The organism is Actinomadura macrotermitis (assembly GCF_009604375.1).
Lineage (GTDB): Bacteria > Actinomycetota > Actinomycetes > Streptosporangiales > Streptosporangiaceae > Spirillospora > Spirillospora macrotermitis.
Map to the genome: position 1 here is coordinate 1,180,375 of NZ_WEGH01000001.1, position 115,343 is coordinate 1,295,717.

A 115,343-nucleotide genomic window follows, 5' to 3' on the forward strand; every position below is an offset into this window, starting at 1 on the left:
GACGCCGGGACGACCACGAGCTCCGGGTGTCCCTCCTTCCCGGACAGGATCCGCAGGCGGGGCGCGCCGTCGGCCTCGGGGAACACGGTGCGCAGGGTCTCGTGCCGGTCGGCGACGTCGGCGAGGGCCTCACGCAGGGCGCCCGGGTCCAGCTCGCCCGTCAGCCGCAGCGCCATCGGCATGTTGTAGACGGCGGCCCCTTCGGCGAACCGGTTCAGGAACCACATCCGGGCCTGGCCGAACGACAGCGGCACCTCGGCCGGCCGCTCCCCCGCCGTGAGGGCCGGCCGGACGGCGGCCGAGCCGAGCCGCCGCGCCACCCCGGCCGGGGTAGGCGCGCCGAACAGAACCCGGATGGGGAGTTCGGCGTCCAGGACGGCCTGGATCCGGGCGATCAGCCGCATCGCCAGCAGGGAGTCGCCGCCGAGGTCGAAGAACCCGTCGTCGGCGCCGACCCGCTCCAGCCCGAGCACCTCGGCGAACAGCCCGCAGACCACCTCCTCCAGGGGGGTGCGCGGGTCGCGGCCGGTGCTCAGGGCGTCGAAGTCGGGGGCGGGCAGCGCGGCGCGGTCGAGCTTGCCGTTGAGGGTCACCGGAAGGGCGTCGAGGGCGACGACCGCCGCGGGGACCAGCGCCTCGGGCAGCCGGGCGGCCGTGAACTCCCGCAGCGCCGCGCCGTCGATCCCGGTCCCCGCGGGGACCGCGTAGGCGATCAGCCTGCGCTGACCGGGCCGGTCCTCGCGGGCGACGACGGCGACCGAGCCCACCGAGGGATGGGCGGCCAGGACCGCCTCGATCTCGCCGGTCTCGATCCGGACGCCCCTGATCTTCACCTGGCCGTCGGCGCGGCCGAGGTACTCGACCTCGCCCGCGGTGTTCCAGCGGGCCAGGTCGCCGGTGCGGTACATCCGCTCGCCCGGCGCGCCGAAGGGGCAGGCGACGAACCGGTCGCCGGTCAGCGCGGCGCGGTTCAGGTAGCCGCGGGCCAGCCCGGTGCCCGCCAGGTACAGCTCGCCGACCACGCCGGGCGGTACCGGGCACAGGAGGGCGTCCAGGACATAGAGGCGGGTGTTCCAGATCGGCCGGCCGATGGGGACGGAGGCGACCGGCCCGGGCGGACACTCCCAGGACGTGACGTCGACGGAGGCTTCGGTGGGGCCGTAGAGGTTGTGCAGCGGCACGCCCGGCAGCCGCTCGTGGAAGCGGTTCACCAGATCGGCTGGCAACGCCTCACCACTGCAGATCACCCGGCGCAGCCCGGTACAACCGGCGGAGGCGGGCTCCTCCAGGAACAGCGCGAGCATCGACGGCACGAAGTGCACGGTCGTGACGTTCTCGGCGACGATCGTCGCGGCCAGGTAGGCGGGGTCGCGGTGCCCGCCGGGGCGTGCCATGACGAGCCTGGCCCCGGCGACGAGCGGCCAGAAGAACTCCCACACCGACACGTCGAATCCCGGCGGGGTCTTCTGCAGGATCCGGTCCTCGGGGCCGAGCCGGTAGGCGTCCTGCATCCACAGCAGCCGGTTCACGATGCCCTGGTGCGAGACCACCACGCCCTTCGGCGTGCCCGTCGACCCGGAGGTGTAGATCACGTAGGCGGGGTGGCCGGGGCGCGTGCGCGGGTCCGGCGGGTCGGCGGGCAGCGAGGCGAGCAGCGCGCGCTCACCGGGATCGTCCAGGACGATCGCCCCCGGGGGCAGCGCCGCCGCGGTCGCCGCGGTGCCCAGCACCGCGACCGGGCGGGCGTCGGCCAGCATCGCGGCGATCCGCGCCGCCGGATGCTCGGGGTCGACCGGCAGGTAGGCGGCTCCGGTCCGGAGCACGGCCAGCAGCGCGACGATCAGGTCGGCCGAGCGCGGCACGGCGAGCGCGACCACGGTCTCGGGCCCGGCGCCGAGCGCGGCCAGCCGGTGGGCGAGCCGGCCGGCCTCGGCGTCGAGTTCGGCATAGGAGAGGGTCCGGTCGCCGGCGGCGACCGCGACGGCGCCGGGGGTCCTGGCGGTCTGCGCGGCGACGAGCGCGGGCAGGGTCGTGGCCGGGACCGAGGTCGCGGTGGCGTTCGGCTCCTCCAGGACCTGTGCGCGCTCCCCGTCCAGGAGCACCCCGATCCGGCTGAGCGGCAGGTCCGGTTCGGCGGCGACGGCCTCCAGCAGCCGGACCAGGCGCGCGGCGACGCGGGCCGCCGTCTCCCGGTCGTACAGGTCGGCGGCGTAGCCGATCGCGCCGTCGATCCCGGCGGGCGCGCCGTCGTCGGCCCGGTGCTCCCCGAGGTTGACCGACAGGTCGAACTTGGCTCCGCTGTTCGCCGGGCGGTGCGGCGTGACGGTGAGCCCGCGCAGCTCCCAGGCGGTCTCAGGCTGGGCGTTCTGGAAGTTGAGCATGACCTGGAACAGGGGATGGCGGGCCAGGGAGCGTTCGGGGTGCAGTTCCTCCACCAGTCGCTCGAAGGGGACGTCCTGGTGGGCGTAGGCGGCCAGGTCCGTCTCGCGCACCCGGGCCAGCAGCTCGGCGAAGGTCGGATCACCGCTCACATCGGTGCGCAGCACGAGCGTGTTGACGAAGAACCCCATCAGCCGGTCGAGGGCGACATCGCCGCGGCCGGCCACGGCGGTGCCGAGCGGGATGTCCTCGCCCGCGCCGAGCTTGGACAGCAGCACGGCGACGGCCGCCTGGACCGCCATGAACAGGGTGGCCTTCTCCTTCCTGGCGAGGCCGGCGAGGCGGGCGTGGGTGCCGGCGTCGATCCGCAGCGGCACCGAGCCGCCCGTGTGGCTCGGCACGGCGGGGCGCGGCCGGTCGGCGGGCAGCGCCAGCTCGGCGGGGAGGCCGGCCAGGGCCTGCCGCCAGTGGGCGAGCTGCGCGGTGACGAGGCTGCCGGGGTCGTCCTCGCTGCCGAGCAGGTCCCGCTGCCACAGCGTGTAGTCGGCGTACTGGACCGGCAGCGGCGCCCAGCCGGGGGCGCGGCCCTCGCACCTGGCGGCGTAGGCGGCCGACAGGTCGCGGACCAGCACGCCCATCGACCAGCCGTCGGCCGCGATGTGGTGCACCACCAGCGACAGGACGTGCTCGTCCTCGGCCAGGACGAACAGCCGGGCCCTGATCGGGGCCTCGCGGCCGAGCCCGAAGCCGCGGCCCGCCTCGGCGCGCAGCAGCCCGTCCAGTTCCCCGGCGGTGGTCGCGGTGACGGCCAGTGCGCCCGGTTCCGCCGCGCGGACCTCCTGGCGGGGCACGCCCGCGTCGTCGGGGAAGACGGTCCGCAGCACCTCGTGCCGGCCGATCACGTCGTCGAGGGCCGCGCCGAGGGCGCCGCGGTCCAGCGGTCCGCTGAGCCGCAGCGCCATCGGCATGTTGTAGACGGCGCTCTCCTCCTGGAACCGGTTGAGGAACCACATCCGGGACTGGCCGGAGGACAGCGGGACGGCCGCGGGCCGCGGGCCGGCGGCCTCCAGCGCGGGACGGGAGGGGCCGCCGCCGAGGCGGGCCACCCCGGCCGGGGTCGGCGCCGCGAACAGGTCGCGGACGGTCAGGCCGGTCTCCAGGACGGCCTGGATCCGGGCGATCAGCCGCATCGCCGTCAGCGAGTCGCCGCCGAGGTCGAAGAACCCGTCGTCGGGCCCGACCCGTTCGAGTCCGAGCACCTCGGCGAACAGCCCGCACAGCACCTCCTCGACCGGTCCGCGCGGTTCGCGCCCGGTGACCAGGCCGCCGAAGTCGGGGGCGGGCAGCGCCGCCCGGTCGAGCTTGCCGCTCGGCGTCAGCGGGAACTCCGCGAGGGCCACCACGGCGGCGGGCACCATGTGGGCGGGCAGCGACAGGGCAGCGAACTCGCGCAGCCCCGCCGGGTCGACGCCACCGCCCGCCGCGGGGGTGGCGTAGGCGACGAGATGGCGCCGGCCCGGCTGGTCCTCCCGGACGACGGCGGCGGCCCTGGCCACCGAGCCGTGCGCGGCCAGGACGGCCTCGATCTCGCCGAGCTCGATCCGGAAGCCCCTGATCTTCACCTGGTCGTCGGTCCGGCCCAGGTACTCCAGCTCGCCCGCGGTGTTCCAGCGGGCCAGGTCGCCGGTGCGGTACATCCGCTCGCCCGCGGCGAAGGGGCTGGCCACGAACCGCCCGGCGGTCAGCGCGGCGCGGTTCAGGTAGCCGCGCGCGAGGCCCGTGCCGGTCAGGTAGAGCTCGCCGGCGACGCCCGGCGGGACGGGCCGCAGCCGGGCGTCGAGCACGTGGGTCCCGGTGTTGCGGATCGGCCGGCCGATCGGGACGGAGGCGACCGGCCCGTCCGGACACTCCCAGGAGGTGACGTCGACGGAGGCTTCGGTGGGGCCGTACAGGTTGTGCAGCGGCACGCCCGGCAGCCGCTCGTGGAAGCGGTTCACCAGCTCGGCGGGTAACGCCTCGCCACTGCAGATCACCCGGCGCAGTCCAGTACAACCGGCGGAGGCGGGCTCCTCCAGGAACAGCGCGAGCATCGACGGCACGAAGTGCACGGTCGTGACGTTCTCGGCGACGATCGTCGCGGCCAAGTAGGCGGGGTCGCGATGCCCGCCCGGTCGGGCGACGACGAGCGGGGTGCCGGTGATGAGCGGCCAGAAGAACTCCCACACCGACACGTCGAACCCCGACGGGGTCTTCTGCAGCACGCGGTCACCGGCGGCGAGCCCGTAAGCGTCCTGCATCCACAACAGCCGGTTCACGATCCCCCGGTGGGAGACCGCCACGCCCTTCGGCACCCCGGTGGAGCCGGAGGTGTAGATCACATAGGCCGGGTGGTCGGGCGACCTGTGCACCTCCGGACGTCCGCGCGGAGCCGGGTCGGCGCCGGCCTCGTCCATCCGCACCACAGGGGCCTCGGTCCCGGGCAGGTCCGGCAGCGTCTCGGCCGTGCACACCAGGGCCGCTGGGTCGGCGTCGGCCAGCATCGCCGCGATCCGCGCCGCCGGGTACTCCGGATCCACCGGCAGGTAGGCCGCTCCCGTCTTCAGCACCGCCACCAGGGCCACGACCAGTTCGGCCGAACGCGGCACCGCGACCGCCACGGACCGCTCAGGCCCGGCACCGAGCCCAGCCAGCCGACGCGCCAACGCATCAGCCGCAGCGTCCAACTCCGCAAAGGTCAACGCCCGACCCTCGAACACCACCGCAACCGCATCAGGAGTCCGCGCCACCTGCGCCTCGATCAACCCGGTCAACGTGGCGTCGGGGACGGGTGCGGCCGTGGCGTTCCACCCGGCGAGCCGGTCGCGCTCCGCCCCGGTGAGGATCTCCAGCTCCCCGACTGGGTCCGCCGGGTCGGCGGCGACCGCCTCCAGCACCCGGACCAGCCTGGCCACGATCAGCTCGGCGGTCTCCCGGTCGAACAGGTCGGCGGAGTAGCCGAGGGCGGCATTGATCCCGGCCGGCTTCCCATCGGTGCCGCGGTGTTCGCCGAAGTTGAAGGACAGGTCGAACTTGGCGGTCTCGGCAGGCGACCGCACCGGTTCCGCGGTCAGCCCGGGAAGCTCCCAGGCGGTTTCCTGGTGAGTGTTCTGGAAGGTCAGCATGACCTGGAACAGGGGGTGGCGGGCCAGGGAGCGCTCGGGGTGCAGTTCCTCCACCAGTCGCTCGAAGGGGACGTCCTGGTGGGCGTAGGCGGCCAGATCCGTCTCACGAACCCGGGCCAGCAACTCCGCGAAGGTCGGATCACCGCTCACATCGGTGCGCAGCACGAGCGTGTTGACGAAGAAACCGACCAGATCGTCCAGCGCCGCATCGCCCCGGCCCGCGACGGGCGTACCGATCGGCACGTCCTCGCCCGCGCCCAGCCGTGACAGCAGCACGGCGACGGCCGCCTGGACCACCATGAACAAGGTGGTCCGCTCCTGCCTGGCCAGCTCCGCCAGCCGGGCGTGGACGGCCGCGTCGAGCCGGAACGGCACGGCGCCGCCCCGGTAGGTCGCCACGGCGGGGCGCGGCCTGTCCGCGGGCAGGGGCAGCTCGGCGGGGAGTTCGGCCAGCGTCTCCCGCCAGTAGGCCAGCTGGGAGCCGATCACACTGTCGGGGTCGTCCTCGTTGCCGAGCACAGCGCGCTGCCACAGCGTGTAGTCGGCGTACTGGACCGGCAGCGGCGCCCAGCCAGGGGCGCGGCCCTCGCACCGCGCCGTGTAGGCCGCCGACAGGTCACGGGTCAAAACCCCCATCGACCAGCCATCGGCCGCGATGTGGTGCACCACCAGCGACAAGACATGCTCGTCCTCGGCCAAGGCGAACAGCCGGACACGCAGCGGCGGTTCCTGCCCCACCCGGAAACCGGCGGCGGACTCTTCCGAGAGCAGCCCGGACAGCTGCTCTTGCGTCACGGGCACCGGGTCCAGGCGCGGCGGCCGGGCGTCCAGGACCTCCAGCCGCGGCACCCCGTCGGTGTCGGGGTACACCGTGCGCAGGTTCTCGTGGCGCGCGACGACGTCGGCGAGGGCCTCGCGGAGCGCACCTAGGTCCAGCTCGCCCGACAGCCGCAGCGCCATCGGCATGTTGTAGACCGCGTCGTCCTCGGCGAACCGGTTCAGGAACCACATCCGGGCCTGGCCGAACGACAGCGGCACCTCCTCGGGACGTTCCGCGGGCACCAGCGGCGGCCGCGTCCGGCCGCCCTCGCCGACCAGCCGCGCCACCCCGGCGGGGCTGGGCGCGGTGAACAGCCCGCGGATGGTGACCTCGGCGTCGAGGGTCTCCCTGATCCGGGCGATCAGCCGCATCGCCAGCAGCGAGTCGCCGCCGAGGTCGAAGAACCCGTCGTCGGCGCCGGCCCGCTCCAGCCCGAGCACCTCGGCGAACAGCCCGCACAGCAGCTCCTCGACCGGGGTGCGGGCGGCGCGGCCCGCGCCCGCCAGGTCGGGGGCGGGCAGCGCGGCCCGGTCGACCTTGCCGTTGCCGGTCAGCGGAAGGCGCGGCAGCGGGACGATCGCCGACGGCACCATGTGGTCGGGCAGCAGCGACGCCGCGAACGCGCGCAGCACGCCTCCGTCGGCCTCGGCCCCCTCGACCGGGACCGCGTAGGCGACGAGGTGCTTGTGCCCGGACGGGTCGGCGCGGACGACGACCGCGACCTGCGCCACGTCCGGGTGCATGGCCAGGACCGCCTCGATCTCGCCGGGCTCGACCCGGAAACCGCGGATCTTCACCTGGCCGTCGGCGCGGCCCGCGAACACCAGCTGGCCGTCCTGGGTCCAGCGGGCCAGGTCGCCGGTGCGGTACATCCGCTCGCCCGGGGGCCCGAAGGGGCAGGCCACGAAGCGCTCGCCGGTCAGCCCCGGCCGCGCCCAGTAGCCGCGGGCCAGGCCGCTCCCGGCGATGTGCAGGTCACCGAGGACGCCCGGCGGCACCGGCTGGAGGAACCCGTCGAGGACGAACACCCGGGTGTTGTCCAGGGGGCGGCCGATCGGCAGGACCGGCGGCACCTCGTCGTCGGGGCGCACCTCGTACTCGGTGGCGCAGACCGTCGCCTCGGTCGGCCCGTACAGCTGGCGGACGACGGTCCCGGCGCAGGCCGCCGACACCTTCGCCACGGCCGTGGCGCTGACCGCGTCGCCACCGGTCAGCACCTCGGCCAGGCCGCGGAAGCAGGCCGGGGACTCCTCGGCGAGCAGGGCGAACAGGCCGGCCGTCACGTGGACGGCCGTCAACCCGTACCCGTCGATCATCCGGGCCAGGGCGGCGCCGTCCACCGGCTCCGGCGGGGCCACCACCACCCGGCCGCCCGCCAGCAGCGGGACCCACAGCTCCCAGGTGGAGGCGTCGAAGGCGTGCGGGGCGTGGAACAGCACCCGCTCGTGCGCGCCCGCGCCCCACGAGGAGTCGGCGGCCAGCGCCACCACCCCCGCGTGGGTGACCGCGACGCCCTTCGGCTCGCCGGTCGAGCCGGAGGTGTACATGACGTAGGCGAGGTCGCCGGGGTGGACGGTCACGCGCGGCGCGGGCACGGCCGGGCCGTCCAGCAGCCACGAGCGCTCGACGGCCAGCGCCGGGCCGTCCCAGCGGCCGGGGGCGGCCGCGACCAGGTCCGCCCCCGCCAGGATCGCCGCGGTCCTGGCGGGCGGCCAGTCCGGGTCGGCCGGCACGTACACCGCGCCCGCCTTGGCCACGCCGAGCAGCACCGCGATCAGCTCGGCCGAGCGCTCCATCAGCACCCCGACCAGCGCGCCCCGGCCGATCCCCGCGGCGGCGAGGCGGGCGGCGACCCGGTCGGCGGCGGCGTCCAGCTCGGCGAAGGTCAGCGGGCCGCCCGCGCCGTCCACGGCCACCGCGTCGGGGCGGGCCGCGGCGCGGGCGGCGAAGACCCCGTGCAGGGTGCCGCCGCCCTCCTGCGGCACCAGGGTGTCGTTCCACTCCCGCACGATCTTGGCCCGGGCGGGGTCGTCGAGGAGCCCGGTGCGGCCGACGGGGGCGTCGGGGGCGGCGACGAACTGCTCCAGGATCCGGGCGAGCCAGGCCACCAGGTCCTCGGCGGTGCAGCGGTCGAAGGCGTCGGGCCGGTACTCGATCCGCAGCCCGAGCCGCTTCCCGCCCGGGTTCACCGCGAGGGTCAGCGGGTAGTGGGCGGCCTCCTTGCCGCCCCTGCTGGTGACGCGCAGCCCGGTGGAGTCCGGCGCCGGCGCCTTGGGGGCCAGGGTCGGGTCGAAGGGGTAGTTCTCGAACACCACCAGGGTGTCGAAGACCGCGCCCGGCCCCGCCAGCCGCTGGATCTCGGTCAGCCCGAGGTACTGGCGGGGGGTGAGCGCCGACTGGCGGGCCTGCAGGCCGGCGAGGGTCTCGGCGACGGTCGCGGCCGGGTCGAGCGGGACCCGGACGGGCACCGTGTTGATGAACAGGCCGAGCATGTCCTCCACGCCGGGCAGTTCCGGCGGGCGACCGGCGACGACCGCGCCGAACACCACGTCGCCGCGGTGCGCGAGCCGGCTCACCAGCAGGGCCCACGCGCCCTGGACGACGGTGTTCACGGTGAGGTCGCGGGCCCGCGCCAGGGCGCGCAGCCCCGCCGTCAGGTCCTCGTCGAGCCGGGCCTGGACGTGTTCGGGCGCGGCCGGTTCGCGCCCCGGCGCGGCCTCGGCGACGAGCGTCGGCTCGTCCGCGCCCGCCAGCTCGGCGCGCCAGGCGTCGCGGGCGGCGTCGCGGTCCTGGCGGCTCAGCCAGACCAGGTAGTCCCGGTAGGGGGGCGCGGCGCGCAGCACCGAGGGTTCGCCGCCCGCCCGGTACACCGTCAGCAGCTCGCGCTTGAGGATCGGCAGCGACCAGCCGTCCAGCAGGATGTGGTGGTTGGTGATGATCAGCCGGTGCCGGCGCTCGCCGAGCCGGACCAGCAGGAAGCGGATCAGCGGCGGGACCGCCGGGTCGAAGCCGCGGGCCAGCTCCGCGGCGGCCAGCCGGTCGGCCTCGGCGAGGGCGGGCCCCTCGGCCAGGTGCGACACGTCGGCCCGCGACCAGGGCAGCGCCACCTTGGCCGCGATCACCTGGACGGGCTGGGCGAGGCCCGCGACCTGGCGGAACCCGGCGCGCAGGTTGGCGTGCCGGTCCAGCAGCGCCTGCCCCGACCTGCGCAGCGCCTCAGGGTCCAGGGCGCCGTCCAGGTCCAGGACGTGCTGGCCGGAGTAGACGTCCACCGCGTCCCGGTCGAACGTCGCGTGGAACAGCAGCCCCTCCTGCAGCGGCGACAGCGGCCACACCTCGGCCAGGGCAGAGCGCTTCATCAGGACATCCCCTTCTCGATCTCTTCGGCCATCGCCTCGAACTGCTCGACCTCGCGCTGCCCCAGCTCCAGCAGGGGGAAGTCGGAGGGGGTGTGGCCGCCGGCCTCCGGGCTGACCGCGTGGCCGGCCAGCCCGCGGACCATCGCCACCCAGGTCCGCGCCAGCTCCCGGACGGCGGGTTCGGCGAGCAGGCCGTCCGGCCAGGCCAGCGAGACCGTCAGCACCGGGCCGTCCGCCCCGTCGCGCACCGATCCGCCCGCCTCCAGGACGTGCCCGGCGGGCAGGCCGCCCGGCCCGCCGCCGAACCCGACCGGCCGCCAGCCGGCGGGCGCTCCCGGTGCTCCCGGTCCCCCGCCCGCCGAGCGGCCCAGGTAGTTGAAGGCCAGCTGCGGGACGGGGCGCCCGGCCAGACCCGTCGCGCGCAGCAGCCCGTACCCGAGCCCGTCGCCGGGCACGGCGCGCAGCTGCTCCTTGACCGTCTTGATCACCTTGTCGGCGACCGCGCCGCCCGCGCGCAGTGCCGCCAGGTCGACGCGGCCCGCCGCCGGCAGGTCGATGCGGACGGGGTGCACGCTGGTGAACCAGCCGACGGTCCGCGACAGGTCCATGCCCTCTTCGAGCGCCCGGCGGCCGTGGCCCTCCAGGTCGACCAGGACGGGGCCGGGCTCGCCGCGCCACTCGCCGACGGCGGCGACCAGCCCCGCCAGCAGGATGTCGGTGATGCCGGCGTGGTAGGCGGCGGGGACCGTGGTCAGCAGCTCCTCGGTGAGGTCCGCCGGGAGGGTCTCGGTGTGGTGGCGCATCGTGGCCGCCAGGTCGCGGGCGGGGTCGAGCGGCCGGTCCGCGAGCGCGATCCCGGGGTCGGCGAGGATCCGCTCCCAGGCGGGCAGTTCGGCGGCGCGCCCGGGGGTGCCGGCCTCGGCGGCGGCGAGCAGGGCCCAGCGGCGGAAGGAGGTGGACCGCGGCTGCAGCGCGGCGGGGGCGCCCGCCGCGATCGCGGTGTGGGCCGCGGCCAGGTCGGGCAGCAGGATCCGCCAGGAGACCGAGTCGACGACGAGGTGGTGGGCGACCAGCAGGACCCGGCCGGGGGCGTCGGGCCCGCGGTCGAACCAGACGGCCTGCAGCATCCGCCCCGCCACCGGGTCGAGCCGGGCGGTCGCGGCCCGCTCCCGCTCGCCGAGCAGCGCGGTCATCTCCTCCTCCGGCAGTCCCGCGGCGTCGACGCGTTCGACGAGGGCGCCGGCGGGTTCGCCGGGCGGGCGGACGTCGAGGGTCCAGGTCGCGACGGCCCGCTCGTCGGGGACCGAGAGGCGGGCGCGCAGCAGGTCGTGGTGGTCGGCGAGCGCCCTGACGGCCTGCTCCAGCTCCGCGTGGTCGAGGCCGGCGGGGGCGACGACCAGCGCGGACTGGGCGAACCCGCGCAGCCCCGCGAGGCCCGCCCGCTCCGCCGCCTCGCGCATCGCGGGGGTGAGCGGGGCCTCGCCGACGGCCTCATCGGGGGCGGGCGGCGCGGTGGTCCCGGCGGCGACCAGGGCCAGGCCCGCCGGGGTCTTGTGCTCGAAGACGTCCTGGGCGGTGATGACGATCCCGGCCTTGCGGGCGCGGGCGACCAGCTGCATCGACATGATCGAGTCGCCGCCGAGGTCGAAGAACCCGTCGTCCACGCCCACCTTCTCCAGCCGCAGCACCCCCGCGAACAGCTCGCACAGGGTCGCCTCGGTGTCGGTGCGGGGTTCGGCGGCGCCGGCCGCCGCGCCGAAGCCGGGGTCGGGCAGCGCGGCCCGGTCGACCTTCCCGTTCGGGGTCAGCGGCAGCGAGCCGAGCATGACCACCGCGGCCGGGACCATGTGCTCGGGCAGCAGCCCCGCCGCGAACCCGCGGACCTCCGCCGGATCGGCGTCGCCGACGGCGTAGGCGAGCAGGCGCCCGTCCCGGACGGTCACCAGCACCGACGCCACGCCGGGGAACCCGGCGAGGACGGACTCGACCTCGCCCGGCTCGATCCGGTAGCCGCGGATCTTCACCTGGTCGTCGGCCCGGCCGGCGAACACCAGCTCGCCGTCGAGGGTCCACCGGCCGAGGTCGCCGGTCCGGTACATCCGGCCCTCGCCGAACGGGCAGGCCACGAACCGCTCCGCCGTCGCGGCGGGGCGCTCCCAGTAGCCGCGCGCCAGGCCCGTCCCGGCGATGTACAGCTCGCCGGTCGTTCCCGGCGGTACCGGCCGCAGGAACTCGTCGAGGACGTACACCCGCGTGTTGTCGAGCGGGCGGCCGATCGGCAGCACGGTGTCGCCGGGCCGCGCGGTGTAGGACGTCGCGCACATCGTGATCTCGGTCGGCCCGTACAACTGCCGCACCGACACCCCCGGGCAGGCCTCCAGCACACGGGCGACGGCGGGGGCGCTGACGGCGTCGCCGCCGGTGAGGACCTCGGTGACGCCGGCGAAGCAGCCGGGGTCCTCTTCGGCGAGGGCGGCGAACAGCCCGGCCGTCGCGTGCACGGCGGTGAGGCCGTGCTCGGAGATCAGGCCGGCGAATCCCGCCGCGTCGATCCGGCCGGGCGGGGCGACGACCACGGTTCCGCCTGACAGCAGCGGGACCCACAACTCCCAGGTGGAGGCATCGAACGCGTGCGGCGCATGGAACAGCACCCGCCCCGTCCCCCGCCACGAACGATCGGCCGCCAGCGCCACCACCCCGCCATGAGTGATCGCCACACCCTTCGGCTCACCCGTCGACCCCGAGGTGTACATCACGTACGCCAGGTCGTCGGGCTGGAGCGGTACCGGTGCCGTCGGCGCGGCCGCCGGGCCGGGGGTCCACTCCTGGTCGATGACCAGGTCGGCCCCGGCCAGGACCTTGGCGATCCGGGCGCCGGGCCATGCCGGGTCCGCCGGGACGTAAGCGGCGCCGGCCTTGAGGATGCCGAGGAAGGTCGCGACCAGGTCGGTGGAGCGGGGCAGCACGACGCCGACCCGTCCGCCCGCGACCGGTCCGAGGGCCGCCGCGATCCGGTCGGAGACCCGATCCAGCTCCGCGTAGGTCAGGGAACCGGTGGCGCCGGTGACCGCAGGAGCGTCCGGCGTCCGCGCCGCCTGCGCGGCGAAGGCGGACACGATCGTGCCGTGGGCGGCCGGGGCGTCGGTGGCGTTCCAGGTCTCCAGGACGCGGGTGCGCTCGCCGGGCTGGAGGAGGTCGAGCTCGCTGACGGAGAGCGGCTCGGTGGCGACCTCGGTGAGCAGCCGGGTCAGCCGGGTCACCAGGAGCTCGGCGGTGCGGCGGTCGAACAGGTCGGCGGCGTAGCCGAGGGTGCCCTCCAGGCCCGCGGGCTCGCCGTGCGGGCCGCGGCGCTCGGCGAGGTTGAACGACAGGTCGAACTTGGCGGCGTTGACGCCGGAGCGGTACGGGCCGGCCGTCAGCCCCGGCAGGTCCCACCCGGTGGCGGCCGGGCTCGTCTGGAGGCCGAACGACACCTGGAACAGGGGGTGCCGGGACAGGGAGCGGTCGGGGCAGAGTTCCTCGACGAGGCGCTCGAAGGGGATGTCCTGGTGGGCGTAGGCGGCCAGGTCGGCCTCGCGGACCCGGCCGACCAGCTCGTCGAACGCCGGGTCGCCGCTCACGTCGGTGCGCAGCACGAGGGTGTTGACGAAGAAGCCGACCAGGTCGTCCAGGACGGGTTCGCCGCGGCCCGCGACGGCCGTGCCGAGCGGGATGTCGGTACCGCCGCTCAGCCGGGACAGCAACAGCGCGACCGCCGCCTGCAGCACCATGAACAAGGTGGCGCGCTCGGTGCGCGCCAGGGTGGCCAGCGAGGCGTGGACGGCGGCGTCGATCCGGATGGGGACGGCCCCGCCGGTGAAGGTCGGCACGGCCGGCCGCGGCCGGTCGAACGGCAGGTCGAGCTCGGCGGGCAGGCCGGCCAGCGCCGACCGCCAGTGCGCCAGCTGGCGGCCGGCCAGGCTGCCGGGGTCGTCCTCGGCGCCGAGCTCGGCGCGCTGCCAGAGCGCGAAGTCGGCGTACTGGACGGGCAGGGGGGCCCAGCCGGGTGCGGCGCCGCGGGCCCGCGCCGCGTAGGCCGCGGACAGGTCCCGGGTCAGCACCCCCATCGACCAGCCGTCGGCCGCGATGTGATGGGCGACCAGCAGCAGCACGTGCTCGGTGGGCGACAGGACGTGCAGCCGGGCGCGCAGCGGCGTCTCGGTGCCCACGTCGAAGGGCCGCGCCGTCTCGGCGGCGAGCAGCCCCGGCAGGTCGGCCTCGGCGGTCTCGGCGACCACGAGCGCGGGGCGGCCCTCCGGCCCGTCCAGCACCCGCGGCGCGGGCACCCCGTCGCGGTCGGGGAAGACGGTCCGCAGGGTCTCGTGCCGGTCGGCGACGTCGCCCAGCGCGGCGGCCAGCGCCGCCCGGTCCAGGTCGCCGGAGAGCCGGAGCGCGAGCGGCATGTTGTAGACGCCGCGGCCGTCCTGGAGCCGGTTGAGGAACCACATCCGGGCCTGCCCGAACGACAGCGGGACCGGGTCGGGGCGGGGGCCGGCGGTCAGCGGGCGGCGGGCGGCGGCGCCGCCGTCGCCGGCGGCCAGCCGGGCGACGGCCGCCGGGGTCGCGGCGGCGAACAGCTGCCGGATCGTCACCTCGGTGTCCAGGACCGCGCGGATCCTGGCGACCAGCCGCATCGCCAGCAGCGAGTCGCCGCCGAGGTCGAAGAAGCCGTCGTCGGCGCCGACCCGGGGCAGCCGCAGCACCTCGGCGAACAGCGAGCAGAGGGCCTCCTCGACCGGGGTGCGCGGCTCCCGGCCGGTGGCGAGGCCGCCGAAGTCGGGGGCGGGCAGCGCGGCCCGGTCGAGCTTGCCGTTGGCGGTGAGGGGCAGCTCCGGCAGCGCGATCACCGCGGCCGGGACCATGTAGTCGGGCAGCCGGTCCGCGACGTGCTCGCGGAGTTCGGCGGCGGGCGCGGTCGCGGGCGTGACGTAGGCGACGAGCTGCTTGCGCCCCGCCCCGTCGGTGCGCGGCAGCACGACCGCGCGCCGCACCTCCGGGTGATCGGCCAGGACGGCCTCGATCTCGCTCGGCTCGATTCGGAAACCGCGCAGCTTCACCTGGGTGTCGGAGCGGCCCAGAAAGGCCAGGGACCCGTCGGCGTCCCGGCGCACCAGATCGCCGGTCCGGTACATGCGCTCGCCCTGGTCGAACGGGCTGGCCACGAACCGCTCGGCTGTCGGGCCGGGCCGTCCGAGGTAACCGCGTGCCAGCCCGGTGCCCGCGATGTACAGCTCGCCCGGCACGCCGGGCGGCACCGGCCGCAGGAACCCGTCGAGCACGTGCAGCCGGGTGTTGGCGAGGGGGCGGCCGATCGGCACCGGATCGGGGACGGTGTCGCCCGCCGTGAACGGCTGATGGGTGGCGAACGCGGTGGTCTCGGTCGGCCCGTAGGTGGTCCGCACGACGAGCCCGGGGTGGGCGTCCAGCAGGGTGCGGACGGCGGCGGCCGAGACGACGTCGCCGCCGGTCGAGGCCTCCAGGACGCCGGTGAACAGGCCCGGGTCCTGCTCGGCGAGGGCGGCGAACAGCCCGGCCGTGGCGTGCACGTTGGTGACGCCGCCGCCGGAGACCACCGCGCGCCGCTCGGGCGTGCCGAGGTCGCCCGCTGGGGCGACCACCACCCGGCCGCCGCGGGTCAGCGGCACCCACAGCTCGTAGGTGGAGGCGTCGAAGGCGTGGTTGGCCTGGAAGAGGACGCTGCGGGTGACCTCGTCGCGCCAGACGGGGTCGGCGCAGAAGTCGACGACGTTGCGGTGGGTGTTCGCGACGCCCTTGGGCGTCCCGGTCGAGCCCGAGGTGTACATGACGTAGGCGAGGGCGTCGGGGGGGACGGGGCGGCCGGTCGCGCGGGGCCCTTCGGCGAACGCGGAGTCGGTCACCTGCACGACGTCCAGGCCGCCCTCGCGGGCCAGCGGATGGCCGGCGCCAGCGGAGTCGGCGAGCAGCACCCGCAGCCCGGCCTCGGCGGCGACGGCCCGCAGCCGCCCGGGCGGGTTGGCCGTGTCCAGCGGGACGTAGGCGGCGCCGGTCTTCAGCACGCCGAGCTGGGCGACGACCAGGGCGGCCGACCGGTCCATCAAGACGCCGACCAGGTCGCCGGGTCCGGTGCCGAGGGCCGTCAGCGCGCCGGCGAGCCGGTCGGAGCGGGCGTCCAGCTCCGCGTAGGTGAGGGTGACCGCGGCGTCGACCGCGACCCGGTCGGGGTGCCGGGCGGCCCGCTCCTGGAAGACGTCGACCAGGGAGCCGCGCGGGGTGGCCGTCGCGGTGGCGTTCCAGCCGTTCAGGGCGGTGTCGTCGCGGAGGATCCCGATGGTGCCGACGCGGGCGTCCGGCGCCGCGACGATCCGGTCCAGGACGGTGGCGAGCATGGGCGCCAGCTCCTCGGCGAGCCCGCCGGTGAACACCCCCGGCCGGTAGGTGACCCGCAGCAGCAGCCCGTCGGGCGCGGGGACGACGGCCAGCGCGAGCGGGTAGTGGGTGGCCTCCTTGCCGCCCGCCGGGACGATCGTCAGGTCCGATCCCGGGCCCGCGGGCCCGGCGGGGTCGAGCGGGTAGCTCTCGTAGGCGACGATGGTGTCGAAGACCGCGCCGGGCCCGGCCAGCCGCTGGATCTCGCTGAGCCCGAGGTACTGGTGGTCCATCAGGGCGGTCTGCCGCGCCTGCAGGTCGTGCAGGAGTTCCGCGACGGTCGCCGACGGGTCGAGCGGCACCCGCACCGGCACGGTGTTGATGAACAGCCCCATCATGTCCTCGACGCCGGGCAGCTCCGGCGGGCGCCCGGCGACCACGGCGCCGAACACCACGTCGTCGCGTCCCGACAGGCGGGCCACCACCAGTGCCCAGGCGGCCTGGACGACGGTGTTGACCGTCAGCCCGTGCTCGCGGGCGAAGGCGCGCAGCGCCGCCGCCGGCCCGGCGGGCACGGTGGCCGTCGCGCGCTCCGCGGCGGCCGGGGCGCGCGCCGGGCCGGGCTCGGCGACCAGGGTCGGCTCCCCGGTCCCGGCGAGTTCGGCCCGCCAGGCCGCGCGGGCCGCGTCCCGGTCCTGCCGGCCCAGCCAGGCCAGGTAGTCGCGGTAGGACGGCACCGGCTTCAGGCCCGAGGCGTCGCCGTCCGCCCGCAGGACCGTGAAGAGCTCGCGCAGGAACATCGGCTGGGACCAGCCGTCGAGCAGCAGGTGGTGGACGGTGAACACCAGCCGGTGCCGGTGCTCGCCGAGCCGCAGCAGCAGGAAGCGCAGCAGCGGCGGCTCGGCCGGGTCGAACCCGGCGGCCAGCTCGGCCGCCGCCTCGCGTTCCGCGGCCGCCGTCGCGGCCGCGCCGTCGAGCGCCGACAGGTCGGCCTCGCGCCAGGGCGCCTCGGCCCGCTTCACGATCACCTGGACGGGCCGGTCGATCCCGCCGATCTGCTGGAACCCGGCCCGCAGGTGCGGATGCCGGTCGACCAGGGCCTGCGCCGAGGCGCGCAGCACCGCCGGGTCCAGCGGCCCGTGGAGGTCCAGGACGCGCTGGCCCGCGTAGGGGTCCGCGGAGTCGTAGAGCGCGTGGAAAAGCAGGCCCTCCTGCAGCGGCGACAGCGGCCACAGATCTTCCACGTCCAGCTGGGTCACCGGGATCTCCTCTTCGTGGTGCCGAGTGCCGCTTGCAGGGCGTCCAGGTCGCTCTGGGCCAGGTCCAGCAGCGGGAAGTCCGAGGGGGTGTGGCCGCCGGGCCCGGCGGCGCGGGCGGCCAGGGCGGTCAGCGCGGCGGTCCAGCCGTCCAGGACCTCGGCGGCGTCGGCCTCGGTCAGCGGGCCGTCGGGCCAGGCCAGCAGCAGGGTCAGGGCGGGGCCGCCGGCCCCGTCGCGGACCATGCCGCCCGCCTCCAGCAGGTGGGTGGCGGGCAGGTCGCCGGTGTCGCCGCCGAGGCCGATCTGCCGCCAGCCCGCCGCGGCGGCGCCGCGGGTGAACCTGCCCATGTAGTTGAAGGCGATCTGGGGGCGGGGCAGTCCGGCGAGTTCGGGGCCCGTGGCGGGGTTGAGGTGGCGCAGCAGCCCGTGGCCGAGGCCGTCGCCCGCGGCGCGCAGCTGCTCCTTGACCCGCTTGACGGCCCGGTCGGCGGCGTCGCCGCCCGACAGCACCCGGGCCGGGTCGCCGGGGTCGAGCCGGACGGGGTGCATGCTGGTGAACCAGCCGACCGTCCGCGACAGCTCCACGTCGTCGGCGAGCGGGACCCGGCCGTGGCCCTCGACGTCGACCAGCACCGGCCCGGTGCGCCCGGTGCGGCGGCCCCGCCATCCGGCGACGGCAGCGGCGAACGCCGTCAGCAGCACGTCGTTGATCCCGGCGTGGAACACGGCCGGGACGCCGGTCAGCAGCTCGCCGGTGAGCGCCGCAGGCAGGGTGTGCGTCAGCCGCCGCAGCCCGGCGGCCCGGTCGGTCGCCGGGTCCAGCGGCCTCCGGCCGAGGGGCGGGTCGTCATGCCCGAGCGTCTCGCGCCAGTGCGGCAGTTCCGCGACGCGCGTGTCGCCGCGCGCCTGCTCGGCGGCCAGCAGCGCCCACCGCCGAAAGGAGGTGCCGACGGGTTCCAGCCGGATCGGCTCCCCCGCCGCGGCGGCCGTGTAGGCGGCCTCCAGGTCGGGCAGCAGGATCCGCCACGACACCCCGTCGACGACGAGGTGGTGGCCGACCAGCAGCAGCCGTCCCGGGCGGCCGGGACCCGCGTCCAGCCACACGGTCTGGAGCATCACCCCGGCCCGCGGGTCGAGCCGGGCCGCGGCGGCCGCGCCCTCGGCGGCGGCGAGGCCGGCCAGGGCCGCGCCGTCCATGCCGTCCGCGGGGATCCGCAGGACGGGCGCGGCCGGGGCCGCCGCCGGGATCTCCAGGGTGAGCGCATCGGGGTCGAGGCGGGCGCGGAGCGCGTCGTGGTGGTCCACCAGCGCCTGGACGGCGGTGTTCAGCCGTGCCTCGTCGAGCCCGGCCGGGACCTCGGCGACCAGCGTCTGGGCGAACCGGCCGAGCCCGCCGGGGCCGGCCCGCCCGGTGAACTCGCGCATGATCGGGGTGAGCGGCGCCGAGCCGGTGCCGGAGTCCTCGGCGCCGCCGGCGCTGAGCGTCGCGACGCGCGCGATCCCCGCCGGGGTGCGCTGCTCGAACACCTGCCGGGGCGTGAACACCACGCCCTCGCGGCGGGCCCGGGCGACCAGCTGCATGGACACGATCGAGTCGCCGCCGAGGTCGAAGAAGCCGTCGTCGGCGCCGACCCGCTCCAGCCGCAGCACCTCGGCGAACAGCCGGCACAGCACGGCCTCCAGGGGCGTCGCGGGTTCCCGCCCGCCGGCGAGGCCGGCGAAGTCGGGGGCGGGCAGTGCGGCCCGGTCGAGCTTGCCGTTGACCGTCAGCGGCAGTTCCGCCAGCACGACGACGGCGGCGGGCACCATGTGCTCGGGCAGCACCCCGGCCGTGTGGGCGCGCACCTGGGCGGGGTCGGGGGCCGCGTCGCCGGCCGGGACGATGTAGGCGACGAGCCGCTGCGGGCCGGGCCCGTCCGCCCGGGCCACCACGACGGCCTGCTCGATCCCGGGCAGTGCGGCCAGGGCGGCCTCGACCTCCCCCGGCTCGATCCGGAACCCCCGGACCTTCACCTGGGTGTCGGTCCTGCCGAGGTACACCAGCTCGCCGTCCTCGGTCCAGCGGGCCAGGTCGCCGGTCCGGTACATCCGGCCCGGCCCGAACGGCGAGGCGGTGAACCGCTCGGCGGTCAGGCCCGGCCGGTTCAGGTAGCCGCGCGCCAGCCCCTCCCCCGCGATGTACAGCTCGCCCGCCGCCCCGGCGGGCACCGGCTGCAGGGCGCCGTCGAGCACGTAGAGCCGGGCGTTGCGCAGCGGGCGGCCGATCGGCACGGCGCCCTCGGCGACCGGGGCGCCCGGCTCGATCCGGTACTCGGTGCAGCCGACGGTCGCCTCGGTCGGCCCGTACTCGTTGACCACCGCCGATCCCGGGTGCGCGGCCCGCCAGCCGGCCAGGGCCTCGCCCGTCAGCTGCTCGCCGCCGACGACCAGGTCGCCGACGGGCGCGCGGAGGCCGTCCAGCAACCGCAGGTGGCTGGGGGTCACCTTGAGCAGCAGCGGCGCCGCGGCGCCGGGGGCCTGGTCGAGCTCGCCGACGATCACCCGGCCGCCCTGGAGCAGCGGGCCGAACAGGGCCGTCACGGTCAGGTCGAACGAGACCGGCGAGTGCAGGAGCGCGCCGGAGCGCACCGAGGGGTAGTGCTCGGCGACGTGCTCCAGGTAGTTGACGACCGCCCGGTGCTCCACGACCACGCCCTTCGGCGTCCCGGTCGACCCGGAGGTGTAGATGACGTAGGCCGGGTCGGCGGCCGACAGCGGCCGGGCCGGGCCGGCGCCGGCCGGGGCGCCGGGGCCGCCGGCGGCGATCTGCTCGGCCGTCGCCGGATCGTCCAGCACGACCCGGGCGGGCCCGCCAGGCAGCACCGGCTCGGTCGCCGAGTCGCACACGACCGCCACGGGCGCCGTCTCGGCCAGCATGAACGCGATCCGCTCCCGTGGATAGGCCGCGTCGACCGGCAGGTAGGCGGCGCCGGACTTCAGCACGGCCAGCAGCGCGACGACCGTCTCGGCCGAGCGCGGCAGGGCCACCGCGACGAACCGGCCGGGGCCGGCGCCGAGCGCGCCGAGCCGGCGCGCCAGCCGGGCGGCGGCGGCGTCCAGTTCCGCGTAGGTGAGTTCGGTGCCCGCGGCCACCAGGGCGGTCGCGCCGGGGCAGCGGGCGGCCCGCTCCTCGAACAGCGCGGGCAGGGTCGCCGCCGGGACCGGCGCGGCGGTGGCGTTCCAGTCGCCGAGGATCCGGGCGCGTTCCGCCGCCGACAGGACCGTCACCGAGCCGAGCGGGCGTTCGGGGTCGGCCGCGATCTGCTCCAGGATCCGGACGAGCCGGCCGGCCAGGACCCGGGCGCCGTCCGGGCCGAACGCGCCGGGCCGGCAGTCCAGGCGCAGCCGGAGCCGTTCGCCGGGGAGCACGGCGAGGCTCAGCGGGTAGTGCACGGCCTCCTCGCTCGACAGCGGCGTCAGGCGCAGCCCGCCGTCTTCGGCCGGGGCCGCCGGGGCCGGTTCGCGCGGATAGTTCTCGTAGGCGAGCAGGGAGTCGAAGACCGCGCCGGGGCCGGCCAGCCGCTGGATCTCCGCGAGCCCGAGCCCGTGGTGGCCGGTCAGCGCGGACTGCCGGGCCTGCAGGGCGGTCAGCATCCGCGCGACCGGCTCGCCGGGCGGCAGCGGCACCCGGACGGGCACCGTGTTGATGAACAGGCCCAGCATCCGCGTCGAGCCGGGCAGTTCGGGCGGGCGCCCGGCGACGACGGCGCCGAACACCACGTCGCGGCGGTGGGCGAGGCCGCCCACGAGCAGCGCCCACGCCCCTTGCAGGACCGTGTTGAGGGTGAGGTCGCGGGAGCGGGCGAAGGCCCGCAGCGCCGCGGCCGTCTCCGCGCCGACGCTCGTCTCGGCATGGTCGGGCGGCACGGCCTCGGCGGGGGCGGGGCCGGGGCCGGCGGCCAGCGTCGGCTCGTCCAGGCCGGCCAGCTCGTCGCGCCAGGCCCGGCGGGACTCCGCGGTGTCCTGGCGGCCGAGCCAGGCCAGGTAGTCGCGGTAGGGCGGGGCCGGCGGGAGCGCGGAGGCGTCGCCGCCCGCGTGGTAGGCGGCGAACAGCTCGCGTTTGAGCATCGGCTGGGACCAGCCGTCCAGCAGCAGGTGGTGGCTGGTGATGACGAGCCGGTGCAGCCGCGGGCCGAGCCGGATCAGCAGGAACCGCAGCAGCGGCGGGACGGCCGGGTCGAAGCGCTCGGCGAGGTCGGCGGCGGCCGCGGCGTCGGCCTCCGCCGGCCCCGCCGCCTCGATCTCCCGCCAGGGCGGTTCGACCGCGCCCGCGACGATCTGGACGGGCCGGTCGCCCAACTGCCGGAACGCCACCCGCAGGTTGGGGTGCCGGTCCAGCAGCGCCCGCGCGGAGGCGCGCAGGGCGGGCACGTCGAGCGGGCCGTCCAGTTCCAGGACCCGCTGGCCCGCGTAGAGGTCCAGGCCGCCCGCGTCGAACGCGGTGTGGAACAGCAGCCCTTCCTGGAGCGGGGTCAGCGGCCACACCTCGGTCAGGTCCGGCACGGCCCGGTGCGCCTCGTCGACCTGCCGCTGGTCCAGGGGCAGCAGCGGGAAGTCCGAGGGGGTGTGCCCGCCCGTGCCCGGTTTGGCGGCGTGCGCGGCGAGGCCGGTCAGGGCCGCGGCCCACCGTTCGGCCAGGCCGGCGGCGGCCTCCTCGGTGAACAGCGCGGACGGCCAGGCGACGGTGAGCGTCAGGGCCGGCCCGTCCGCGCCGTCGCGGACCGAGCCGCCGAACGAGAGGGCGTGCCCGACGGGGGTGTCCGGGCCGGTCTCGCCGCCCATCGCCAGCTGCCGCCAGCCGCCGCCGGCCCCTCCCGGCGCAGGGCCGGTGAAGCGGCCCAGGTAGTTGAAGACGATCTGCGGGGCGGGCAGCGCGGCCAGCGCCGGCGCGGTGGCGGGGTCGCAGCGCAGCAGGCCGTGGCCGAGGCCGTCGCCGGGCACGGCCCGCAGCTGCTCCTTCACCCGTTTCAGGGCGTGGCCCGCGGCGGCGGCCCCGGCCTCGATCTCGGCGAGGTCCAGCGGCCCGGTGTCGATCCGGACGGGGTGCACGCTGGTGAACCAGCCGACGGTCCGCGACAGGTCCAGGCCCGCGCCGAGGGGGTCGCGCCCGTGGCCCTCGACGTCGACCAGGACGGGGCCCGGCCTGCCGCGCGCCCCGGCGACCGCCACGGCGAGGCCGGTCAGGAGCACGTCGTCGATCCGGGCGTGGAACGCCGCGGGAACGGTGGTCAGCAGGGCGGCGGTGGTCGCCGCCGGCAGGGTCAGCGTGCGGTGCCGCAGCGTCGCGGCCGTGTCGCGCGCGGGGTCGAGGGGGCGGCCGCCGAGCGGCTCCTCCGCGATGTCGAGCAGGGCCTGCCATCCGGCCAGCTCGCCGGTGCGGTCCTGGCGGGCCGCGGTCAGCGCCCAGTGCCGGAACGACCCGTCGACCGGGGCCAGGTCCTCGCCCCGGTAGGCGGCCTCCAGGTCGGGCAGCAGGATCCGCCACGACACCCCGTCGACGGCCAGGTGGTGCACGACCAGCAGCAGCCTGCCGTCGGCGGCGGCGCCCCGGTCGAGCCAGACCGCCCGCACGAGGACCCCCGCCTCGGGGTCGAGCCCGGACGCGGCCTGGTGGAGCCGTTCCGCGCACAGCTCGGCCAGGGGCCCGTCGTCCAGGCCGGCCGCGTCGACCCGGGTGACGACGACGTCCGGCGGGTCCGCGGGGACGTCGAGCAGCCAGGTCGCCGGGTCGTCCGGGTCGGGGCGGACGAGCCGGGCCCGCAGCATGGCGTGCCGGTCGAGCAGCGCGTGCAGGGCGCGGGTCAGCCGCCGCCCGTCCAGTCCCGGGGGGACCTGGACGGTCATCGACTGCGACAGCCGGGCGGGCAGGCCAGCGCGGCTGGCGACCCAGCGCATGACGGGGGTCAGCGGGAACCGGCCGGTGGCGGGCTCGGCGGGGCCCGCCGGCTCGCCGGGCGCGGTCGCGACGGCGGCGAGCGCGGCGGGGGTGCGCAGCTCGAAGATCTGGCGCGGGGTGAGGACGAGGCCTTCCTTGCGGGCGCGGGCGACGAGCTGGAGGGAGACGATGGAGTCGCCGCCGAGGTCGAAGAAGCCGGCGTCCGCGCCGACCGAGTCCAGCCGCAGCACCTCGGCGAACAGCCGGCACAGCAGCTCCTCGGCCGGGGTGGCGGCGGCGCGGCCGGCGGCCAGGCCGCCGAAGTCGGGGGCGGGCAGCGCCGCCCGGTCGAGCTTGCCGCTCGGCGTCAGCGGGAACTCCCCGAGGACGACGACGGCGGCGGGCACCATGTGGTCGGGCAGGGCGCGCGCCGCGTACTCGCGCAGCTCCGCGGGCCGGACGTCGCCGGCGGGGAGCACGTAGGCGACGAGCTGCGGCGCCCCGGGCCGGTCGCGGCGGGCGACGACCGCGACGCGGGCGACGCCGGGGTGCCCGGCCAGCACCGCCTCGATCTCGCCGGGTTCGATCCGCAGCCCGCGGATCTTCACCTGGTGGTCGGCCCGGCCCAGGTACTCCAGGTCGCCGGCGGGGGTCCAGCGGGCCAGGTCGCCGGTCCGGTAGAGGCGGCCCTGCGGGGCCGCGACGAAGCGTTCCGCGGTCAGCGCGGCGCGGTTCAGGTAGCCGCGCGCGAGGCCCGTGCCGGTCAGGTAGAGCTCGCCGGCGACGCCCGGCGGGACGGGGTGCAGGAACGCGTCGAGCACGTGCAAGCCGGTGTTCCAGATCGGTTTGCCGATCGGCACCGTGGCGACGGGGCCGTCCGGGCACTCCCAGGAAGTGACGTCGACGGAGGCTTCGGTGGGGCCGTACAGGTTGTGCAGTGGCACGCCGGGCAGGTGCTCGTGGAAGCGGTTCACCAGATCGGCGGGTAACGCCTCGCCACTGCAGATCACCCGACGCAGCCCAGTGCAGTCGGCGGAGGCGGGCTCGGCGGTGAAGGCCTCCAGCATGGACGGGACGAAGTGCACGGTCGTGACGTTCTCGGCGACGATCAGCCCCGCCAGGTAGGCGGGGTCACGGTGCCCGCCGGGCTTGGCCAGCACCAACCGCGCCCCGGTGATGAGCGGCCAGAAGAACTCCCACACCGACACGTCGAACCCCGACGGAGTCTTCTGCAACACCGTGTCACCAGGACCCAGCCCATAGGCGTCCTGCATCCACAACAGCCGGTTCACGATGCCGCGATGCGAGACCACCACGCCCTTCGGCACCCCGGTGGAGCCGGAGGTGTAGATCACGTAGGCGGGGTGCCCGGGCCGGGGCCCGATGGCGGGGCCCGGCGGCGGGGCTTCCGCAGGTCCCCCGGTGAGGTCCAGCAGCGGCGCCTGGACGCCGGGCAGCGCGTCCCTGGTGGCGGCGGTGCAGAGCACCGCGGCGGGGTCGGCGTCGGCCAGCATCGCCGCGATCCGCGGGGCCGGATGCTCGGGGTCGATCGGCAGGTAGGCCGCTCCGGTCTTCAGCACCGCCACCAGGGCCACGACCAGTTCGGCCGAACGCGGCACCGCGACAGCCACGGACCGCTCAGGCCCGGCACCGCACCCCGCCAGCCGACGCGCCAACGCATCAGCCGCAGCGTCCAACTCCGCAAAGGTCAACGCCCGACCCTCGAACACCACCGCAACCGCATCAGGAGTCCGCGCCACCTGCGCCTCGATCAACCCGGTCAACGTGGCGTCGGGGACCGGGACCGCGGTGGCGTTCCAGCCGTCCAGGACGCGCCGCTCGTCCGCGGTGAGCAGGCCGAGCCGGCCGACCGGGGCGGCGGGGTCGGCGACGATCGCCGCCAGCAGCCCGGTGAAGCGGGCGGCGAGCTCGGCGGCGGTCTGCCGGTCGAACGCGCCGGGGCTGCGGTCCACCCGCAGCCGCAGCTCCTCGCCGGGGATCACCGCCAGGCTCACCGGGTAGTGGACCGACTCCTCGCTGCCGGCGGGCGTCATCCGCAGCGTGTCCCCGCCGGGCGCCGCCGGGGCGGCGTCGCGGGGGTAGCTCTCGTAGGCCAGCAGCGTGTCGAAGACCGCGCCGGGCCCGGCCAGCCGCTGGATCTCCGCGAGCCCGACATGGTGGTGCTCCATCAGCGCCGACTGGCGCTTCTGTAACCCGGTGAGCAGGTCCAGGACGGGGACCGCCGGATCCAGCGCGACCCGGACCGGCACGGTGTTGACGAACAGGCCCAGCATGTCCTCCACGCCCGGCAGCTCGGGCGGGCGGCCCGCGACGACCGCGCCGAACACCACGTCGCGGCGGCCGGACAGCCGGCTCAGCAGCAGCGCCCACGCCCCCTGGACGATCGTGTTGAGGGTCAGCCCGTGCCCGCGGGCCAGGGCGCGCAGGCCCGCGGCCGTGGCGGCGGGCACGGTGGTGCGGGCCCGGTCCGGCGGGGCGCCGGCGGGGCCGGGGCCGGCGACCAGGGTCGGCTCGTCCACGCCGAGCAGCTCGGCCCGCCACGCCTCGGCGGCCGCCGCGCCGTCCCTGCGTTCGAGCCAGGCCAGGTAGTCGCGGTAGGGCGGGGCGGCCGGCAGGGCCGCGGGGTCGCCGCCCGCCGCGTACAGGGCGGTCAGCTCGCGGCGCATGATCGGCAGGGACCAGCCGTCCATCAGCAGATGGTGGTTGGTGATGACGAGCCGGTGGTGGCGGTCGTCCAGCCTGGCCAGGGCGAAGCGGATCAGCGGCGGCGCGGCCGGGTCGAACCCCCGGTCGCGCTCGCGGGCGGCCAGCCGTTCGACCTCGGCGAGCGCCGCGTCCTCCGGCAGGTCGGACAGGTCGGTCCACGACCAGGGCAGGGCGACCCGGCGGGCGATCACCTGGACGGGCCGGTCCATCCCGGCGAGCTGGCGGAACCCGGCGCGCAGGTTGGCGTGCCGGTCCAGCAGCGCCTGGCCGGAGGCGCGCAGCGCGGCGGGGTCCAGCGGGCCGCGCAGCTCCAGGGTGCGCTGCACGACGTAGGAGGAGCGGGCGTCCTCGTCGTAGAGGGCGTGGAACAGCAGCCCCTCCTGGAGCGGCGACAGCGGCCAGACCTCGGCCAGCGCGGAGCGGCTCACGGCATCCCCTTCTCGATCTGTGCGGCGATGGCCTCGAACTCCTCGACCTGGTCCTGGGCGAGGGCCAGCAGCGGGAAGTCCGACGGGGTGTGGCCGCCGGAGCCGGGGGCCGCGGCGTGCGCGGCCAGGCCGGTGAGCATCGCCGTCCAGGACCCGGCGAGCGCGTGGGCGTCCGCCTCGGCCAGCAGTCCCGCGGGCCAGGCCAGGGCGATGGTGAGGACGGGGCCGCCGGCGCCGTCCTGGACGATCCCGCTGGCCTCCAGGGCGTGCGCCGCGGGCATCGAGTCGGGGACGTCGCCGCCGAGCCCGGTCTGCCGCCAGCCGCCGGATCCCGGCGACCGGCCCGCCCCGCCGAAGCGGCCCAGGTAGTTGAAGCCGATCGCGGGCGCGGGCAGCTCCGCCAGGGCGGCCGCGGTGCGCGGGTTCAGATGGCGGAGCAGGCCGAAGCCGAGCCCGTCGGCGGGCACCGACCGCAGCTGCTCCTTGACCCGTTTGATCGCCCGTCCGGCCGCGGGGCCGCCCGCCCTCAGCTCGTCGAAGCCGACGTCGTCGCCGAGGTCGAGCCGGACCGGGTGCAGCGCGGTGAACCAGCCGACGGTCCGGGACAGGTCGACGTCGCTGGCGAGCGGTTCGCGGCCGTGCCTCTCGACGTCGACCACGACGGGGCCGGCCCGCCCCTGCGTCTCGCCGACGGCCGCGGCCAGCGCGGTCAGCAGCACGTCGTCGATCCCGGCGTGGAACGCCGCCGGGACGCCGGTCAGCAGCGCGGCGGTCAGCTCGGCCGGGATCTCCACGCTGAGCCGCCGCACCGTGGCGGCGGTGTCGCGGGCGGGGTCGAGCGGCCGGTCCCCGACGCCGAGCGCGCCGGGCGCCAGGATGTCGCGCCAGGCCGGCAGCTCGGCCTCCCGCGCGGCCTCCCCGGCCTGCGCGGCGGCCAGCAGCGCCCACCGCCGGAACGAGGTCCCGGCCGGGTCGGGCGCGGCTCCGGCGTAGGCGGCCTCCAGGTCGGGCAGCAGGATCCGCCACGACACCCCGTCGACGGCCAGGTGGTGCACGACCAGCAGCACCCGGCCGGGCGCCTCCCCCCGGTCCAGCCAGACCGCCCGCACCAGGCGTCCCGCGGCGGGGTCCAGCAGCTCGGCGGCGGCCCGGCCCTCGGCGGCGAGCAGCGCGGGCAGGTCCCGCTCGGGCACCCCGGCGGCCTCGACCCGGCCCACCTCGGCGGCGGGGGCCTCGGCCGGGATGTCCAGCGCCCAGGTGGCCGGGTCGGCCGGGTCGTCGCGGACGAGCCGGGCCCGCAGGACCGGGTGCAGGCCGGTCAGCGCGGTCAGCGCCGCCCCGAGGGCGTCCGGGTCCAGGCCCGGCGGGACCTCCAGGGTCGCCGACTGCGCGAAGCGGCCGGTCAGGGGCCCGGCGCCGGCGTGGCCGGCGATCCAGCGCATGATCGGGGTCAGCGGGACCCGGCCGGCCGGGTCGTCGGCGGCGGGCGCGGCGGCCGACCGGGTGGCGACCAGGGCGAGCTGCTCGGGGGTGCGCCGCTCGAACACCTGGCGGGGGGTGAACAGCAGCCCCGCCTTGCGGGCCCGCGCCACCAGCTGCATGGAGACGATGGAGTCGCCGCCGAGGTCGAAGAACCCGGCGTCCGCGCCGACCGAGTCCAGCCGCAGCACCTCGGCGAACAGCTCGCACAGCAGGCGTTCGACCGGGCCGGCCGGTGCGCGGCCCGCGGCGCGGCCGGTGAAGTCGGGGGCGGGCAGCGCGGCCCGGTCGAGCTTGCCGTTGACCGTCAGCGGGAACTCCGCCAGGTCGACGACGGCCGCCGGGACCATCGCGGCGGGCAGCGCGGCCGCGGCGAAGGCCCGCAGGTCCGCCTCGCCCTCCCGGACGACATAGGCGATCAGCCGGTCGTCCCGGGCGACGACCACGGCGCCGGAGACGTCGGGGTGGCCGGCCAGGACGGCCTCGACCTCCCCCGGCTCGATCCGGAAGCCCCGGACCTTGACCTGGTGGTCGGCCCTGCCGAGGTAGACCAGGTCGCCCCGGGCGTCGCGGCGGGCCAGGTCGCCCGTCCGGTACATCCGGCCGGGGCCGAACGGTGAGGCGACGAACCGCCCGGCGGTCAGCCCGGGCCGGTTCAGGTAGCCGCGGGCCAGGACCTCGCCCGCGATGTACAGCTCGCCGGCGGCCCCGTCGGGGACGGGGTGCAGGAAGCCGTCCAGCAGGTACAGCGCCGCGTTGCGCAGGGCGCGGCCGATCGGCACCACCCCGTCGCCGGGCTCGTCGCCCGGCCCGATCCGGTACTCGGCGCAGCCGACGGTCGCCTCGGTCGGGCCGTACTCGTTGACGATCGCCAGGTCCGGCAGCGCCGCCCGCCAGGGCCGCAGGAGGTCGCCGGTCAGCTGCTCGCCGCCGACGACCAGGTCGCGGACGGGGAGCGGCGGCTCGGGGAACAGCCGCAGGTGGCTGGGGGTCAGCTTGACCATCAGCGGGCCGCCGGGCGCGCCGGGGGCGTCCAGGTCGCCCACCACGACCCGGCCGCCGGTGACGAGGGGGCCGAGCAGCGCGGTCACGGTCAGGTCGAACGCGGGCGGCGAGTGCAGCAGGGCCCCGGTGCGGACGGCGGTGTACCGCTCGGCGGCGTGGGCCAGGTAGTTGACGACCGACCGGTGCTCGACCACGACGCCCTTGGGCCGGCCGGTCGAGCCCGAGGTGTACAGGACGTAGGCGGGGTCGGCGGGCCGCGGCGGGGTCGGCGCGGGGCCGCCGGCGCCGGGGCCGGCCGCCGGGTCGTCCAGGACGAGCCGGACGGCGTCGTCCGGCAGGCCCCCGGTGGCCTTGGTGCAGACCACGGCGACCGCGCCGGCCTCGGCGAGCATGAACGCCACCCGGGGGGCGGGGTGGTCGGGGTCGATCGGCAGGTAGGCCGCCCCGCTCTTGAGGACGGCCAGCACCGCGACGACGGTCTCGGCCGAGCGGGGCAGCGCGATCGCGACGATCCTGCCGGGCCGCGCGCCGAGGGCGGCGAGGCGGGCGGCCAGCCGGCCGGCGGCCAGGTCGAGGGCGGCGTAGGTGAGGTCGCCCGTGGCGGAGGTCACCGCGACGGCGCCGGGGGTCAGCCGGGCCCTGTCCTCGAACAGCCCGATGACGGTGTCGCCGGGCAGGGGCGCGGCCGGCGCGGGCGCGGTGAGCCGGGCGTGCTCGGCGGCATCGAGCACACCGATCCTGCCGACGGGGGCGTCCGGCGCCGCGGTGAACTGCTCCAGCACCCGCAGGAGCCGGTCGGTGATCTGCTGCGCGGCGTCCCGGTCGTACAGGTCGGGCCGGTAGGTCAGCCGCACCCCGAGCCGTTCGCCGCCGGGGCTGATCGCCAGCGTCAGCGGGTAGTGGGTGGCGTCGCGGCCGCCGGCGGGGGCGACCCGGAGCGCCTCGCCGCCCGGCGCCGCCTCCGCCGGGAAGCTCTCATAGGCCAGCAGCGTGTCGAAGACCGCGCCGGGCCCGGCCAGCCGCTGGATCTCCGCGAGCCCGACGTGGTGGTGGTCCATCAGCGCCGACTGGCGCTTCTGCAGGTCGGCGAGGAGCCCGGCGACCGGCTGCGCGGGGTCGAGCGGCACCCGGACCGGGACGGTGTTGATGAACAGGCCGAGCATGTCCTCGACGCCGGGCAGCTCGGGCGGCCGGCCCGCGACCACGGCGCCGAACACCACGTCGCCGCGTCCCGACAGCCGCGCCAGGACCAGCGCCCAGGCGGCCTGGACCAGCGTGTTCACGGTGAGGTCGCGGCTCCTGGCCAGGGCGCGCAGCGCCGCGGTGAGGCCGGGGGCGGCCCGGTTCTGCAGTTCCTCGGGGACGACGGGGGCGCGCGCCGGGTCGGGTTCGGCGACCAGCGTCGGTTCCTCCAGGCCCGCCAGCTCGGCCCGCCAGGCCGTCCGGGCCGTCTCGGTGTCGCGGTCGCCGAGCCAGGCCAGGTAGTTCCGGTAGGGCGGCACGGGCCGCAGGTGGGCGGCGCCCTCGCGGTAGAGGGTGAACAGCTCGCGCTTGAGCAGGGGCAGCGACCAGCCGTCCAGGACGAGGTGGTGGTTGGTGATGACCAGCCGGTGGTGGTCGGCGGCGACCCGGACCAGCAGGAAGCGGATCAGCGGCGGTTCGGCCGGGTCGAAGCCCGCGGCCAGCTCCGCGGCGGCCAGCGCCGGGACGCCGGCGAGGTCCGCGGACTCCTCGCGCCAGGGCAGCGCGACGCCCTCGCAGATCACCTGGACGGTGCGGTCGCCGAGCTGCCGGAACGCCGCGCGCAGGGGCGCGTGCCGGTCGAGCAGGGTCTGCCCGGCGGCGCGCAGGGCGGCCGGGTCGAGCGGCCCGCGCAGGTCCAGGACGTGCTGCCCGGCGTAGACGTCGGTGTCGGCGGAGTCGTAGACGGCGTGGAACAGCAGCCCCTCCTGCAGCGGCGACAGCGGCCACACCTCGGCCAGCCCGGCGTGGGCGGCCTCGAGTTCGGCGACCTCGTCCTGGGTGAGGTCGACCAGCGGGAAGTCCGAGGGGGTGTGGCCGCCGGCGGCGGCGGAGCGGGCCAGGCCCGTCAGTGCCGCCGCCCAGGCGTCCGCGACGCCCTGGGGGACGGCCTCGTCCAGCAGCCCGCCCGGCCAGGACAGGGACAGGGTCAGCTCGCCGTCGCGGACGGTGCCGCTCGCGGACAGGGCATGCGTGGCGGGGGTCCGGTCGTCGGCGTACCCGCCGAGGGCGAGCTGCGCCCAGCCGCCGGGGTCGCCGCCGCCCTCGGCCGCCCGGCCCAGGTAGTTGAAGCCGATCTCCGCGGTGGCGGCGACCGGGGTGCGGGCCTGCTCCTTGACCCGTTTGACGGCCCGCGCGGCCGGTTCGCCGCCCGCCAGGAGCTCCGCCAGGTCGACGGGCCCGGGGTCCAGGCGGAGGGTGCGCAGGGCGGTGAACCAGCCGACGGTGCGGGACAGGTCCATGCCGTCGGCGAGGGGTTCGCGGCCGTGCCCCTCGACGTCCACGGTCACCGGCCCCGGCCGCCAGGCGGCGACCGCGACGGCCAGGCCGGTGAGCAGCACCTCGTCGACGCCGGTGTGGAACGCCGCCGGGACCGTGGTGAGCAGCGCCTCGGACTCCTCGGCGGGCACCCGCACGGTCAGCCGCCGCATGGACGCGGCGTTGTCGGTCCTGGGGTCCAGCGGCCTGCCGCCGAGCGGCGCGGCCACCGGCTCCGGCGGGTCCGCGGCGGGAAGGAGACCGGCCCACCGGCGGAAGGAGGTGCCAGCCGGCTGGAGGGGTTCGCCGTTCACCGCGGCCGCCAGGTCGGGCAGCAGGATCCGCCAGGAGTAGCCGTCGACGACCAGGTGGCTGACGACCAGCAGCACCCGTCCGGGGAGGCCGGGACCGCGGTCGAGCCAGACGGCCCGGAACATCACGCCGGCCTCGGGGTCGAGGGTCCTGGCGTGCCCGGCGGCCAGGCCGGGCAGCGCGTCGTCGTCGAGGGCGGCGGCGTCGACCCTGGTGACCAGCGGGCCGGCCGGTTCCCCGGGGGGCCGCACGTCGAGCGTCCAGGTGGCGGGGTCCTGCTCGTCGGGGACGACCAGCCGGGCGCGCAGCGCGTCGTGGTGGTCGGCGACGGTGCGGACGGCCCGCTCCAGGCGTTCGGCGGTCAGCCCGGCGGGGGCGGCCGCCAGGAGCCACTGGGCGAAGTCCCGCAGCCCGGCGCGGCCGGTCCTGCGGGCGAGCCGCAGCATCGCGGGGGTCGCCGGGACCGGGCCGGTCCCGGCGTCGGCGGGGGCGGGGCCGGCCGCCGGGTCGCCGGTCGCGACCAGGGCCAGCAGCTCGGGGGTGCGGTGCTCGAAGACGTCCTGCGCGGTGATGACGATCCCGGCCTTGCGGGCGCGGGCGACCAGCTGCATCGACATGATCGAGTCGCCGCCGAGGTCGAAGAAGCCGTCGGTGACGGCGACCCGGTCGCGGCGGAGCACCTCGGCGAACAGCGTGCACAGCGCGGTCTCGACCGGTCCCGACGGTTCGCGCGCCTCGGCCGCGCCGGTGAACCCGGGGGCGGGCAGGGCCGCGCGGTCGATCTTGCCGTTGGCGGTCAGCGGCAGCTCGGCCAGCGGGACGAACGCCGCGGGTATCAGGTAGCCGGGAAGGTTTTCCGCAGCGAACGCGCGCAGCGCGTCCTGGTCTTCCGCGCCGACCACATAGGCGACGAGCTGCTTGTGGCCGGGGTGGTCCTCGCGGGCGACGACGGCGACCCGGGCGATGTCCGGATGCCGGGCCAGGACGGCTTCGACCTCGCCCGGTTCGACCCGGTAGCCGCGGATCTTCACCTGGTCGTCGGTCCGGCCGGCGAACACCAGCTCACCCTCGGGCGTCCAGCGCGCCAGATCACCCGTCCGGTACATCCGGCCAGGACCGAACGGCGAGGCGACGAACCGTTCGGCCGTCTGGCCGGGACGCCCCCAGTAGCCGCGCGCCACTCCGGAGCCGGCGAGGTACAGCTCGCCGGCCACTCCGGGCAGCACCGGCCGCAGGAAGCCGTCCAGCACGTAGGCGCGCGCGCCGTCCAGGGGGCGGCCGATCGGCAGTACGGACGGAACCGGTTCGCCTGGCCGCAGCGAGAGGGTGGTGGCGCACATCGTGATCTCGGTCGGTCCGTACAGCTCCCGCACCGACAGCGACGGGCACGCGCTCATCACCCGCTCCACCGCCACGGCGTCCACGGCGTCGCCGCCGGTCAGCACCTCGGCCAGACCCGCGAAGCAACCAGGTGCTTCCTCGGCCAGCGCCCCGAACAAGCCCGCCGTGACATGTACCGCTGTCAGTTCATGTTCGGCCACCAGATCCGCAAGCACCGATGCATCCATCCGCCCCGGCGGAGCCACCACCACCGTCCCACCAGACAACAGCGGAACCCACAACTCCCAGGTAGAGGCGTCGAACGCATGCGGCGCATGGAACAACACCCGCTCCACCGAACCCCACGCCCGATCCGCAGCCAGCGCCACCACACCCGCATGCGTGACCGCGACACCCTTCGGCACCCCCGTCGACCCCGACGTGAACATCACATAAGCCAGATCGTCCGGGCGGGCGGCCGGGCCGGTCAGTCCCGCACCGGGCTCCCACCCCTCGTCGACCACGACGTCGATCCCGTCCAGGACGGCGCCGACACGGGCGTCGGGCCACTCCGGATCGGCCGGGACGTAGGCGGCACCCGCCTTGACCACGCCCAGCAGCACCGTGACCAGCCGGAGCGAGCGGCCGAGCAGCACCCCGACCCGGTCGCCGCGCGTGACGCCCGCCCCGGCCAGCCCCGCGGCCACCCGGTCGGCGGCCGCGTCCAGCTCCGCGTAGGTCAGCGTAGTGGCGCCGTCGGTCACCGCGACGGCGTCCGGCCGCTCGGCGACCCGCTCGGCGAACACCGCGCCGATCGTGGTGCCCGCCCGCGGGGCGGGCGCGGCGTTCCAGTGCTCCAGCGCCCGCTCGAGGCCGTCGGGCCCGAGGACGTCGACCCGCCCGACCGGCCGCGCCGGGTCGCCGGCGACGGTCCGCAGCACCTGGAGCAGCGCCTGCGCGTACCCGTGCACGGTGGCCTCGTCGAACAGGTCGGGCCGGTAGGTGAACCGCAGGCCGAGATCGGTGTCGCCGGGCATCACCGCGAGCGTCAGCGGGTAGTGCGTGGAGTCGCGGCCGCCGGCCGGGCTGATCCGCAGGGTGTCGTCCGGGGCGGGCCGCTCCGCAGCCGGGTCGTAGGGGTAGTTCTCGTAGGCGACGAGCAGGTCGAAGGACGCGCCCGGCCCGGCCAGCCGCTGGATCTCCCCGAGGCCGAGGTGGTGGTGCGCCATCAGCGCGGTCTGGCGGCCCTGGAGTCCGGTCAGCATGCCGGCCAGGCTCTCGGCGGGGTCGAGCGGCACCCGGACGGGCACGGTGTTGACGAACAGGCCGAGCATGTCCTCGATGCCGGGCAGCTCGGGCGGGCGGCCGGCGACGACCGCGCCGAACACCACGTCGTCCCGGCCGGTCAGCCGGCCGACGAGCAGCGCCCAGGCGCCCTGCACGACCGTGTTGAGGGTCAGGCCGTGCTCGCGGGCCAGTTCCTTCAGCCCGGCGGCCAGCTCCGGGCCCGCCTTGGCCAGCACCCGTTCCGGCACCACCGGGAGCCGGGCCGGGTCGGCGGGTGCGATCAGGGTCGGTTCGGTGAGGCCGGCGAGCTCGGCGGCCCACGCCTGGCGGGCCGCGTCGGCGTCCTGGCGGCCGAGCCAGGACAGGTAGTCGCGGTAAGGGGGCGCCGGGGGCAGCGCGGCCGGGTCGCCGCCCGCCTCGTACAGGGCGGTCAGCTCGCGCAGGAAGACCGGCAGCGACCAGCCGTCCATCAGGATGTGGTGGTTGGTGAGGACGAGCCGGTGGCGGCGCGGGCCGAACCGCAGCAGCAGGAACCGCAGCAGCGGCGGGCGCGCGGGGTCGAACCCGAGCGCCAGCTCCTCGGCGGCGAGCCGGTCGGCGGCGGCCTCGGGATCCGCGGCGTCCGACAGGTCGGCCTCCCGCCACGGCAGCTCGACCCGGTCGACGACCACCTGGACGGGCTTGTCGAGATCGGCGAGCTGGCGGAACCCGGTGCGCAGGTTGGCGTGCCGGTCCAGCAGCGCCTGGCCCGCGGCCCGCAGCACGGCCGGGTCGAGCGGGCCGTCCAGGCCGAGCATGCCCTGGCCCGAGTAGGCGTCGAGCGCGTCCTCGGCGTACAGGGCGTGGAAGAACAGGCCCTCCTGGAGCGGCGACAGCGGCCACACGTCGGTCAGCGCGGGGACGGCGGTCTCCAGCTCCTCGACCTGCTCCTGGCCGAGCCCGGCCAGCGGGAGGTCCGACGGCGTCCGGCCGCCCGCGCCGGGGGCCGCGCCGTGCGCGGCCAGCCCGGCGAGCATCGCCGCCCAGCCGTCGGCCAGCTCGCGGACCTGGTGCTCCTCCAGCAGCGCGCCGGGCCACGACAGGGTGAGGGTGAGTTCGGGGCCGCCGGCGCCGTCGCGGACGATGCCGCCGGCCTCCAGGGCGTGGGCGGCGGGCATCCGGTCGTCCATGGCGCCGCCGAACGCGGTCGGCTGCCAGTCCTCCGCCGCCGCGCCGGCCGCGACCCGGCCCAGGTAGTTGAAGCCGATCTGCGGGTCCGGCAGGCCGGGCGCCCGGCCCAGCCGCCGCAGCACGCCGTGGCCGAGCCCGTCGCCGGGGACGGCGCGCAGCCCCTCCTTGATCCGCTTCAGGGCCCGGCCGGCGTCCGGGCCGCCCGTCCGGGCCGACGCCGGGTCGACCGGTCCCGGGTCGAGCCGGACCGGGTGCAGCGCGGTGAACCAGCCGACGGTCCGCGACAGGTCGGCCGCGCCGGGCAGCGGTTCCCGGCCGTGCCGCTCCAGGTCGACGGTCAGCGCGCCCGCGGCGCCGCCGCGCCGCTCCCGCCACTCGGCGACCGCCAGGGCCAGCCCCGTCAGGAGCACCTCGTTGATCCCGGTGTGGAAGGCGGAGGGCACCGTGGTCAGCAGGGCCGCGGTGACGTCCGCGGGAACGGACGCGTCCAGGTGCCGCATGGACGCGGCGGTGTCGCGGGCCGGGTCGAGGGGCCGGGTGCCGAGCGGCTCGGCCCCCTCCAGCAGCGCGTGCCAGGCGGGCAGCTCGGCGTCCCGGCCGGGGCCGGTCTCGGCGAGCGCCTGCGCCCAGCGGCGGAAGGAGGTGCCGGCCGGTTCCAGCGCGGGGGCCGCGCCCGCGGCGATCGCGGCGTAGGCGGCGGCGAGGTCGGGCAGCAGGATCCGCCACGAGACGGCGTCGACGACCAGGTGGTGCGCGACGAGCAGCAGGCCGCCGGGTTCGGCGGGGCCCCGGTCGAACCAGACGGCCTGCAGCATCCGGCCCGCGGCCGGGTCGAGCCGGTCCGCGGCCCGCTGCTCCTCGGCGGCGGCGAGCCCGGCCGTGTCGAGGCCGGTCGCGTCGACACGGGCGAGCAGGTCGCCGGGGACCTCCTCGCCCACCTCCAGCCGCCACTCGGCGGGCCGGTCGGCGGGGGTGGCCACGAGCCGGGCCCGCAGGGTCTGGTGATGGGCGGCGACGGCGCGCAGCGCGCCCTCCAGCGCGGTCCGGTCCAGGCCCGCGGGCACCCTGGCCAGCGCGGACTGGGCGAAGCGGTCCAGGCCCGCGCGGCCGGCCCGCTCCGCCACCCAGTGCATGGCGGGGGTCAGCGGGATGGAGCCCTCGTCGGCGCGCGCGGGCTCCGGCTCGGGGCTCTCGGTGCCCGCCGCCGCCACGGCCAGGTTCGCGGGGGTCTTCAGCTCGAAGACGTCCTGGGCGGTGATGACGATCCCGGCCTTGCGGGCGCGGGCGACCAGCTGCATCGACATGATCGAGTCGCCGCCGAGGTCGAAGAACCCGTCGTCCACGCCGACCTTCTCCAGCCGCAGCACCCCCGCGAACAGCTCGCACAGGGTCGCCTCGGTGGCGTTGGCGGGCGCCCGGCCCTCGGTGCCGGCGAAGCCGGGAGCGGGCAGCGCGGCCCGGTCGATCTTGCCGTTGGCGGTGAGGGGCAGCTCGTCCAGGCGGACCACGGCCGCCGGGACCATGTAGTCGGGCAGCAGCCCGGCCGCGAACTCGCGGACCACGGCGGGGTCGAGTTCCGGGCCGCCGACCACGTAGGCGACGAGCCGCTTGTGGCCGGGGCGGTCCTCGCGGACGAGGGCGAGCGCGTCCGTCACCCCGGCGGACATGGCGAGGACGGCCTCGACCTCGCCCGGTTCGACCCGGTAACCGCGGATCTTCACCTGGTCGTCGGTCCGGCCGGCGAACACCAGCTCGCCCTCAGGCGTCCAGCGCGCCAGGTCACCCGTCCGGTACATCCGGCCAGGACCGAACGGCGAGGCCGTGAACCGCTCCGCCGTCGGTCCCGGCCGGTCCCAGTAGCCGCGCGCCACTCCCGTTCCGGCGAGGTACAGCTCACCGACCACGCCCACCGGGACGGGCTGCAGGAAGCCGTCCAGCACGTAGGCGCGCGTGCCGTCCAGGGGGCGGCCGATCGGCAGCACCCGGGGCACCCGCTCGCCCGGCTGTAGCGCGAACGAGGTCGCGCACATCGTGATCTCGGTCGGCCCGTACAGCTCCCGTACCGACAGCGACGGGCACGCCTCCATCACCCGCTCCACCGCCGCCGCGCTCACGGCGTCGCCGCCGGTCAGCACCTCGGCCAGACCCGCGAAGCAGCCAGGCGCCTCCTCGGCCAGCGCCCCGAACAAGCCCGCCGTGACATGTACCGCTGTCAGCTCATGCTCGGCCACCAGACCCGCCAGCACCGACGCGTCCATCCGCCCCGGCGGAGCCACCACCACCGTCCCACCCGACAACAGCGGAACCCACAACTCCCAGGTAGAGGCGTCGAACGCATGCGGCGCGTGGAACAGCACCCGCTCCGCCGAAGTCCACGCCCGATCCGCCGCAAGCGCCACCACACCCGCATGCGTGACCGCGACACCCTTCGGCACCCCCGTCGACCCCGACGTGAACATCACATAAGCCAGATCGTCCGGGTGCACCTCGGCCGCGGACGGCGCGGGCGACCCGCCGCCGAACTCCCAGCCCTCGTCGACGACCACGGCGGGGCCGGCCTCGGCCAGCACCCGTTCGGCGCGCGCGGCCGGCCACTCCGGGTCCACCGGGACGTAGGCGGCACCCGCCTTGACCACGCCCAGCAGCACCGAGACCAGCGCGGCCGAGCGGCCCAGCACCACCCCGACCCGGTCCCCCGCGCCGACTCCGGCAGCCGCCAGCCGGGCCGCGACCCGGTCGGCGGCCGCGTCCAGCTCGGCGTAGGTGAACCGGGCGTCCGGCCCGGTGACGGCCACCGCGCCGGGGTGCGCGCGCACCCGCTCGGCGAACGCCTCCACCAGGGTCCGCGGCCCGCCCGGGACCGCCGTGTCGTTCCAGTCCCGCAGGATCGTCGTCCGGTCGGCCTCGTCGAGCACCCCGAACGCGCCGACCGGGGCGTCAGGGCGCTCGGCCAACTGCTCCAGCAGCCGGGTCAGCCAGCGGGCGCAACCCTCTGCGGTGTCCTCGGCGACGACGTCGGGGCGATAGGTCAGCCGGAACCCCAGGCTCTCGCCCGGCAGCACGGTCAGGCTGAGCGGATAGTGCGTGGCCTCGAGCCCGCCGATGGCGGGGGTGACGCGCAGACCGCCGTCGTCGCCGCCGGGGCCGCCGCCGGGATAGCTCTCGTAGGCGAACAGCGTGTCGAAGGTGGCTCCGGGGCCCGCGAACCGCTGGATCTCGGCCAGCCCCAGGTACTGGTGCGCCATCAGCGCCGCCTGCCGGTCCTGGAGCTCGGCGAGGACGTCCGCGGCGGGCCGCCCGGGGTCCAGCGCCACCCGGACGGGCACCGTGTTGACGAACAGGCCGAGCATCCGGTCCACCCCGGGCAGCTCCGGCGGGCGCCCGGCGACCATCGCGCCGAGCACGACGTCGCGGCGTCCCGCGAGCCTGCCGACGAGCATCGCCCAGGCGCCCTGCACGACCGTGTTGAGGGTCAGGCCGTGCTCGCGGGCCGTGGCGCGCAGCGCGGCGGTCAGCCCGGGCGTCACCGTGAAACGGACCCGGCCCGGCTCCACGGCCGCGGCCTGCGCGGCCGCGGCTCGCCCGGGCGCGGCCTCGGCGGGCGCGACGAGGGTCGGCTCGTCCGCCCCCGCGAGCTCCCGCAGCCACGCCTCGCGGGCGGAGTCGCGGTCCTGGGCGTTCAGCCAGGCCAGGTAGTCCCGGTAGGGCCGGACGGGGCCGAGCCCGGCGGCCGAGCCGCCGTCCCGGTAGACCGCGAACAGCTCGCGGAGCAGGACCGACAGCGACCAGCCGTCCAGCAGGATGTGGTGGATCGACAGCACCAGCCGGTGGCGCCGTTCACCGAACCGCACCAGCAGCAGGCGCAGCAGCGGCGGGACGGCCGGGTCGAACCGGCGGGCGTGCTCGGCGGCGGCGAGCCGCGCGGCCTCGGCCTCGGCGGCCGGGGCGGCGAGGCCCGACAGGTCGGCCTGCGTCCACGGCGGCTCGACCCGCTTGGCGATCACCTGGACGGGCTGGTCCAGCGCGGCCGGCTGGCGGAACCCGGCGCGCAGGTTGGCGTGCCGTTCCAGCAGCACCGCCATGGACTCCCGCAGCACCGCCGGGTCCAGCGGGCCGTCCAGTTCCAGGACGGCCTGCAGCGTGTAGCCGTCGGAGTCCCGCTCGCCGTACAGGGCGTGGAAGAGGAGCCCCTCCTGCAGTGGCGACAGCGGCCACAGGTCCTCTACCTCCAGCTGGGCCACGGTGCCTTCCTCTCCTTGCGAATCCGTCGTCGGTCGGCGGGCGGGTCAGCGGGCGGCGTCGACGTGGCCCGCGGCCGGGCCGTCGGCGGGCAGGGGAACGGCGTCCGCGGCGAGGCCGGCGGCGCCGTCCTCCTGGCCCGCGAACTGGGTGAGGTACAGCTCGGAGTACAGGCCGCCCGCCGCGAGCAGCTCCTCGTGCGAGCCCTGCTCCCGGACGGCCCCGCCGTCGATCACCAGGATCCGGTCGGCCTCGCGGATCGTGGACAGCCGGTGCGCGATCACCAGCGAGGTCCGGCCCTGGAGCGCGGTGTGCAGCGCCCGCTGGACGGCGGCCTCGGACTCGGAGTCCAGATGGGCGGTGGCCTCGTCCAGCACCACCACCGAGGGCGCCTTCAGCAGCAGCCTGGCCAGCGCGACCCGCTGCTTCTCCCCGCCCGACAGCCGGTAGCCCCGGTCGCCGACCACGGTGTCCAGGCCGTGCGGCAGCGAGGAGATCAGCTCCCAGATCTGCGCGGACCGGCACGCCTGGACGAGCTCCTCCTCCGATGCCTCCGGCCGGGCGTAGAGCAGGTTGCCGCGGATCGTGTCGTGGAACATGTGCGCGTCCTGGGTGACCACGCCGACGGTCTCGCGCAGCGACCGCAGGGTGACCTCGCGCAGGTCGGCCCCGCCGACCCGGACCACTCCCCCGACCGGGTCGTACAGCCGCGTCACCAGGTGGGTGATCGTGCTCTTGCCCGCGCCCGAGTGCCCGACCAGCGCGGTGAGCTTGCCCGCGGGGGCGTGGAAGGTGACCCCGTCCAGGACCGCCGCGCCGGCCCCCGAGCGCTCGGAGGACGGCAGCGCCACCGACTCCAGCGAGGCGAGCGACACCTCCTCGGCGGTGGGGTAGCGGAACGCCACCTGCTCGAACTCGATCGAGGGCGCGCCCGCGGGCAGGGCGGCCGCGCCGGGCCGCTCGGCGACCAGCGGCCGCAGGTCCAGCACCTCGAAGACCCGGTCGAAGCTGACCAGCGCGGTGAGCACGCTCAGCTGGACGGTCGACAGCTGGTTGATCGGCCCGTACAGCCGGTTGAGCAGCACCGCGAAGGCCGCGAGGGTGCCCAGCTGGAACCGGCCGTCGATGATCAGGCTGCCGCCGATCCCGTAGACCGCGGCGGTCGCCAGCGAGGCCAGCATGGTCATCGCCACGAACAGGACCCGCCCGTACACGGCCGTCTTGACGTTGATGTCGCGGACCCGCGCGGCCCGGTCCTGGAACCGCCGCGACTCGCGTTCGGGGTCCCCGTACAGCTTGACCAGGATCGCGCCCGCGACGTTGAACCGCTCGTTCATCATCGAGCTCATCTCGGCGTTGAGCTGCATCGCCTCCCGCGTGTACCGCTGGAGCCGCCGCCCGATCAGCCGGGTCGGGAAGATGAAGCACGGGATCAGCACGATGGCGACCAGGGTCACCAGCCAGGACAGGTAGAACATCGTGACCAGCACCAGCACCAGCGACAGGGCGCTGGAGGCCACCATCGTCAGCAGCGAGGACATCGCCTGCTGCGCCTCGATCACGTCGGTGTTCAGCCGGCTGACCAGCGCGCCGGTCTGCGCCCTGGTGAAGAACGCGATCGGCTGCCGCTGCACATGGGTGAAGACCTTCGTCCGCAGGTCGAAGATCAGCCGTTCCCCGATCCGCGCCGACAGGAACCGCTGGAAGATCCCCGACAGGGCGTCGAAGACGGCGAGCCCGGCGACCGCGGCGGCCAGCCAGACCACGAGGTCCACGTCGTTCTTCAGGACCCCGTCGTCGATCGTCACCTTCAGCAGCAGCGGGGTGGCCGCCGTGCTGGCCGCCTCGCACATGCCGAGGAGCAGCAGCACCGCGATGGCGCCGCGATAGGGGCGGGTGTAGGGGAGGATGCGCCGCGCCGTTCCCGGCCTGATCTTCTGGCGGATCACCGACGGATCGCCGCCCATCCCCCGCATCATCACAGGGCCCGGACCACCGAGCATAAAACGCCACCTCCAGCACCGGGACCGGGCATTTCTGTTTTTCCGCGCTTCAATGTCGCGATTAACCTATCCGAAGGCCCCGGCACCGGCAATCATTGTCCGAGCTGTCCAACTGCCATTTATCCGCAGTTGGACGACCCCTTTTGGTCATGCAATTGACGGCGTCCGAAAATACTGGCTAGCCTGGATCGATTTCACAGTGACCATCACTCGGGAATTCAGGAGAGAGCCGATGTTAGTCACGTTTTCCCGGTTGCGCGCCGGCGCAATCTCGCTGCTATTCCTCACCCCCCTGGCGGCCCCCCTCGCCACGGCGCCGGCCGCGCACGCCGGCGCCTCAGCGCCCTGGGTGGGCAGCTGGACGGCCAGCGCGACGGCCGCGCCGCCCCCCGAGCTGCTCGACCCGGGCCAGCCGCTGGTCAAGGGGTTCAAGGACCAGACCGTCCGCGAGATCGTGCACACCAGCGTCGGCGGCGGCGCGGTCCGGCTGCACATCACCAACGCGCACGGGCAGCACGACCTGAAGGTCGGGCACGTCACGGTCGGCGTCCCCAAGGGCGAGGCCGAGCTCGCCGCCGCGCCGCTGGAGGCGACCTTCCGCGGCGCCAGGGGCGTGGTGATCCCCAAGGGCGGCGAGGCCGTCACCGACCCGGTGCCGCTGCGCACCGCGGGCGGCGCCGACCTGGCCGTCAGCATCTACCTGCCGGAGGACACCGGGCCGACCACCAACCACAGCCTGGCCAACCAGATCACCTACTTCTCCGGCACGGGCGACTTCGCCGCCCAGGCCGGCGGGCAGGCGTTCACCGACTCGGGCGGCAACTGGTTCTTCCTGTCGGGCGTGGACGTGCGGCCCGACCGGGCCACCCGCGCGGTCGTGGCGTTCGGCGACGACCTGACCGACGGGTTCGGCGCCGACTTCAACGCCGACGACCGGTGGACCGACCGGCTCGCCGCCCGGCTGCGCGGCGCCGAGCGCCCCGCCGCCGTCCTCAACGAGGGCGTCGCGGGGAACCGGCTGCTCCACGACTCGCCGTGCTTCGGGGCGAACGCCTTGGCGCGGCTGCGGCCCGACGTGCTCGCGCAGGCCCGGGTCAAGGCGGTCATCCTGCACGAGGGGATGAACGACATCGGCTTCGGCCGGATGCCCGACCAGGGCTGCTTCGCCCCGAACCGGCCGGCCACCGCCGCCGAGATCATCGGGCGCTACCGGCAGATCATCGCGCGGCTGCACGCCCGCGGCGTGCGCGTGATCGGCGCGACGCTCACCCCGATCGCGGGCTCGCCGTTCTTCAGCGCGGCGGGCGAGGAGACCCGGCAGAAGGTCAACGCCTGGATCCGCTCGGGGCACGCCTTCGACGGCCACGTCGACTTCGACCGGGCCGTCCGCGACCCGCAGCACCCGCAGTCCCTGCTGGAGGCCTACGACTGGGGCGACCACCTGCACCCCAACGCCGCCGGCTACCAGGCGATGGGCGACGCGGTCGACCTGCGCCTGCTCGGGTGAGCCAGGGGCCGCCCCGGACCTCATCGCGCCCCCTGCGCCGCGCCGCGGTCGCGGGCGGGCGCGGTGGCCCGGGGCGGCTTCACCGCCGGGAAGCCGACCTCGATCTCCAGGCCGCCGTACTGGCCCGGGCTCGCCCGCAGGTCCGCGCCGTGCGCCTTGGCCACGGCCGCCACGATCGACAGGCCGAGGCCGAACCCCTCCTGGGAGGCGTCGCCGCGGCCGGCCTTGAGACGCTGGAACGGCTGGAGCAGGCGGTCGATCTGCTCGGCCGGGGTGACGGGGCCGGTGTTGAGCACCGACAGGAACGCCCGGCCGTCCGCGGTCTCCACGCTGACGTCGACCGTCCCGCCGGGCACGTTGTAGCGCAGGGCGTTGTCGACGAGGTTGACCACCATCCGCTCGACCAGCCGGGGGTCTCCGGCCACGGCCGCCGGATCCAGGTGGGCGCGCAGCCGGGGGGTGCCGGGGCCGCGGCGCCGCTCGGCCGCCGCCACGACGCCGCGGGCGACGGCGGCCAGGTCGAACTGCTCCAGCTGGCCCAGGCCGCGCTGGCTGCGCGCCAGGGTCAGCAGCGCGTCGATCAGCCGCTCCTGCTGGCGGCTGCTGTCCAGCACCTCCGCGCAGGCCTGCCGCAGCGAGCCGACCGTGGCCCCGGGGTCGGCCAGGGCCACCTCCAGGATCGCCCGTTCGACCGTGATCGGCGTCCTCAGCTCGTGGGAGGCGTTGGCGACGAACAGCCGCTGCGCCTCGAACGCCGCCTCCAGCCTGGCCAGCAGCCCGTTGATGGTGTCGCCGAGCTCCGACAGCTCGTCGCGGGGGCCGGCCACGGGCAGGCGCTCGTGCAGGTTGTCCTCGAAGATCCGGTGGGTGCTGGCGGTCATGGTGCGCAGCGGGCGCAGGATCCGCCCGGCCACCAGCCAGCCGAGGCCGAGCGAGAGCACCACCATGATCGCCAGCGCGAGGCCGGACTCGGTGAGGAAGGTGTGCAGGTCGTCGGTCCGCTGCTGCGCCTGGCCCGGGTTCTGCGGCGGGAGCGGCCCGAACCCGGTGATCCCCCGGCCGCTGGCGTCCGCGGGCCCCTGGGTCAGCCGCTCGGGGAACCGGGCGGACGCCAGCAGGTAGGTGATGCCGATGGTGCCGGCGCCGGAGACGAGGAACAGCGCCCCCTGCAAAAGGGTGAGCCTGAGGCGGACCGTCCTCTTGGTGCGCAGCCGCCGAGCGAATCCCGATTCCACCTTGGCAATATGTCAGACGACCGATAACACCAGCGTAACTTCCGGCTGTTACCGCCTCGGTATCGGCCGCCCCGTAGCTTCGGTGCCAGTTCAGTGAAAAGCACCCTGATGGAGGCACGGATGTCCAGCGCCCGCGGGTATCGGACCATTTCAAGGAGTATCGCGCCCTTCGCGACACTGGTCGGGCTGCTCCTTTTCGGCACGGCCTGCGGGTCGGACGACCCCGCCGTGTCGGCCTCGCCGCCGTCCGCCAACTCCTCCAGCGCGCCCGGCGACCAGCAGCAGGAGCAGAACGGCAGCGGCAAGCCCCCCAAGAACGGGCAGTCCAACGACCAGAAGAGCGGCGGCAACGGGCAGGGCGGCTACACCGCCGCCTTCGCCAAGTGCATGCGCGCGCACGGCTTCCCCAAGTTCCCCGACCCCAACGGCTCGGGGTCGGAACTCGGCCCCGGCAGCGGGATCGACATGATGTCCAAGGAGTTCCAGGCCGCGGTCAACGGGGCCTGCAAGGCGCAGGCGCCGAAGGCCTGGACGCAGAGCGGGCCGGGTACCGGGTCATGAGCACCTCCTTCTTCCTGCTGTACCTGCGGCGGGAGCTGCTCCGCCGCAAGCGCCAGGCCGTCGTGATCGCCCTCGGGCTCGCGGTCGGCGTGGGCCTGGTGGTGACGGTCGGCGCCGCCACCGACGGCGTGCAGAAGGCGCAGGTGGCCGTGCTGCACGGCCTCTACGGCATCGGCACCGACCTCACGGTCACCACCGCCCCGCCCAAGTCCGACGACAACAGCAAGGTCGTCACCCCGACCGACACCCCGCAGCACCACGACTTCCTCGGCCCCTCGATGGGGCTCGGCGTCCTGGACGCCGCCAAGCTCGCCGACATCGCCAGGGTGCCGGGGGTGCAGGCCGCCGCCGGCGGGCTGACCCTCACCAACACCAAGATCAACCTGGCCGCGGCCAAGGACGTCAAGAGCCTGCCGATCCCCACCAGCACGACCGTCAACGGGCTGGACGTGGCGCACCAGGGCCTCGGCCCCTACGCCTCGGTCAAGATCGACAAGGGCCGGTCGTTCACCGGCGCCGACGCCGCGGCCAGGGTCGCCGTGGTCGACTCCGCCTGGGCGGCCGCCAACAAGGTCAAGGTCGGCTCCGTCCTGGTCCTGGCCAACAAGAGGTTCACGGTGATCGGCCTGGCCGGCCAGGGCCAGAACGCCCCCAACATCTACGTCCCCCTCGGCCCGGCGCAGGCCCTGTCGTCCTTCCAGTCGATGAAGACCCTCGCCGGCCGGGTCACCACCATCTATGTGAAGGCCGCCAATGGCGCAGCGCTCGACTCCGTGCAGAAGAACGTCACCAGGCTGGTGCCCGGCGCGACGGTCACCTCGTCGTCGAACCTGGCCGGCGCCGTCAGCGGCTCGCTGGCCAGCGCGGCCGGCCTGGCCAAGGACCTCGGCCGGTGGCTGGCGATCGCCTCGATGGCCGCGGCGTTCCTGATGGCCAGCCTGCTGACCCTGGCCGCGGTCACCCGGCGGGTGCGCGAGTTCGGCACCCTGAAGGCCATCGGCTGGCGCAGCCGCCAGATCGTCCTGCAGCTGATGGGCGAGGCCCTGATCACCGGGATCATCGGCGCGGCCCTCGGCGTCGCGCTCGGCTTCGCCGGCTCGGCGCTGGTCGAGTGGCTCGCGCCCGAGCTCAGGGCGACCGTCGCGGAGAACCCCGGGTCGGCGCCGCCGGAGGTCAGCACCATCAGCGGCGGCGGTGTCAACACCAGGGTCGCCCCGGGGAGCACCCACACCGTGGCCGTGCACCTCACCGCGCCGATGACCCTGTCGGCGATCCTGCTCGCGGTCCTGCTGGCGATCGCCGGCGGCCTGGTCGCCGGCTCGTTCGGCGGCTGGCGGGCGGCGCGGCTGCGCCCGGCCGAGGCCCTCGGCCGGGTCGCCTAGAACCGCCGGAAAGGACGACATGTACCGGCTCAGCTCAGTCACCAAGACCTTCAAGAAGAACAATCAGCTGGTCACCGCGCTCGACTCCCTCGACCTGGTGATCGAGGACGGCGAGTTCCTGGCCATCCAGGGCCGCACCGGCCACGGCAAGAGCACCCTGCTGAGCGTCCTCGGCGGGCTCGACCGGCCCGACTCGGGCACCGTCGAGCTCGACGGGAACCTGCTGACCAGGATGAAGGAGAGCGAGGTCACCCGGATCAGGGCGACCACGATCGGCTTCATCTTCCAGGCGTTCAACCTGATCCCGACCCTGTCGGCGCAGGAGAACGTGGAGGCGGGCCTGGTCCCGCTGGGGCTCTCCCCCGACGAGCGCCGGGAGCGCGCGCAGGAGGCGCTGCGGTCGGTGAAGCTCGCCGACCGCGGCCACCACCTGCCGTCGGAGCTGTCGGGCGGGCAGCAGCAGCGCGTCGGCATCGCCCGGGCGCTGGCCAAGGAGCCGCGGGTGCTGCTGGCCGACGAGCCGACCGGCAACCTCGACGAGGACACCCGCGACGACATCATCGACCTGCTGGAGGAGGTGCGGCAGCGGTACCGGCTGACCATGATCCTGGTCACCCACGACACCTCCCTGGCGCACCGGGCGCCGCGGGTCGGGGTCATGCGCAACGGCCTGCTGATCTTCCAGGAGTCCCCCCGGCCCGAGCGGCGGGTGCCCAACTGGGCCCCCGGCGCCTACGCCGACGACCAGTAGCGGAAGACCATCCGGGACACGCCGGGGGCCGCCGCCCGATCCAGGGTGCGCGGTCCCCGGCCTTTCCGCCCGCTAACCGGCCCGGTCCGTCCGGGCGCCGCGGGCCAGGCGGCCCACGTTGACGTAGGAGAAGCGATGCTCGGCGCAGGGGCCGTGCGCGTCCAGCGCCGCGGTGTGGGCGCGGGTGATGTAGCCCTTGTGCACGTCGAAGCCGTAGCCGGGGTAGCGGGCGTGCAGGCCGGTCATGATCCGGTCACGGGTGACCTTGGCGATCACCGAGGCCGCCGCGACGCAGGCCGCGACGCGGTCGCCCTTGATCACCGCGAGGCCGGGGACGTCCAGGCCCGGCACCGTGAAGCCGTCGCTGAGGACGTAGGCCGGGCGGACGTCCAGGGCGGCCAGGGCGCGGCGCATGCCGGTGATGTTGCAGCGGTGCACGCCGAAGCGGTCGATCTCGCGGCTCGAGACGACGACGGCGCTCCAGGCGACGGCGCGGTCGACGATCTCGGCGTAGACGGCCTCGCGGCGGGCCGGGGTGAGCAGCTTGGAGTCGGCCAGGCCCGGGATCGGGCGGGGCGGCAGGATCGCCGCGCCGATCACCAGGGGCCCGGCGCAGGCGCCGCGGCCCGCCTCGTCGACGCCGGCGACCGGGGCGAACCCGCCGTGCGCGAGCGCCCGCTCGTAGGCGTACAGCCCGGCGTCACGGCGCGGCGTGAAGCGGAGGGGACGGCCTTTCATGCCACGCAGCGTACGTCCCGGACGGGACGCACCGGACACGCACGCCGGTCACGCGCGCGGGCGGAACCGCCGGTACAGGTAGCCGAGGGGGGACGCGGCGGCCAGGCCGAGGCCGAGCGGGACCACCGGCGTCAGCGCCGCGGCCGCCTTCAGGCCCGGCTGCTCGAAGGTGCCCGGGATCGGCAGGACGCCGAGGTGGTCGAGCGGCCAGACGATGACGAAGGCGCGGCCGATCACCCGGTTGACCGGGATGGTGCCGCCCCCCGGGTCGCCGCGGTGGTTGCGCGAGTCCCAGGACAGTTCCCGGTGGTCGCCCATCACCCAGAGCTGGCCCTTTTGGACGGTGACCTCGAACTTGCTCTCCGACGGCTTGTTCTGCTCATGGGTGACCGGATCGGTGAACAGGTAGGACTTCTCGTCCAGCGGGACGCCGTTGACCGTCACGCGGCCCTGCGCGTCGCAGCACTTGACGGTGTCGCCGGGGATGCCGATGACCCGCTTGATGTAGTCCTTCTCGTTCGGCGCGACGCCGAAGGCGCCGCCGATCGCGCGCAGCACCTTGCCGACGGGGTTGGTCGGCTGGGCGACCTGGGTCTCGGGGTCCCAGGAGTCCAGGCCGTTGAAGACCACGATGTCGCCGCGGGCGATGTCGCGGGTGTGGTAGACGATCTTGTTGACCAGGACGCGGTCGCCGACCTGGAGGGTGTTCTCCATGGAGCCGGAGGGGATGTAGAACGCCTGGACGGCGAACGCCTTGATGACCAGCGCCAGGACGAGCGCGACCACGATGAGGACCGGCAGCTCCTTCCAGAAGGAGCCCTGCTTCTTCCCGCGCTTGCCCTCGGAGGTGTCCTCGTCGGCCGAGGTGACGGTCTCCTTCTCTTCGGGCACCGCGCCCTCGGCCTCAGAACGCACGTCTCTCCGATCACCCTCGTCTGTCATCAGTGGACCAGCCTATCGGCGCGGGGCCGCTCAGACCGCGCACGGCGGCGTGTCGCGGGCGCACCGCGCCGGAACGGGCGACGCCCCGGCGACCACGGTGGGTCTCCGGGGCGTCACGGCCGTGCCGCGGCTCAGAAGTCGCGCTTCTCCTTGATGCGCGCCGCCTTGCCGCGCAGGTTGCGCAGGTAGTACAGCTTGGCGCGGCGGACGTCACCGCGGGTGACGACCTCGAGCTTCTCGATGTGCGGGGTGTTGAGCGGCCAGGTGCGCTCGACGCCGTAGCCGCCCTTGCTGACCTTGCGGACGGTGAAGGTCTCGCGGGCGCCGCCGCCCTGACGCCGGATCACGACGCCCTCGAAGACCTGCACACGGGTGACCTTGCCCTCGGTGATGCGGGCGTGCACGCGCACGGTGTCACCGGGGCGGAAGTCCGGGTGGTCGCCGCGCAGCGCGGCGTTCTCGATCTCCTGGATCAGGGTGTGCATGGCTTCCTCATGGGTCGAACGCGGACGTCGAGAGGCCCCGGAGGATTCGGGTGGGGGCGTCGCGCCGCGCGAAGTCGGATCTTGTTCAGACCGTGCGGCAACGCGCACGGAACACTTCAGTGTGCCATATCTTCGCCGCGCTCCGGAAAACCGGCCTCCTCCAGCACCGCCCGGTCGCGCTTGTCCAGCGCGTCCGGGTCCAGGCGGGCCAGCAGTTCGGGGCGGTGCCGGGCGGTGCGGCGCAGCGCCTCGTCGCGCCGCCAGCGGGCGATCGCGCCGTGGTTGCCCGACAGCAGGATGTCGGGGACGGCCCGGTCGCGCCAGACCGGCGGCTTGGTGTAGACGGGCCCCTCCAGCAGCGACTCCATGGCGCCGGGCGCGAAGGAGTCGTCGGAGACCGACTCGGTGTTGCCGAGCACGCCCGGCAGCAGCCGGCTGATCGCCTCGATCATCACCAGGACGGCGACCTCGCCGCCGGCGAGCACGAAGTCGCCGAGGCTGACCTCCTCGACCGGCATCCGGGTGCGGGCCTCGGCCATGACGCGCGAGTCGATGCCCTCGTAGCGGCCGCAGGCGAACAGCAGCCAGGGCTCGGCGGCGAGCCGGGCCGCGGTGGCCTGGGTGAAGGGGCGCCCGCTCGGGGTCGGCACGATGAGCCGCGGCGCCGCCGGGGCCGGCGCGATGGTGTCCAGCGCCTCACCCCACGGTTCGGGCTTCATCACCATGCCGGGACCCCCGCCGTAGGGGGTGTCGTCGACGGTGTTGTGCCGGTCGTGGGTCCACTGCCGCAGGTCGTGCACGTGCACGTCCATGATCCCGGCGCGCCGGGCCTTGCCCAGCAGGGACAGCTCCAGCGGGGCGAAGTAGTCGGGGAAGATCGAGACGATGTCGAGTCTCATGAGGGGTCGAGCAGTCCGGGGGGAGGGTCGATCACGAGCCGTCCGCCGGCCAGGTCGACCTCGGGGACGATCGCGGCCACGAAGGGCACGAGGACGTCGCCACCGGAGGCCCGGCGCACGACCAGCAGGTCCTGGCCGTGGTGCCGGATCTCGGTGACGGTGCCGACGTCCTCGCCCTCGGCGGTGACCACGGCGAGCCCGACCAGGTCCTGGTCGTGGAAGTCGTCGGGGTCGTCGGAGGGGAGGACGTCGGCGGGGTCGACGACGAGCCAGACGCCGCGCAGTTCCTCTGCGGCGGTGCGGTCGTCGACCCCGGCGAAGCGCAGGAGCAGGCGGCCCGAATGCCAGCGGGCCCCGTCCACGACCAGCGGACCGGCGGCCGCGGGATCGGTGGCGATCCGCGAGCCCGGCGCGAACCGGTACTCGGGGTCATCGGTGCGGACATCGATGGTGAGATCGCCGCGGATCCCGTGCGGCCGGCCGATCCGGCCGATCACCAGGTGCTGCCCGTTCATCGCCGGCGACCCCGCGGGGCCAGGCCGGCACGAGGCCACATGGTCAGCGGACCTCGTTGACGTCGAGCAGGTCCACGCGCACGTAACGGCCCCCGGACAGGGCGCTGATCACGGTGCGCAGGGCCTTAGCGGTACGCCCGCTACGGCCGATGACCTTGCCGAGGTCGTCGGGGTGCACGCGCACCTCGAGGACCCGGCCGCCCCTGAGGCGGCGCGCCCGAACCTGGACGTCGTCCGGGTTCTCGACGATGCCGCGCACCAGGTGCTCGAGCGCTTCTTCGAGCACGTCAGCCCTCGCTCTTGACTTCGGTGGTCTCGTCGGCGGCCTCGGCCTTCTTCGGCTCGGCCTTCTTGGACTTGGCCTTGGTCGCCGCGGCGCCCGCGTCGTCGCCGAGGGCCTCCTTGACGGCGGCCTCGAAGACGGCCTTCTTGTCGGGCTTGGGCTCGGCCACGCGCAGGGTGCCCTCGGCGCCCGGCTCGCCCTTGAACTTCTGCCAGTCGCCGGTGATCTTCAGCAGGGCCAGCACGGGCTCGGTCGGCTGCGCGCCGACGCCGAGCCAGTACTGCGCCCGCTCGGAGTCGACCTGGATGAGCGAGGGCTCCTGCTTGGGCTGGTAGAGCCCGATCTCCTCGATGGCCCGGCCGTCACGCTTGGTGCGGGCATCGGCGACGACGATCCGGTACTGCGGGTTCCGGATCTTCCCCAGACGCTTGAGCTTGATCTTGACTGCCACGGGTGTGGTGTTCTCCAGACTTGAATACAGGTGAACGGTCTGGACCAGGTGGGGACACCGGCTGCCGGCCGTTCGATGGACTCCGGCCGCACAGGACGAGAGAGGGCGCCTTGGCGAATCCGGGGTTTCCAGCATGTCATTGTGCCAGACGATCGGCGTGAAAGCGCAATCAGGCGGTGACACGCGGCCATGTCGCCGCCCGGCCGGCCCGGAATGGGCGCGGCCGGGCGGGACGGGCTACTTCTTCTTGCGGCCCTGCAGCTTGCCGAGGTCGGGCATCTGGAAGCCGGGCGGGAGCTGGCCGGCCAGGCCCGGGGGCAGCTGGCCGCCGAGGCCGGGCGGCAGGCCCTGCGGCGCGCCGTCCAGGGCGGGCTGCTCCTCCGCCTGCTGGGGGGCGCCGGCGCGCTTGCGCGGGTCGCCGCTGCGCTGCTTGCCCTTCTTGTTCTTGGCCTGCTTGGCGGCCTGCTTGGCCTTGCGGCGGCCCGGCATGCCGGGGATGCCCATGCCGCCGGCCATCTGGCGGACCATCTTCTGCGCGTCGAAGAACCGGGTGACCAGGCTGGAGACCTCGCCGACCGACACGCCCGAGCCCTTGGCGATGCGGGCCCGCCGCGAGCCGTTGATCATCTTGGGGTTGGCGCGCTCCTGCGGCGTCATCGAGCGGATGATCGCCGCGACCCGGTCCAGGTCCTTGTCGTCGATGTTGCTGATCTGGTCCCGGACCTGCCCCATGCCGGGCATCATGCCGAGCAGGTTGCCGATCGGCCCGAGCTTGCGGATCATCATCATCTGCTCGAGGAAGTCCTCCAGGGTGAAGTCCTCACCCGAGGCGAACTTGGTGGTCATCCGCTCGGCCTGCTTGGCGTCGAACGCCTGCTCGGCCTGCTCGATCAGGGTGAGGATGTCACCCATGTCCAGGATGCGGCCGGCCATCCGGTCGGGGTGGAAGACGTTGAAGTCCTCCAGCTTCTCCCCGGTGGAGGCGAACATGATCGGCCGGCCGGTGATGTGGCGGACCGACAGGGCCGCGCCGCCGCGCGCGTCGCCGTCGAGCTTGGTGAGCACCACGCCGTCGAAGCCGACGCCGTCCATGAACGCCTGGGCGGTGTTGACCGCGTCCTGGCCGACCATGGCGTCCACGACGAACAGCACCTCGTCGGGGCCGACCGCGTCGCGGATGTCGATGGCCTGCTGCATCATCTCGGCGTCGATGCCGAGGCGGCCGGCGGTGTCGATGATGACGACGTCGTGCTGGGCGTGCTTGGCCTGGTCGATGGAGCGGCGGGCCACCGACACCGGGTCGCCGACGCCGCTGCCCGGCTCGGGCGCGTAGACCGGCACCCCGGCGCGCTGGCCGACGACCTCCAGCTGCTGGACCGCGTTCGGGCGCTGCAGGTCGGCCGCGACCAGCAGCGGCGCGTGGCCCTCGGACTTCAGCCAGCGGGCGAGCTTGCCCGCCAGGGTGGTCTTGCCGGCGCCCTGCAGGCCCGCGAGCATGATGACGGTCGGCGGGTTCTTGGCGAACCGGATCCGGCGCGTCTCGCCGCCGAGGATATTGATGAGCTCCTCGTTGACGATCTTGACGACCTGCTGGGCCGGGTTGAGCGCCTGCGAGACCTCCGCCCCGGTCGCCCGTTCCTTGATCTGCGCGATGAAGTCCTTGACGACGGGCAGCGCCACGTCGGCCTCGAGCAGCGCGACACGGATCTCGCGGGCCGTCGCGTTGATGTCGGCCTCGGAGAGCCGGCCCTTGCTGCGCAGCGACGAGAAAACCGTCGTCAACCGGTCGGAGAGCGTCTCGAACACGTGTCTGGACCCGTCCTTGGAAAGCTTCTGGGATCGTCTATCAGACTATCGGGTCGCCGGCCCCGAGCCGCCCCGTCGCGCCGGAGCGGCCCGGCGAACCCCTCAGCCCAGTGCTTCCAGCACCTTCTCCCGCACTTCGGACAGGGTGGCGGGGTCGTCGCCGAGCGGGCGGCCCGCCGCGTCCACGACGTAGAAGACGTCCACCGCCTCGGCGCCCAGCGTGTCGACCTGCGCGCCCCGGACCTGCAGGCCGAGCGAGCCGAGCGCCCGCCCGATCCGCCAGAGCAGCCCCGGCCGGTCGTGCGCCCGCACCTCGATCACCGTGGAGATGTCGGAGGCGCCGGGCACGATGGTGACCCGGGGCGGCGCGACGGTCACCCCGGGCCGGACCCGGACCGACCGGGCCCGGCGTTCCAGCCGGCCGGCCACGTCGAGCCGGTCGGCGAGCATGCGGCGCAGGTCGGCCTCGAGCGCGGCGGGGTCGGGCGGCGTGCCGTACTCGGGCACGGCGGTGAAGTCCAGCACGGCCGTGCCGCCGTTGGCCGCGGCCGCGCCGGGCGAGGCCGCCGAGACGGTGCGGGCCGTGCGGACGGCCAGGCGGTGCAGGGCCAGGATGCCCGCGGCCTGCCAGAGCAGCCCCGCGCGGTCCGGGGCGGCGATGGTGATGCGGGTGCCGGCGACGCGGACGGCGGCGCCGTCGTGGCGGATCAGCGCGAGCTGCTCGGGCGGCAGCGCGGGCGGGGGCGGCGGGGTGCCGCCCGACAGCGCGGCGATGGCGCGGCGGGCCAGCTCGGCGACCTGGCGGCCCTTCCAGGTGCCCCAGGCCGACGGGCCGGTGGCCTGGCCGTCGGCGACGGCGATCGCGGCCAGCAGCTCGACGATCTCGCGTTCGCGGCCGGGGACCGACGCGACGGCGGCGATGACGGCCTCGACCGTCGCCGGGTCGGTGATGTCGCGGCGGGTGGCGGCCTCGGGGAGGAGCAGGTGGTGCCGGACGAGCGCCTCCAGGACGTCCACGTCCCCGGGCGGGAAGCCGAGGCGGGCGGCCAGGTCGCGGGTCACCACGGCGCCGCTGACCGAATGGTCGCCGGGCCAGCCCTTGCCGATGTCGTGCAGCAGCGCGCCGACCAGGAGCAGGTCGGGGCGGGCCACCTCGCGGGTGAGCGCGGCGGCGCCGGCGGCGGCCTCCACCAGGTGGCGGTCCACGGTGTAGCGGTGGAAGGGGTTGCGCTGCGGCCGGTTGCGGACGCGCTCCCAGTCGGGCAGCAGCCGGGTGACCACCCCGGCCTGGTCCAGCGCCTCCCAGACCCCGATGGCGGCCGGGCCCGCGCCGAGCAGCGACACCAGGGCGTCGCGGGCCGCGGCGGGCCAGGGCGCGGTGGGCAGTGCCGCGTGCTCGGCGAGCCGGTCCACGGTGGCCGGGGCGAGCGGGAGGCCGGCGTGCGCCGCCGCGGCGGCGACGCGCAGCAGCAGCGCCGGGTCCTTGAGGTCGGCGTTACGGGCCAGCACGACCTCGCCGTCCTGCTCCACGGCGCCGTCGCCGACCGGGCGGCGCTCGACGCCGCCGCCGGGGGCGCGCCGGGGCGCCCGGAACCGCTCGACGCGGCGCCACAGCAGCTCGCCCGCGTGGGTGACGGTGCGCGCGGCCTCGGTGGTGGCGCGCAGCAGCTGGTCGGCGTCCAGCATGGCCAGGAGCCGTGCGACGGCCTCCTGCTCCTGCAGGACCAGGCGGTCGGACGAGCGGCCGGTGACCTCGTGCAGGGCGTGCCGGACGTCCAGCAGCAGGTCGTGCGCGGCGCGCACCCGCGCGTCCGGCGCCGAGGCCACCCAGGAGGCGCCGACGGCCTGCATGACCTGCACGTCGCGCAGCCCGCCGTGGGCCTCCTTGAGGTCGGGTTCGAGCAGGAAGGCCAGCTCGCCCTGGGCCTCCCAGCGGGCCCGGCAGAGCTCGGCCAGCTCGCCGAGCCGGCGGCGGGCGTCGGCGCGCCAGTCGGCCGGCACCGCGGTGCGCAGCTCGGCCGCCAGGCCCGGGTCGCCGGCGATCAGCCGGGCCGACAGCAGGCCGAGCGCGGCCTTCATGTCGGTGCGGGCGACCTCCCGTGCCTCGGCGACGGTGCGGACCGAGTGGTCCAGCCGCGGCCCCGAGTCCCAGATCGGGTACCAGAGGCGGTCGGCGATCTCGGCGATGCCCGCCCGGTCCCGGTGCAGCAGCACCAGGTCCAGGTCCCCGCCGGGGGTGAGCTCGCGCCGGGCGTGGCTGCCCACCGCGACGAGCGCGATGCCGTCCAGCAGGCCGTCATCGGCGGGACCGCCGCCGGTGCCGCCGGCCGGGGACGGTTCGGCCGCGTCGCCGGGCGGGGCGGCCGCTTCGGCGGCTTTGGCCAGGAGGCCGGTGAGCCAGCGGTCCAGCTCTTCGGCGCGGGCGGCCCGCGCAGCCGCCAGGGCTGCGCGGGCCGCTTCGGTGGTACCGCCGGTGTGCGCGAGGGTCACGCGGTTCCCTACAGGGCTTCCGGGCCGGTCTCGCCGGTGCGGACCCGGACCACGGTCTCGACCGGGACGGCCCAGACCTTGCCGTCGCCGATCTTGTCGGTGCGGGCCGACTTGACGATGACGTCGATGATGTCGTCGGCGTCCTCGTCCTCGACCAGCACCTCGATCCGCAGCTTGGGCACCAGGTCCACCTTGTACTCGGCGCCCCGGTAGACCTCGGTGTGGCCCTTCTGGCGGCCGTAGCCGCTGGCCTCGCTGATGGTCAGGCCCTTGACCCCGAAGGCCTCCAGGGCCGCCTTGACCTCGTCCAGCTTGAACGGCTTGATGATCGCCGTGATGAGCCTCATGCCTCCGCCTCAACCTTCCGCTCGGCGACCGACGCCGCACTGAGGGCGCTCGTGGTGCCGCCGCCGTGTGCCGGAGCGAGATCGTACGCGCTCTCGGCGTGGGTGGTGACGTCGATGCCGACCACCTCGTTCTCCTCGTCGATCCGGAACCCGATCACCTTGTCGATGATCTTGCCGATGATCCAGGCCATGATGAACGAGTACAGGCCGATGACCACCGGGCCGAGGGCCTGCAGGCCGAGCTGGTGCGCGCCGCCGCCGTAGAGCAGGCCCTTGTGCTGGCCCGGCAGGAACGGGTAGGCGGCCAGGAAGCCGAGCGAGACCGCGCCGATGACGCCGCCGACCAGGTGCACGCCGACCACGTCGAGGGAGTCGTCGAAGCCGAGCTTGTACTTCAGGCCGACCGCGTAGGCGCAGGCGGCGCCGGCGACCAGGCCGAGCACGACCGCCGCCCAGGGGTCGACGAAGCCGCAGGCCGGGGTGATGGCGACCAGGCCGGCCACGGCGCCCGAGGCGATGCCGAGGGTGGTGGCGTGGCCGTCGCGCAGCTTCTCCACCACGATCCAGGCGCCGGCCGCGACGGCGGCGGCGATCTGGGTGTTCATGAAGGCCAGGCCCGTGGTGCCGTCGACCGCCAGCTCCGAGCCGGCGTTGAAGCCGAACCAGCCGAACCACAGCAGGCCGACGCCGAGCAGGACGAACGGCAGGTTGTGCGGGCGCATCGGCTCCTTCGGCCAGCCGCGGCGCTTGCCGAGCACGAACGCCAGGGCGAGGCCCGCGGCGCCGGCGTTGACGTGCACGACGGTGCCGCCGGCGAAGTCCTCGATGCCGAGCTTGTTCAGCCAGCCGGTCCCCCACACCCAGTGCGCGACCGGGAAGTAGACCAGCGCCGCCCAGGCGACGGTGAAGGTGATCCAGGCGCCGAACTTGGCGCGGTCGGCGATCGCGCCGCTGATCAGTGCGACGGTGATGATCGCGAAGGTCAGCTGGAAGGCCGAGAACACCATGGTCGGGATGTTGTCGGACTGGTCCTTCAGCAGGCCCTCGGAGACCTGGGTGGCGACGCCCTTCAGCCCGACGGCGTCGAAACCGCCGACGAACTTGTTGACGAACGAGCTGCCGTTGTCGGTGAACGCGATCGAGTGGCCGAAGAGCACCCACAGGACGGTCACGCTGACGATGCTGCCGAACGACATCATCATCATGTTGAGGACGCCCTTGGCCCGCGTCATGCCGCCGTAGAAGAACGCCAGGCCCGGCGTCATCAGCAGCACGAGCGCCGTGGCCGCCAGCATCCAGGCGGTGGCACCGGTATCGATCTTCATCGTGGCGAGAGCCCTCCTCGGCCGGAAACTGTGAGATGTCCGAAGACTCTTGGGCGGCGGTTTCGCCTGGACGGCTCTTGTGTTTCCGCGGCGTGAAACCCCACCTCCGTATGTTTCCCCCGTGTTTCGAAGACCTCACCAGTCACAATTCCCGCTTTTGCGAAGGAAACGGCGGCGATAGGGAAGCCTTTGCCCCGAAATACCGTGGCCGACCTCGGCCAGACGACGCGAATGAAGCCGCGGTCGCTTTTCCTCCCGGAAACGGCAAAGCGCCCCGTTCGCGACGATCGTCGCGAACGGGGCGCTCCGGTGCTCCGGCCCGGGGTCAGTCCCCCAGGATGGCGTCCACGAACGCCTCGGGCTCGAACGGGGCCAGGTCGTCGGGCCCCTCGCCGAGGCCGACGAGCTTGACCGGCACGCCGAGCTCGCGCTGCACCTGGACGACGATGCCGCCCTTGGCGGTGCCGTCCAGCTTGGTCAGCACCACGCCGGTGACGTTGACGACCTCGGCGAACACGCGGGCCTGCTGCAGGCCGTTCTGGCCGGTGGTGGCGTCCAGCACCAGCAGGACCTCGTCGATCTGGCTCTGCTTCTCGATGACGCGCTTGACCTTGCCGAGCTCGTCCATCAGGCCGGCCTTGTTGTGCAGCCGCCCGGCGGTGTCGACGATGACGGTGTCGACCTTGCCGTCGATGCCCTGCTTGACCGCGTCGAACGCGACGCTGGCGGGGTCGGCGCCCTCGCCCTTGCGCACGACCGGGGCGCCGACGCGCGAGCCCCAGGTCTCCAGCTGGTCGGCGGCGGCGGCGCGGAAGGTGTCGGCGGCGCCGAGCAGCACGGTGCGGCCGTCGCCGACCAGCACCCGGGCCAGCTTGCCGCAGGTGGTGGTCTTGCCGGTGCCGTTGACGCCGACGACCATCAGCACCGCGGGCCGGGTGCCGTGCGGCGAGGCGTGCAGGGAGCGGTCGAAGTCGGGGCCGAGTTGCTTGACCAGCTCCTCCTTCAGCATCGCCCGCACCTCCTCGGGCGAGCGGGTGCCGAGCACCTGGACCCGGGTGCGCAGGTCGTCGGTGACCTGCCGGGCGACCGAGACGCCGATGTCGGCGCCGATCAGGGTGTCCTCGATCTCCTCCCAGGCCTCGTCGTCGAGCACGTCGCGCGACAGCAGGCCGAGCAGGGTCCGGCCGAAGCCGCTCTGCGACCGGGCGAGGCGGGCGCGCAGGCGCACCAGCCGGCCGGCGCCGGGCGGCGGCTTCTCGATCTCGACCGAGGGCCTGGCCGGTACGGTCCCGGCCGGTGGCGCGCGCTCGGCCGGCGGCGCCGTGCGCTCCTCCTCGGGGAGGGTGGTGGCCCCTCCGGGCAGGATGTCGGCGGGCCGTTCCGACGGTTCCACGGGCGGGCGCGGCTTGCGGCGGGAGGGCCGCAGGAACAGCACTCCGCCGACGATGACGGCGAGGGCGGCCAGCCCGGCGATGAGGATCACGTATTCCATAGCGACCCCAGTTTTCCAGACGGGCGGTCATGCACCGGACACGATCGGGTCACCGATCCGGGGCGTACATCCTGATCCAGTCGATCTGCAGGGTCGCCGGGGCGTCCCGGTCGACGCCGCGCGCGGTCCGGCCGCGCTCGCCGGGGAACCAGTCGAGCTGGATCGTCTGGCCCATCTCGCCGGCCGGCAGCATGCGCCGGTCCCCGGTGTGGAACCAGCGGCGGCCGTCCAGGTAGCCGCTGACGCCCTGGGGCGTCCAGGAGACGGCGAAGGCGTGCCAGCGGGTGAGGTCGGCCGGGACGCGGGTGTCGCGGACGCGCTCGTTGCGGGCCGTCCCGGCGTGCAGGAAGAAGGAGGTGGCGGCGCGGCGGCCGTCGTCGGCGGTCTCGACGTAGTCGATCTCCCCGTTCTCGCCGCGCGGGGTGACGCCGCCACCGCCGCGGGTCGGCCACAGCAGCAGGACGGGGTGGTAGCAGGCGCAGCCGCGCGACATCCGGATCCGCGCCTCCCAGCGGCCGTACTTCTGCGCGCCGCGCCGCCAGGCCACCCCGCCGGTGGTGCCGTTCCGCCTGCCGGTGATCGTCATGACGCCCTCACGGACGCTGACCGCGCGGGGCGAGCGGCGGCCCTTCCCGGCGTGGCCGGGCCCGTCGTAGACGTCCCAGTCGCGGGGGTCCAGGGAGCGGCCGCGGAAATCCTCCGCCGCCACCGGGCGGCCCCAGCCGAAGCGGGCGGCGGCCGTCCGCGCGTCGCCGCGCGCCGCGCAGCCGTGCGCCGTAGAGCCGACGGCGAGCACGCACACCACCGCGGACAGGCGGGCCGTTCCGGAGGGCACCACACCGGCAAGCTACCGGCGCGGGCGCCCGCCGCCGCCCCGGACACCGTCACCTTTCGTCCCGGGTCTCCCCATGAAGGGGTCAGGCGGGCTCGTGCTCGCGCAGCCGCTGGCTGATCACCTGGGTGACGCCGTCGCCGCGCATGCTGACGCCGTACAGCGCGTCGGCGCCCTCCATGGTGCGCTTCTGGTGGGTGATGATGATGAGCTGGGACGACTCGCGCAGCTCCTCGAAGACGGTGATCAGCCGCTGGGTGTTGGTGTCGTCCAGCGCCGCCTCGACCTCGTCGAGCACGTAGAACGGCGACGGCCGGGCCTTGAACACCGCGACCAGGAACGCGATCGCGACCAGCGAGCGCTCGCCGCCCGACAGCAGCGACAGCCGCTTGACCTTCTTGCCCGGCGGCCGCGCCGAGACCTCCACGCCGGTGGCGAGCATGTCCTCGGGCTCGGTCAGCGACAGGCTGCCCTCGCCGCCGGGGAACAGCCGGGCGAAGATCCGGGAGAACTGCTGCTCGGTGTCGGCGTAGGCCGAGGCGAACACCTGCTGCACCCGCTCGTCGACCTCCTTGACCACGTTCAGCAGGTCGCGGCGGGTCTTCTTCAGGTCCTCCAGCTGGGTGGTGAGGAAGGCGTGCCGCTCCTCCAGCGCCGCGAACTCCTCCAGCGCCAGCGGGTTGATCTTGCCGAGCTGGTTCAGCTGCCGCTCGGCGGTCTTGGCGCGCTTCTCCTGCTCCTCGCGCCGGTAGGGGGCGGGCGCGGCGTCCTCGGCGGCCTCGGGGCCGGGCGGGACGGGCTGGTCGGGGCCGTACTCGCCGACCAGCGCCTCGACCTCCAGGCCGAACTCCTCCAGCGCGCGCTGCTCGTACTGCTCCAGCCGCAGCCGCTGCTCGGCGCGCGCGACCTCGCTGCCGTGCACGACGTTGACCAGCCGCTCCAGCGTGCTGGACAGCTCGCGGACCTGGCCGCGCACCACCTTCAGCTCCGCGTCGCGGGCGGCGCGGGCGCGCTCGGCGGCCTCGCGCTGCTCGACGGCGGCGGCCAGCGACACCTCGATGCGCGCGAGCGCGGTGCGGGCGCCTGCCAGCACCGCCTCGGCGGTCCTGGCCTGGCGTTCGCGGCGGGCCCGGCGCTGCGCGGCGCGGGCGCGCTCCTCGCGCTCGCGGCGGGCGCCGCGCTCCAGCGCGTCGGCGCGGCCCGCGATGGCCTGGACGCGCTCCTCGGCGGTGCGGACCGACAGCCGCGCCTCCATCTCGGCCGAGCGCAGCTCCTGGACGCGCGCGTTCAGCTCGTCGCGCAGGTCGGTGTCGTAGCCGGCCTCCTCGGCGACCTCGGCGGCCTCCTCGGACTCGGCCAGGCGCATCGCCAGCTCCTCGGCGGCCTGCGTGTCGCGCTCCAGCGACTCGGTCGCGGCGTCCAGGGCCTTGGTGAGGCGCTCCACCTCGCCCCGGGCGGCGCGCACGTCGGCCTCCAGCCGGGCGGCGCGCTTGGCCTCCTGGGCGGCCTGGGCGTCGAACTCGCGGACCCGGGCGCGGACCCGGTCCAGGTCGCCCTGCGCCTGGTTGACGCCGGTCTGGGCCTGCTGGGCGGCGGCCTGCGCGGCGTCCAGCGCGGCCTGGGCGCGCTGCTCGGCCTCGGCGGCCTCAGCGAGGGCGTCCGCGGCGGTCTCGGCGGCGGTCTCGGCGGCGGCGAGGTCCTCGGTGGCCTGGTCCAGGGTGGCGCGCATCTTCAGCAGGCTCTGCGCGCCGCCCGCCGCGCCGCCCTGCGCCCAGTGCGCGCCGACCAGGTCGCCCTCGCGGGTGACGGCCCGCAGCGACGGCTCGCGGCGGACGAGCGCGGCGGCGCCGGCGACGTCGTCGGCCACGACCACGTCCCGCAGCAGGTGCCGCAGCGCGGGCGCGACGGCGTCCGGCACGGTCACCGCGTCGATCGCGTAGTCGGCGCCCGCGACACGCGGGAAGTCCGCCACCGCTCCCCCGCCGACGAGCAGCCCCGCACGGCCCGCGTCGCGCGCGCGCAGCAGCGCCAGCGCGGCTTCGGCGGTGTCCAGCGAACCGACCGCGATGGCCTCGGCGGCGTTGCCGAGCGCGGCGGCGACGGCCGTCTCGTAACCAGGGCGGACGGTCAGCAGCGAGGCGACCGTGCCGAGCACGCCGTCCAGCGAGCCGTCCGAACCGGCCGCCAGCAGGGTCTCGCCCCCGTCGGCGGCGCTGGCCAGGGTCAGGTTCAGCGCCTCGATGCGGGCCTGCAGCGCGGCGACGTCCTTCTGCGCGGCCTGGTCGGCCGACCGGGCCGCGGCGACGGCCTGCCGGGCCTCCTTCAGCTCCTGGCGGGGCCCGTCCACGGCGGCGCGGGCGGCCTCGGCGGCGTCCTTGGCGGTGGCGAGGGCCTCCTGCGCCAGCTCGTGCTCGGCGGCGAGGGCGGGGTCCTCCACCACCTCGGCCTCGAACGCCTCGAAGTCGGCCTGCGCGTTCTCGGCGCGCTGCGCGGCCTCGTCGCGCGCGTCGCCGAGCCGGCCGATCTCCGACCGGCCCGCCTGGGCCTTGCTGTGCAGCGCCTCCACCCGGCCGCGCAGCCGGGCCAGCTCCTCGCGGCGGTCGGCGGCGGCGCGGGCGGCGGCCTGCAGGCGCCGCTCCTCGCCCGTCAGGGCCTCCTCGGCGCCGGAACGTTCCTCGACCGCGCCCGCGAGGCCGTCCTGGGCCTCCTCCAGCGCGGCGCGCAGCATCTCCTCCTGCTCGCGGACCGCGACGGCCTCGCGCTCCATGTCCTCGGGGTCGCGGCCGCGCCGCTCGTCGTCGCGCGCCTCGGCGGCGTTGCGGTGCCGCTCGGCGGCCAGGTCGGCGACGCCGCGCAGCCGCTCCTTCAGCGCCGACAGCCGGAACCAGGTGTCCTGCGCCAGCGCGAGCTTGGGCGCCTCGACGGCCTCCTGCTCCTCCAGCATCGCCTCGCGCTCCTGCGCCTCGGCCAGCGACCGCTCGGTCTCGGCGCGGCGCTCGCGGATGGAGGCCTCGTCGGCGGCCTCCTGCTCCAGCCTGGTGCGCAGCGTGACCAGGTCGTCGGCGAGCAGCCGGGCGCGGGCGTCGCGCAGGTCGGCCTGGATGACGGCGGCCTTGCGGGCCAGCTCGGCCTGGCGGCCGAGCGGCTTCAGCTGGCGGCGCAGCTCACCGGTGAGGTCCTGGACGCGGTTCAGGTTCGCCTGCATCGCGTCCAGCTTGCGCAGCGCCTTCTCCTTGCGCTTGCGGTGCTTCAGGACGCCCGCGGCCTCCTCGATCACCGCGCGGCGCCCCTCGGGGCCGGCGTGCAGCACCCGGTCGAGCTGGCCCTGGCCGATGATGACGTGCATCTCGCGGCCGATGCCCGAGTCCGACAGCAGCTCCTGGATGTCCAGCAGGCGGCAGGAGTCGCCGTTGATGGCGTACTCGCTCTGCCCCGACCGGAACATCAGCCGGCTGATGGTGACCTCGGAGTAGTCGATGGGCAGCGCGCCGTCGGAGTTGTCGATCGTCAGCACGACCTCGGCGCGGCCGAGCGGCGCCCGGTTGGCGGTGCCGGCGAAGATGACGTCCTCCATCTTGCCGCCGCGCAGCGACTTGGCGCCCTGCTCGCCCATCACCCAGGCGAGGGCGTCCACGACGTTGGACTTGCCCGACCCGTTCGGGCCGACGACGGCGGTGATGCCCGGTTCGAACCGCAGTGTGGTGGAGGACGCGAACGACTTGAAACCGCGCAGCGTCAGATTCTTCAGGTACACGTGCCCGCCGTCCCCCTCCATGGCCTCGCCCCGTGACTAGGAAGGGAACGATACCGGCCCGGCCAGGGTGAACCCTTGATTACCGCAGGAGACACCATCCCCTACAGTGACCAGCATTTGCGGAGGGAAACGGCATGACGGGACTCACCAGGCGGCGCGTTCTCCTCGCCGGCCTCGGCGGCGCGGGCGCGGCGGGACTCGCCGGCGCCGGCATGGCCGGGCTGGTGGAGGCCGAGGTGCTGCCCGGGAAGGTGCGTTTGGACCGGGCCCTCGGCAAGTGCGGTGACACCCCGCCCGTGCCCGCCGAACGCGCCGACGTGCGGACCGAGCGGTTCCGCTCGGCGGCACGCGGCCGCGACGTCGCGTTCACGGTCGCCAGTCCACGCGGCCACGCCCTGAAGGGACTGCCGGTGGCGCTGGTGCTGCCGGGCCTCGGCAGCGACTCCTCGGCCCTGTCCGGCATGAACCTGCACGCCTACCTCGCGCAGGCCGTCGCGCACGGCGCACCGCCGTTCGCGCTGGTCGGCCTGGACGGCGGCGACACCTACTGGCACCGGCGCGCCAACGGCGACGACCCGCAGAAGATGGTCACCGACGAGGTGCTGCCCCGGCTGCGCCGGCTCGGCCTGCGCACCGACCGGATCGGCCTGAGCGGCTGGTCGATGGGCGGCTACGGCGCGCTGCTGCTGGCGCAGGCGCTCGGGCCCCGGCGGGTCGCCGTGGCCGCGGTGTCGTCGCCCGCGCTGTTCCGGTCGTACGCCAAGGCCCGCGCCGCCAACCCGGGCTCCTTCGACGACGAGGCCGACTTCGCCCGGCACGACGTGGTGGCGCGGCTGGACCGGCTGCGGCCGATCCCGCTGTGGATCGACTGCGGGACCAGCGATCCCTTCGCCCCGGTCGTGCGGGACGCCCTCGGCCGGATGAGTCCCCGGCCGGAGGGCGGCCTGTTCGGTGGCTGCCACGACGGTGCGTACTGGCGGCGCCGCACGCCGGGCAGGCTGGCCTTCATCGGCCGGCACCTGCCCTGACCGGCGCGGTCAGCCGCGGAGTCGGGCATACATAAGGGACGCCGTGGGCCGGCGTCCCCGTCTTCTCAGGTCAACGGCGCCGACATCAGGTCAGCGCCGGTTCGCGGTCCTTCACACCGAGCGACACCACTTCGTCGCCCGACGCCGTCGCGAGTGCGTCGTTCTCCGTCTGAAGCCGCGCGAGCTCGGCTTCAAGGTCGCGTACGCGCTGCTGAAGACGTCGCATCTCCGACACCATACGGGGGTCGGGACCGCCGACGTGGCCGAGTAGAGCCTTCGCCATGACTAAGGGTCCTCCACGCTGAGTAACCAGCAGGAATCGCGCACGAAGAATGATGTCGGTGCGCGTATCGTCTAGAGTCGCACCGGCCGGCGTCCTGGTCAAGATGGACATCACGGGCCGGTAACAACATGTCGCCCCTATTCTAGCAGGTGCAAATCGGGTCGCCCTACCCGGTCACCTTTCCTGGAAACCGTCCAGGCCGCCGCGAGCGGCGCTCCAGCGCTCGGTGACCCCCTCCACACGTCCCGGGGTCCCAGGACCGCGCAGCAGCTCCAGCAGCTCTTCGCAGGCCGCCCGGCCACCTTCGGCCACCACCTCGACGCGGCCGTCGGCCAGGTTGCTCGCGCTGCCGGCCAGGCCGAGCTCCAGTGCCCGCGCCCGCACCCACCACCGGAAGCCGACGCCCTGCACCCTGCCGCGCGCCCAGGCGGTCAGCCGCACGGTCTGCTCGTCGTCCAACGGTCACTCCTAGTCACACGCGGCGGGGCCGCTTCTGGCAGGTCGGGCAGCTGTAGGAGGAGCGGTTCATGAACTCCTCGCGGTGGATCGGCGTCCCGCAGCGGCGGCACGGCTCGCCCCGGCGGCCGTAGGCCTCCAGCGACCGCTCGAAGTAGCCGCTCTCCCCGTTGACGTTGACGTAGAGGCTGTCGAAGGAGGTGCCGCCGACCGCGAGCGCGGCCCCCATCACCTCGCGCGCCGCCTCCAGCACCCGGGCCGCCTCGGCGCGGGTGAGGGAGTCGGACGGGCGCGCCCAGTGCAGCCGCGCCCGCCACAGGGCCTCGTCGGCGTAGATGTTGCCGACGCCGCTGATCAGGGACTGGTCGAGCAGCGCCCGCTTGATCCCGGTCCGCTTGCGGCGCAGCGCCCCGATGAACGCCTCCTCGTCGAAGGCGTCCTCCAGCGGGTCGGCGGCGATGTGCGAGATCGGCGCCGGGACCAGGCCCGCGCCGAACGGGTCGGGGACCATCTCGGTGAGCATCAGGTGCCCGAACGTGCGCTGGTCGACGAAGCGCAGGTCGTGGCCGCCGTCATCGAACAGCGCCCGCACCCGCAGGTGCTTCTCCCGCTCCCGCCCGGGGTCGCCGACCAGCAGCTGGCCGCTCATCCCCAGATGGGCGAGCACGGCCTCGGCCGGGCCGCCGTCCTCGGCCAGCGGCAGCCACAGGTACTTGCCGCGGCGGCGCGGCGCGGCGACCGTCCGGCCGGCGAGCCGGCCCGCGAAGTCGCCGGCGCCCGCCACGTGCCGGCGCACGGCGCGCGGGTGCAGCACCTCGGCGGCGGCGATCGTCCGGCCGGTGACCCAGCCCGCCAGCCCCCGCCGGACGACCTCGACCTCGGGCAGCTCAGGCACCGGCGGCCTTGGCGGCGGTCTCGCGGGCCACCACGTTCTCGCGGATGGCGGTCCAGGCGGCCTCGGCGGCGTGCTGCTCGGCCTCCTTCTTGCTGCGGCCCTCGCCCGACCCGTAGGTCTCGCCGCCGACCCGCACCGAGGCGCGGAAGGTCTTCTGGTGGTCGGGGCCGGACTCGGCGACGTGGTACTCGGGGACGCCGAGCTCCTCGACCGCGGTGAGCTCCTGCAGCGAGGTCTTCCAGTCCAGGCCCGCGCCGAGGCCCGCCGAGCGGGTGATCAGCGCGTCGAACAGCCGGTGCACCAGGGCGGCGGCCTCCTCCAGGCCGCGGTCCAGGTAGACCGCGCCGATCAGCGCCTCCAGGGTGTCGGCGAGGATCGAGGCCTTGTCGCGGCCGCCGGTGCCCTCCTCGCCCCGGCCGAGCCGGATGTGCGCGCCGACGCCGAGACCGCGCGCGACGCCCGCCAGGGCGCGCATGTTGACCACCGCGGCGCGCAGCTTGGCCAGCTGCCCCTCGGGCAGGTCGGGGTGGCCGCGGAACAGGGTGTCGGTGACGACCAGGCCGAGCACCGAGTCGCCGAGGAACTCCAGCCGCTCGTTGGTGGGCAGGCCGCCGTTCTCGTAGGCGTAGGAGCGGTGCGTCAGCGCCCGCTCCAGCAGGTCCGGCGTCACCTCGACGCCGAGCGCGCGGGACAGTTCCGTCTGGTCCGGCGCATGGCCGGCCTTCTTGCCGCTCACAGGCCCTCCTCGCGTGGCCGCGGGCGCCGCGCGATGCGGTCGCCCTCGTGGCGCGTGACGGCGCGGAGGCCCGGTCCTGGAGCGGTCCGCGAAGGCGAGGTGCGCGCCGGTGGACGATTTCCCGGCGTGCACCACGGCTCCGGGCGCCGGTCCTGGACCGTTCACCACGCCGGCGTCACCCGCCGGGGTGGCTGGTGTCACCGGAAGGTGACACTGCCCGGGAATCTGGAGGGGCGGCCGCGCGCGAACGCGGAACCGCCCCCCAGACGCCAAGAAAGATCAAGCCGACGGTGCGACGACCTGACGCTTGTCGTAGGTGCCGCAGGTCGCGCACGCGGTGTGCGGCAGCTTCTGGTCGCGGCATGTCGGGCACTCGACCAGGGTCGGCGCGGCGGTCTTCCACTGCGAACGCCGGTGCCGCGTGTTGCTGCGCGACTTCTTACGCTTGGGGACGGCCACGTCAGCCCTCCTGCTTTCCTTCTCGTCGGTCGGTTGACTGGTGGGGAGCGGACTCCCCACGACCCCCGGGAGGGGGGACCTCTGACGGCTCGTCGTTCGACGCCGGGGCGTCAGAGGTCAGGCCCTGCAGCGCCGCCCACCGGGGGTCGGCGACGTCATGGTGGTGATCGGGTTCGGCGTCGGCCAACCGCACACCGCACTCCGGACACAGGCCGGGACAGTCGTCCCGGCACAGCGGCGACAGCGGCAGCGCGAGCACCACCGCGTCCCGGAGCACCGGCTCGAGATCGATCAGATCGTCCTCGAGCCGAAGCTCGTCGTCGTCCGCGTTCCCGCCGGAGCGGGTGTCAGGATAAACGAAGAGCTCTTGGAAGTCCGCCTCGAAGGTCGAGGCGATCGGGTCCAGGCAGCGGGCGCACTCCCCGTCGAGCGGGACGTGCGCCGTGCCGGTGACGAGCACGCCCTCGAGCACGGACTCGAACCGGAGGTCCAGTTCGATCTCCGCGCCCTCGGGCACGCCCAGCATCGCGACGCCGAAATCGGCCGGGGCCGGCACGGTCAGGGTCTGCTTCCGCTCGGACCCTGGCTGCCGGCTCAGGGCTCGGGTGTCGAGCACCAGCGGGGCATGGGGATCAAGGCGAGACAGCGGATTCCTGCTTTCGTGAGGCATGGCGAATGGCGGCCGTCGACCTGGCCGAAGACCCAGGGTACCGAACGCGCGCCGATCGCCCAACTCGCGGGGGCTTCGCGCGAGCCGTCCACCTGCGCCGTCGCCCGCCGCCGGGTCCGGCCGGGCTCAGGTGCCGCGCAGCCGCGCCGACAGCCGCTCGTGCACCAGGTCGGGGATGAGGCCGCTGACGTCGCCGCCGAACTTGACGATCTCCTTCATCAGGCTGGAGGACAGGTAGGAGTACAGCGGGTTGGTGGACATGAACATGGTCTCCACCCCCGCCATCCGGTGGTTCATCTGGGCCATCTGCAGCTCGTACTCGTAGTCGCTGACGGCGCGCAGGCCCTTGACGATCACCGGGATGTCGCTCTCCCGGCAGAAGTCGACCAGCAGCCCGTGCCACTTGTCGATCTTGACGTTGCCGTACTCCTTGGTCACCTCCTCCAGCATCTCGATGCGCTCCTCGACGGTGAACAGCCCCACCTTGGTCTTGTTGATCATTACGGCGACGACCACCTCGTCGAAGAGGCGGGAGGCCCGGCTGATGATGTCGAGGTGCCCGTTGGTGACGGGATCGAACGAGCCGGGACAAACGACACGGCGCACGAGATGGCTCCATCCTTGCGACTGGCCTGGAAGCAGGCGTCGACCTGCGGCGTGACCGTACCAAACAGGGACGAGGCGCCCGGCAACCGGGTTTCAGTCGCCGAGCGCGTCGATGATCCGGGCGGCGATCGGACCGGACTCGGCGCCGTACCCGGGCGCCTCGGTCAGCACCGCCACCGCGTAGCGCGGGTCGTCGCGCGGCCCGAACCCGATGAACCAGCGGTCGTTGTAGGAGGCGCCCTCGACGTCGGCGGTGCCGGTCTTGCCGCCGAGGACGGAGGTGCCGCGCAGCGCCTTGCCGGTGCCCTCGCGCACGACGGCCTCCATCATGGCGCGCATCTGCCCGGCCTGCCCGGCGGTGAGGGGCCGGTCGAGCACGGCGGGGGCGGCGCTCTGCACCAGGGAGCCGTCCCCGCCGCGCAGCCTGCTCACCAGGTGGGGCCGCATCACCTTGCCGTCGTTGACCGAGGCGGCGGCGACCATGGCCATCTGCAGCGGGGTCGCGATCGTGCTGCCCTGGCCGATGGAGCCGAGCGCGCTCAGCACCGGCTGCGGGGTGCGCGGGAAGGAGCTGACCGCGCTGTCCATGCCCCTTGCCACCTCGACCGGCCGGTAGAAGCCGTAGCGCCGGGCCCGGTCGGCGATGGCGTCGTTGCCGGGCCGGACCGCGCCCATGAAGGCGAAGGTGGTGTTGCAGGACTGGGCGTAGGCGTCGATCAGCGGGATGGCGGGCTCGTCGCACTCGCCGCCGATGTCGCCGGCGTCGTTGTTGATCGCCTGCCCGCCGCCCGGCGGCCGGTAACCGCGCCCGGCCCGCACCTGCGTGCGCGCGGTGTCCCCGGCGGCCAGCGCGGACGCGGCGACGACGGTCTTGAAGGTGGAGCCGGGCGGGAAGACCTCGCGCAGGGCCTTGTTCAGCAGCGGCTTCATCGGGTCGGCGTTCAGCCGCTTGAAGGCCGCCTCGGCCTGCCTGGCGTCCAGCGAGGAGACCTCACCGGCGTCGTAGGACGGGGTGGAGGCCATGACCAGGATCGCGCCGGTCCGGGCGTCCAGCACGACGGCGGCGCCGCGGCGGGCGCCGCTCGCGCGCAGCGCCGCGTAGGCGGCGCGCTGCGCGGCGGGCACCACGGTGGTCTCGACGGCGCCGCCCGGCACCGGCTTACCGATGATCTTGTCCAGGAGGCCGGCCGTGGCGAGCCTGGGGTCGTCGCCGTCCAGGAAGTGGTTCTCGGCGCTCTCCAGGCCGGTCTGGGAGAACAGCGAGTAGTAGCCGGTGACCGGCGCGAAGACCTCGCTCTCGAGGTAGCGGCGCCGGTAGTGCCGCCCGTCGGGCGTCTTCTGCGACCAGGCGAGGCGCAGGCCGCCGGCCACGATCGGGCCGCGGTCGAAGGTGTTGCGGTCCTCGAACTGGCGGGCGTTGTGCGGGTCGTCGCGCAGGTCCTGCGCCTGGAAGCCCTGCACGTAGGTGATGTTGGCCAGCAGCGCCAGGACCATGAGCAGGGACACCACCCACGTCCGCCGCACCGCCTTGCCGGTGCCGTCGATCACGCCGAGCATCACTCCCCGAGGTCACGCGGCCGGTGCGGCCTCTTCCCGCCGGGCCGCGGTCAGTGCACCGCGCGCCCGTACCAGAACACCGCCTCACCGTAGCGCCGGTCGCGCTCGGCCTCGTAGCCCGCGGGCCAGACCAGCGCGGGGCCGCGCACCGACCGCTCGACGGCGACCAGCGCGTCCGGCGCGAGCCAGCCGTGGTCGCGCAGCGCCTCCAGCAGGGCGGTCACCGCCGCGTCCGGCAGCGGGTAGGGCGGATCGGCGAAGACCAGGTCGTAGGGGGCGTCCGGCGCGTGGCGCACCACCCGCTCCACCTTGTCGCCGACCGGGACGGCGCCGGGCAGCCCGAGGTCGGCGGCGTTCTGCCGGACCACCTTGATCGCGCGCGGGTGCGCCTCGACGAGCAGCGCGTGCGCGGCGCCCCGCGACAGCGCTTCCAGCCCGACCGCGCCCGAGCCGGCGAACAGGTCGGCGACGCGCAGCCCGTCCAGCGGGCCGAGCAGCGCCTGGACGGTGGAGAACAGGCCCTCGCGCGCCCGGTCGCTGGTCGGCCGGGTGTCCCGGCCCGGCGGGACGGCCAGCCGGCGTCCTCCTGCGCTTCCCGCGATCACCCTGGTCATTCCTCAAGTATCGCGGCGCGGCCGAACCGCCCGTGCCGCGCTCCTGTCCCGGAGGCCACCAGAGAAACGCCGCGGGAAACCGGCGTCTGCGCTCTCCCGGGCGTCCCATCATGTGAACCTAGTCACGGAACGTGGACGAGCGAATACCAGGAGCTTTCGTGCAGCAAGCCAGGAGACTCGCGGTGACGGCCTCCGCCGCCGTCCTCGGCATCGTCGCGCTGGGCGGCGTCGCCCAGGCCGGGACGGGCGAACCGCCCGGCACGCGCGCGGCCGGCCGGCGGGCCGCGGACGGGCACGGGTGGCAGGGACGGCACCGCTGGCAGCGGTGGCATCGCCATGACGGGCCACGGCCCATCGTGCCGACGCCGCCGCAGGAGGGCGGAGACCAGGTCACGGCCCCGCCGTCGGTGCCGCCCACCGTCCCGCCGGAGCCGGGCCAGGACGGGCCGGTGCCGGTCACCCCGCCGCCGGTGCCGGTGCCGGTGGGCGGCGACGAGGGCGCGGTCACGCTCCCGGCCCAGATCACCGAGAAGCCGGCCGCCGTGCCCAAGATCGCCGTCATGCCCGCCGCGCCTACGGGCTGCCCGGGGACGTCGTGCGTGCCGACCCCGACCACGCCGCCCATCCGCAAGGCGCCGCAGGCCGCCGGACGACCGCACCAGGTCGCGGCGGGCCCGGCCCGGCCGCGGGCATCGGCGCTGCTGCCCGACCTCGGGCCCGCCGGCGGCCTGTTCCCGGACCTGCCGCAGGCCGGCCCGGGCGGTCTGCCCTTCACCGGGGTGAACGCGCTGCCGCTCGCCGCGCTCGGCCTGTCGTCGGTGCTGCTCGGCGGCGGCGTGGTCGCCGGGACCCGGATCCGCCGCCGGCCCGTGGTCTGAAAGCCCGTGCTTTGAAAGCCCGTGCTCTGAAAGAGGCTCAGAGCGCGTCGTCGTTCCGCACCCGCCAGGCGCCGCCCTGGCGGTGCAGGACCAGCCGGTGCACGCTCATCCGGTCGCCGACCTTGCAGGAGCCCGGCTTGCAGGCGGCCACCAGCACCAGCGCCCTCGCCTCGCCGGCGGTGCCGCCGGGGCGCAGCGCGGTCTCCACGGCGGTGCCGGTGACGCCCGCGGTGGCGCGGCCGGCCGCGGTGAGGGCGGCGCGGGCCCGACCGCCGGGCCAGGGGTCGGCGCCGGACCCGGCGGGCACCGATTCGGCGTTGAGGATGAACAGGGTGTCCAGCAGCCAGGCACTCCCCTGGCGGGTCACGCTCACCCGGACCGGGTCGCGCAGCACGCGCGGCCTGGCGCCGGCGGAGCGGACGGTGCGCCGGACGTAGGTGAGCACAGTGGCGCGGCCGGGCGCGGCGGCCACGATCCCGGCGTCGGTGACCTCGGTGGCGACCGAGCTCCTGGTGTCGCGGAGCCGGACCCGCCAGTTGCCCCGGTCGAGTTCCTTGTCGTATTCGCCCTGGTAGCGGGGGGTGACGCGGGCGTGCGCGGCGGCCACGTCCTGGTCGAAGCGCTTGTAGGAGAAGCTGAGGACGGCCCGGACGGCCGCCGCCGCCCCCGTCGCCGCCTCGGCGGCCTCCGCGGGCGGTGCGACGGTGTCGGAGGCCGCGAGGCGCGGCTCGTCCCGCCGCCGTTCCTCCGGCAGCGCCCACACCGCCGCGCCGGCGAGCAGCGCGGTCAGCGGCACGACGGCCGCCGCGGCCTTCCAGCGCCGCCCGCCGCGCGGCCTCGCGCGGGCCGCGGGCGGCGCCGGGGCGGCCGGATCGGCGAGCGACGCGCCGGTGCTGAGGGCGTCCTCGGGCCGGTCGCCCGCGTGCACCTCCCGGCCGAGCAGGTCCAGCAGGATCTGCTGCGCCGCCGGGCGCTCCCCCGGCTCCTTGGCCAGGCAGCGCCGGACGATGCCGCGCAGCGGCTCGGGCAGCGGCGACAGGTCGGGCTCCTGGTAGAGGATCCGGCCGAAGACCGCCGAGATGGTGTCGTCGCCGAAGGGGTGCTCGCCGGTCGCCGCGTACAGGATCGTCGCGGCCCAGGCGAACACGTCCACCGCCGTGCCGAGCTCCAGGTCGGTGACCTGCTCGGGGGCCATGTAGGACGGGGTGCCGACGACGCCGCTCGCCCGGGTGGCCACCGGCCCGAGCATCCGCGCGATGCCGAAGTCGATCACGCGCGGGCCGTCGGGGCCCATCAGCACGTTGGAGGGCTTGAAGTCGCGGTGCAGGATGCCGGACCGGTGGATCGCGGCGAGCGCGGTGATCGTGCCGATCGCCAGCCGGTCCAGGTCGGTGCCGGTCCGCGGCCCCTGCGCCGACACCAGGCCGGCCAGGGAGGGGCCGCGGACGTACTCGCTGACCACGTAGGGCTGGTCGCCGTCGACGTCGGCGTCCAGCACCTGCGCGGTGCAGAACCCGGCGACCCGGCCGAGCACGCCGAGCTCGCGGACGAACCGGGCGCGCCACTCGGGGTCGCCGACGAGCTGGGCGCGCAGCAGCTTCACCGCGGCGGTCCGCCCGTCCGGGCCGCGGCCGAGGTAGACGATGCTCTGGCCGCCCTCGCCGAGGCGGCCGACCAGCTCGTAGGCGCCCAGCGTCGCCGGGTCGTTCGGCAGCAGCGGGCGAACCGGGGACATCGCACTCCTTGGTGACGGGGGCCCGACAAGGGACTGTACCCGTCAGAGTGACGACCTCCGCACTCTGCGTGACCCGGTCAGGCGGCGCTCAGGCGAGCGCCCAGCGGACCTGGGTGCGCACGCCGGGGTCGGGGTCGGCCAGCGCCTCGGTGAGCGCCGTGACGACCTCGGCACGGTCCGTGGCCCACTGTTCCAAAGATTGGACCGCCGAGCGGCGGACATCGACGATCCGGTCCCGCAGCGCGCGCAGCAGCGGCTGCACCGCGACCTCGGGCGCGGCCTCGGCGAGGGCGATCACGGCGCGGCGGCGGACCTGCCAGCTGGCGTGCGCGGTCGCGGTGACCACCCGCCCCTCCAGCGGCTCGGGGACGCCGAGCTCGGCGGCGGCGTCGATCGCGGCCATCCGCACCACCGGGTCGTGGTCGGCCAGCAGCTGCTCCAGGACCGGCAGCCCGGCGGGCAGCGCGAGGCGGGCCAGGCCTTCGGCGACCGCGACGCGCACCTCGCGGGCGGGGTCGTCGGCGGCCTCGGCGACCTCGGCGAAGGCGTGCAGGGCGATCAGGGCGAGGACGGCCTGCACGCGCACGTGCGGCTCGTCGTCCTGCAGGGCGTGCGCGTACAGCTCGGCGGCGCCGGCGGCCAGCTCGGCCAGCAGCGCGGCGGCGGCCTCGCGGACGGCGGCGTCGCCGCCGCGGGCGGCGGCGAGCAGCAGGGCGCGCACGCCGTCGTCGCCGAGGTACAGGTCGGGCAGGGCGCGCAGCGCGGCGGCGGCGACGCCGCGGACCCCGGCGTCCTCGTCGGCGAGGGCCCAGGCGAGCGCGTCGCCGGCGCCGCGCGCGGCGTGGCCGTCGCGGACGGTGCGGGCGAGCGCCTTCAGCGCGGCGGCGCGCACCTCGGGCTCGGGGTCGCGCAGGTAGGGCTCGACGTCGGCGGGCTCGGGGCGGTCGATGCGGTGCAGGTCGAAGACGCGGGCGAGGAGTCCGGGCTGGGTGACGGGGGTGGAGTCGATGACGGTCATGCTGGGGCCTCCGGGGATCCGGGCTGGACGGGCTGGCTGGGGGTTCAGCCGCGCCGACACAGATCGCTGGCCTGCCGCCGGAGGTCGACGTGCAGCCGCGCGGTGAGGAGCTCGCTCGGATTCACGGCTTCATCCTGACCTGCATTCTCCCTATAGTCAACTGGTTAAGTATGGAATATGGAGGGCCGCCCGGGCGGCGCCGTGCTCCGGCCTGCTGGATCAGGCCTTCTCCAGGTACTCGGTCCGGTCCTCGTCCAGCAGCGCGGCCAGCTCCGCCGCGAGCGCCGGGTGCCCGGCCAGGTCGGGGTCGGCCGCCACGAGCCGGGACGCCTCCTCGCGCGCGGCCAGGATGACGTCCTCGTCGCGCTGCAGGGTCAGCAGCCGCAGGCTCGTCGACCGGCCCGCCTGCGTCGCGCCGAGCACGTCGCCCTCGCGGCGCTGCTCCAGGTCCAGCCGCGACAGCTTGAACCCGTCGGTGGTGGAGGCGACCGCGTCCAGCCGCTCGCGCGCCTTGCTGCCCGGGTCGGCCTCGGTGACCAGCAGGCAGAGGCCGTGCAGCCCGCCGCGGCCGACCCGGCCGCGCAGCTGGTGCAGCTGGGAGACGCCGAACCGGTCCGCGTCCATGATCACCATGACGGTGGCGTTCGGCACGTCCACGCCGACCTCGATCACCGTGGTGGCCAGCAGCACGTCCAGCTCCCGCGCGGCGAAGCGGCGCATCACCGCCTCCTTCTCGTCGGGGGGCAGCTTGCCGTGCAGCACCCCGATCCGCAGCCCGGCCAGCAGCTCGCCCTCCAGCCGGGGCAGCACCTCCATGATCCCCAGCGGGGACCGGCGCTCGCCCTCCTGCTCCAGCGCGTCGCCCTCGTCGCCCTCCTGCTCGCCGATGCGCGGGCAGACGATGTAGACCTGCCGGCCCTGCTGCGCCTCCTCCCTGATCCGCTCCCAGGTGCGGGCCAGGAAGGCCGGCCGCTCCGGCGGCACCACGTGGGTGCGGATCTCGGCCCGCCCGGCCGGCAGCTGCCCGAGCACCGAGGTCTCCAGGTCGCCGAAGACCGTCATCGCGACCGTGCGCGGGATCGGCGTGGCCGTCATGACCAGCACGTGCGGCCGCCCGCCGCTCACCTTCTCGCGCAGCGCGTCGCGCTGCTCGACGCCGAAGCGGTGCTGCTCGTCCACCACCACCAGGCCGAGGTCGGCGAACTGCACGTGGTCCTGCAGCAGGGCGTGCGTGCCGACGACGATCCCGGCCTCCCCCGACGCCGCCTCCAGCAGCGCGGCCTTGCGGGCCTTGGCGCCCTGCGAGCCGGTGAGCAGCGTCACCCGCGTCGCGTGCTCGGCGCCGCCGATCTGCCCGGCCTGCGCCAGCTCGCCGAGCATCGCGGTGATCGACCGGTAGTGCTGCTGGGCCAGCACCTCGGTCGGCGCGAGCAGCGCCGCCTGCCCGCCCCCGTCCACCACCTGCACCATCGCCCGCAGCGCGATCACCGTCTTGCCCGCGCCGACGTCGCCCTGTAGGAGGCGGTGCATCGGATGGGTCTCGGCCAGGTCGGCGGCGATCTCCGCGCCGACCTGGCGCTGGCCCTCGGTGAGCTCGAAGGGCAGCCGGGCGTCGAAGGCGTCCAGCAGGCCGCCGGCGACGGGCGGGCGCGGCTTGGCGGGCAGCGCGGCGGCGGCGCGGCGGCGCTGGGCGAGGGCGGTCTGCAGGACGAACGCCTCGTCCCATTTCAGGCGTTTGCGGGCGCGGCCGAGCTCCTCCCAGTTCTTCGGGCGGTGGATGCCCTCGTAGGCGGTGCGCCGGCCGACCAGGTGGTGCGCGGTGCGGACGGCGGCCGGCAGCGGGTCGTCGCCGACCTCCAGCCGGTCCAGCACGATGCCGACCGACAGGCCGATCGTCTCGATGTCCATGCCCTTGGTGGCGGGGTAGATCGGGATGATCTCGTCGGCCCACTCCTGCGCGGCCGCCTCGCCGGCCCGGTCGGGCACGACCTTGTACTGGGGGTGGGTGAGCTGGCGCTGCGCCTGGCCGCTGCGCGGCCGGTAGGTGCTGATCTTGCCGGCGAACAGGCCGCGGGTGCCGGGCGGCAGGTCGCGCTCGGCGATGTAGGAGCCCTTGCGGCCGAAGAAGCTCAGCTTCAGCTCGCCGGTGCCGTCGGTGACGGTGATCTCCAGGACGTAGCCGGGGCTGCGGGTGAGGGAGCGCCCCTGGACCTTGACGACCTCGGCCATGACGGTGACGTGCTCGCCGTCCGCCAGCTCGGCGAGCGGGGTCAGCTCGCCGCGGTGGGCGTACCGGCGCGGGTAGTGGTGCAGCAGGTCACCGGCGGTGTGCAGGTCCAGGCCCTTGGCCAGCACCTTGGCCGTCTTGTCGCCAAGGAGCCGCTGCAACGGCTCGTCGAGGTTCGCCACCCGTCTTTTCTAGCCCATGGGAGTGACAGCGGCGGCCTCACTCCACCCCGAGGAGCAGCGGATAGCGTTCCTGGCCGCCGTCGTAGACGCCGACCTCGACGTCGGGGCGGCAGGCGCGCAAGTGGTCCTCCAGCGCGGCGGCGAGGCCGGCCGGCGCGTGCGTGCCGACGATGACGGTGACCAGCTCGCCGCCGCCCGACAGCATCCGGTCCAGCACCTGGCACGCGGCGGCGGTGAGGTCGGCGCCGATCAGCGCCACGTCGCCCTCGATGAGGCCGAGCACGTCGCCGGGCTGGCACATCCCGGCGCTGGTCACCGCCTCCTCGGCGGCGATCTCCAGATGGCCGAAGCGGGTCGCGCCGGCGGCCCGGGTCATCTCGATCAGGTCCTCGCCGAAGCGGCGCAGCGGGTCGTGCACGGCGAGCGCGGCCAGGCCCTGCACCGAGGCCTTGGTGGGGACGACGGCGATGCGGGCGCCGGCGTCGCGGGCGCGCTCGGCGGCGGCCTCGGCGAGGGCGAGCACCTCCGGCTCGTTCGGCAGCACCGCGACCTCGTCGCCGGCGGCCAGGATCGCCTCGGCCAGCACCGCGAGCGGCGGCACCGCGCCGGGCTCGCGGCGCACCACCCGGGCGCCGCACTCCTCGAACAGCGCGGCGAGGCCGCCGGCGGCGGTGACCGCGACGACGGCGCGGCCGGTGTGCGGGGCGTGCGGGGCCTCCTCGGCGGCGTGCAGGTAGGTGACGCGGACGCGGTAGGGGCGGCCGGCGGCGAGGCCCGCCTCGATGGCGGCGCCGGCGTCGTCGACGTGCACGTGGACGTTCCACAGGCCGTCGCCGCCGACGACGACGAGGGAGTCGCCGAGGGCGTCCAGGGCCTCGCGCAGGGCCGGGACGGCGTTGTCGTCGGCGTCCAGCAGGTACATCACCTCGTAGCCGGGGCCGGGGGTCTCGGCGAGCTCCTCGCGGGCCGGCGCGGTCCCGGCGACGCGGGCCGGCACGATGTAGCGCTCGGGATACTCCTGTGTGACCACGGCGGCCAGGGCGTCCAGCACGACGCACAGGCCCGCGCCGCCCGCGTCCACCACGCCGTTGCGGGCCAGCACGTCCAGCCGCGCGGTGGTGCCGCGCAGCGCCCGGCGGGCCCCGGCGGCGGCCGCGCGGGTGACCTCGGCGAGCCCGGGACCGGCCGGTCCGGTGGCGTCGGCGGCCGCCTGCAGCACGCTGAGGATGGTGCCCTCGACCGGGTGCGCGACCGCGCCGCGGGCCAGCACCGAGGCGTACTCCAGGGCCTCGGCGAACAGCTCGCCGTCCGGCGGGCCGCCCGCGCCGCCGCAGATCTCGGCCAGGCCGCGCAGCACCTGGCTGAGGATGACGCCGGAGTTGCCGCGGGCGCCGATCAGCGCGCCCTGGGCGAGGGCGCGCCAGGTCGCCGCGCCGCCGGCCCCCTCGGGCAGCTCGGCGACGGCGTCGGCGGCCGCCAGCACGGTCAGGTGCAGGTTGGTGCCGGTGTCGCCGTCGGGGACGGGGAACACGTTCAGCGCGTCGATCTCGCCCCGGGTGCGGCCGAGCGCCTCGGCCGCGAGCCTGCTCCACCGTCGTACCGCCGCCCCGTCGAGGACTTCGCCCACGCCCGCTCCTCTCCGCCGTTCCGCGTTACCTCTGTATCGCGCCCGCGGGCCCGAGGGAAACCGGGCGGCGGTGATTCCGCAGGCCGATTCGCGAACCGGACCGGGGGTCGGCTACTCTGATCCCTGCGCCTCGTCCGAGGCGCCTTTCGGGCGTCCAGACCCCCGGCACCACGTGTCCGGGAGGCGGCGGGCGCCCCGATTCACAGCATCGACACCCATTTGGAGTTTCCCGTGGCTTCCGTCTGCGACGTCTGCGGCAAGGGACCCGGTTTCGGCATGCGCGTCTCCCACTCGCACCGCCGCACCCCGCGCCGCTGGAACCCCAACATCCAGCGTGTGCGCGCCGTCCTCGGCGGCACCACCAAGCGCATCAACGCCTGCACCTCCTGCATCAAGGCCGGCAAGGTCGTCAAGCCGACCGTCTGACGCGGGGCGTACCCCCTTACGCTTCGGCCGGCCCATCGGAGATCCGATGGGCCGGCTTTCGCGTTCCCAGGGGCGGGTCAGCGCATCTCGTCGAGCACGTGCTGCTTGAAGTCGGTGAGGTCGCCCTCGATGGCGTTGAGGTGCCCGGCCCAGCCGTCCAGCGCGCGCCGGTCGCGCTCGGCCTCGTCGCGGCCGTCGCGCAGCTTGCGGATCGTCTCCTCGGTGTCGGCGACCAGCCGGCCGTACCAGCCGGCCAGCTCCTGCTCCAGCCCCGCCGCCCAGCGGGCCAGGCCCTCGGTGCACTCGGCGGCGTACTGCCGCGCGATCTCGGGGGCGCTGCCGGTCAGCACCGAGGCGTACTCGGTGACGGCCTGCTCCACCAGCCGGCTCTTGACGATCCTGCGGCCGACCAGGTAGACCGCGCCGGCCGACAGCACGACGGGCGCGGCCACCCACGACACCAGGCCGAGCGAGATCAGCCCGGCCCCGGCGGCGGTGCCGGCGCCGCCGACGGCCAGGACGCCGGCCGCGTTCGTCCAGGACGCGGCGGGCGAGGTGCGCGACAGCACCCGGAACGGCACGTGCACGCTCATGTCGTGCAGCAGCTGCCGCACCGTGGACTCGTCGACCAGGTCGCGGGTGCCGGTCAGCTCGCCGCGCAGCTCCTCCAGCCGGTCGGCGAAGTCGTGCAGGTGCGGCAGGATGCTCTGCTCCAGCGCCGCCTCGCGCGAGTGCATGAACGCGGGCAGCCCCTCCTCGCCCTCGGCGAACACGTGCAGCTCCAGCTGGAGCCGCCGGTTCAGGGCGTCGTCGATCTGCTGGATGGCGTCGCCGTAGCGGGCCATGCGGTCGCGCCGCAGCAGCCGCACGTCGAGCTTGGGCAGGTCGTCCGCCCACTCCCCCACCCGCGGGGTCAGCTCCCGGATGAACCGCTCGACCTCGGTGGCCAGCAGCTGCCCGGTCTCCTCCACCCAGGTGTCCAGCACCCGCCGGATCAGCTCCAGGCCCTTCAGGATGTTCTCGCGCTTGTCCCGGCCGGCGTCCAGGGACTCCTGCAGCTCGTCGGCGCTGCGGGTGAGCATGCCGCGCCGCCCGCCGATCGACCGGTGCAGCTGGACGATCTCGCGGACCAGCAGCTCGGCCGGGCGCAGCAGCTTGATGCGGGCCTTGTCGTGCATCAGGAACTCGCTGAGCGCCTCCTCCAGCGGCCGGATGCCCGAGTCCCACTCGGCCGCCGGCGGCACCGGGTCCTGGAGCCGCGCCTCCAGCGCGTCCAGCGCGCTGACGAAGAACACCCGCCGGTCCAGCCGGCGCGTGTACTGCCCGGCGATGCGGCGGCAGCGGCGCCGCACGTCCTCGCGCTCGCGCTCGCGGATCAGGTCGAACTGGTTGACCACGAAGAAGATCTCCTGGTGGCCGAGGTCCTGCAGCATCCGCAGGTAGTGGTCCTGGTCGCGGTCCTTGAACGCGCCCCGGGCGGGGGTGACGAAGATGACCGCGTCCACCTGCGGCAGGAAGGCGAGGGTGACCTTCTCGCGGCGCCGGCTCTCGTTGGTGCCGGCCGAGTCGATCAGCTCGACCGAGCCGCGCAGCAGCGGGTAGGGGCCGTACACCACGCCCCACAGGTAGGGGCTCTCGCCGGGTAGATCATCGTCGTCCAGCTCCAGCTCGACCGCGCGCAGGAACTCCCCGACCGACACCTGCCGCGGCTCGCCGCCGGAGCCGACCTGATCCTCGTACAGCTCGGCGCGCGGCTGGTCGGCGTGGCGCAGCACGGTGGTGAACGCCGTGGTCGGGTTCTCCTTCATCGGCAGCAGCTCCTGGCCGAGCAGGGCGTTGACCAGGGTGCTCTTGCCGCTGCTGAAGTCCCCGAACACCATGATCCGGAACGATTCGCGGCGCAGCGTGCGGACCGCCTCGGCGAGCCGGGCCGAGTGGCGGGTGCCGGGCACCCCGGTCACCTCCCGCTCCAGGGCGAGCGCGATCTCGCGGGTCGCCTCGAACATCTCGGCGAGCCGTGCCCGGCGCTCGTCGAAGGATCCGAGGCCGGCGGTCCGGCGGCCGGCCGGCTGGTCGCTCATGTGCTCCCCATCTCGCGGGCGAGGGCGGCGGCCTCGGCGGCCAGCCGCCCGGCCTCGAACCTGAGCCGGCGGCCGCGGGCCCGCGGTTCGCCGTCGTCCTCCCACAGCGCGAGCCGGGTCCGCCACCACGCCTCGTGCCAGTCCTCGGCCGCCTCGGCGAGACGGCCGTACATCGCGTCGGCCCGCTCGGCGGCGCCGTCGGCCAGTTCGGCCGCGAATCCCTCCAGGACGTGCGCGGCGGTCTCCGCGACGAGCCGGCGGCCGTCCTCGGCGCCGCCGCCGAAGCGCCGCCGCAGGTGCTCCCACAGCCGGACCGACAGCACGTTCAGGGGGGCGAGCGGGGTGAGGGCGAGCGCGACGTCCAGGGCCAGCGCGCCGCCCTCGAAGAGCATCCGCCCCCAGCGCCGGGCGGCGCGGACGGCGTCCGCCGGCGGATCGAGGGCGCCCTCGACGTCCGCGGCGGCGCGGGCGCCGTCCAGCCCGGCGACGGCCCCGATCATGCCGGTGAGGCCCGCCTCCAGCCAGGCGGCGTCCGCGCCGAACGCGGTGTCCAGCGCGGCCCCGGTCGCCGCCAGCCGGGCGGCGGCGGCCCGGCGCAGGAGCGGCACGACCTCCTCGCGCCAGCAGGCGGCCGGGTCGGCGGACGCGGCGGCGAGCCGGCCGATCTCGGCGGCGGTCTCGTCCCAGGGCGCGGACGCGGCGGCGCGGACCCGCGCGCGGGCCTGCCGGCGGCGGTCGTCCAGGTCGACCCGCAGGGCCTGCCAGCGGACCCGCGCGGTGGCGCGCTCGGATTCGATCCGCGCGCGGGCGCGGGCGGCGCCGGCGTCATCGCGGGCCGCCTCCACCTCGCCCGCGAGCGCCAGCATGTGCGCGCAGGCGGCGGTGAGCAGCGCGACGATCTGGCGGTCGCGGGCGGCGGCGCGGCCGTCGTCGCGGGCCGCCTCGGCGAGGCGGCGGCGGAGCGCGGCCAGGTCGGCGGGCCGGGCGGGGACCGCGCCGTCGCCGGAGGGGCCGGGCAGCACCTCGATGGCCGGGCCGACGCCGGCGGCGATCGCGCGGGCGCGGGCCAGCACCGGCGCGGGGTCGCCGCGCAGGTGGTCGAGCATGGTCACCACGACCAGCACGACCGGCACCCGGTGCACCAGCGCCAGGTCGCGCAGCAGCTCCCGTTCCTGGAGGTTCAGGCCGCCGACGGCGCGGACCGTCACCACGGCCACGTCGCAGCCGGGGGCGACCAGCGCGGGCGCGTCGCCGGGATCGGTGTCGGTGCCGGGGGTGTCGATCAGCTCCAGGTCCGCCTCGCGCAGCCAGGGGGCGTCGCAGTGGCGCACGCCCGCGCCGTCGGCCGCCGGGTCGCCGGGTCGGACGGTGACGACCGCGCGGGTGGTGGGCGGCTCGCCGACGGGCAGCATCGGCCGGCCGAGCAGCTGGTTGATCAGATGCGACTTGCCGGTGGAGAAGGAGCCGAGGAAGCAGACCCGGCAGGAGGCCGGGCGGTCCGGGGCGGCGGCCCGGCGCAGCCGCCCGGCCAGGTCGTCCAGGCCGTGCCCGGTGGCCAGCGCGATCGCGGCGGCGACCAGCCGGTCGCGGGCGGCCGCCGTCGCGGGGAGGACCGTCCCCGCCGAAGAATCGCCCACAGCCGCCCCGAAATCGCCCGCTCCGTCCCGACCGGCAGGAGCGTAGCGACCCGATCGGCCCCGTTCGTTCGGATCAGTGGCTTATGACCGGCTCTGGTCAAGAGCGGCGCGCTGCCGCCAGCCGTGGTCGACCGGGCCGATGCCCGTGCCGAGCGGGAACCCGGCGGCGATGGCGCCGGTGACGTACTCCTTGGCGCGCGCGACGGCGTCCGGGACGTCGGCGCCGAGGGCCAGGTTCGAGGCGATGGCCGAGGCGAGCGTGCAGCCGGTGCCGTGGGTGTGCCGGTTGTCGTGGCGGGGCGCGGTGAAGCGGTACTCGCGCGTGCCGTCGAACAGCAGGTCGGCGGGCTCGCCGGGCAGGTGCCCGCCCTTGATCAGCGCCCACCGCGGGCCGAGCGCCTTGACCGCCTCGGCGGCCTCGCGCATCCCCGCCTCGTCCACCACCTTGACGCCGGTGAGCTGCTCGACCTCCCACAGGTTGGGGGTGGCGACGGTCGCGACCGGCAGCAGCGCGGTGCGCACGGCGTCCACGGCGGACGGCTCGAGCAGCGCGTCGCCGTGCTTGGAGACGCCGACCGGGTCGACGACCACGGGGGCGCCGGCGCCGGCGAGCACCTCGGCGACGGTCTCCACGAGCGCGGTGGAGGCGAGCATGCCGGTCTTGACAGCGTGCACCCCGATGTCGGACAGCACCGAGTCCAGCTGGGCGCGCACCGCCTCGGGCGGCAGCTCCCAGTAGCCCTGGACGCCGCGGGAGTTCTGCGCGGTCACCGCCGCGATCACGCTCATGCCGTGCACGCCGTGGGCGAGCATCGTCTTCAGGTCGGCCTGGATACCGGCACCGCCGCCGGAGTCCGACCCCGCGACGGTGAGCACGAGCGGCGGGGCGATGTTGGTCATGCCCCCACTTTAGGGCGCTACGGGAGAACTCAGGCGCGGGCGCAGGGGGCCCTGTTGAGCACGCAGGTGGCGGGGGCGCCGGCGGTGCCGCGCGCGGTGAAGACGACCTTCACCGACTGGCCGGGGGCGAGCGGCGGGGCGCCCGCCAGGCTGCGCACCCAGCCGCGGCGGCCGGTCTGCCTGGTGGCGCCGCCGCTGAAGGAGCGGACGGTCGCCTTGGTGAAGCCGAAGGCGAGCGACCACCGCAGCACCGGGGCGGTGCCGCGGTTGGTGATGGTGACGCTGCCGGTGAAGCCGGTGGGGGTGCGGCGCACCACCTGGAAGGCGGTGGTCAGCCGGCCCGCGTCGCGGGTGCCGCGGCTGGCGCGCGTCCCGTCGCCGCGCTCGGCCATCTGGCCCTCGTGGGGGCCGTCCGACTGCGGCTCGTGCGCGGGGGCGGCGAAGTTCAGCGAGATCTGCTGGGTGCTGAAGGCGTAGGCGACGACGCCCACCGCGATCACCAGCGCGAAGATCGGCAGCAGCGGCACCGGGACCAGCGGGATGACCCCGGACCGGCGCTTCTTCGCGGCCTGCTCGCCGGGCTCGGGCGCCTGCCGGGGCCCGGGCACGGGGGGTCGCTGCGGGGAGGGGCCGGGAAGCGGTCCGGCGCCGGGGGGCGCACCGCCTTCCGGTGGCTGGAGCTTGTTGTGTCGTCCCATCCCATCCCTCTTCGATCACAGGATGTATACCAAACCAGTACCAAGCATGCCTACCGGCTCGGTAAACGACCGCGCCTCCGCACCTCCGCCACAAGTGCGCTCAGCTGGCGAAATGGTCCCAGCCGCCGGGTCCGTACGAGCGGCCGTCGACGACCACGCCGGAACCCGCGGCGACCCGCCCGACGGCCGTCCAGGCGGGCGGGACGGCGCCGGCGGGGAAGGTCGCGGCGAAGGCGTGGTCCTCGCCCCCGGTGAGCGCGTGCCGCAGCCCGTCCGGGCCGAGGAGGGCCGGGACGGGCACCGCCGCCGAGTCGATCTCGATCCGGACGCCCGACGCCGCCGCGATGTGCCCGAGGTCCTGCAGCAGCCCGTCGCTGACGTCCAGCAGGGCGGTCGCGCCCGCCGCGCGCGCCTCGGCGCCGGCGGTGTAGGGCGGCCGGGGGCGGCGGTGCGCGTCCAGCAGCTCGGCGGGGCCGTCCGCGCCGGCCCGGAACAGGTCCAGGCCGGCCGAGGAGTGGCCGAGCCGGCCCCGGACGGCGACGGCGTCGCCGGGCCGCGCGCCGGACCGGGTGAGCGGCGGCGCGCCGCCGAGGTCGCCGAGCGCGGTGACGGCGATGACGACCTCGGCGGCGCCGACCACGTCGCCGCCCGCGATCGCGGCGCCGGTCTCGGCGCACTCGTCGGCCAGGCCGTCGTAGAGCCGCTCGGCCCAGGCCGCCTCGGTCGCGGGCGGGACGGCGAGCCCGACCAGCAGCGCGGTCGGGCGGGCGCCCATCGCGACGACGTCGGCGAGGTTCTGCGCGGCGGCCTTGCGGCCGATCTCGTAGGGGCCCGACCAGTCCAGGCGGAAGTGGCGGCCCTGCACCAGCAGGTCGGTGGTGGCGGTGACCCGACCGTCGGGGGCGGTGATCACCGCGGCGTCGTCGCCCGGTCCGAGGGCGATCGCCGGCCCCGCGGGCAGCCGCCCGACGAGCCTGCTGATCAGCCCGAACTCGCCCAGCTCCCCGATCGTGCCCATCCGCCCCGTCCCCTCGGCCCGGCCCCGGGCGCCCATCCTGGCGCGCAACACGATACGGTGACCGTCCGAACGCTTTTTCTCCGCCCGGGGAGGACGTGATGGTGCAGGCCTACATCCTCATCCAGACCGAAGTTGGCAAGGCCGCCGAGGTGGCAAGTGAGATCGCCGGCATCACGGGCGTGACCTTGGCGGAGGACGTGACGGGTCCTTATGACGTGATCGTGCGAGCGGAGGCGAACAATGTCGACGAGCTCGGCAAGCTCGTCGTCGCGCAGATCCAGGGCGTCGAAGGGATCACCCGGACGCTCACCTGCCCGATCGTGCACATCTGACCGTCTCGCGCGCAGGGGCGCCGCGTTCGCGCTGGCCGTCCCGGTGCTGCTGACGGCCGGTTGCGGCGCCGGCGCCGTCCAGGTCCCGGCGCCGCGGCCGGACGCGGCGACGGCGCGGCTCTGCGCGGGGCTGCGGCTGCCCGAGAAGGTGCACGGGCAGTCCCGGCGCGACACCGAGCCCGAGTCGGCGCTGACCGCCGCGTGGGGTTCCCCGGCGATCGCGCTGCGCTGCGGCGTGCCGCGGCCGGCGGCGCTGCGGCCCACCGACCAGCTGCAGCAGATCAACGGCGTGTCGTGGTTCGGCCAGCCCGCCGACCAGCCGGTCACCTGGACGGCGATGGCGCGCCAGGCCTACGTCGAGGTGACGATCCCGGCCAAGTACGCGCCGCCCGGCGACGTGCTGATCGAGCTGGGCGAGGCGATCAAGTCCTCGATCCCGGTCAAGCCCGAGAACCAGCTCTGAGTCCTCTCACCAGAGGGGCACCGGGGTCTCGCCGCGCCGGTAGTAGCCGGGGACCGGCTCTCCCGACGAGGCCCGCTCCAGCCGCCGCTTCATCCCGTCCGACAGCGCGCCCGCCTTCATCATCTCCAGGAACACCGCGGTGACGTTGCCGAGGTCGAACCAGTCGCGCTGCCAGGACCACTGCCGGTTCCCGGCGTAGCGGAACCAGCTCCCGCCGATCCCGGCGACCTCGTAGGGGGTGCCGTCCGGCCGCCGGGCGTCCGCGACCTGCTTCCAGAACCCGACGACCTCGCCGCCGCGCTCGTCCACCAGGATGGACTGGTAGGGGTAGGCCCAGCCGTCCAGGCCGCCCATCTCCGCGCCGAGGGCGAGATCGCGGATCTCGTCGCGGCCGACGGCCATGAAGTCCTGGCCGGGGCCGATGTTCCAGCCGTAGGTGGCGTCCTCGGTGTACAGGTCGGCGAGCGGCCGCCAGTCGCCGATCTCCTCGCAGCGGCGGTTGGTGTCCAGCCAGTGCGCCACCATGGCGTCGAGCTCGTCGCGCGGGAAAGCGGGCATCACGTCTCCAGCAGGGTGAGGGCCTGGGTGGGGCAGTAGCGGACGGCGGCGGTGACCTCTCCGCGCAGTTCCTCGGCGGGCTCGGCATCCAACACACGGACCTTTTGCTTGGGCGGGACCTCGAAGACGTCCGGCGCCTCCAGCTCGCACATGGCGTGCCCCTGGCAGAGGTCCAGGTCGGCCTCGATCCTCATCGGGTTCTCCTGCGGTAGCGGACGACGCAGGGCCGGGCGAGCTGGACGACCATCTTGGAGTGGTCGTTGCGGTAGCTCTCCGGCGGCTGGGCGAGCTCGAACTCCCAGTCGCGCAGCAGCACCGAGAAGATCGCCTTGAGCTGGATCATCGCGAAGTTCGCGCCGACGCAGCGGTGCCGGCCCGCGCCGAACGGCACCCAGGTCCAGCGGTGCAGCAGGTCCTCCTCGCGGGGCGCGGCGTAGCGCTCGGGGCGGAAGGCGTCGGGGTCGGGGAAGTCCTCGGGGATGCGGTTGGAGACGGCCACGCTGCAGCCGACCATCGTCCCGGCGGGGACGCGGTGGCCGAGCACCTTCTGGTCGCTCTTGGCGACCCGCAGCAGCAGGATCAGCGGCGGATGCAAGCGCAGCGCCTCCTTGACCGCCGCCTCCAGGTCCGGGATGGCGCGCAATGCCTGGAAACTGACCTCGCGGCCGTCGGCGTACAGCCCGTCCAGCTCGGCGACCACCGCGGCCATGACGGCGGGGTGACGCAGCAGCTCGATGAGGGTCCAGGCGGCGGTGCCGGAGGAGGTGTGGTGCCCGGCGAACATCATCGAGATGAACATGCCGGTGATCTGGTCGGCACTGAACCTCGGCGTGCCGTCGTCCTCCCGGATGGAGATCAGCACGTCGAGCAGGTCGCGGTCCTCGCGCGGCGGCCGGGCGGGGCGGCCGTCCATGATCTGCTGGACGAGCCGCACCAGCGCGGCGCGGGCCTCGTCGCGGCGGCGGAAGGCGTCGATCGGCGCGTAGGGGTCGACGTAGGCGAGGGCGTCGGTGCCGCGCTCCAGCTCGTGGTACAGCTCGGCGAAGCGGTGGTCGAGCTGCTCGCGGAACTTGCGGCCGATGAGGCAGGCCGACGAGGTGTAGATCGTCAGCTCGGCGAACCAGGCGAGCAGGTCGATCTCCCCCGTCTCGCCCCAATCGGCCGTCATCCGCTCCACCTCGGCGGCGATCGTCGCGGCGTGGCCCTTCAGGAACGAGCCTTTGAGGGCCTGGTTGTGCAGGGCCTCGCGGCGCTGCTCGGGGGTGGCGTCGAACACCACGCCCGCGCCGAAGATGGGCGTCATGAACGGGTACGCCTCGGCCTGGTCGAGTTCCTCGTCCGGGGCGCGGAAGAAGAACTCGTTGGCCTCGGCGCCCGTCAGCAGCACCACATCGCGGCCGGCGAGCCGGAAGACGCCGGCGTCGCCGCACTCCGCGCGCACACGGCGCATCAGCGCGATCGGGTCGGTGCGCAGCTCGTCCAGGTGGTCGGGTCCGCCCGACACGACGGGGATGGTCACCGCTCCTCCAGGGGTGCTTCCGGCTGGACTTCGACGAGCGACAGGTGCGCGCCGCGCGGCGCGGAGACGACGGCCGTGATGGCAGCGGCCACGTCGGCGGGCCGCAGAAAGCAGGGATGGCGGGCCAGGCCCCACTTCACCCACTCCTCCAGCACCGCGCCGGTCGTCTCGGCGTCCCAGCCCATGCCCATGTTCGTGCTGGTCGGGCCGGGACGGACGATCGAGGCCCGCACGCCGGTGCCCTCCAGCTCCATCTGCATCGCGCGGGCCATCCCCTCGACGCCGTTCTTGGCCGCGACGTAGGCGCCCATGCGGGTGCGCGGGGCGCGCACGACGTCGGAGGAGACGAACACCACGTCGCCCCGCCGCCGCGCGACCATGCCGGGGACCAGGTGCGAGACGAGCCGGTGCGCGCCGACCAGATGGACCTGGAGCTGGGCGAGGAATTCTCCGGAGTCCAGCTCGTGGACGCGGTCGGCGGCCAGGTCGCCGGCGCTGGAGACGACGATCTCGATGTCGCCGAGGGCCCGCTCGGCGGCGGCCGCGAACGCCGTGACCGAGTCGGAGTCGGCGACGTCCAGCGCGTGCGCGAACGCCTCGCCGCCCGCCTCCCGGATCTCCGCCGCCAGTTCCGCGCAGACCCGCGCGCGGCGGGCGCCGAGCGCGACGGGGTGGCCGGCCGCGGCGAGCGCCCGGGCCGTGGCGGCGCCGATGCCCGACGAGGCGCCGGACACCACCGCGGGCCGGCGTTCGGGATGGGGGGCGAACCGGGGCATCTACCTGACCTCCAGGCGGACGGGGAGGGTGGCGAAACCGCGCACGTTCACCGAATGGACGCGCTCGGCCCGGTCGTGGTCGACCTCGAGGCCCTTGATGCGCCCGGTGAGCTCGGTGAGGGCGACGCGGGCCTCCAGCCGGGCCAGGTTCGCGCCGAGGCAGAAGTGCCGGCCGCCGCCGAAGCTGACCATCGGGGAGGTGTCGCGGTCCAGGTCGTAGTCGTCGGGGCGGTCGAAGACGCGCGGGTCGCGGTTGGCCGACCCGGCGAGCAGCAGCACCCGCTCCCCCGCCGGGATGCGCCGCCCGTGCCAGGTGGTGTCCCGCGCGACCGTCCGGGCGAGCATCTGGGAGGAGGTGTCGTAGCGCAGGGTCTCCTCGACCCAGTCGTCCACCCGCGCCGGGTCGCGCAGGGGCGCGGCGAGCTGCGCGGGGTTGCGCGAGCCCCAGTACAGGGCGTTGGCGAGCAGCTTGGTGGTGGTCTCGTTGCCCGCGACGACCATCAGGAACAGGAAGGCGATGATCTCCCGGTCGGCGAGCCGGTCGCCGTCGACCTCGGCCTCCAGCAGCGCCGAGGTGAGGTCGTCGCGCGGGCTGCGCCGCCGCTCGGCGAGCATCTCCTCGTAGTAGCCGACGAGGAGGAGCGCGGCCTCCATCCCGGCGGGCGGGACGTCGTTCAGGCCCTCCTCGCGGTGCACGACCAGGTCGGCGAGCCGCCGCACCTCGGCCCGGTCGGCCTCGGGGACGCCCATCATCTGGGAGATGACGTCCATCGGCAGGAGCCCGGCGAAGCCGGCGACGAAGTCCCCTTCGCCCTTGTCCAGCAGCGGTTCCAGGTGCCTGCGCGTCAGGGCGCGGATGCCGTCGCCCAGCTCGTTCACCCGCCTCGGCGTGAACCCCCTGGAGACCAGCGCCCGCATCCGGGTGTGGCGGGGCGGGTCCAGGGCGAGGAACGACATCGTCCGGTGCGCCTTCGGGCCCCACGCGCTCGGCTCCAGCGACACCCCGTTGGCGCTGGAGAAGGTCTCGTGGTCGCGGAACGCCCGGGTGACGTCGGCGTGCCGCGACAGCGCCCAGAAGTCCAGCTCCTCGTTGCGGTAGAGCGGGGCCTCCTCCCGGAGCCGGGCGTAGATCGGGTAGGGGTCCTCGTGGACGGCGTAGTCGTAGGGGCTGTAGGAGGGGACCACAGCCGTCTCCTCACTCGGGGTCGGGCAGGATCAGCTCGGCCGTCTCCGCCAGCCGGTCGGCCATGCGGGCGTAGGAGGTGTAGCCCATGCCGGCGTGCACCAGCGCGCCGGCGTAGGCCAGCTCCAGCGCGCCGAGGACCTTGGGGTCGTCGCGGCCGAGCGCGGCGCGCAGCCGCTCCCGGATGGCCAGGCCGATCCGGATCCGCAGCTCGCGCACGTCGGGGTCGGTGCCGAGCATCGCGGTCGTGCAGGCGGCGGCGAGCTCGGGCTCGTCGGAGACCAGCAGCGCGATCTCCCGCAGCACCGCCGCCACCCCGGTCACCCCGGGGTCCACCGGCGGCAGCGCGCCGAGGCGGCGCCAGAACACCTCGGTGATCAGGTGGTTCTTGGAGGCGAAGTAGGTGTAGGCGGTGGCGGGCGCGACCCCGGCCCGCCGGGCGACGTTGCGCACGGTCAGGCCCTCGTAGCCGGCGTCGCGCAGCTCGGCCACGGCGGCGTCGGTGAGGCGCCGCACGGTGTCGGCCTGGCGCTCGGTGAGGCGCCGCCGCGTCGGCTCGGTCGTCAGTTCCCTGGACACATGTCCAGACATTAGTTCAGGAACCGGCGGCGGGCAAGCGGCCGCCCTGGCCGCGGTGTGGTGGGGCGGGCGGGATTCGAACCCGCTCAGCGCGAGGCACCTGGGTTACAGCCAGGCCCGACTCTCCCGCGTCGGCGCCGCCCCTCAGTGCCCTCGGCAAGATTCGAACTTGCACTGTCCCGGCTCTCATCCGGGTGCCTCTGCCATTGGACTACGAGGGCATGGTGCGGCTCCCGGGATTCGAACCCGGAACATCCAGTTCCTGAAACTGGCCCCTCTGCCTGTTGGGGTAGAGCCGCGCGCACTGCTTCGGGGAAGGCGTCACCCGGAGGTCGCGCGGCCGGTGGTCAGACGGGATACCGGCCGTGGCGAGCGGATGACGCCGAGGGCAGTCGATACAGAAGTCGCTTCATGGCCGGTCCTCCTCTCGGTGTCCTTCGGACGGCCTGACGAGGACTACGGTGCCAGGGCCCGGCGGAGGCGCGCAACGCATTAAATCCCCGTCCGGTGCGACTCCCTGCCCAAGGCCCGGTAACGCGTTCGGCGCGGCGGACCAAGTGGGGGTGAAAGAGCGAGAGGGAGTGAGCTGATGGTCGGAGCGAAGGAGGGTCTCGCCCGCATCGGGCGAGATCCGGCGGCCTTCGAGGAGTTCTACCGGCGGCACATCGAGGCGGTGAGCCGGTTCGTGGCACGCCGGACCGACGATCCGCACGCCGCCGCCGACCTGACCGCCGAGGTGTTCCTCGCGGCGATCGACTCGGCGCACACCTACCGGCCCGCGGCGGGGTCGGAGATCGGCTGGCTGTACGGGGTGGCCCGCAACGTGCTGGCCGCCGAACGGCGCCGCGCGGCGCGGGAGCGGCGGGCGGTCGGCCGGGTCGCCGGGCGGCGGCTGCTGGACGCCGAGGACATCGCCCGGCTGGTGGAGCGGATCGACGCCGAGAGCGCCGGCCGCCGCCTGCACCGGGCGCTGGCCGGGCTGCCCGAGGGGACCCGGGCGCTGCTGGAGCTGATCGCCATGGACGGCCTGACGGTGACCGAGGCCGCCGCGGCGCTGGGCGTGCGCCCGGTGACCGCCCGGGTGCGGCTGCACCGGGCGCGCAAGCTGCTGGACGGCCTGGTCCCCGAGGCGGGCCTGGCGCTCGCGTACGCGAAGGAGGGGGCATGAACACTTTTGAGGAGAGGCTTCTCGTGGAACTGAAGAACGTCGTCGCCGAGCGCGCCGAGATGGCGCCGTCCCGTCGTCCCCGGCGCAACGTCCGGCGTTTCGCCCTCGCCGGCGGGCTGGTGGCGGCCGCGGCCGCGATCGCGGTGGCGGTCCCGCCGCTGCTGGGCGAGGAGGACGTCGCCCAGGCCAACCCGGTCGAGCGCCGTCCCGACGGCACCGTGGTGGTGCACCTGCGCGAGTTCACCCACCCCGAGCAGGTCGAGGCCAGGCTGCGCAAGGTGGGCGTGCCCGCGCAGGTGAACTTCCTGCCGAGCGGCAAGCAGTGCAAGGAGCCGCGGGCGACCTTCCTCGACGGCCGCCGGACCGAGGGGCTCTTCGGGGACGAGACGAGCACCCCGTCGAACGAGGTCGTGATCAAGCCCGGGCTGCTCAAGCCCGGCCAGACGGTGGTCCTGGACGTCTGGGCCAAGCTGAAGGGCGACCGGGTGGAGAGCAGCATCGTGTACCCCGACGTCGCCGTGGGCCAGGTCGGACCCTGCAAGCCGGTGGGCCACGGCCCGGTAGTGGGCGACGACGGGGTCGGGGACGGCCCCGGGTCGATCGAGGAGGAGAGGCGGCGCCTCCCCTACTGACCGGTCACAGGTCCAGGGTCAGCTTCCCCCCGCTGGCGCGGGAGACGCAGATCAGCAGCGAGCCGGGGGCCGCGTCGTTCGGGTGGCGCCGGTCGGCGTCGCCCGCGGCCAGGCCCACCCGGCACGTCCCGCAGAAGCCCTGGCGGCAGGAGTAGGCGACCGACGGCACCTGCTCCTTGACGACGTCGAGGATGGAGCGGTCGGCGGGCACGGCGAGGGTCGTGCCGCTGCGCTTCAGCTCGACCTCGAACGGGCGCCCGTCCGCGATGGGGGCGGGCGCGAACCGCTCGTAGTGCAGGGTGGCCGGGCCGCCGGGGGTGAACGCGGCGCGCACGCCGTCGATCATGGGGGCGGGGCCGCAGCAGTAGATCGCGGCCCCGGCGGGCGCGTCCGCCAGGATCGCGGCGCAGTCGGGGACGCCGTGCTCGTCGTCGGTGCGGACGGTGACCCGGCCGGCCGGCAGCTCGTCCAGGAAGGCCAGCGACGCGCGGGTGCGGCCGGTGTAGACCAGCCGCCAGTCGGCCCCCAGCCGCTCGGCCTCCCGGACCATCGGCAGGATCGGGGTGATGCCGATGCCGCCCGCGATGAACAGGTAGGCGTCGCGGGCCAGGAACGGGAAGGCGTTGCGGGGCTCCTCGACGGTGATCCGCGCGCCCTCGGTGAGGGCCTCGTGGACCTCCCTGGAGCCGCCCGCGCCGTCCGCGAGGCGCCGGACCGCGATGCGGTAGGTGCGGCGGTCGGCGGGGTCGCCGCAGAGCGAGTACTGGCGGCGCCGCCCGGACGGCAGGTGCACGTCCAGGTGGGAGCCGGGCTGCCAGGCGGGCAGGACGCCGCCGTCGGGCGCGCCGAGCCGCAGGCTGACGACGTCCTCGGCCTCGCGCCGGACCTCCTGGACGACCAGGGCGAGCCGGCGGTCGACGGGCCGCACCGGCGGCAGCTCGCGCGGGCGCAGCGCGCGGACCCGCATCATGCCGTTGAGCAGGGCGCTGGTGGCCACCCAGAACGGGTCGCGGGCGCGGCGGCCGCGCAGGTCGGGCGGGATCGTCACCGCAGCCCCGCCTGCGCCGCCGGGGAGGAGGCCAGGTAGGCCAGGGCCTGGCTGGTCGAGCCCTCGTTCAGCGGGCTGTAGGAGCGCTTGAGGTAGCGCCGCACCGACGCGGCGACCATGCGGCCGTCCGGCGTCAGCCCGGCCGGGCCGGTGCGGCGCAGATGGCGCATCCCGCCCTTGATCCGGCCGCGCACCACCGGGTCGGCGGCCATCAGGAAGCGGTGGCCGCGCTGCCACAGCGACGCCAGCATGGAGATCGTGATGGTCATGGCGCGGACCCGGGCGGCGTAGGAGCCGTCCAGGTGCATGTACAGGTCGTGCGCGACGTGCCGGTGCTCGACCTCCTCGGCGCCGTGCCAGCGCAGCAGGTCCATCATCGTGGGGTCGGCGCCGGCCTCGTCCAGCGCCTCCGCGTTGAGGATCCAGTCGCCGAGCACGCCGGTGAAGTGCTCGATCGCGGCGATGATGCCGACCCGCTCGTACAGCCACGACCGGCGGCGCTCGCCGGTGAGGTCGCGGTCGCCGAGCAGCCCCTCGAACATGAAGTCCACCTGGCGCAGGAACGGGCGGACGTCCATCCCCTGCTCCATGAAGTGGTCGAGGACGCCCTGGTGGGAGGAGGCGTGCATGGCCTCCTGGCCGATGAAGCCGAGCACGTCCTCGCGCAGCCGGTCGTCCTCGATGTGGGGGACGGCCTCCTTGAAGACCTTGACGAACCACTCCTCGCCGGCGGGCAGCAGCATGTGCAGCACGTTGATGAGGTGGGTCGCGACCGGATCGCCCGGGATCCAGTGCAGGGGGACCTGCGACCAGTCGAAGCGCACGTCACGGGCCTGGAGGACGAGGTTCTCCGGCTCGGTGAGGTGGACGGTCATGCGGCCTCCCCGGGGGTGGAAAGCAAGAACTTATTGACGAACCGTCCAGAACGGTACATCGCGCCCCGGCGGCCGACAACGGCTCACTCCGGTGAGGCTTGTCACCCCAGTTCAGCGGCCCGGGTGGTACCAATGTCGCAGCGGACGAACAGACAGGAGCCCCCATGACCATCCCGGTGGTGGCGCACACCGACGGCGGCTGCAGCCCGAACCCCGGCGCGGGCGGCTGGGGCGCCGTGCTGCGCTACGGCGAGCACGTCAGGGAACTGTGCGGCGGCGAGCCCGGCACCACCAACAACCGGATGGAGATCATGGCCGCCATCCAGGTGCTGGAGCACCTGACCCGGCCCTCGCTGGTGCACGTCCACACCGACAGCCAGTACCTGCGCCAGGGCGTCACGCAGTGGATGGCGGCCTGGAAGCGCAACGGCTGGCTGACCGCGGCGCGGCAGCCGGTGAAGAACGCCGACCTGTGGCGGCGGCTGGACGAGGCGGCGCGGCGGCACCGCGTCGAGTGGTTCTGGGTCAAGGGCCACGCGGGGCACCCGGAGAACGAGCGCGCCGACGAACTGGCCGCCCAGGGCCGCCGCGAGGCCGCCGCCGCCCTCTCCCTGGGCTGATCACCCGACATGGCGGCGGACCCGCCCGGCCCTGACCGCCCGAGCGGCCCGGCGGACGGGGCCGCTCGGAGTCAGCCGAAGATCTCCTCGGCCCTGCCGACCGTGGCCGCCCGGACGAGCCAGTCGTCGAGCTCGTCCAGGTCCCGGCTGTTCAGAATCCGGCCGCGCACCTTGGGAGGCAGTGTCACGCCACGAGCTTCGAGCACAGTGATCACGGACTCGGCCTTCGCCTCGAGCTTCCCCTTGACCTTGCCCTTGGCTTCCCCTTCAACGCGCCCCTTGGCAATGCCCTCGGCCTCGACGCCGCAGAGCAGGTCACTGTAGAAGCGGTCGCTGACCTTCATCAGGTCCTCCAGGATCGCGCGGGCCTTCTCGGGCACCACGACGTTGACATAGTCATAGTAACGACGCGCCAGCTGACGGTCATCGTCCGCCAGCAGCTTGCTGGCCTCGCAGGCGGCCTCCAACACGGCCTGCCGCTGGGCGCCGGCGGAGTGGAAAAGGGCCGACAGCACGCCGAGCGCGGGATCGGCGACGATCTCGTGGGGGTCGGTCAGCACCGGAACGTGCTCGGGGCACACGACCACCGGCCGCAGCGTCAGCTCGGGGTGGCCCGTCTCGATCGGCGCGGCGCACTTGGCGGCGATGCCCGGGTCCGAGGCGATGACCAGGAGGGTCGCCTGGCAACGGTGCCGGGCACGGAGGGTCGCGAGGTAGAGCAGCCAGGTGTAGTCCTTGGTCCCGTCCTTCTCGCTGTGCTGATGTTCGACGACCACGCCGTGCCTGCGGTCGTCCTCCAGTTCCAGTAGGACGGCCGCGTCGCCGGTGTATTCGCTCGTCTTGTGGTCGGTGAAGGACTCGGAGACCTCGCGCGCGCTGAGGAAGCCCGGCGGGGCGAGGCCGATCCCGTCCAGGAGCTCGGCGGCGAGCTCGGGGTTCCACCGGAACAACTCGGTGGTGATGTCATGTATCTGCGTTGGCACAGACAGTAACTTTAGAGATAGCAAAGCCACTACGTACGGTAAAGAGGCAAGGATTTCCGCTGGTCGGGGCGGTCGTCAGAGGGGGATGTGGGGCGTGCCGTCGCGGAGGGGCGGGAAGCGGTGCGTCGCGGCGGTGGTGCCGCGGGTCATCGCGGTGATCTCGGCCTCGGGCAGGGTCTCGGTGGACTCGTCGATGACCACTTCCCAGCGGCAGTGCGGGACGCGGCCCGCCGGGACGCGGGGCGGGCGGTGCACCGGGCGGATGCGGGCCTTCGGGTTGACGGCCTGCGCGGTGATGTCGAACGTGCCGTCCTCGATGGTGTGGCACATGCCCTTGATCGAGCGTTCGCCGAACGGCTCGACGTCGAGGAGGGCGCCGCAGGAGCGCAGCTGGAAGAAGCCGTGCGTCTCGGAGATCAGCTCGTACTCGACGTCCATGTACGAAAAGGAGAACCCTGGGTCGAGCTGGAGCGACTTGAAGATCGCCGAGACGCCGTCGCCCTCGATCCTCATGATGTCGCGGATGCGTTGCGTGTAGATCGGGCTGGCGCCCTTCCACTCTTCGATGGCGATCTCCTCCACGACTCGCTGACCGTATCGGAGTCCCACAGCGGCAAGTCCAGAACGGTCAAGGAGTTGCGGGATCAGGGCGTACTCGCGGACGAGGCGGACGAGGGCCTCCTTCGACAGGTCCTCGAAGCGGAAGCCGGGGTCGAAGTCGCCCGAATAGTCCTTGCGTTCCGTCATGTCCTGAACTGTAGTCTGGACATGTGTCCAGAACAACCGATCGCTTGTTCAACGACCCCGCCCCCCTCCTGCTGGACGGCCGCCTGACCGAGGCGGCCGCCGCCTTCACGACGCTGAACCCCGCGACCGGGCAGGTGCTCGGCCACGCCGCCGACGGCACCGCCGCCGACATGGACGCCGCGGTCGCCGCCGCCCGCCGCGCGTTCGACGAGACCGGCTGGTCCACCGATGTGGCCTTCCGGGCGCGCTGCCTGCGGCAGTTGCGCGACGCGCTGCGCCGGCACGCCGACGAACTGCGCGAGCTGACGATCGCCGAGGCCGGTGCGCCGCGCTTCCTGACCTTCGGCGCGCACCTGGACGCGCCCGTCGCGGATCTGGGCTGGTTCGCCGACCTGGCCGAGTCCTACGCCTGGACGACCGACCTCGGCCGGGCCGAGCCGATGGGCATGCCGAGCGACCGGCGGATCGTGCGGGAACCGGTGGGCGTCGTCGGCGCGATCACGCCGTGGAACTTCCCGCACCAGATCAACCTCGCCAAGGTCGGCCCGGCGCTCGCGGCCGGCAACACCGTGGTGCTGAAGCCCGCCCCCGACACCCCGTGGTGCGCGGCGGCGCTCGGGGTGCTGGCCGCGCGGGAGACCGACCTCCCGCCGGGCGTGCTGAACGTGGTGACCTCCTCCGACCACGGGCTGGGGGCGCAACTCGCGCAGGATCCGCGGGTGGACCTGGTGTCGTTCACCGGGTCGACCGCGACGGGCCGCAAGGTCATGCAGGCCGCCGCGCGGGATCTGAAGCGGGTGTTCCTGGAGCTCGGCGGCAAGTCGGCGTTCATCGTGCTGGACGACGCCGACCTGCGCGCGGCCTGCTCCTACGCGGCGTTCGCGGGCGTCACGCACGCCGGGCAGGGCTGTGCGATCACCACCCGGATCCTGGTGCCGAGGGAGCGGTACGACGAGGCCGTGCGGATCCTCGCCAAAACGCTCGGAAAGCTCGGTCCAGGTGATCCGCAGGACGACTCGACCATCTGCGGGCCCGTCATCTCGGCCCGGCAGCGCGACCGGATCGAGGGCTATCTGAAGCTCGCCCTTGAGGAAGGCGGCTCGTTCGCCGTCGGCGGCGGCCGTCCGAAGGACCGCGACAAGGGCTTCTGGATCGAGCCGACGCTGATCACCGGACTGGATCCGCGCAGCCGCACGGCCCGCGAGGAGATCTTCGGGCCGGTGCTCGTCGTCCTCCCCCATGACGGCGACGACGACGCCGTCCGCATCGCCAACGACTCCCCCTACGGCCTGTCCGGCGCGGTGCACGGGAGCCCGGAGCGCGCGCGGGCGGTGGCGGCGCGGCTGCGCACCGGCACCGTCAGCGTCAACGGCGGTGTCTGGTACGGCGCGGACGTCCCGTTCGGCGGTTACAAGCAGTCCGGCATCGGCCGCGAGATGGGCGTGGCCGGGTTCGAGGAGTACCTGGAGACCAAGGCGATCGCCGAGGGGGTCACCTGAGAGAGCCGAAGGGGCGCGGCGCCGCCTGGACTGAGGAGCGAGGAACGAGCGACGAGGGAAGGCGGCGCCGAAAGGCGCCCCGGAGGCGAACGGGAAGCAGGGCTTGAATGCGGTTTGAGGGCAGGGTGGCGGTGGTGACCGGCGCGGCCGGCGGCATCGGTGAGGCGTACGCGCGGGCGCTGGCCGCCGAGGGCGCCGCGGTCGTCGTCGCGGACGTGGACGAGCGCGGCCGGGCGGTCGCCGACGAGATCAAGGGCCTGTTCGTGCGGACGGACGTGTCCGACCCGGCGTCGGCCGAGGCGATGGCGACCGCGGCGGTGGAGCGCTTCGGCGGCATCGACCACCTGGTCAACAACGCCGCCGTCTTCGGCACGATGAAGCTGGACTTCCTGTTCACCGTCGACTGGGACTACTACAAGCGGTTCATGGCGGTGAACATGGACGGCGCGCTCGCCTGCGCGCGCGCTTGCTACCCGCACATGCAGGCGCGCGGCGGCGGATCGATCGTGAACCAGTCGTCCACCGCCGCCTGGCAGTACTCGGGCTTCTACGGTCTTGCCAAGGTGGGGGTGAACGGGTTGACGCAGCAGCTCGCGCACGAGCTCGGCGGCATGAACATCCGCGTCAACGCGATCGCGCCCGGCCCGATCGACACCGCGGCCAACCGCGCGGTGGTGCCGGACGGCATGTCGCAGAAGATCGTCCGGGACCGGATGGCGCTGAAGCGGATGGGCACCCCGGCCGACCTGACCGGGATGTGCCTGTTCCTGCTGTCGGACGAGGCGGCCTGGGTGACCGGGCAGATCGTCAACGTGGACGGCGGCGAGGTGTTCCGGGCATGAGGCTCGGCTTCGTCGGCCTCGGCCAGATGGGCGCCCCGATGGCGGCGCACCTGGCGGGCCCGGGCCTGCTCGTCCACGACACCCGGCCCGAGGCGGTGGCGCCGCTGGTCAAGGCGGGGGCGCGCGCCGCGCGCAGCGTCGCCGAGGTCGCCGCGCACGCCGAGGTGGTGTCGGTGATGGTCCGCGACGACGACCAGGTACGCGAGGTCGCCGCCGAGGTGCTGGCGTCCGCGCGGGCGGGCACCGTGCTGGCGGTCCACTCCACCATCGGCGCCCACACCGCCGAAGAGCTGGCCGAACGCGCCGCGCCCTACGGCATCGAGGTGGTGGACGCGCCGGTCAGCGGCGGGTTCATGGGCGCGAGCGCGGGCAGTCTCGCGGTCATGGCCGGCGGCTCGGCGGAGGCGTTCGCGCGCTGCCGGGAGCCGTTCGGCGCCTGGGCCGACCTGGTGCTGCACATGGGCCCGGTCGGCGCGGGCACCCGCGCCAAGCTGGCCCGCAACCTGCTGCACTTCGTGGCGTTCGCCGCCGCCGCCGAGGCGCAGCGGCTCGCCGAGGCGGCCGGGGTGCCGCTGCGCCGGCTCGGCCGGGTCGTCCGGCACACCGACGCGATCACCGGCGGCCCCGGCGCGATCATGCTGCGGCCGACGACCGCGCCGCTCGCCGGGGACGACGGGCTGCGCGACGTCATGCGGCACGTGCGGGCGCTCGGCGAGAAGGACCTGGCCCTCGCCCTGGACCTGGCCGGCGAGCTGGGCGTCGACACCCCGCTCGCGCGGATCGCCCTGGACCGGCTGGCCGCCGGGCTCGGACTGGAGGACGACGATGGATGAGCGCCGCGAACGCGGCCTGGAGATGATGCGCCAGGTCTACGGCTGGGAGATCGGCGACGCCCCGGGCGACTTCTTCGGCATCACCGTGGACCACCTGTTCGGCGACATCTGGACCCGGCCGGGCCTCAGCATGCGCGACCGGCGGCTGCTGCTCGTCGGCGTCCTGGCCGGCCAGGGCCTGAACGACGTGCTGGACATCCAGATCCCCGCGGCCCTCGCCAACGCCGAGCTGTCACCGGACGAGCTGCGCGAGATCGGGATCTTCCTCACCCACTACATCGGCTGGCCGCTCGGCTCCAGGCTCAGCGTGCAGATCGACACGCTGATCGCCCGGCATGGGAAGGGGCGTTAGGACGGCATCAGCATCGGGCCGGTGACGCGGAACCGCTCGACGCCGCGCCGGGTGAGGTTGATCCGCAGGTCGATCCACCCGGCGTGCGCGGCGCGGCGGCAGTCGTCCGCGCCGCTCGCCGGGAAGTGCAGGTCGCCGACCGACAGCTTGGCGCCGAGCACGTGCACCGGCAGCAGGATCCGCGATCCGGCGGCGAGCGGCGCGATGGCGCAGGAGCCGATCTGGCGGCCGCGCGCCGCGCTGCGCACCGGCGCGCCGCCCTCCGGCGCGCAGCCGATCACGCCGGGGTGCCCGGCGCGGGCCGGGACGCCGTCCGCCCGCCCGACGCCGAGGACGTCCACCACGATCACGTCGCCGGGCGCGGCGCCGACCACCACCAGCGGCCCGCACAGCAGCGCGTCGGCGCCGTCCGCGCGGGCCGCGCACTCCATCCGCACCGACCCGCCGGTGATCACTTCGGCCACCGCCGGGATGTCGGGATGCCAGCGGTCGTGCCCGGGGACGGGACGGGCGGGCGGCGCGGCAACGGGCGAGAACACCAAGGCAACAGGTCCTTTTCGGGAGATCGTCACTGGTGACGATCATGCGAGGCACCTGTTTCGGCCCGGTTTCCCCGGGCTGAAGCTTGGGTTAGGCGGCGATCACCCCGCGCCTAGCGCAGCCCGACCGGGCGGCGCAGGGCGGTCTGGATGAGGCGGTCGACGAGCTCGGAGTAGGCCACGCCCGACGCGGCCCACATCTGCGGGAACGCCGACGCCGGGGTGAAGCCCGGCATCGTGTTGATCTCGTTGAGGATCCACTCGCCGTCCGGCGTGTGGAAGAAGTCGACGCGGGCCAGGCCCTCGCAGTCCAGGGCGTCGAACGCCTGGGCGGCGATGCGCTGGACCTCCTCGATCGCGGCCGGCGGCAGGTCCGGCGGGATCGCCATGGTGGTGGCGCCGTCGAGGTACTTGGTCTGGAAGTCGTAGAAGTCCTGGTCGCCGGAGGTGAGCACCTCGGCGGGCAGGCTCGCCTGCGGCGGCCCGTCGTCCAGGCCCTGCAGCACGCCGCACTCGATCTCGCGGCCGGTGACGGCGGCCTCGACGATCACCTTGGGGTCGTGCTCGCGGGCCGTCTCGACCGCGGCCTCCAGGCCCTCCTCGGCGGTGACCCGGGTGATGCCCATGCTGGAGCCGGCCCGGGCGGGCTTGACGAAGACCGGGAAGCCGAGCTCCTTGATCTCGTCGATCTTGCGCTTGCGCTCGCGCCGCCACTCGCGGTCGCCGACCAGCACGTACGGGCCGACCGGCAGCCCGCGGGCCTGCCAGACCAGCTTCATGAAGCCCTTGTCCATGCCGACCGCGCTCGCCAGCACCCCGGCGCCGACGTAGCGGACGCCCGCCAGCTCGAGCAGGCCCTGGATGGTGCCGTCCTCGCCGTAGGGGCCGTGCAGCAGCGGCAGCACCACGTCGACGTCGCCGAGCGCGCGCGGCACCTGGCCCGGCTCGACCACCAGCAGCCCGGCGGAGTCCGGGTCGAACGGCAGCGCGAGGGCCGCGCCCTCGCCGGTCACCTCGGGCAGCCGGCCGTCCTCGATCGCCAGCCGCAGGTCCGCGGGCGCCAGCACCCAGCGGCCGTCGCGGGCGATGCCGACCGGCACCACCTCGTAGCGGTCCCGGTCGATGGCGGCCATGACGGCGCCGGCGGTGACGCAGGAGATGGCGTGCTCGGAGCTGCGGCCGCCGAAGACCACCGCCACCCGGATCTTTGAAGCCTGGGACATGATGCCCGACCCTACCGTCGATCAGCCGGTATCGGCCACGCGCAGGTGGGCGGGCATGTCATACGCCGTAGCGCTCGGGCTTGGGGGAACGGGAGATCAGCGAGATCGCCGCGTCCTTGATCGGCATGTCGTGGTAGAGCACCGCGGCGACGGCCTCGGCGATCGGCATCTCCACGCCGTGCTTGCGGGCCAGCTCCAGCACGGGCTCGGCGGACTTCACGCCCTCGGCGGTCTGCTTGGTGACGGCGACGACCTCCTCCAGCGTCATGCCGCGGCCGAGGTTCTCGCCGAAGGTGCGGTTGCGCGACAGCGGCGAGCTGCAGGTCGCGATCAGGTCGCCCATGCCGGCCAGCCCCGCGAAGGTGTGCTCGTCGGCGCCGAGCGCGGCGCCGAGCCGGGCGATCTCGGCGAGCCCGCGGGTCATCAGCAGCGCCTGGGTGCTGGCGCCGAAGCCGAGCCCGACCGACATGCCGACGCAGAGCGCGACGATGTTCTTCACCGCGCCGCCGAGCTCGCAGCCGACCACGTCGGTGGTGGTGTAGACGCGGAAGTAGGGCGTCATCGTCGCCTCCTGCAGGCGGCGGGCGGCGGCCTCGTCGACGCAGGCGGCGACGGCGGCGCCGGGCTCGCCGGAGGCGATCTCGCGGGCCAGGTTCGGGCCGCAGAACACCGCGATCCGCTCCCGCGGCACGTCCGCGACCTCCTGGATCACCTCCGACATCAGCCGGGAGGAGCCGAGCTCCACGCCCTTCATCAGGCTGACCAGCACCGCGCCGGGCGGCAGGTGCGGCAGCCAGGAGGTGAGGTTCTCGCGCAGCGTCTGGGCGGGCACGGCCAGCGCGACGAAGTCGGCGCCGGCGAGCGCCTCGGCGGGGTCGGTGGTGGCGCGCAGGCCGCCGGGCAGCGCGACGCCGGGCAGGTAGTCGGGGTTCTCCCCCCGCTCGTTGATGTCCGCGACGACGCTCGCGCGCCGCCCCCAGACGGTGACGTCGCCGCCGGCGTCCCTCAGCAGCTTGGCGAACACCGTCCCCCAGGATCCGGCGCCCATCACGGCCGTACGGAACGTCACGTGCCCTCCTTGCCCTCGGTGCCGCGGGCGGCCTCGGCCTCGGCCGCCGCGGAGACGGCCGCGTCGGGGGCGGCCACGTCCCCGCGGGCGGCGCGCCGCTCCGCTAGGACCTTGTGGTGGTCGTAGAGCTCGGCGGGCGGCTCGGTCCCGCGCAGCTCGCCGAGCAGCCCGGCGATCGTCGTCATGATCTCGTCGGTGGCGGCGCGCAGCGTCTCCTTGGTGAGCGGCTGCCCGGCGTAGGCCGACAGGTCCACCGGCGGCCCGGCGATGACCCGCATGGTCTTGCGGGGGAAGGGGTGGAAGCCCTTCTTCAGCCGGCCGCGCAGGCCGCTCTGCTCGCCCTTTTTGTAGGGCAGCAGCTCGTGCGCGCCCCAGGTGGCCAGCGGGACGACCTTGGCGCCGGTCTTCAGCGCCATCCGCGCCGCCCCGGTCTGCCCGGTCATCGGCCACAGGTCGGGGTCGCGGGTGCAGCTGCCCTCGGGGTAGAACATCAGGCACTCGCCGCGCCGCAGCGCCGCCTCGGCGTCGCGCAGCGCGAGCGCGGCGTCGGAGCTGTCGCGGTACACCGGGATCTGCCCGGTGCCGCGCAGGATCGCGCGCAGCACCGGCACGTCGAACAGACTGGACTTGGCCAGGTAGACGGGGTAGCGGCCGGACTCGTACACGAAGTGGGCGAGCGCGAGCGGGTCGGACTCGGAGATGTGGTTCGCCGCGATGATCAGGCCGCCCTCGCGGGGCACGTTGCGCTGGCCGCGCCAGTCCCGCTTGAGCAGTCCGTACAGCAGCGGGCGCAGGATGACGATCGTGAACCTTCGCCAGGCGGGCGAATAGCCGTCGCTCATGCCCGTTCCTCCTCGATCCGGCCACGCCTGAACGTGGGGTGTCCTCAAGTGTCGCGGTTGCTTGCGCATAGTGTCGAGTTCGCCATGTCTACAGCAGAGCGCAGTCCCTCTCATCTCCAGTGGTCGCTCGTGGTCCCGGTCAAGGTGCTGGCCCGGGCCAAGACCCGCATGTCCGGGGCGGCGGGGCCGCACCGGCAGGACCTCGCGCTGGCGGTCGCCGCCGACACCGTCGCCGCGGCGCTGCGCTGCCCGGCGGTGCGCGATGTGATCGTGGTCACCGACGATCCGCGGCCGGCCGCCGAGCTGGCCGCGCTCGGCGCGACCGTGGTGGCCGACGAGCCGGACGCCGGGCTGAACCCGGCCCTGGTGCACGGCGCCGGGCGGGGGCGGGAGGCGGCGCCGGACGCGGGGGTGGGCGCGCTGTCGGCCGACCTGCCCGCGCTGCGCCCGGCGGAGCTGGCGCGGGTGCTGGAGGCGGCGGCCGCGGCGCCCGAGGCGTTCGTCCCGGACGCGGCGGGCATCGGCACGACCCTGTACACCGCGCGGCCCGGCGTGCCGTTCGCGCCGGCCTTCGGCGGCGGCTCGCGCGCGGCGCACCGCGCGCGGGGCGCCCGGGAGCTGCTGCTGGACGGCACCGACAGCGTCCGCCGCGACGTGGACACCCCCGAGGACCTGCTGGCGGCGCTGGCGCTCGGCACCGGCCCGCGCACCGCCGCCGTTTCGGCGCTGCTGCCCGGTCTGCGCGACCTCGCCCGCGAGGCTTAGGATTGCGCCCATGCAGGCCACGGTGCGCACCTACGACGGCGAGACCCGGACGGGCAGCGTCCTGCTCGACGACGGGTCCGAGCTGCCCTTCGACGCCGCGGCGTTCGCGGCGGGCGGCCTGCGGATGCTGCGGTTCGGCCAGCGGGTCCGGCTCGCGATGGACGGGGACCGGATCACGGTGATCACGCTGTCCACGTTCCCGCTGCCCGCCTCGTCCTGACGGCACCGCCCCCGCGCGGCGCGACCCGCACGACGCGACCCCTACAACGCGAACGGCGCCCGGGACCGTGAGGCTCACGGTCCCGGGCGCCGCGGGTGTGGCTACTTCTTGCCGGCCACCAGGTTCTTGAAGTCCGCGCCGGCCTTGAACTTCGGCACCGACGTCGCGGGAACCTCGATGGTCTTGCCCGTTGCGGGGTTGCGGGCCGTACGAGCGGGCCGGTCGGCCTTCTCGAACGAACCGAATCCCGTGATCGCGACCTTGTCGCCCTTGGCGACGGTGGCCTGGATCGTCTCCAGGATGGCGTCGACGGCCTCGGCTGCGGCCTTCTTGCTGCCCAGCCGGTCGGAGATGGCGTCGACCAGCTCACGCTTGTTCATGGGTTACTCCTCTGGTTCCCCCCTTGCCCGAACGAAACTAAGGGAGCGTAGGCAACGACACAATCACCTGAACGGAAGAGTTCCCGTGTCGTAGGCGTTTATGTCGGCCTAGTCCCTGTCTCGCCAGGGCGCCGGACCGGATCCGGCCACCTCGCACGCTATAGGGCATCGGGGCTTCCTTGGAAATCGGCCAGGAACGCGTCCAGTCTGCGATCGGCCAGTTCCGCGTCGCGTTTGGCCAGGTCGGTGATCGCCAGCAGGTGCCGGATGAGCCGCTGCCGGGTCTCGGGGGGCAGCGGCGCGACGAGGCGGTGGGCGTCGCGCAGCCGGCGGGCGAGCCGGGTCAGCACCGGGTCGTCCCACTCGGGTTCGTTCCCCACGCCACTCACGATTCAGACCCCCTGCCGGTACGCGTGTGCCTCCGCACAGGGATTGTCCTCTGTGCGGAGGCACCCGCGCTCGACCGGGGGTGTCAGAGCCGGTCAGGCGCCGCTCAGGCGGTGACCGGCAGCCAGGCCGGACGGGCCTTTTCGAACTCGGCGATGTCCTCGGCGTGGCGCAGGGTGAGGCCGATGTCGTCCAGGCCCTCCAGCAGCCGCCAGCGGGTGTAGTCGTCGATCTCGAAGGCGGCGGTGATGTCGCCGGCGCGCACCTCGCGCGCGACCAGGTCGACGGTGATCTCGGCGGCCGGGTCGTCCTCGGCCGCCGTCTGCAGCGCCTCGACGGTCGCGGCGGGCAGCACGACCGGCAGCAGCCCCATCTTGGTGGAGTTGTTGCGGAAGATGTCGCCGAAGCGCGGCGCGATGACGACGCGGAACCCGTACTGCTGCAGGGCCCACACGGCGTGCTCGCGGGACGAGCCGGTGCCGAAGTCGGGCCCGGCGACCAGGATGCTCGCGCCCTGGTACTGCGGCTGGTTCAGCACGAACGCGGGGTCCTCGCGCCAGGCCGAGAACAGGCCCTTGTCGAAGCCGGTGCGGCTGACCTGCTTCAGCCAGACCGCCGGGATGATCTGGTCGGTGTCGACGTTGCTGCGGCGCAGCGGGACCGCGCGCCCGGTGTGGGTGGTGAACGCTTCCATGTCCAGGATGTCCTTACAGGTCGGCAGGGGCGGCCAGGCGGCCGCGGACGGCGGTGGCGGCGGCGACGGCGGGCGACACCAGGTGGGTGCGGCCGCCGGGGCCCTGCCGGCCCTCGAAGTTGCGGTTGGAGGTCGAGGCGCTGCGCTCGCCCGGGGTGAGCTTGTCGGGGTTCATCGCCAGGCACATCGAGCAGCCGGCCTCGCGCCACTCGGCGCCCGCGGCGGAGACGATCTCGTGCAGGCCCTCGCGCTCGGCCTGCTCCTTGACCTGCATGGAGCCGGGCACGACCAGCATGCGGACGCCCTCGGCGACCTTGCGGCCGCGCAGCACGCCGGCGACGGCGCGCAGGTCCTCGATGCGGCCGTTGGTGCACGAGCCGACGAAGACGGTGTCGACCGCGATCTCGCGCAGCGGGGTGCCGGCGGTCAGGCCCATGTACTCCAGCGCGCGCTCGGCGGCCTGGCGCTCGGCCGGGTCGGCGAAGGAGGACGGGTCGGGCACCGACGCGCCGAGCGGCAGGCCCTGGCCGGGGTTGGTGCCCCAGGTGACGAACGGCGTCAGCGTGGCCGCGTCGATGACGATCTCCTTGTCGAAGACCGCGTCGTCGTCGGTGCGCAGGGACTTCCAGTACTCGACGGCGGCGTCCCACTCGGCGCCCTGCGGCGCGTGCGGGCGGCCCTTGAGGTAGGCGAAGGTGGTCTCGTCCGGGGCGATCATGCCGGCGCGGGCGCCGGCCTCGATGGACATGTTGCAGACCGTCATGCGGCCCTCCATCGACAGCGACCGGATGGCCTCGCCGCGGTACTCGATGATGTGGCCCTGGCCGCCGCCGGTGCCGATCTCGGCGATGATCGCCAGGATCAGGTCCTTGGCGGTCACCCCCTCGGGCAGCGCGCCGTTCACGGTGACGGCCATCATCTTCGGCTTGACCTGCGGCAGCGTCTGGGTGGCCAGCACGTGCTCGACCTCGCTGGTGCCGATGCCGTGGGCCAGGGCGCCGAACGCGCCGTGGGTGGAGGTGTGCGAGTCGCCGCACACCACCGTCATGCCGGGCTGGGTCAGGCCGAGCTGCGGGCCGATGACGTGCACGATGCCCTGGCCGGCGTCGCCCATCGGGTGCAGCCGCACGCCGAACTCGGCGCAGTTCTTGCGCAGCGTCTCGACCTGGGTGCGCGACACCGGGTCGGCGATCGGCTTCAGCAGGTCGGTCGTCGGGACGTTGTGGTCCTCGGTGGCGATCGTCAGGTCCGGGCGGCGCACGGCGCGGCCGGCCAGCCGCAGGCCGTCGAACGCCTGCGGGCTCGTCACCTCGTGCACCAGGTGCAGGTCGATGTAGAGCAGATCCGGTTCGCCCTCGGCACGTCGCACGACGTGCGCGTCGTACACCTTCTCGGCCAATGTGCGGCCCATCGCTCCACCTCACCTGTATCGGGTCCCGGCGCCTCACTGCGCGCGGAGGTCGTCCACTCGACTTGCATCTCATATGACGAGACGGCAATATCAAGACATGGACAACTCTAGCGGAGTCGGCGTACTTGACAAAGCGGTTCTGGTGCTGAATGCGCTGGAGGCCGGTCCGGCCTCGCTCGCGCAGCTCGTCCAGACCACCGGTCTGGCCCGCCCGACCGCGCACCGGCTCGCCGTCGCGCTGGAGCACCACCGGCTCGTGCACCGCGACACCCAGGGGCGTTTCATCCTCGGCCCGCGCCTCGCCGAACTGGCCGTCGCGGCCGGCGAGGACCGGCTGCTCGCGATCGCCCAGCCGATCCTGGCCCAGCTGCGCGACCTGACCGGCGAGAGCGCCTCGCTGTTCCGCCGCCAGGGCGACGTGCGGGTCTGCGTGGCCGCCGCGGAACGTACCAGCGGGCTGCGCGACACCATCCCGGTCGGCGCGGCGCTGCCGATGTCGGCCGGGTCGGCCGCGCAGATCCTGCTGGCCTGGGAGGAGCCGGACCGGATGCACCGCGGGCTGCGCGGCGCCCGGTTCGAGGCGACCACGCTGGCCTCGGTGCGGCGGCGCGGCTGGGCGCAGAGCGTCGGCGAGCGCGAGCAGGGCGTCGGGTCGGTGTCGGCGCCGATCCGCGGCGCGGGCGGCCGGGTGATCGCCGCGGTGTCGGTGTCGGGGCCGCTGGAGCGGCTCACCCGCTCCCCCGGGCGGCTGCACGCCGGGCCGGTGATGGCCGCCGCCGACAAGATCTCCGAGGGCATGCGCCGGACCACCGGCTGAGCCCGCCCCCTCGGCCGGGACCGGCCGATCCGACTGCATTCCGTGAAAGCGCCGTTACGCTCCCCCGGCCGGATCTACGATCCTGCCGAAGGGGGTGCGGCATGCAGATCTCCGAGCTGAGCGACCGGAGCGGCCTGACCGTTCAAGCGATCAAGTACTACATCCGGGAAGGGCTGCTGCCGAAGGGCACCAGCGCCACGGCCACCCGCGCCGACTACGACCGGCGCCACCTGGAGCGGCTGCGGCTGATCCGGGCGCTGCGCGAGCTCGGCGAGCTGCCGGTCGCCACCATCCGGCGGATCGTGGCGATGGTGGAGGACGAGCGGGTCGGGCTCGGCGAGCTGTTCCGCACCGCCCAGCACGCGCTCGGCCCGGCGGTGCACTGCCCGCCCGACGACCCCGACCGGCGCGCCGCGCACCGCGACGTGCAGGACCTGCTCGGCGAGCTCGGCTGGCGGGTCTCGCCCCGCGCGCCCGCCCGCGACCTGCTCGCGCACTCCTTCGTGGAGCTGCGCCGGCTCGGCTTCCCGATCACGCTGACCGACCTGCGCCCCTACATCCGGGCGGCCTCGGACGTGGCCGAGCACGGCCTCGGCCGGGTCGCCGGCGGCGAGCCGCGCACCCGCAGCATGCACTGCATGCTGGTGTCGACCGTGCTGTACGAGCAGGTGCTGACGGCGCTGCACCGGCTGGCGCAGGAGGACGCCGCCGCGCGGCGGTTCGGCGACGCCTGAGGCGTGTGTCCGATTCCACTCGCGCATCCCCTAAACTGGGAGGCGCAGGTCACACCTCAGGCTCACGGGGCCCGCGACGCCGCGTCCAGCGGCGGAGCCAGTGGACCACGCCCGTCACGGACTCCCGCCGGGGAGCCGTAGGCAAGGTCGGGCGTTCGGATCCCGGGGTCGTTGTTCTTGCGCTCGGCGCCGGGTCCGCTCCCTACCCGCCCGAGCAAGGAACGAGCCCATGGCCTCCCTTCCTCCCGCCGTGCCGCGCTTCGGCACGACGTTCTTCGTCCGCGCCAGCAAGGCGCTGCTCACCTTCACCGTCGGCGGCTTCGCGCTGCTGGTCGTCTTCGGCAACGTGACCGACTACTGGACGAACTTCAACTTCGTCTCGCACGTGTTCTCGATGGACGCGCAGAAGCCCGCCCTGCACGAGGTCAGCAAGATCAACTATCGCGCGATCGAGTGGCCGTGGTTCCACCACGTCGGCTACGTCGGCGTCATCCTCACCGAGACCGCGATCATGGTGGGCTGCCTGGTGTCGGCCTACCGGCAGGTGCGCGCGCTGCGCGCCCCCGACGCGGTCTACCGGCAGGCCAAGCGCTGGGGCGTGGCCGGCTGCACGCTCGGCCTGTTCCTCTGGTTCTTCGGTTTCCAGGCCGTGGCCGGTGAATGGTTCGGCATGTGGATGAACGAGACCTGGAACGGCATTCCCGACGCGGTACGGCTGTGCACCTACATCGGCGGCGTCCTGATCTATCTGACGCTGTCCAACGACGGCCTGGCGCAGGACGCCCCGGCCCCGGAGGCCGATGGCGCCGCAGGCAGGGCCGCCTGAGCCGGGCGGGACGGCCGGGCGCCGGCCGTCCCGCCCGCTCCGGAAAAAACAATTCCTGCATATCAAGTCGGAATTCCGCGCCATTCGGCGGCGGCCGGGACCGGCGCGGGCGCGGATAACATGGAGCCGCCCCCGACCGTGCCGACCTTTGCAGAGTGAATTCACCATGAGCACGCTGGAAACCCCCGACCCCACCCCCGGCGGGCGCTGGGCCGACCGGCTGCTGGCCGAGGGCAGCGACCCCGACCCGCGTTTCACGCTGGCCAACGAGCGCACCTTCCTGGCCTGGATCCGCACCGCGCTCGCGATGATCGCCGGCGGCATCGGGCTGGCGCTCAGCGGGCACCTGCTGGCCGCGCCGCTGCGGTCCGGTCTCGCCGCCGGGCTGGCGGCGACCGGCGCGCTGATCGCGGCGCTGGCGTTCCGCCGCTGGCTGCGCACCGAGCGGGCGCTGCGGCGGGCCGAGACGCTGCCGCTGCCCGCGCTCGCGCCGGTGATGTCCTACGGCCTCGCCATCGGCGCGGTGGTGCTGCTGGTGGCGCTGCTGGCCACCCGGTGACGCTCTGGGACCGCGGCGCGCAGCCCGAGCGCACCGCGCTGGCCTGGTCCCGCACCACCCTCGCGCTGATCGTCGCGGGGCTGCTGTGCGTGCGGTTCGCGCCGACGACGACCGGGGCCGCCCTCGCCGGGATCGTGGTGTGCGGCGGGGCGTCGCTGCTGCTGCGGCGGACGCGGCGCCAGCACCGCGGCCGGGGGCGGCGGCTCGCGCGCGGCCACGGCGTCGCCGACCCGGCCTCGATCCTGCTCGCCACCGGCGTCACGGTCGCCCTCGGGCTGCTCGGTGTCGTGTTCGCCCTGTCCTGACCTGGGACGGGACGCACGCCCGCGATTGGTGGATCCCCGATCGGGCTTGCTACTGTCACGGCTGACTCTCCGTCATTCACCCTGGTCGTAAGGCAGTCCGTTGTCACAGAACCGTCCGTTCGCCAGCCTCGCCACCGACTTCGGCGCCGCCTACAGCGCCATCTGCGCCGGCGTCATCTACAAGATCGCCCCGGCGGCGAACGTGCTGGTGCTGAGCGACGAGATCACCCCGTACGCGATCGTCGAGGGCGCGATGCTGCTCCGCCAGGCGCTGCCCTACCTGCCGGTCGGCGTGCACGTCGGCATCGTCGACCCCGGCGTCGGCACCCCGCGGCACCCGGTGGCGGTGCGCACCGGGCGCGGCGACGTGCTGATCGGCCCGGACAACGGCCTGCTCGTCCCGGTGGCCGAGGAGCTCGGCGGCGTCGTCGCGGCGCACCGCCTGGAGAACCCCGCCTACCGGCTGCCCGCGGTGTCGAACTCCTTCCACGGCCGCGACATCTTCTCCCCCGCCGCCGCCCACGCCCTGAACGGCGTGGACATCGCCGAGTTCGGGCCGGCCACCGGGCTGCTGCCGCTGGACCTGCCCGCCGCGGCGGTGGCCGCCGGGACGCTCACCGCGCCCGTCCTGTACACCGACCAGTTCGGCAGCCTGATCCTGGCGGCCGGCCCGGACGACCTCGCCGCCGCGCTCGGCGACCCGCCCTACGGCACCGCGCTGGAGGTCTCCTGGGACGGCGGCTCCGCCCGCGTCCCGTTCGCCGAGACCTTCGGCAAGGTCGCCGAGGGCGAGCCGCTGGTCTGGGTCGACTCCTCCGGGCGGCTCGGCCTGGCCGTCAACCAGGGCTCGGCCGCGGCGCGCTTCGGCCTGTCCGACGCCGCCGTCCTCACGCTCCGCACCGCCTGACCGCTTCGTTTCACGTGAACACCCGCTCCGCTGGAGGCACGCCTTGGCCCCTCGTTCCCTGCTGACCGCCCTCGCCGGGGTCGCCGCACTCACCATCGCCGCCACCGCCTGCGCCCCGCAGAAGGAGGAGAAGCCCGGTGCGGCGCCCGCCTCCTGCACCAAGGACAAGCTGAAGCTGACCACGGCCGGGCAGCTCACCGTCGCCACCGACAAGCCCGCCTTCGAGCCGTGGTTCAAGAAGGACGACCCGTCCAACGGCGAGGGCTTCGAGAGCGCGGTGGCCTACGCCGTCGCGGGCAGGCTCGGCTTCGCCCAGAACGAGGTGAAGTGGGTCACCGAGTCGTTCGACTCCTCCTACGCGCCCGGGCCGAAGAAGTTCGACTTCGACATCAACCAGGTCTCGGTCACCCCGGCCCGCGCCAAGGCCGTCACCTTCAGCACCGGCTACTACGACGTCCAGCAGGGCGTCGTCGCGATGAAGGGCTCCAAGTACGCCGGGGCCACGAGCATCGCGGAGCTGAAGGGCGCCAAGATCGCGGTGCAGGTCGGCACCACCGCGCTGAAGGCCGTGCAGGACCAGATCAAGCCGGCCGGGCAGCCGAAGGTGTTCAACAGCCAGATCGACGCGGTCAACGCGCTGAAGAACAAGCAGGCCGACGTGCTCGTGCTGGACCTGCCGAGCGCCTTCTACGTCACCGCCGCGCAGGTCGACGACTCCAAGATCGTCGGGCAGCTGCCGCAGAGCGGCGGCGCCGGCGGCGAGCACTTCGGGCTGCTCCTGCAGCAGGGCAACCCCCTGGTCGGCTGCCTGGACAAGGCCCTCGGCGAGCTGAAGTCGTCGGGCGAGCTCGCCAAGATCCAGGAGAAGTGGCTGACCTCGTCCGCCGGTGCCCCGGTCCTGAAGTGACCGCGAACGACCGGCCGCCCGCCCCCGCCCAGGTCGAGTGGGTCAAGAGCGAGCGGCAGATCCAGCGCGAGCGGCGGCAGCGCCGCATGGGCGTCCGGTCGGGGGCGCTCGCGGCCGCCTCGACCGTGGTGTTCCTCCTCGTCGTCGGCCTGCTGGTGACCTCCTCGCCCGGCTGGCCCCGGGTGAAGGCCACCTTCTTCGACTGGGACGAGCTCACCGGCGCGTTCCCCGACGTGCTGCACGGCTTCTGGCTGAACGTGCGGATCTTCCTGATCGCCGAGCCGGTCATCCTCGCCGTCGGCCTGCTCGTCGCGCTCGCGCGGGGGCTGCGCAACCCGCTGTTCTTCCCGCTGCGCGCCCTCGCCGTCGCCTACACCGACGTGTTCCGCGGCATCCCGACGATCCTGCTGGTGTACCTGGTCGGCTTCGGCCTGCCCGCGCTGCGCCTGCAGGGGATGCCGAGCGACCCGGCGGTGCTCGGCGGCCTGGCGCTGGTGCTGTCCTACGGCGCCTACGTCGCCGAGGTGTTCCGGGCCGGCATCGACTCGGTGCACCCCTCCCAGCGCGCCGCCGCCCGCTCGCTCGGCCTCGGCCAGGCCAAGACGCTGCGGTTCGTGGTGCTGCCGCAGGCGGTGCGCCGGGTCGTCCCGCCGCTGCTGAACGACTTCGCCTCGCTGCAGAAGGACACCGCGCTGGTCGCGGTGCTCGGCCCGCTGGAGGCGCTGCGGCAGGCGCAGATCCACTCGGCCGACACCTTCAACTACACGCCCTACCTGGCCGCGGCGGTGCTGTTCGTCGCGCTGACGGTGCCGATGGCGCGTTTCACCGACCATCTCGCGGCGCGCGCCGAGCGCCGCCGGGCCCCCGGGGGTGGGCGATGACCGAGCCGCTGCTGCGCGCCGAAGGCGTCTGGAAGAACTACCACGGCCACCACGTGCTGCGCGGCGTCGACCTGGACGTCGCGGCGCACGAGGTGGTCTGCCTGATCGGCGCGTCCGGGTCGGGCAAGTCCACGCTGCTGCGCTGCGTGAACCTGCTGGAGACGGTGGACGACGGCGCGATCTGGCTGGACGGCGCGGAGATCACCGATCCGGGCGCCGACCCCGACCGGGTCCGCCGTGACATCGGCATGGTCTTCCAGTCCTACAACCTGTTCCCGCACATGACGGTGCTGGAGAACATCACGCTGGCGCCCGTCCAGGTCTACCGGCGCAAGCGGGACGAGGCCGAGCAGCGCGCGATGGAGCTGCTGAAGCGCTTCGGGCTGGCCGACAAGGCCCGCGAGTACCCCGACCGGCTGTCGGGCGGGCAGCAGCAGCGGGTGGCCGTCGTGCGGGCCATGGCGTGCGACCCGCGTCTGCTGCTGCTGGACGAGGTCACCTCGGCGCTGGACCCCGAGCTGGTCACCGAGGTAATGGGCATCATCCGTGAACTCAAGGAGGGCGGGATGACGATGATCCTGGCCACCCACGAGATGGGCTTCGCCCGCGACATCGCCGACACCGTCTGCTTCCTGGACCAGGGCGTGCTGCTGGAGCGCGGCCCGGCCGAGCAGATCTTCACCGAGCCCGCCGAGCCGCGGACCCGCGAGTTCCTGCAGCGCGTGCTGGCGTCCCGGCGGCTCTGACCGGGCTGGGAGACTGGCGCGCGTGGCTGAACTGGACGTGGTCGCCTGGGTGCACGCCCGGGACGGCCTGCTGCTGACGGTGCGGACGCGCGGCCGTGACCTGCTCTACCTGCCGGGCGGCAAGCGCGAGCCCGGCGAGGACGACTGGACGGCGGTGTCGCGGGAGGTGCGCGAGGAGCTCGGCGTCGAGCTGGAGCGCGCCACCTTCCGCGGTCTCGGCGTGCTGCGCGCCGCCGCGCACGACCAGCCGGACTTCACGCACGTGCGGATGGCCTGCTTCACCGGCGGTCACCGCGGCGAGCCGGCGCCGCTCGGCGAGGTCGACGAGATCCGCTACGTCGGCCCGGCCGAGCGCGCGCTGCTGGCCCCCGCCTCCCAGGCCGCACTGGACCTGGCGGTCGCCGGCGGCCTGCTCGGCTGAGGTCCCCCGGCGCGACACGCGACGATCATGATTGACGGGCCCCGGTCCGCCGCGCAGACTGAACAGCACACCGACTCGAGTGAACAAATTTTACTTTGGTCGCTTTTGGTAGTCGCTGGACCGGGGGACCCATGCTCGACCACATCGCCTATTCGACCGGCCGCCTGGACGGCGCGGCCTCGCTGCCCGCCCTGCTCACCGCCGTCTTCGACGGGCTGGAGCTGGTGGAGCGGGCCGCCACCGCGCTCGCCGGGCCCGACGCCGACGGCGCCCGGCCCGGCTGCGCCGGCGCGCTGGCCGAGGCGGGCCGGGCGCGCCGGGCGCTGTCGGGCGCGCCCGCGCTGCGCAGCGCGGTGCACGCGGGCTCGGGCGCCGAGCGGCAGGAGCTGGCCGAGGCGCTCGGCCGCTTCTCGATGACGCTCACCGAG

Annotated in this window: 85 protein-coding genes and 3 tRNA genes (2 of these 88 only partly in view); 29 read left to right on the forward strand and 59 right to left on the reverse strand. The window is 74.8% G+C overall.

What is annotated here, in order from left to right; translation table 11 throughout:
• The 5 genes in view from ACRB68_RS05315 to ACRB68_RS05335 are tightly spaced (at most 45 nt apart) and all read right to left on the reverse strand, a layout consistent with a single transcriptional unit that may run on beyond the window.
• Positions 1-9,719: the 5' portion of a non-ribosomal peptide synthetase gene (locus tag ACRB68_RS05315; protein ID WP_153531068.1), read on the reverse strand. The gene continues 3,667 nt to the left of window position 1, outside the view; only the first 9,719 of its 13,386 coding nucleotides appear in the window; its start codon is at positions 9,717-9,719; the stop codon falls past the left edge of the window.
• Positions 9,719-17,365 carry a non-ribosomal peptide synthetase gene (locus tag ACRB68_RS05320; protein ID WP_328593785.1) on the reverse strand — a complete coding sequence of 2,549 codons (7,647 nt, stop codon included), beginning with the start codon at positions 17,363-17,365 and terminating at the stop codon, positions 9,719-9,721. Before ACRB68_RS05320 ends, ACRB68_RS05315 begins: the two co-directional genes overlap by 1 nt.
• On the reverse strand, positions 17,362-26,433 hold the full coding sequence (locus tag ACRB68_RS05325) for a non-ribosomal peptide synthetase (protein ID WP_194293190.1): 9,072 nt from the start codon (positions 26,431-26,433) through the stop codon (positions 17,362-17,364). Before ACRB68_RS05325 ends, ACRB68_RS05320 begins: the two co-directional genes overlap by 4 nt.
• Positions 26,430-39,746: a non-ribosomal peptide synthetase gene (locus tag ACRB68_RS05330; RefSeq protein ID WP_207709571.1), complete on the reverse strand. Its 13,317-nt coding sequence runs from the start codon at positions 39,744-39,746 to the stop codon at positions 26,430-26,432. Before ACRB68_RS05330 ends, ACRB68_RS05325 begins: the two co-directional genes overlap by 4 nt.
• 45 nt (positions 39,747-39,791) lie before the next feature.
• Entirely contained in the window at positions 39,792-41,711 is a 1,920-nt protein-coding gene (locus ACRB68_RS05335) for an ABC transporter ATP-binding protein (protein WP_235958746.1), read from the reverse strand.
• A gap of 385 nt (positions 41,712-42,096) precedes the next feature.
• Here ACRB68_RS05335 and ACRB68_RS05340 point away from each other — a divergent pair, with 385 nt between their 5' ends.
• Positions 42,097-43,254 carry an SGNH/GDSL hydrolase family protein gene (locus ACRB68_RS05340; protein WP_194293191.1) on the forward strand — a complete coding sequence of 386 codons (1,158 nt, stop codon included), beginning with the start codon at positions 42,097-42,099 and terminating at the stop codon, positions 43,252-43,254.
• Positions 43,255-43,274: 20 nt separating this feature from the next.
• Here ACRB68_RS05340 and ACRB68_RS05345 read toward each other — a convergent pair whose 3' ends face one another.
• Positions 43,275-44,489 (reverse strand): sensor histidine kinase, encoded by a 1,215-nt coding sequence (locus ACRB68_RS05345; protein WP_207709572.1) that lies wholly within the window; start codon positions 44,487-44,489, stop codon positions 43,275-43,277.
• Between the two features lie 120 nt (positions 44,490-44,609).
• Between ACRB68_RS05345 and ACRB68_RS05350 the strand changes: the two genes are divergently transcribed.
• From ACRB68_RS05350 to ACRB68_RS05360, 3 genes are read left to right on the forward strand one after another with little or no spacing between them, the layout of a single operon-like run.
• Positions 44,610-45,050, forward strand: coding sequence for a hypothetical protein (locus ACRB68_RS05350; protein ID WP_153531072.1), 441 nt, complete (start codon positions 44,610-44,612; stop codon positions 45,048-45,050).
• Positions 45,047-46,432, forward strand: a complete 1,386-nt coding sequence (locus ACRB68_RS05355) for an ABC transporter permease (protein WP_153531073.1) — start codon at positions 45,047-45,049, stop codon at positions 46,430-46,432. The genes ACRB68_RS05350 and ACRB68_RS05355 overlap by 4 nt, the downstream gene beginning before the upstream one ends.
• Before the next feature lie 19 nt (positions 46,433-46,451).
• Positions 46,452-47,183 (forward strand): ABC transporter ATP-binding protein, encoded by a 732-nt coding sequence (locus ACRB68_RS05360; RefSeq protein ID WP_153531074.1) that lies wholly within the window; start codon positions 46,452-46,454, stop codon positions 47,181-47,183.
• Positions 47,184-47,255: 72 nt separating this feature from the next.
• Here ACRB68_RS05360 and ACRB68_RS05365 read toward each other — a convergent pair whose 3' ends face one another.
• The 14 genes from ACRB68_RS05365 to smc form a co-directional block, all read right to left on the reverse strand.
• Positions 47,256-47,921 (reverse strand): ribonuclease HII, encoded by a 666-nt coding sequence (locus ACRB68_RS05365; RefSeq protein ID WP_153531075.1) that lies wholly within the window; start codon positions 47,919-47,921, stop codon positions 47,256-47,258.
• A 48-nt stretch (positions 47,922-47,969) separates the two neighbouring features.
• Positions 47,970-48,836 (reverse strand): signal peptidase I, encoded by an 867-nt coding sequence (gene lepB / locus ACRB68_RS05370; protein ID WP_328593786.1) that lies wholly within the window; start codon positions 48,834-48,836, stop codon positions 47,970-47,972.
• A gap of 158 nt (positions 48,837-48,994) precedes the next feature.
• Positions 48,995-49,348, reverse strand: a complete 354-nt coding sequence (gene rplS, locus ACRB68_RS05375) for a 50S ribosomal protein L19 (RefSeq protein ID WP_153531077.1) — start codon at positions 49,346-49,348, stop codon at positions 48,995-48,997.
• A 116-nt stretch (positions 49,349-49,464) separates the two neighbouring features.
• A complete protein-coding gene (gene trmD / locus ACRB68_RS05380) occupies positions 49,465-50,247 on the reverse strand; it encodes a tRNA (guanosine(37)-N1)-methyltransferase TrmD (protein WP_153531078.1) in 783 nt (260 codons plus the stop codon).
• Positions 50,244-50,762 (reverse strand): ribosome maturation factor RimM, encoded by a 519-nt coding sequence (rimM, locus tag ACRB68_RS05385; RefSeq protein ID WP_153531079.1) that lies wholly within the window; start codon positions 50,760-50,762, stop codon positions 50,244-50,246. Before rimM ends, trmD begins: the two co-directional genes overlap by 4 nt.
• A gap of 43 nt (positions 50,763-50,805) precedes the next feature.
• On the reverse strand, positions 50,806-51,048 hold the full coding sequence (locus tag ACRB68_RS05390; protein ID WP_328593787.1) for an RNA-binding protein: 243 nt from the start codon (positions 51,046-51,048) through the stop codon (positions 50,806-50,808).
• A 1-nt stretch (position 51,049) separates the two neighbouring features.
• Positions 51,050-51,496, reverse strand: coding sequence for a 30S ribosomal protein S16 (gene rpsP, locus ACRB68_RS05395; RefSeq protein ID WP_328593788.1), 447 nt, complete (start codon positions 51,494-51,496; stop codon positions 51,050-51,052).
• A 237-nt stretch (positions 51,497-51,733) separates the two neighbouring features.
• Positions 51,734-53,302, reverse strand: coding sequence for a signal recognition particle protein (ffh, locus tag ACRB68_RS05400; protein WP_328593789.1), 1,569 nt, complete (start codon positions 53,300-53,302; stop codon positions 51,734-51,736).
• Positions 53,303-53,404: 102 nt separating this feature from the next.
• On the reverse strand, positions 53,405-55,792 hold the full coding sequence (locus tag ACRB68_RS05405) for a [protein-PII] uridylyltransferase (RefSeq protein WP_328593790.1): 2,388 nt from the start codon (positions 55,790-55,792) through the stop codon (positions 53,405-53,407).
• An 8-nt stretch (positions 55,793-55,800) separates the two neighbouring features.
• Positions 55,801-56,139, reverse strand: a complete 339-nt coding sequence (locus ACRB68_RS05410) for a P-II family nitrogen regulator (protein WP_153532318.1) — start codon at positions 56,137-56,139, stop codon at positions 55,801-55,803.
• Positions 56,136-57,464 carry an ammonium transporter gene (locus ACRB68_RS05415; protein ID WP_153531080.1) on the reverse strand — a complete coding sequence of 443 codons (1,329 nt, stop codon included), beginning with the start codon at positions 57,462-57,464 and terminating at the stop codon, positions 56,136-56,138. Before ACRB68_RS05415 ends, ACRB68_RS05410 begins: the two co-directional genes overlap by 4 nt.
• 325 nt (positions 57,465-57,789) lie before the next feature.
• Complete coding sequence (gene ftsY, locus ACRB68_RS05420; RefSeq protein WP_153531081.1) at positions 57,790-58,956, reverse strand: signal recognition particle-docking protein FtsY; 1,167 nt, start codon at positions 58,954-58,956, stop codon at positions 57,790-57,792.
• 49 nt (positions 58,957-59,005) lie between these two features.
• Positions 59,006-59,794 carry a glycoside hydrolase family 16 protein gene (locus tag ACRB68_RS05425; RefSeq protein ID WP_153531082.1) on the reverse strand — a complete coding sequence of 263 codons (789 nt, stop codon included), beginning with the start codon at positions 59,792-59,794 and terminating at the stop codon, positions 59,006-59,008.
• A 79-nt stretch (positions 59,795-59,873) separates the two neighbouring features.
• Positions 59,874-63,542: a chromosome segregation protein SMC gene (gene smc, locus ACRB68_RS05430; RefSeq protein ID WP_328594073.1), complete on the reverse strand. Its 3,669-nt coding sequence runs from the start codon at positions 63,540-63,542 to the stop codon at positions 59,874-59,876.
• Between the two features lie 134 nt (positions 63,543-63,676).
• Between smc and ACRB68_RS05435 the strand changes: the two genes are divergently transcribed.
• Positions 63,677-64,570: an alpha/beta hydrolase gene (locus ACRB68_RS05435; protein ID WP_153531084.1), complete on the forward strand. Its 894-nt coding sequence runs from the start codon at positions 63,677-63,679 to the stop codon at positions 64,568-64,570.
• Positions 64,571-64,655: 85 nt separating this feature from the next.
• Here the strand turns inward: ACRB68_RS05435 and ACRB68_RS05440 are convergent, their stop codons facing one another.
• The 9 genes from ACRB68_RS05440 to rsmD form a co-directional block, all read right to left on the reverse strand.
• Positions 64,656-64,853, reverse strand: coding sequence for a hypothetical protein (locus ACRB68_RS05440; RefSeq protein ID WP_153531085.1), 198 nt, complete (start codon positions 64,851-64,853; stop codon positions 64,656-64,658).
• A 174-nt stretch (positions 64,854-65,027) separates the two neighbouring features.
• Entirely contained in the window at positions 65,028-65,312 is a 285-nt protein-coding gene (locus tag ACRB68_RS05445; RefSeq protein ID WP_153531086.1) for an acylphosphatase, read from the reverse strand.
• Between the two features lie 13 nt (positions 65,313-65,325).
• Complete coding sequence (gene mutM / locus ACRB68_RS05450; protein WP_328593791.1) at positions 65,326-66,204, reverse strand: bifunctional DNA-formamidopyrimidine glycosylase/DNA-(apurinic or apyrimidinic site) lyase; 879 nt, start codon at positions 66,202-66,204, stop codon at positions 65,326-65,328.
• Complete coding sequence (rnc, locus tag ACRB68_RS05455; protein WP_328593792.1) at positions 66,197-66,940, reverse strand: ribonuclease III; 744 nt, start codon at positions 66,938-66,940, stop codon at positions 66,197-66,199. The genes mutM and rnc overlap by 8 nt, the downstream gene beginning before the upstream one ends.
• 279 nt (positions 66,941-67,219) lie before the next feature.
• The gene (gene rpmF, locus ACRB68_RS05460) at positions 67,220-67,399 is read right to left on the reverse strand and encodes a 50S ribosomal protein L32 (protein WP_328593793.1); all 180 of its coding nucleotides are present in this window, start codon (positions 67,397-67,399) and stop codon (positions 67,220-67,222) included.
• Between the two features lies 1 nt (position 67,400).
• Positions 67,401-68,069 (reverse strand): YceD family protein, encoded by a 669-nt coding sequence (locus ACRB68_RS05465; RefSeq protein ID WP_153531087.1) that lies wholly within the window; start codon positions 68,067-68,069, stop codon positions 67,401-67,403.
• Between the two features lie 126 nt (positions 68,070-68,195).
• A complete protein-coding gene (coaD, locus tag ACRB68_RS05470) occupies positions 68,196-68,675 on the reverse strand; it encodes a pantetheine-phosphate adenylyltransferase (RefSeq protein ID WP_328593794.1) in 480 nt (159 codons plus the stop codon).
• 93 nt (positions 68,676-68,768) lie between these two features.
• On the reverse strand, positions 68,769-70,232 hold the full coding sequence (locus ACRB68_RS05475; protein ID WP_153531089.1) for a penicillin-binding transpeptidase domain-containing protein: 1,464 nt from the start codon (positions 70,230-70,232) through the stop codon (positions 68,769-68,771).
• A gap of 50 nt (positions 70,233-70,282) precedes the next feature.
• On the reverse strand, positions 70,283-70,846 hold the full coding sequence (gene rsmD, locus ACRB68_RS05480; RefSeq protein ID WP_153531090.1) for a 16S rRNA (guanine(966)-N(2))-methyltransferase RsmD: 564 nt from the start codon (positions 70,844-70,846) through the stop codon (positions 70,283-70,285).
• 182 nt (positions 70,847-71,028) lie between these two features.
• Here rsmD and ACRB68_RS05485 point away from each other — a divergent pair, with 182 nt between their 5' ends.
• Positions 71,029-71,724, forward strand: coding sequence for a hypothetical protein (locus ACRB68_RS05485; RefSeq protein ID WP_153531091.1), 696 nt, complete (start codon positions 71,029-71,031; stop codon positions 71,722-71,724).
• A gap of 37 nt (positions 71,725-71,761) precedes the next feature.
• Here the strand turns inward: ACRB68_RS05485 and ACRB68_RS40450 are convergent, their stop codons facing one another.
• The 4 genes from ACRB68_RS40450 to ACRB68_RS05505 all read right to left on the reverse strand — a co-directional run bounded on the left by ACRB68_RS40450 (position 71,762) and on the right by ACRB68_RS05505 (position 78,513).
• A complete protein-coding gene (locus tag ACRB68_RS40450) occupies positions 71,762-73,459 on the reverse strand; it encodes a serine/threonine-protein kinase (protein WP_207709573.1) in 1,698 nt (565 codons plus the stop codon).
• An 88-nt stretch (positions 73,460-73,547) separates the two neighbouring features.
• Positions 73,548-74,477, reverse strand: coding sequence for a HEAT repeat domain-containing protein (locus ACRB68_RS05495; RefSeq protein WP_153531092.1), 930 nt, complete (start codon positions 74,475-74,477; stop codon positions 73,548-73,550).
• 219 nt (positions 74,478-74,696) lie between these two features.
• Positions 74,697-76,886 carry an ATP-dependent DNA helicase RecG gene (gene recG, locus ACRB68_RS05500; protein ID WP_328593795.1) on the reverse strand — a complete coding sequence of 730 codons (2,190 nt, stop codon included), beginning with the start codon at positions 76,884-76,886 and terminating at the stop codon, positions 74,697-74,699.
• Positions 76,887-76,923: 37 nt separating this feature from the next.
• A complete protein-coding gene (locus ACRB68_RS05505; RefSeq protein WP_328593796.1) occupies positions 76,924-78,513 on the reverse strand; it encodes a DAK2 domain-containing protein in 1,590 nt (529 codons plus the stop codon).
• A 231-nt stretch (positions 78,514-78,744) separates the two neighbouring features.
• Here ACRB68_RS05505 and rpmB point away from each other — a divergent pair, with 231 nt between their 5' ends.
• Entirely contained in the window at positions 78,745-78,939 is a 195-nt protein-coding gene (gene rpmB, locus ACRB68_RS05510) for a 50S ribosomal protein L28 (protein ID WP_328593797.1), read from the forward strand.
• 77 nt (positions 78,940-79,016) lie between these two features.
• Here the strand turns inward: rpmB and ACRB68_RS05515 are convergent, their stop codons facing one another.
• The 5 genes from ACRB68_RS05515 to ACRB68_RS05535 all read right to left on the reverse strand — a co-directional run bounded on the left by ACRB68_RS05515 (position 79,017) and on the right by ACRB68_RS05535 (position 85,273).
• The gene (locus ACRB68_RS05515; protein ID WP_153531094.1) at positions 79,017-81,020 is read right to left on the reverse strand and encodes a dynamin family protein; all 2,004 of its coding nucleotides are present in this window, start codon (positions 81,018-81,020) and stop codon (positions 79,017-79,019) included.
• On the reverse strand, positions 81,017-82,657 hold the full coding sequence (locus ACRB68_RS05520; RefSeq protein WP_153531095.1) for a dynamin family protein: 1,641 nt from the start codon (positions 82,655-82,657) through the stop codon (positions 81,017-81,019). The genes ACRB68_RS05515 and ACRB68_RS05520 overlap by 4 nt, the downstream gene beginning before the upstream one ends.
• An 81-nt stretch (positions 82,658-82,738) precedes the next feature.
• Entirely contained in the window at positions 82,739-83,557 is an 819-nt protein-coding gene (gene thiD / locus ACRB68_RS05525) for a bifunctional hydroxymethylpyrimidine kinase/phosphomethylpyrimidine kinase (RefSeq protein ID WP_153531096.1), read from the reverse strand.
• A gap of 29 nt (positions 83,558-83,586) precedes the next feature.
• Positions 83,587-84,165 (reverse strand): cellulose binding domain-containing protein, encoded by a 579-nt coding sequence (locus ACRB68_RS05530; RefSeq protein WP_328593798.1) that lies wholly within the window; start codon positions 84,163-84,165, stop codon positions 83,587-83,589.
• 190 nt (positions 84,166-84,355) lie between these two features.
• Entirely contained in the window at positions 84,356-85,273 is a 918-nt protein-coding gene (locus ACRB68_RS05535) for a thiamine-phosphate kinase (protein ID WP_153532322.1), read from the reverse strand.
• A 98-nt stretch (positions 85,274-85,371) separates the two neighbouring features.
• On the opposite strand from ACRB68_RS05535, the gene ACRB68_RS05540 reads away from it, so the two are divergent.
• Both ACRB68_RS05540 and ACRB68_RS05545 read left to right on the forward strand, forming a co-directional pair.
• Entirely contained in the window at positions 85,372-85,605 is a 234-nt protein-coding gene (locus ACRB68_RS05540; RefSeq protein ID WP_153531098.1) for an Lrp/AsnC ligand binding domain-containing protein, read from the forward strand.
• A 43-nt stretch (positions 85,606-85,648) separates the two neighbouring features.
• On the forward strand, positions 85,649-86,068 hold the full coding sequence (locus ACRB68_RS05545; protein ID WP_328593799.1) for a DUF3515 domain-containing protein: 420 nt from the start codon (positions 85,649-85,651) through the stop codon (positions 86,066-86,068).
• A 6-nt stretch (positions 86,069-86,074) separates the two neighbouring features.
• Here ACRB68_RS05545 and ACRB68_RS05550 read toward each other — a convergent pair whose 3' ends face one another.
• The 9 genes from ACRB68_RS05550 to ACRB68_RS05590 form a co-directional block, all read right to left on the reverse strand.
• The gene (locus ACRB68_RS05550; RefSeq protein ID WP_153531100.1) at positions 86,075-86,626 is read right to left on the reverse strand and encodes a Cif family virulence factor; all 552 of its coding nucleotides are present in this window, start codon (positions 86,624-86,626) and stop codon (positions 86,075-86,077) included.
• A complete protein-coding gene (locus tag ACRB68_RS05555) occupies positions 86,626-86,820 on the reverse strand; it encodes a ferredoxin (protein WP_153531101.1) in 195 nt (64 codons plus the stop codon). Before ACRB68_RS05555 ends, ACRB68_RS05550 begins: the two co-directional genes overlap by 1 nt.
• Positions 86,817-88,145, reverse strand: a complete 1,329-nt coding sequence (locus ACRB68_RS05560) for a cytochrome P450 (RefSeq protein WP_328593800.1) — start codon at positions 88,143-88,145, stop codon at positions 86,817-86,819. The genes ACRB68_RS05555 and ACRB68_RS05560 overlap by 4 nt, the downstream gene beginning before the upstream one ends.
• Positions 88,142-88,921 (reverse strand): SDR family oxidoreductase, encoded by a 780-nt coding sequence (locus ACRB68_RS05565; protein WP_153531102.1) that lies wholly within the window; start codon positions 88,919-88,921, stop codon positions 88,142-88,144. The genes ACRB68_RS05560 and ACRB68_RS05565 overlap by 4 nt, the downstream gene beginning before the upstream one ends.
• A complete protein-coding gene (locus ACRB68_RS42375; RefSeq protein ID WP_328593801.1) occupies positions 88,922-90,106 on the reverse strand; it encodes a cytochrome P450 in 1,185 nt (394 codons plus the stop codon).
• A gap of 10 nt (positions 90,107-90,116) precedes the next feature.
• Positions 90,117-90,683 (reverse strand): TetR/AcrR family transcriptional regulator, encoded by a 567-nt coding sequence (locus tag ACRB68_RS05575; RefSeq protein ID WP_328593802.1) that lies wholly within the window; start codon positions 90,681-90,683, stop codon positions 90,117-90,119.
• Between the two features lie 58 nt (positions 90,684-90,741).
• Positions 90,742-90,827: transfer RNA gene (locus ACRB68_RS05580), tRNA-Tyr, on the reverse strand.
• Between the two features lie 4 nt (positions 90,828-90,831).
• Positions 90,832-90,904, reverse strand: a tRNA-Leu gene (locus ACRB68_RS05585).
• Between the two features lies 1 nt (position 90,905).
• A tRNA-Leu gene (locus tag ACRB68_RS05590) sits at positions 90,906-90,982 on the reverse strand.
• A 290-nt stretch (positions 90,983-91,272) separates the two neighbouring features.
• Here ACRB68_RS05590 and ACRB68_RS05595 point away from each other — a divergent pair.
• Both ACRB68_RS05595 and ACRB68_RS05600 read left to right on the forward strand, forming a co-directional pair.
• Positions 91,273-91,851, forward strand: a complete 579-nt coding sequence (locus tag ACRB68_RS05595) for an RNA polymerase sigma factor (RefSeq protein ID WP_153531103.1) — start codon at positions 91,273-91,275, stop codon at positions 91,849-91,851.
• On the forward strand, positions 91,848-92,483 hold the full coding sequence (locus ACRB68_RS05600) for a hypothetical protein (RefSeq protein ID WP_153531104.1): 636 nt from the start codon (positions 91,848-91,850) through the stop codon (positions 92,481-92,483). Before ACRB68_RS05595 ends, ACRB68_RS05600 begins: the two co-directional genes overlap by 4 nt.
• 4 nt (positions 92,484-92,487) lie before the next feature.
• Here ACRB68_RS05600 and ACRB68_RS05605 read toward each other — a convergent pair whose 3' ends face one another.
• On the reverse strand, positions 92,488-93,531 hold the full coding sequence (locus tag ACRB68_RS05605) for a PDR/VanB family oxidoreductase (RefSeq protein WP_328593803.1): 1,044 nt from the start codon (positions 93,529-93,531) through the stop codon (positions 92,488-92,490).
• The gene (locus tag ACRB68_RS05610; protein ID WP_153531105.1) at positions 93,528-94,406 is read right to left on the reverse strand and encodes a metal-dependent hydrolase; all 879 of its coding nucleotides are present in this window, start codon (positions 94,404-94,406) and stop codon (positions 93,528-93,530) included. The genes ACRB68_RS05605 and ACRB68_RS05610 overlap by 4 nt, the downstream gene beginning before the upstream one ends.
• A gap of 164 nt (positions 94,407-94,570) precedes the next feature.
• Here ACRB68_RS05610 and rnhA point away from each other — a divergent pair, with 164 nt between their 5' ends.
• A complete protein-coding gene (rnhA, locus tag ACRB68_RS05615; RefSeq protein WP_153531106.1) occupies positions 94,571-95,026 on the forward strand; it encodes a ribonuclease HI in 456 nt (151 codons plus the stop codon).
• A 71-nt stretch (positions 95,027-95,097) separates the two neighbouring features.
• On the opposite strand, the gene ACRB68_RS05620 is transcribed toward rnhA, so the two are convergent.
• Together ACRB68_RS05620 and ACRB68_RS05625 are read right to left on the reverse strand one after the other, a co-directional pair.
• The gene (locus ACRB68_RS05620; RefSeq protein WP_153531107.1) at positions 95,098-96,009 is read right to left on the reverse strand and encodes an RpnC/YadD family protein; all 912 of its coding nucleotides are present in this window, start codon (positions 96,007-96,009) and stop codon (positions 95,098-95,100) included.
• A 75-nt stretch (positions 96,010-96,084) separates the two neighbouring features.
• A complete protein-coding gene (locus ACRB68_RS05625) occupies positions 96,085-96,756 on the reverse strand; it encodes a hypothetical protein (RefSeq protein WP_153531108.1) in 672 nt (223 codons plus the stop codon).
• A gap of 23 nt (positions 96,757-96,779) precedes the next feature.
• Here ACRB68_RS05625 and ACRB68_RS05630 point away from each other — a divergent pair, with 23 nt between their 5' ends.
• From ACRB68_RS05630 to ACRB68_RS05645, 4 genes are all read left to right on the forward strand, one after another.
• Positions 96,780-98,255 carry an aldehyde dehydrogenase gene (locus ACRB68_RS05630; RefSeq protein ID WP_328593804.1) on the forward strand — a complete coding sequence of 492 codons (1,476 nt, stop codon included), beginning with the start codon at positions 96,780-96,782 and terminating at the stop codon, positions 98,253-98,255.
• A 107-nt stretch (positions 98,256-98,362) separates the two neighbouring features.
• The gene (locus tag ACRB68_RS05635) at positions 98,363-99,097 is read left to right on the forward strand and encodes an SDR family oxidoreductase (protein WP_153531109.1); all 735 of its coding nucleotides are present in this window, start codon (positions 98,363-98,365) and stop codon (positions 99,095-99,097) included.
• Positions 99,094-99,930, forward strand: a complete 837-nt coding sequence (locus ACRB68_RS05640; RefSeq protein ID WP_153531110.1) for an NAD(P)-dependent oxidoreductase — start codon at positions 99,094-99,096, stop codon at positions 99,928-99,930. Before ACRB68_RS05635 ends, ACRB68_RS05640 begins: the two co-directional genes overlap by 4 nt.
• Entirely contained in the window at positions 99,923-100,282 is a 360-nt protein-coding gene (locus tag ACRB68_RS05645; protein ID WP_153531111.1) for a carboxymuconolactone decarboxylase family protein, read from the forward strand. Before ACRB68_RS05640 ends, ACRB68_RS05645 begins: the two co-directional genes overlap by 8 nt.
• On the opposite strand, the gene ACRB68_RS05650 is transcribed toward ACRB68_RS05645, so the two are convergent.
• The 4 genes from ACRB68_RS05650 to ACRB68_RS05665 form a co-directional block, all read right to left on the reverse strand.
• The gene (locus ACRB68_RS05650) at positions 100,279-100,821 is read right to left on the reverse strand and encodes an acetamidase/formamidase family protein (RefSeq protein ID WP_328593805.1); all 543 of its coding nucleotides are present in this window, start codon (positions 100,819-100,821) and stop codon (positions 100,279-100,281) included. The two genes, ACRB68_RS05645 and ACRB68_RS05650, sit on opposite strands and share 4 nt — an antisense overlap.
• Before the next feature lie 113 nt (positions 100,822-100,934).
• Entirely contained in the window at positions 100,935-102,044 is a 1,110-nt protein-coding gene (locus ACRB68_RS05655; RefSeq protein ID WP_153531112.1) for a D-alanine--D-alanine ligase family protein, read from the reverse strand.
• Positions 102,045-102,102: 58 nt separating this feature from the next.
• Entirely contained in the window at positions 102,103-103,092 is a 990-nt protein-coding gene (locus tag ACRB68_RS05660; RefSeq protein WP_153532328.1) for an NAD(P)H-dependent glycerol-3-phosphate dehydrogenase, read from the reverse strand.
• Between the two features lie 17 nt (positions 103,093-103,109).
• Positions 103,110-103,955 (reverse strand): lysophospholipid acyltransferase family protein, encoded by an 846-nt coding sequence (locus tag ACRB68_RS05665; RefSeq protein WP_153531113.1) that lies wholly within the window; start codon positions 103,953-103,955, stop codon positions 103,110-103,112.
• Positions 103,956-104,039: 84 nt separating this feature from the next.
• Between ACRB68_RS05665 and cofC the strand changes: the two genes are divergently transcribed.
• Together cofC and ACRB68_RS05675 are read left to right on the forward strand one after the other, a co-directional pair.
• Complete coding sequence (gene cofC, locus ACRB68_RS05670; RefSeq protein ID WP_153531114.1) at positions 104,040-104,720, forward strand: 2-phospho-L-lactate guanylyltransferase; 681 nt, start codon at positions 104,040-104,042, stop codon at positions 104,718-104,720.
• A 10-nt stretch (positions 104,721-104,730) separates the two neighbouring features.
• Complete coding sequence (locus ACRB68_RS05675) at positions 104,731-104,940, forward strand: hypothetical protein (RefSeq protein WP_153531115.1); 210 nt, start codon at positions 104,731-104,733, stop codon at positions 104,938-104,940.
• A gap of 101 nt (positions 104,941-105,041) precedes the next feature.
• Here ACRB68_RS05675 and ACRB68_RS05680 read toward each other — a convergent pair whose 3' ends face one another.
• The 4 genes from ACRB68_RS05680 to leuC all read right to left on the reverse strand — a co-directional run bounded on the left by ACRB68_RS05680 (position 105,042) and on the right by leuC (position 107,812).
• On the reverse strand, positions 105,042-105,320 hold the full coding sequence (locus ACRB68_RS05680; RefSeq protein WP_153531116.1) for an HU family DNA-binding protein: 279 nt from the start codon (positions 105,318-105,320) through the stop codon (positions 105,042-105,044).
• Positions 105,321-105,478: 158 nt separating this feature from the next.
• Positions 105,479-105,712: an SCO5555 family protein gene (locus ACRB68_RS05685; protein ID WP_456356035.1), complete on the reverse strand. Its 234-nt coding sequence runs from the start codon at positions 105,710-105,712 to the stop codon at positions 105,479-105,481.
• A 101-nt stretch (positions 105,713-105,813) separates the two neighbouring features.
• Complete coding sequence (leuD, locus tag ACRB68_RS05690) at positions 105,814-106,401, reverse strand: 3-isopropylmalate dehydratase small subunit (RefSeq protein WP_153531117.1); 588 nt, start codon at positions 106,399-106,401, stop codon at positions 105,814-105,816.
• Positions 106,402-106,414: 13 nt separating this feature from the next.
• Entirely contained in the window at positions 106,415-107,812 is a 1,398-nt protein-coding gene (gene leuC, locus ACRB68_RS05695; protein ID WP_153531118.1) for a 3-isopropylmalate dehydratase large subunit, read from the reverse strand.
• A 97-nt stretch (positions 107,813-107,909) separates the two neighbouring features.
• Here leuC and ACRB68_RS05700 point away from each other — a divergent pair, with 97 nt between their 5' ends.
• From ACRB68_RS05700 to ACRB68_RS05750, 11 genes are all read left to right on the forward strand, one after another.
• Positions 107,910-108,629 carry an IclR family transcriptional regulator gene (locus tag ACRB68_RS05700; protein WP_153531119.1) on the forward strand — a complete coding sequence of 240 codons (720 nt, stop codon included), beginning with the start codon at positions 107,910-107,912 and terminating at the stop codon, positions 108,627-108,629.
• Positions 108,630-108,730: 101 nt separating this feature from the next.
• On the forward strand, positions 108,731-109,363 hold the full coding sequence (locus ACRB68_RS05705; RefSeq protein WP_153531120.1) for a MerR family transcriptional regulator: 633 nt from the start codon (positions 108,731-108,733) through the stop codon (positions 109,361-109,363).
• A 229-nt stretch (positions 109,364-109,592) separates the two neighbouring features.
• Entirely contained in the window at positions 109,593-110,189 is a 597-nt protein-coding gene (locus ACRB68_RS05710) for a DUF2165 family protein (protein WP_153531121.1), read from the forward strand.
• A gap of 166 nt (positions 110,190-110,355) precedes the next feature.
• On the forward strand, positions 110,356-110,748 hold the full coding sequence (locus tag ACRB68_RS05715) for a YidH family protein (RefSeq protein WP_153531122.1): 393 nt from the start codon (positions 110,356-110,358) through the stop codon (positions 110,746-110,748).
• Positions 110,745-111,053 (forward strand): DUF202 domain-containing protein, encoded by a 309-nt coding sequence (locus ACRB68_RS05720; RefSeq protein WP_328593807.1) that lies wholly within the window; start codon positions 110,745-110,747, stop codon positions 111,051-111,053. The genes ACRB68_RS05715 and ACRB68_RS05720 overlap by 4 nt, the downstream gene beginning before the upstream one ends.
• Before the next feature lie 100 nt (positions 111,054-111,153).
• Positions 111,154-111,960: an SAM hydrolase/SAM-dependent halogenase family protein gene (locus ACRB68_RS05725; RefSeq protein WP_153531123.1), complete on the forward strand. Its 807-nt coding sequence runs from the start codon at positions 111,154-111,156 to the stop codon at positions 111,958-111,960.
• Between the two features lie 43 nt (positions 111,961-112,003).
• On the forward strand, positions 112,004-112,867 hold the full coding sequence (locus ACRB68_RS05730; protein ID WP_153531124.1) for an ABC transporter substrate-binding protein: 864 nt from the start codon (positions 112,004-112,006) through the stop codon (positions 112,865-112,867).
• Positions 112,864-113,748 (forward strand): amino acid ABC transporter permease, encoded by an 885-nt coding sequence (locus ACRB68_RS05735; RefSeq protein WP_328593808.1) that lies wholly within the window; start codon positions 112,864-112,866, stop codon positions 113,746-113,748. The genes ACRB68_RS05730 and ACRB68_RS05735 overlap by 4 nt, the downstream gene beginning before the upstream one ends.
• Positions 113,745-114,494, forward strand: coding sequence for an amino acid ABC transporter ATP-binding protein (locus ACRB68_RS05740; RefSeq protein WP_153531125.1), 750 nt, complete (start codon positions 113,745-113,747; stop codon positions 114,492-114,494). The genes ACRB68_RS05735 and ACRB68_RS05740 overlap by 4 nt, the downstream gene beginning before the upstream one ends.
• A 22-nt stretch (positions 114,495-114,516) precedes the next feature.
• Positions 114,517-114,915 carry an NUDIX hydrolase gene (locus tag ACRB68_RS05745; protein ID WP_328593809.1) on the forward strand — a complete coding sequence of 133 codons (399 nt, stop codon included), beginning with the start codon at positions 114,517-114,519 and terminating at the stop codon, positions 114,913-114,915.
• Positions 114,916-115,046: 131 nt separating this feature from the next.
• Positions 115,047-115,343: the 5' portion of a hypothetical protein gene (locus ACRB68_RS05750; protein ID WP_153531127.1), read on the forward strand. 102 nt of this gene lie beyond the right edge of the window; only the first 297 of its 399 coding nucleotides appear in the window; its start codon is at positions 115,047-115,049; its stop codon lies off the right edge, out of view.

Excerpts from the sequence above, each read along its gene's own strand:
- ACRB68_RS05335 (WP_235958746.1), bottom strand. The coding sequence starts at position 41,711 with ATGGGCGGCGATCCGTCGGTGATCCGCCAGAAGATCAGGCCGGGAACG.
- ACRB68_RS05350 (WP_153531072.1), top strand. The coding sequence starts at position 44,610 with ATGTCCAGCGCCCGCGGGTATCGGACCATTTCAAGGAGTATCGCGCCC.
- ACRB68_RS05355 (WP_153531073.1), top strand. The coding sequence starts at position 45,047 with ATGAGCACCTCCTTCTTCCTGCTGTACCTGCGGCGGGAGCTGCTCCGC.
- ACRB68_RS05360 (WP_153531074.1), top strand. The coding sequence starts at position 46,452 with ATGTACCGGCTCAGCTCAGTCACCAAGACCTTCAAGAAGAACAATCAG.
- ACRB68_RS05365 (WP_153531075.1), bottom strand. The coding sequence starts at position 47,921 with ATGAAAGGCCGTCCCCTCCGCTTCACGCCGCGCCGTGACGCCGGGCTG.
- rplS (WP_153531077.1), bottom strand. The coding sequence starts at position 49,348 with ATGCACACCCTGATCCAGGAGATCGAGAACGCCGCGCTGCGCGGCGAC.
- trmD (WP_153531078.1), bottom strand. The coding sequence starts at position 50,247 with ATGAGACTCGACATCGTCTCGATCTTCCCCGACTACTTCGCCCCGCTG.
- rimM (WP_153531079.1), bottom strand. The coding sequence starts at position 50,762 with ATGAACGGGCAGCACCTGGTGATCGGCCGGATCGGCCGGCCGCACGGG.
- ACRB68_RS05410 (WP_153532318.1), bottom strand. The coding sequence starts at position 56,139 with ATGAGGCTCATCACGGCGATCATCAAGCCGTTCAAGCTGGACGAGGTC.
- ACRB68_RS05415 (WP_153531080.1), bottom strand. The coding sequence starts at position 57,464 with ATGAAGATCGATACCGGTGCCACCGCCTGGATGCTGGCGGCCACGGCG.
- ftsY (WP_153531081.1), bottom strand. The coding sequence starts at position 58,956 with ATGGAATACGTGATCCTCATCGCCGGGCTGGCCGCCCTCGCCGTCATC.
- ACRB68_RS05435 (WP_153531084.1), top strand. The coding sequence starts at position 63,677 with ATGACGGGACTCACCAGGCGGCGCGTTCTCCTCGCCGGCCTCGGCGGC.
- ACRB68_RS05440 (WP_153531085.1), bottom strand. The coding sequence starts at position 64,853 with ATGGCGAAGGCTCTACTCGGCCACGTCGGCGGTCCCGACCCCCGTATG.
- ACRB68_RS05465 (WP_153531087.1), bottom strand. The coding sequence starts at position 68,069 with ATGCCTCACGAAAGCAGGAATCCGCTGTCTCGCCTTGATCCCCATGCC.
- ACRB68_RS05475 (WP_153531089.1), bottom strand. The coding sequence starts at position 70,232 with ATGCTCGGCGTGATCGACGGCACCGGCAAGGCGGTGCGGCGGACGTGG.
- rsmD (WP_153531090.1), bottom strand. The coding sequence starts at position 70,846 with ATGACCAGGGTGATCGCGGGAAGCGCAGGAGGACGCCGGCTGGCCGTC.
- ACRB68_RS40450 (WP_207709573.1), bottom strand. The coding sequence starts at position 73,459 with ATGTCCCCGGTTCGCCCGCTGCTGCCGAACGACCCGGCGACGCTGGGC.
- ACRB68_RS05495 (WP_153531092.1), bottom strand. The coding sequence starts at position 74,477 with ATGACCGTCATCGACTCCACCCCCGTCACCCAGCCCGGACTCCTCGCC.
- ACRB68_RS05515 (WP_153531094.1), bottom strand. The coding sequence starts at position 81,020 with ATGAGCGACCAGCCGGCCGGCCGCCGGACCGCCGGCCTCGGATCCTTC.
- thiD (WP_153531096.1), bottom strand. The coding sequence starts at position 83,557 with ATGACCAACATCGCCCCGCCGCTCGTGCTCACCGTCGCGGGGTCGGAC.
- ACRB68_RS05535 (WP_153532322.1), bottom strand. The coding sequence starts at position 85,273 with ATGGGCACGATCGGGGAGCTGGGCGAGTTCGGGCTGATCAGCAGGCTC.
- ACRB68_RS05540 (WP_153531098.1), top strand. The coding sequence starts at position 85,372 with ATGGTGCAGGCCTACATCCTCATCCAGACCGAAGTTGGCAAGGCCGCC.
- ACRB68_RS05550 (WP_153531100.1), bottom strand. The coding sequence starts at position 86,626 with ATGCCCGCTTTCCCGCGCGACGAGCTCGACGCCATGGTGGCGCACTGG.
- ACRB68_RS05555 (WP_153531101.1), bottom strand. The coding sequence starts at position 86,820 with ATGAGGATCGAGGCCGACCTGGACCTCTGCCAGGGGCACGCCATGTGC.
- ACRB68_RS05565 (WP_153531102.1), bottom strand. The coding sequence starts at position 88,921 with ATGCCCCGGTTCGCCCCCCATCCCGAACGCCGGCCCGCGGTGGTGTCC.
- ACRB68_RS05595 (WP_153531103.1), top strand. The coding sequence starts at position 91,273 with ATGGTCGGAGCGAAGGAGGGTCTCGCCCGCATCGGGCGAGATCCGGCG.
- ACRB68_RS05600 (WP_153531104.1), top strand. The coding sequence starts at position 91,848 with ATGAACACTTTTGAGGAGAGGCTTCTCGTGGAACTGAAGAACGTCGTC.
- ACRB68_RS05610 (WP_153531105.1), bottom strand. The coding sequence starts at position 94,406 with ATGACCGTCCACCTCACCGAGCCGGAGAACCTCGTCCTCCAGGCCCGT.
- rnhA (WP_153531106.1), top strand. The coding sequence starts at position 94,571 with ATGACCATCCCGGTGGTGGCGCACACCGACGGCGGCTGCAGCCCGAAC.
- ACRB68_RS05625 (WP_153531108.1), bottom strand. The coding sequence starts at position 96,756 with ATGACGGAACGCAAGGACTATTCGGGCGACTTCGACCCCGGCTTCCGC.
- ACRB68_RS05635 (WP_153531109.1), top strand. The coding sequence starts at position 98,363 with ATGCGGTTTGAGGGCAGGGTGGCGGTGGTGACCGGCGCGGCCGGCGGC.
- ACRB68_RS05640 (WP_153531110.1), top strand. The coding sequence starts at position 99,094 with ATGAGGCTCGGCTTCGTCGGCCTCGGCCAGATGGGCGCCCCGATGGCG.
- ACRB68_RS05645 (WP_153531111.1), top strand. The coding sequence starts at position 99,923 with ATGGATGAGCGCCGCGAACGCGGCCTGGAGATGATGCGCCAGGTCTAC.
- ACRB68_RS05655 (WP_153531112.1), bottom strand. The coding sequence starts at position 102,044 with ATGTCCCAGGCTTCAAAGATCCGGGTGGCGGTGGTCTTCGGCGGCCGC.
- ACRB68_RS05660 (WP_153532328.1), bottom strand. The coding sequence starts at position 103,092 with ATGGGCGCCGGATCCTGGGGGACGGTGTTCGCCAAGCTGCTGAGGGAC.
- ACRB68_RS05665 (WP_153531113.1), bottom strand. The coding sequence starts at position 103,955 with ATGAGCGACGGCTATTCGCCCGCCTGGCGAAGGTTCACGATCGTCATC.
- cofC (WP_153531114.1), top strand. The coding sequence starts at position 104,040 with ATGTCTACAGCAGAGCGCAGTCCCTCTCATCTCCAGTGGTCGCTCGTG.
- ACRB68_RS05675 (WP_153531115.1), top strand. The coding sequence starts at position 104,731 with ATGCAGGCCACGGTGCGCACCTACGACGGCGAGACCCGGACGGGCAGC.
- ACRB68_RS05680 (WP_153531116.1), bottom strand. The coding sequence starts at position 105,320 with ATGAACAAGCGTGAGCTGGTCGACGCCATCTCCGACCGGCTGGGCAGC.
- leuD (WP_153531117.1), bottom strand. The coding sequence starts at position 106,401 with ATGGAAGCGTTCACCACCCACACCGGGCGCGCGGTCCCGCTGCGCCGC.
- leuC (WP_153531118.1), bottom strand. The coding sequence starts at position 107,812 with ATGGGCCGCACATTGGCCGAGAAGGTGTACGACGCGCACGTCGTGCGA.
- ACRB68_RS05700 (WP_153531119.1), top strand. The coding sequence starts at position 107,910 with ATGGACAACTCTAGCGGAGTCGGCGTACTTGACAAAGCGGTTCTGGTG.
- ACRB68_RS05705 (WP_153531120.1), top strand. The coding sequence starts at position 108,731 with ATGCAGATCTCCGAGCTGAGCGACCGGAGCGGCCTGACCGTTCAAGCG.
- ACRB68_RS05710 (WP_153531121.1), top strand. The coding sequence starts at position 109,593 with ATGGCCTCCCTTCCTCCCGCCGTGCCGCGCTTCGGCACGACGTTCTTC.
- ACRB68_RS05715 (WP_153531122.1), top strand. The coding sequence starts at position 110,356 with ATGAGCACGCTGGAAACCCCCGACCCCACCCCCGGCGGGCGCTGGGCC.
- ACRB68_RS05740 (WP_153531125.1), top strand. The coding sequence starts at position 113,745 with ATGACCGAGCCGCTGCTGCGCGCCGAAGGCGTCTGGAAGAACTACCAC.